Source organism: Balneola sp., from assembly GCA_002694685.1.
Classification (GTDB): Bacteria; Bacteroidota; Rhodothermia; order Balneolales; family Balneolaceae; genus Gracilimonas.
In genome coordinates this window covers 1-115343 of the sequence record NZMW01000016.1, presented here as the reverse complement: position 1 = coordinate 115343, position 115343 = coordinate 1, and the positions used below count along the sequence as shown (strand labels likewise).

The 115343-nt window shown below is 41.7% G+C and carries 100 protein-coding genes and 1 pseudogene (1 of these 101 running past the window's edge); 40 read left to right on the top strand and 61 right to left on the bottom strand.

What is annotated here, in order from left to right:
• From CL667_15840 to crcB, 3 genes are all read left to right on the top strand, one after another.
• Positions 1-2236, top strand: the 3' portion of a protein-coding gene (locus tag CL667_15840; protein ID MAL19170.1) for a phosphoenolpyruvate carboxylase. Its footprint begins 566 nt before the window's first position; the window shows 2236 of its 2802 coding nt (coding positions 567-2802); its start codon lies beyond the left edge, outside the window; its stop codon occupies positions 2234-2236.
• A 68-nt stretch (positions 2237-2304) separates the two neighbouring features.
• Entirely contained in the window at positions 2305-3396 is a 1092-nt protein-coding gene (locus CL667_15835) for a branched chain amino acid aminotransferase (GenBank protein MAL19169.1), read from the top strand.
• Positions 3397-3398: 2 nt separating this feature from the next.
• Positions 3399-3791: a fluoride efflux transporter CrcB gene (gene crcB, locus CL667_15830; protein ID MAL19168.1), complete on the top strand. Its 393-nt coding sequence runs from the start codon at positions 3399-3401 to the stop codon at positions 3789-3791.
• Positions 3792-3914: 123 nt separating this feature from the next.
• Here crcB and CL667_15825 read toward each other — a convergent pair whose 3' ends face one another.
• Both CL667_15825 and CL667_15820 read right to left on the bottom strand, forming a co-directional pair.
• Positions 3915-4844 carry a glyoxylate/hydroxypyruvate reductase A gene (locus CL667_15825; protein MAL19167.1) on the bottom strand — a complete coding sequence of 310 codons (930 nt, stop codon included), beginning with the start codon at positions 4842-4844 and terminating at the stop codon, positions 3915-3917.
• Between the two features lie 116 nt (positions 4845-4960).
• Positions 4961-5536, bottom strand: coding sequence for a coenzyme A pyrophosphatase (locus CL667_15820; protein MAL19166.1), 576 nt, complete (start codon positions 5534-5536; stop codon positions 4961-4963).
• Between the two features lie 205 nt (positions 5537-5741).
• Here CL667_15820 and CL667_15815 point away from each other — a divergent pair, with 205 nt between their 5' ends.
• The 11 genes from CL667_15815 (at position 5742) to CL667_15765 (ending at position 17010) form a co-directional block, all read left to right on the top strand.
• Positions 5742-6737, top strand: coding sequence for an adenosine kinase (locus CL667_15815; protein MAL19165.1), 996 nt, complete (start codon positions 5742-5744; stop codon positions 6735-6737).
• A 4-nt stretch (positions 6738-6741) separates the two neighbouring features.
• Positions 6742-7002, top strand: a complete 261-nt coding sequence (locus CL667_15810; protein MAL19164.1) for a hypothetical protein — start codon at positions 6742-6744, stop codon at positions 7000-7002.
• A complete protein-coding gene (gene rdgB / locus CL667_15805) occupies positions 6999-7583 on the top strand; it encodes a non-canonical purine NTP pyrophosphatase, RdgB/HAM1 family (protein MAL19163.1) in 585 nt (194 codons plus the stop codon). The genes CL667_15810 and rdgB overlap by 4 nt, the downstream gene beginning before the upstream one ends.
• The gene (locus CL667_15800; GenBank protein MAL19162.1) at positions 7580-9847 is read left to right on the top strand and encodes an alpha-mannosidase; all 2268 of its coding nucleotides are present in this window, start codon (positions 7580-7582) and stop codon (positions 9845-9847) included. Before rdgB ends, CL667_15800 begins: the two co-directional genes overlap by 4 nt.
• A 37-nt stretch (positions 9848-9884) precedes the next feature.
• On the top strand, positions 9885-10847 hold the full coding sequence (locus CL667_15795) for a glycosylasparaginase (GenBank protein ID MAL19161.1): 963 nt from the start codon (positions 9885-9887) through the stop codon (positions 10845-10847).
• A gap of 12 nt (positions 10848-10859) precedes the next feature.
• Positions 10860-12386 (top strand): sodium:solute symporter, encoded by a 1527-nt coding sequence (locus CL667_15790; GenBank protein MAL19160.1) that lies wholly within the window; start codon positions 10860-10862, stop codon positions 12384-12386.
• Entirely contained in the window at positions 12379-12840 is a 462-nt protein-coding gene (locus tag CL667_15785) for a ketosteroid isomerase (GenBank protein MAL19159.1), read from the top strand. Before CL667_15790 ends, CL667_15785 begins: the two co-directional genes overlap by 8 nt.
• 87 nt (positions 12841-12927) lie before the next feature.
• Positions 12928-13602, top strand: coding sequence for a flavodoxin reductase (locus CL667_15780; protein ID MAL19158.1), 675 nt, complete (start codon positions 12928-12930; stop codon positions 13600-13602).
• A gap of 295 nt (positions 13603-13897) precedes the next feature.
• Positions 13898-15196 carry an aminotransferase gene (locus CL667_15775; GenBank protein MAL19157.1) on the top strand — a complete coding sequence of 433 codons (1299 nt, stop codon included), beginning with the start codon at positions 13898-13900 and terminating at the stop codon, positions 15194-15196.
• A gap of 93 nt (positions 15197-15289) precedes the next feature.
• Positions 15290-16213 carry an aminotransferase class IV gene (locus tag CL667_15770; protein MAL19156.1) on the top strand — a complete coding sequence of 308 codons (924 nt, stop codon included), beginning with the start codon at positions 15290-15292 and terminating at the stop codon, positions 16211-16213.
• 74 nt (positions 16214-16287) lie between these two features.
• Complete coding sequence (locus CL667_15765; protein ID MAL19155.1) at positions 16288-17010, top strand: sulfotransferase family protein; 723 nt, start codon at positions 16288-16290, stop codon at positions 17008-17010.
• A 177-nt stretch (positions 17011-17187) separates the two neighbouring features.
• Here CL667_15765 and CL667_15760 read toward each other — a convergent pair whose 3' ends face one another.
• The 7 genes from CL667_15760 to CL667_15730 form a co-directional block, all read right to left on the bottom strand.
• Complete coding sequence (locus CL667_15760) at positions 17188-18462, bottom strand: adenylosuccinate synthase (protein ID MAL19154.1); 1275 nt, start codon at positions 18460-18462, stop codon at positions 17188-17190.
• Between the two features lie 58 nt (positions 18463-18520).
• Positions 18521-18862 (bottom strand): anti-anti-sigma factor, encoded by a 342-nt coding sequence (locus CL667_15755; GenBank protein ID MAL19153.1) that lies wholly within the window; start codon positions 18860-18862, stop codon positions 18521-18523.
• Between the two features lie 21 nt (positions 18863-18883).
• Positions 18884-19795 (bottom strand): protein translocase subunit SecF, encoded by a 912-nt coding sequence (gene secF, locus CL667_15750; GenBank protein MAL19152.1) that lies wholly within the window; start codon positions 19793-19795, stop codon positions 18884-18886.
• Between the two features lie 37 nt (positions 19796-19832).
• On the bottom strand, positions 19833-21647 hold the full coding sequence (gene secD / locus CL667_15745; GenBank protein MAL19151.1) for a protein translocase subunit SecD: 1815 nt from the start codon (positions 21645-21647) through the stop codon (positions 19833-19835).
• Between the two features lie 111 nt (positions 21648-21758).
• Positions 21759-22262, bottom strand: coding sequence for a hypothetical protein (locus CL667_15740; GenBank protein MAL19150.1), 504 nt, complete (start codon positions 22260-22262; stop codon positions 21759-21761).
• 137 nt (positions 22263-22399) lie between these two features.
• Positions 22400-23071: a DNA-binding response regulator gene (locus CL667_15735; protein ID MAL19149.1), complete on the bottom strand. Its 672-nt coding sequence runs from the start codon at positions 23069-23071 to the stop codon at positions 22400-22402.
• A gap of 43 nt (positions 23072-23114) precedes the next feature.
• The gene (locus CL667_15730) at positions 23115-24929 is read right to left on the bottom strand and encodes a hypothetical protein (GenBank protein MAL19148.1); all 1815 of its coding nucleotides are present in this window, start codon (positions 24927-24929) and stop codon (positions 23115-23117) included.
• A 192-nt stretch (positions 24930-25121) separates the two neighbouring features.
• Between CL667_15730 and CL667_15725 the strand changes: the two genes are divergently transcribed.
• Entirely contained in the window at positions 25122-27002 is a 1881-nt protein-coding gene (locus tag CL667_15725; protein ID MAL19147.1) for a hypothetical protein, read from the top strand.
• A gap of 35 nt (positions 27003-27037) precedes the next feature.
• Entirely contained in the window at positions 27038-27961 is a 924-nt protein-coding gene (locus tag CL667_15720; GenBank protein MAL19146.1) for an L-lactate dehydrogenase, read from the top strand.
• 4 nt (positions 27962-27965) lie between these two features.
• Here the strand turns inward: CL667_15720 and CL667_15715 are convergent, their stop codons facing one another.
• Together CL667_15715 and CL667_15710 are read right to left on the bottom strand one after the other, a co-directional pair.
• Entirely contained in the window at positions 27966-30803 is a 2838-nt protein-coding gene (locus CL667_15715) for an excinuclease ABC subunit A (protein ID MAL19145.1), read from the bottom strand.
• A gap of 182 nt (positions 30804-30985) precedes the next feature.
• Positions 30986-32281, bottom strand: a complete 1296-nt coding sequence (locus tag CL667_15710; GenBank protein ID MAL19144.1) for an adenylate/guanylate cyclase domain-containing response regulator — start codon at positions 32279-32281, stop codon at positions 30986-30988.
• A gap of 117 nt (positions 32282-32398) precedes the next feature.
• On the opposite strand from CL667_15710, the gene CL667_15705 reads away from it, so the two are divergent.
• The 5 genes from CL667_15705 (at position 32399) to CL667_15685 (ending at position 39737) form a co-directional block, all read left to right on the top strand.
• Entirely contained in the window at positions 32399-33757 is a 1359-nt protein-coding gene (locus tag CL667_15705) for a 3-deoxy-7-phosphoheptulonate synthase class II (GenBank protein MAL19143.1), read from the top strand.
• A gap of 292 nt (positions 33758-34049) precedes the next feature.
• Positions 34050-34478: a heat-shock protein Hsp20 gene (locus tag CL667_15700; GenBank protein ID MAL19142.1), complete on the top strand. Its 429-nt coding sequence runs from the start codon at positions 34050-34052 to the stop codon at positions 34476-34478.
• Between the two features lie 162 nt (positions 34479-34640).
• A complete protein-coding gene (locus tag CL667_15695; GenBank protein ID MAL19141.1) occupies positions 34641-36101 on the top strand; it encodes a hypothetical protein in 1461 nt (486 codons plus the stop codon).
• A 472-nt stretch (positions 36102-36573) separates the two neighbouring features.
• The gene (clpB, locus tag CL667_15690; protein ID MAL19140.1) at positions 36574-39213 is read left to right on the top strand and encodes an ATP-dependent chaperone ClpB; all 2640 of its coding nucleotides are present in this window, start codon (positions 36574-36576) and stop codon (positions 39211-39213) included.
• 119 nt (positions 39214-39332) lie between these two features.
• Positions 39333-39737 (top strand): hypothetical protein, encoded by a 405-nt coding sequence (locus CL667_15685; GenBank protein MAL19139.1) that lies wholly within the window; start codon positions 39333-39335, stop codon positions 39735-39737.
• 178 nt (positions 39738-39915) lie between these two features.
• On the opposite strand, the gene CL667_15680 is transcribed toward CL667_15685, so the two are convergent.
• From CL667_15680 to CL667_15665, 4 genes are all read right to left on the bottom strand, one after another.
• On the bottom strand, positions 39916-40338 hold the full coding sequence (locus CL667_15680) for a glyoxalase (GenBank protein ID MAL19138.1): 423 nt from the start codon (positions 40336-40338) through the stop codon (positions 39916-39918).
• 161 nt (positions 40339-40499) lie between these two features.
• Complete coding sequence (locus CL667_15675) at positions 40500-40850, bottom strand: glyoxalase (GenBank protein MAL19137.1); 351 nt, start codon at positions 40848-40850, stop codon at positions 40500-40502.
• A 231-nt stretch (positions 40851-41081) separates the two neighbouring features.
• Complete coding sequence (locus tag CL667_15670; protein MAL19136.1) at positions 41082-41537, bottom strand: hypothetical protein; 456 nt, start codon at positions 41535-41537, stop codon at positions 41082-41084.
• 15 nt (positions 41538-41552) lie between these two features.
• Positions 41553-42113, bottom strand: a complete 561-nt coding sequence (locus CL667_15665) for a DUF4199 domain-containing protein (protein MAL19135.1) — start codon at positions 42111-42113, stop codon at positions 41553-41555.
• A 230-nt stretch (positions 42114-42343) separates the two neighbouring features.
• Between CL667_15665 and pckA the strand changes: the two genes are divergently transcribed.
• On the top strand, positions 42344-43948 hold the full coding sequence (gene pckA / locus CL667_15660) for a phosphoenolpyruvate carboxykinase (ATP) (protein MAL19134.1): 1605 nt from the start codon (positions 42344-42346) through the stop codon (positions 43946-43948).
• A gap of 68 nt (positions 43949-44016) precedes the next feature.
• Here pckA and CL667_15655 read toward each other — a convergent pair whose 3' ends face one another.
• The 3 genes from CL667_15655 to CL667_15645 form a co-directional block, all read right to left on the bottom strand.
• Positions 44017-44442 (bottom strand): helix-turn-helix transcriptional regulator, encoded by a 426-nt coding sequence (locus CL667_15655; protein MAL19133.1) that lies wholly within the window; start codon positions 44440-44442, stop codon positions 44017-44019.
• Between the two features lie 12 nt (positions 44443-44454).
• The gene (locus CL667_15650; GenBank protein MAL19132.1) at positions 44455-45555 is read right to left on the bottom strand and encodes an aminopeptidase; all 1101 of its coding nucleotides are present in this window, start codon (positions 45553-45555) and stop codon (positions 44455-44457) included.
• A gap of 138 nt (positions 45556-45693) precedes the next feature.
• Positions 45694-46254 (bottom strand): hypothetical protein, encoded by a 561-nt coding sequence (locus tag CL667_15645; protein ID MAL19131.1) that lies wholly within the window; start codon positions 46252-46254, stop codon positions 45694-45696.
• A gap of 189 nt (positions 46255-46443) precedes the next feature.
• On the opposite strand from CL667_15645, the gene CL667_15640 reads away from it, so the two are divergent.
• The 4 genes from CL667_15640 (at position 46444) to CL667_15625 (ending at position 51575) form a co-directional block, all read left to right on the top strand.
• A complete protein-coding gene (locus tag CL667_15640; protein MAL19130.1) occupies positions 46444-48075 on the top strand; it encodes a hypothetical protein in 1632 nt (543 codons plus the stop codon).
• 15 nt (positions 48076-48090) lie between these two features.
• Complete coding sequence (locus tag CL667_15635) at positions 48091-49641, top strand: methylmalonyl-CoA carboxyltransferase (GenBank protein ID MAL19129.1); 1551 nt, start codon at positions 48091-48093, stop codon at positions 49639-49641.
• Between the two features lie 113 nt (positions 49642-49754).
• Positions 49755-50279, top strand: coding sequence for a hypothetical protein (locus tag CL667_15630; protein ID MAL19128.1), 525 nt, complete (start codon positions 49755-49757; stop codon positions 50277-50279).
• 420 nt (positions 50280-50699) lie between these two features.
• Positions 50700-51575, top strand: coding sequence for a hypothetical protein (locus CL667_15625; protein ID MAL19127.1), 876 nt, complete (start codon positions 50700-50702; stop codon positions 51573-51575).
• 131 nt (positions 51576-51706) lie between these two features.
• Here CL667_15625 and CL667_15620 read toward each other — a convergent pair whose 3' ends face one another.
• The 15 genes from CL667_15620 to CL667_15550 all read right to left on the bottom strand — a co-directional run bounded on the left by CL667_15620 (position 51707) and on the right by CL667_15550 (position 74267).
• Positions 51707-52498, bottom strand: a complete 792-nt coding sequence (locus CL667_15620) for a purine-nucleoside phosphorylase (protein MAL19126.1) — start codon at positions 52496-52498, stop codon at positions 51707-51709.
• A complete protein-coding gene (locus CL667_15615) occupies positions 52485-53297 on the bottom strand; it encodes a hypothetical protein (GenBank protein ID MAL19125.1) in 813 nt (270 codons plus the stop codon). Before CL667_15615 ends, CL667_15620 begins: the two co-directional genes overlap by 14 nt.
• A 51-nt stretch (positions 53298-53348) precedes the next feature.
• Positions 53349-53705 carry a four helix bundle protein gene (locus CL667_15610; protein ID MAL19124.1) on the bottom strand — a complete coding sequence of 119 codons (357 nt, stop codon included), beginning with the start codon at positions 53703-53705 and terminating at the stop codon, positions 53349-53351.
• Between the two features lie 43 nt (positions 53706-53748).
• A complete protein-coding gene (locus tag CL667_15605; protein ID MAL19123.1) occupies positions 53749-54702 on the bottom strand; it encodes a phosphate starvation-inducible protein PhoH in 954 nt (317 codons plus the stop codon).
• A gap of 156 nt (positions 54703-54858) precedes the next feature.
• Positions 54859-55527: a ribulose-phosphate 3-epimerase gene (locus CL667_15600; GenBank protein ID MAL19122.1), complete on the bottom strand. Its 669-nt coding sequence runs from the start codon at positions 55525-55527 to the stop codon at positions 54859-54861.
• Positions 55528-56376 carry a PASTA domain-containing protein gene (locus tag CL667_15595; GenBank protein MAL19121.1) on the bottom strand — a complete coding sequence of 283 codons (849 nt, stop codon included), beginning with the start codon at positions 56374-56376 and terminating at the stop codon, positions 55528-55530.
• A 23-nt stretch (positions 56377-56399) separates the two neighbouring features.
• Positions 56400-57347 (bottom strand): hypothetical protein, encoded by a 948-nt coding sequence (locus CL667_15590; protein MAL19120.1) that lies wholly within the window; start codon positions 57345-57347, stop codon positions 56400-56402.
• 26 nt (positions 57348-57373) lie between these two features.
• Positions 57374-60697, bottom strand: coding sequence for a hypothetical protein (locus tag CL667_15585; protein MAL19119.1), 3324 nt, complete (start codon positions 60695-60697; stop codon positions 57374-57376).
• A gap of 35 nt (positions 60698-60732) precedes the next feature.
• Positions 60733-63939, bottom strand: a complete 3207-nt coding sequence (locus CL667_15580) for a hypothetical protein (GenBank protein ID MAL19118.1) — start codon at positions 63937-63939, stop codon at positions 60733-60735.
• 3 nt (positions 63940-63942) lie between these two features.
• A complete protein-coding gene (locus CL667_15575) occupies positions 63943-65094 on the bottom strand; it encodes a hypothetical protein (GenBank protein MAL19117.1) in 1152 nt (383 codons plus the stop codon).
• A gap of 59 nt (positions 65095-65153) precedes the next feature.
• Positions 65154-69068, bottom strand: a complete 3915-nt coding sequence (locus CL667_15570; protein MAL19116.1) for a hypothetical protein — start codon at positions 69066-69068, stop codon at positions 65154-65156.
• Positions 69069-69337: 269 nt separating this feature from the next.
• Positions 69338-70516 carry an acetyl-CoA C-acyltransferase gene (locus tag CL667_15565; GenBank protein ID MAL19115.1) on the bottom strand — a complete coding sequence of 393 codons (1179 nt, stop codon included), beginning with the start codon at positions 70514-70516 and terminating at the stop codon, positions 69338-69340.
• An 84-nt stretch (positions 70517-70600) separates the two neighbouring features.
• Complete coding sequence (locus CL667_15560; GenBank protein ID MAL19114.1) at positions 70601-71737, bottom strand: cystathionine gamma-synthase; 1137 nt, start codon at positions 71735-71737, stop codon at positions 70601-70603.
• A 2-nt stretch (positions 71738-71739) separates the two neighbouring features.
• On the bottom strand, positions 71740-72930 hold the full coding sequence (locus CL667_15555) for a hypothetical protein (GenBank protein ID MAL19113.1): 1191 nt from the start codon (positions 72928-72930) through the stop codon (positions 71740-71742).
• A 23-nt stretch (positions 72931-72953) separates the two neighbouring features.
• Complete coding sequence (locus CL667_15550; protein ID MAL19112.1) at positions 72954-74267, bottom strand: hypothetical protein; 1314 nt, start codon at positions 74265-74267, stop codon at positions 72954-72956.
• Between the two features lie 138 nt (positions 74268-74405).
• Between CL667_15550 and CL667_15545 the strand changes: the two genes are divergently transcribed.
• Positions 74406-74783, top strand: coding sequence for a reactive intermediate/imine deaminase (locus CL667_15545; protein MAL19111.1), 378 nt, complete (start codon positions 74406-74408; stop codon positions 74781-74783).
• Between the two features lie 18 nt (positions 74784-74801).
• Here CL667_15545 and CL667_15540 read toward each other — a convergent pair whose 3' ends face one another.
• From CL667_15540 to rplU, 4 genes are all read right to left on the bottom strand, one after another.
• Positions 74802-76616: a hypothetical protein gene (locus CL667_15540; protein ID MAL19110.1), complete on the bottom strand. Its 1815-nt coding sequence runs from the start codon at positions 76614-76616 to the stop codon at positions 74802-74804.
• 3 nt (positions 76617-76619) lie between these two features.
• Positions 76620-77273 (bottom strand): isomerase/hydrolase, encoded by a 654-nt coding sequence (locus CL667_15535; GenBank protein MAL19109.1) that lies wholly within the window; start codon positions 77271-77273, stop codon positions 76620-76622.
• A gap of 69 nt (positions 77274-77342) precedes the next feature.
• A complete protein-coding gene (locus tag CL667_15530; protein ID MAL19108.1) occupies positions 77343-77600 on the bottom strand; it encodes a 50S ribosomal protein L27 in 258 nt (85 codons plus the stop codon).
• A gap of 27 nt (positions 77601-77627) precedes the next feature.
• Positions 77628-78158: a 50S ribosomal protein L21 gene (rplU, locus tag CL667_15525; GenBank protein MAL19107.1), complete on the bottom strand. Its 531-nt coding sequence runs from the start codon at positions 78156-78158 to the stop codon at positions 77628-77630.
• 138 nt (positions 78159-78296) lie between these two features.
• On the opposite strand from rplU, the gene CL667_15520 reads away from it, so the two are divergent.
• Positions 78297-78533: a hypothetical protein gene (locus CL667_15520; protein MAL19106.1), complete on the top strand. Its 237-nt coding sequence runs from the start codon at positions 78297-78299 to the stop codon at positions 78531-78533.
• 4 nt (positions 78534-78537) lie between these two features.
• On the opposite strand, the gene lexA is transcribed toward CL667_15520, so the two are convergent.
• Positions 78538-79194, bottom strand: a complete 657-nt coding sequence (gene lexA, locus CL667_15515) for a repressor LexA (GenBank protein MAL19105.1) — start codon at positions 79192-79194, stop codon at positions 78538-78540.
• Positions 79195-79199: 5 nt separating this feature from the next.
• Here lexA and CL667_15510 point away from each other — a divergent pair, with 5 nt between their 5' ends.
• Positions 79200-81284: a hypothetical protein gene (locus CL667_15510; GenBank protein MAL19104.1), complete on the top strand. Its 2085-nt coding sequence runs from the start codon at positions 79200-79202 to the stop codon at positions 81282-81284.
• Positions 81285-81476: 192 nt separating this feature from the next.
• Here CL667_15510 and CL667_15505 read toward each other — a convergent pair whose 3' ends face one another.
• The 10 genes and pseudogenes from CL667_15505 to CL667_15460 form a co-directional block, all read right to left on the bottom strand.
• The gene (locus CL667_15505) at positions 81477-82448 is read right to left on the bottom strand and encodes a hypothetical protein (protein MAL19103.1); all 972 of its coding nucleotides are present in this window, start codon (positions 82446-82448) and stop codon (positions 81477-81479) included.
• Positions 82449-82493: 45 nt separating this feature from the next.
• Positions 82494-82991, bottom strand: coding sequence for a hypothetical protein (locus tag CL667_15500; GenBank protein ID MAL19102.1), 498 nt, complete (start codon positions 82989-82991; stop codon positions 82494-82496).
• A gap of 52 nt (positions 82992-83043) precedes the next feature.
• Positions 83044-83532 carry a cytochrome C gene (locus CL667_15495; protein MAL19101.1) on the bottom strand — a complete coding sequence of 163 codons (489 nt, stop codon included), beginning with the start codon at positions 83530-83532 and terminating at the stop codon, positions 83044-83046.
• Positions 83533-83618: 86 nt separating this feature from the next.
• A pseudogene (locus CL667_15490) lies at positions 83619-83992 on the bottom strand (hypothetical protein).
• A gap of 4 nt (positions 83993-83996) precedes the next feature.
• Entirely contained in the window at positions 83997-84209 is a 213-nt protein-coding gene (locus CL667_15485; GenBank protein MAL19100.1) for an antitoxin, read from the bottom strand.
• A 22-nt stretch (positions 84210-84231) separates the two neighbouring features.
• On the bottom strand, positions 84232-85440 hold the full coding sequence (locus CL667_15480; GenBank protein MAL19099.1) for an acyl-CoA dehydrogenase: 1209 nt from the start codon (positions 85438-85440) through the stop codon (positions 84232-84234).
• A gap of 71 nt (positions 85441-85511) precedes the next feature.
• The gene (locus CL667_15475) at positions 85512-86654 is read right to left on the bottom strand and encodes a hypothetical protein (GenBank protein ID MAL19098.1); all 1143 of its coding nucleotides are present in this window, start codon (positions 86652-86654) and stop codon (positions 85512-85514) included.
• Between the two features lie 67 nt (positions 86655-86721).
• Complete coding sequence (locus CL667_15470; GenBank protein ID MAL19097.1) at positions 86722-87870, bottom strand: hypothetical protein; 1149 nt, start codon at positions 87868-87870, stop codon at positions 86722-86724.
• 36 nt (positions 87871-87906) lie between these two features.
• A complete protein-coding gene (locus CL667_15465) occupies positions 87907-89025 on the bottom strand; it encodes a hypothetical protein (protein ID MAL19096.1) in 1119 nt (372 codons plus the stop codon).
• A 117-nt stretch (positions 89026-89142) separates the two neighbouring features.
• Positions 89143-90315: an acyl-CoA dehydrogenase gene (locus tag CL667_15460; protein ID MAL19095.1), complete on the bottom strand. Its 1173-nt coding sequence runs from the start codon at positions 90313-90315 to the stop codon at positions 89143-89145.
• A 206-nt stretch (positions 90316-90521) separates the two neighbouring features.
• Here CL667_15460 and CL667_15455 point away from each other — a divergent pair, with 206 nt between their 5' ends.
• From CL667_15455 to CL667_15435, 5 genes are all read left to right on the top strand, one after another.
• Positions 90522-91046 (top strand): exosortase/archaeosortase family protein, encoded by a 525-nt coding sequence (locus tag CL667_15455; protein ID MAL19094.1) that lies wholly within the window; start codon positions 90522-90524, stop codon positions 91044-91046.
• Entirely contained in the window at positions 91039-91524 is a 486-nt protein-coding gene (locus tag CL667_15450; GenBank protein MAL19093.1) for a hypothetical protein, read from the top strand. The genes CL667_15455 and CL667_15450 overlap by 8 nt, the downstream gene beginning before the upstream one ends.
• Positions 91514-92815, top strand: a complete 1302-nt coding sequence (locus CL667_15445; protein ID MAL19092.1) for a hypothetical protein — start codon at positions 91514-91516, stop codon at positions 92813-92815. The genes CL667_15450 and CL667_15445 overlap by 11 nt, the downstream gene beginning before the upstream one ends.
• 196 nt (positions 92816-93011) lie before the next feature.
• Positions 93012-93497: a hypothetical protein gene (locus CL667_15440; protein ID MAL19091.1), complete on the top strand. Its 486-nt coding sequence runs from the start codon at positions 93012-93014 to the stop codon at positions 93495-93497.
• Positions 93481-94707: a methionine gamma-lyase gene (locus CL667_15435; GenBank protein MAL19090.1), complete on the top strand. Its 1227-nt coding sequence runs from the start codon at positions 93481-93483 to the stop codon at positions 94705-94707. Before CL667_15440 ends, CL667_15435 begins: the two co-directional genes overlap by 17 nt.
• 332 nt (positions 94708-95039) lie before the next feature.
• Here CL667_15435 and CL667_15430 read toward each other — a convergent pair whose 3' ends face one another.
• The 3 genes from CL667_15430 to CL667_15420 form a co-directional block, all read right to left on the bottom strand.
• On the bottom strand, positions 95040-95792 hold the full coding sequence (locus CL667_15430; protein MAL19089.1) for a hypothetical protein: 753 nt from the start codon (positions 95790-95792) through the stop codon (positions 95040-95042).
• A 145-nt stretch (positions 95793-95937) separates the two neighbouring features.
• A complete protein-coding gene (locus tag CL667_15425) occupies positions 95938-96399 on the bottom strand; it encodes a hypothetical protein (protein ID MAL19088.1) in 462 nt (153 codons plus the stop codon).
• 94 nt (positions 96400-96493) lie between these two features.
• On the bottom strand, positions 96494-97084 hold the full coding sequence (locus CL667_15420) for a LemA family protein (GenBank protein ID MAL19087.1): 591 nt from the start codon (positions 97082-97084) through the stop codon (positions 96494-96496).
• Between the two features lie 91 nt (positions 97085-97175).
• On the opposite strand from CL667_15420, the gene CL667_15415 reads away from it, so the two are divergent.
• A complete protein-coding gene (locus tag CL667_15415) occupies positions 97176-97877 on the top strand; it encodes an HAD family hydrolase (protein ID MAL19086.1) in 702 nt (233 codons plus the stop codon).
• Here the strand turns inward: CL667_15415 and CL667_15410 are convergent, their stop codons facing one another.
• The 9 genes from CL667_15410 to CL667_15370 all read right to left on the bottom strand — a co-directional run bounded on the left by CL667_15410 (position 97878) and on the right by CL667_15370 (position 106727).
• Positions 97878-98543, bottom strand: a complete 666-nt coding sequence (locus CL667_15410; GenBank protein MAL19085.1) for a hypothetical protein — start codon at positions 98541-98543, stop codon at positions 97878-97880.
• A gap of 6 nt (positions 98544-98549) precedes the next feature.
• Complete coding sequence (locus CL667_15405; GenBank protein MAL19084.1) at positions 98550-99002, bottom strand: hypothetical protein; 453 nt, start codon at positions 99000-99002, stop codon at positions 98550-98552.
• Positions 99003-99005: 3 nt separating this feature from the next.
• Positions 99006-100475, bottom strand: a complete 1470-nt coding sequence (gene ccoG / locus CL667_15400) for a cytochrome c oxidase accessory protein CcoG (GenBank protein ID MAL19083.1) — start codon at positions 100473-100475, stop codon at positions 99006-99008.
• A 143-nt stretch (positions 100476-100618) separates the two neighbouring features.
• Positions 100619-101224 carry a hypothetical protein gene (locus tag CL667_15395; GenBank protein ID MAL19082.1) on the bottom strand — a complete coding sequence of 202 codons (606 nt, stop codon included), beginning with the start codon at positions 101222-101224 and terminating at the stop codon, positions 100619-100621.
• On the bottom strand, positions 101221-101412 hold the full coding sequence (locus CL667_15390; protein ID MAL19081.1) for a CcoQ/FixQ family Cbb3-type cytochrome c oxidase assembly chaperone: 192 nt from the start codon (positions 101410-101412) through the stop codon (positions 101221-101223). Before CL667_15390 ends, CL667_15395 begins: the two co-directional genes overlap by 4 nt.
• Positions 101413-101414: 2 nt before the next feature.
• Complete coding sequence (locus tag CL667_15385) at positions 101415-103616, bottom strand: cytochrome C oxidase Cbb3 (protein ID MAL19080.1); 2202 nt, start codon at positions 103614-103616, stop codon at positions 101415-101417.
• On the bottom strand, positions 103616-103798 hold the full coding sequence (gene ccoS / locus CL667_15380; GenBank protein MAL19079.1) for a cbb3-type cytochrome oxidase assembly protein CcoS: 183 nt from the start codon (positions 103796-103798) through the stop codon (positions 103616-103618). The genes CL667_15385 and ccoS overlap by 1 nt, the downstream gene beginning before the upstream one ends.
• Complete coding sequence (locus CL667_15375) at positions 103789-106260, bottom strand: heavy metal translocating P-type ATPase (protein MAL19078.1); 2472 nt, start codon at positions 106258-106260, stop codon at positions 103789-103791. Before CL667_15375 ends, ccoS begins: the two co-directional genes overlap by 10 nt.
• A complete protein-coding gene (locus tag CL667_15370) occupies positions 106260-106727 on the bottom strand; it encodes a hypothetical protein (protein ID MAL19077.1) in 468 nt (155 codons plus the stop codon). The genes CL667_15375 and CL667_15370 overlap by 1 nt, the downstream gene beginning before the upstream one ends.
• A 195-nt stretch (positions 106728-106922) precedes the next feature.
• Here CL667_15370 and CL667_15365 point away from each other — a divergent pair, with 195 nt between their 5' ends.
• The 4 genes from CL667_15365 (at position 106923) to CL667_15350 (ending at position 113773) form a co-directional block, all read left to right on the top strand.
• On the top strand, positions 106923-108305 hold the full coding sequence (locus CL667_15365; GenBank protein MAL19076.1) for a hypothetical protein: 1383 nt from the start codon (positions 106923-106925) through the stop codon (positions 108303-108305).
• 11 nt (positions 108306-108316) lie between these two features.
• On the top strand, positions 108317-109648 hold the full coding sequence (locus tag CL667_15360) for an oxidoreductase (protein MAL19075.1): 1332 nt from the start codon (positions 108317-108319) through the stop codon (positions 109646-109648).
• 111 nt (positions 109649-109759) lie between these two features.
• Positions 109760-111031: a 4-hydroxybutyrate CoA-transferase gene (locus tag CL667_15355; protein MAL19074.1), complete on the top strand. Its 1272-nt coding sequence runs from the start codon at positions 109760-109762 to the stop codon at positions 111029-111031.
• A 504-nt stretch (positions 111032-111535) separates the two neighbouring features.
• Entirely contained in the window at positions 111536-113773 is a 2238-nt protein-coding gene (locus CL667_15350; protein ID MAL19073.1) for a phosphoribosylformylglycinamidine synthase II, read from the top strand.
• Between the two features lie 6 nt (positions 113774-113779).
• On the opposite strand, the gene CL667_15345 is transcribed toward CL667_15350, so the two are convergent.
• Positions 113780-114625 (bottom strand): hypothetical protein, encoded by an 846-nt coding sequence (locus CL667_15345; protein ID MAL19072.1) that lies wholly within the window; start codon positions 114623-114625, stop codon positions 113780-113782.
• Between the two features lie 134 nt (positions 114626-114759).
• Here CL667_15345 and CL667_15340 point away from each other — a divergent pair, with 134 nt between their 5' ends.
• Entirely contained in the window at positions 114760-115287 is a 528-nt protein-coding gene (locus tag CL667_15340) for a hypothetical protein (protein MAL19071.1), read from the top strand.
• Positions 115288-115343 lie beyond the last annotated feature (56 nt).

Genomic DNA, 115343 nt, shown 5'->3' with positions numbered 1-115343 from the left:
AAAAATTGACTTACGCCGAGAAATCCTGAATCAACTGAACCTGCTTTTACTTACTGATGAAGTTCGTGCAGAGCGGTTGTCGGTAGAAGATGAAGTGGAAAACGGCTTGTTCTATTTTACCCATTCCATCTGGGATTCTATTCCTGTCCTATATCGCGACATCCGCCAGGCTTTTGATACCTATTACAACAAGCGGCCGGAAATTCCGATTGTACTGAAATACCGTTCGTGGATTGGTAGTGATCGCGATGGAAATCCAAACGTGACGTCAAGCGTAACCTGGGAGACTGTGATTCAACAGCGGAAAACGGTGTTGAGTATGTATCGAAAAGATTTGAATGAGTTAAGAAGATATCTGAGTGTATCCGACAATCAGTCTTCCGTTTCAGAAGCGCTGGTGAATTCCATTAAAGAGGATGAAAAAGATTTTCCGATCTCGGAACGTATCGACCGAAGATATCGCAGAGAACCTTATCGCCGGAAAGTGGTTCATGTGATGAAAAAGATCGAATATCTGCTGGATGCTCTATCTGGTGATAAAAAAGATATTCTGGAGAAATCTAAGAAGTACACTGCTGAAGAGTTTATTGCTGATCTTGAGTTGATCAAAGAAAGCTTAGCGGAAAACGGCCTTCCGGGGCTTTCAGAGCAAGGAAAGCTGCAGGATATGATTATCCGAGCCAGAACTTTTGGGTTTCACCTCAGTGGACTGGATATCAGGCAGCATAGTGGGTTGCATGAGGAAACGGTATCGGAATTGTTATCTCAGGCAAAAGTAATAGATAATTATGGTGAACTAAGTGAAGATGATAAGATTGAGGTCCTGGTTCAGGAGCTTTCAAATCCTCGTCCGCTGAGTCCGGCGAAAAGCGCTCGTTCTGAAGTAGCAAGTCGAGTTATGACGGTTTTCGAAGAAATCAGCGATATGCTGACTTTGAATCCTGAAATCTTTGGGAGCTATATCATCAGTATGACACACGGCATTAGCGATATGATGGAAGTGATGCTGATTGCTAAAGAAGTCGGGCTCTGGAGCTATTCCGGTGATAAAGTAGAAAGCGCGCTTGATGTAGTGCCACTTTTTGAAACCATTGAAGATTTAGAGAACAGTGCTGACTTGATGGGGCAGATGTACGAGCACGATCTGTTTTCCAAGCATCTAAAATCACGGGATAACTTTCAGGAAATTATGCTGGGCTATTCCGACAGTAATAAAGATGGCGGATACTGGATGGCCAATTGGGCACTGGACAAAGCACAGTATGAACTCGGTACCGTTTGTAGAAAATATGAAGTTGATTTCCGGTTATTCCATGGGCGTGGTGGAACGGTTGGCCGTGGAGGAGGGCAGTCTAATCAAGCGATTATAGCAATGCCTGCGGTTGCCAATAACGGAAGAATTAGATTTACCGAGCAGGGAGAAGTTATTTCATTCCGATACATGTTGCCATCCATTACTCACCGTCACCTTGAGCAGATTGTGAACGCAATGGCGAAAGTGACGATGGCGCAGTACTCGGAGTCAGCTGGATATCTACACGGCAAAGAAGAAGAGCGTGAAGTCATTAATACGCTTGCCGACGTTTCTATGAAAGCATACCGTGATCTTATTGATGATCCGGAATTCTGGGACTGGTATTCAGGAATCACTCCTATCGAGCATATTGGTAAGCTTCCAATTGCTTCACGGCCGGTTTCGCGGGGGTCGTCAGATTCAATGACTTTCGACTCTTTGCGAGCTATTCCATGGGTATTTGCATGGACACAAGTTCGATATAATACACCGGGCTGGTATGGAATTGGGGAAGGTTTGAAGGAAGCCTCAAAGCAGAATGACAAGACATTGGAAATTCTGAAAAAATGGAACAAAGAATGGACGTTTTTCCGAACAGTGTTGAATAACTCTCAGCGTGAAATGGCTAGGACACATCTGCCAACTTCGGATCTCTACAATAACGAACCATCAAAATTCCATACACAGTTAATTGAAAATTTCGAAGAAGCGGAAAATTGGATTACATCGATTACAGGGTATGATCATATTCTGGACCACAACAAAGTGATTCAGAATTCAATCTTATTCCGAAACCCGTTCACATATCCAATGAATATTATTCAGGCGGAATTGCTAAAGCGATGGAAAAAAGCAGACGAGAAGGAGCAAAAAGAGGATTTAACCGAAGTTTTATTCCTCAATATTAATGGAATTGCGGCTGCTATGCAGAGCACCGGGTAAGCGTTTTTGAATTATTAATTAACGTTACCTCGCCTGTTATTTAACCCGAAACGTGTTATTTTAGGAGTATGATGAACGACATAATTTCAAGCACCAATATTACTGTAAAACCAGTTAATGAGAGCCGAATAAACGAGGTTGATTTCGATAACCTGATTTTTGGCCGAAAGTTCTCTGACCACATGTTCGAAATGGATTATGTGGATGGAGAATGGAAAAAACCTGTTGTCAAACCCTATGGGGCCTTCGAGGTTACGCCAGCCATGAATGTGTTTCATTATGGTCAGGCTGTATTTGAAGGGATGAAAGCATTTTATGTGGATGAAAATACGGTCCACATTTTTCGCCCTGAAACCCATTTTGAGCGGTTCAATAATTCTTGTCGCCGAATGTGTATTCCAGAAACGGATTACGAAACATTTATTGAGGCACTTGAAACCCTGATTAAGATGGATAGCCAATGGATTCCAAAAAAATCAGGTACAGCGTTATATATCCGTCCATTTATTTTTGCTTCGGACGATCTATTAGCTGCCCGGTCATCTGATAAATTCACGTATCAGATTATTACTTCTCCGGTTGGTGCCTATTATGCAGAAGGTTTTAACCCTGTTTCCCTGACAACTACGGAAAACTACGTCCGAGCTGTTAAAGGCGGCACAGGTGAAGCGAAAGCGGCTGGTAATTATGCAGGAAGCTTTCTGCCGGCCCAAAAAGCCAAAGAAAAAGGATACACTCAGGTGCTTTGGTTAGACGCCAAAGAGCACAAATATATTGAAGAAGTGGGTACCATGAATATTCACTTTCTTATTGGCGATACCCTGATTACGCCAGCTTTGACGGGTTCGATTCTCCCGGGTGTAACTCGCCGTTCAGTTGTAGCTCTTGCCAAAGAGTGGGGATTGAATGTTGAAGAACGCCGCATAACGATTGATGAAGTGTTTAAGGCTTATGAAGATGGATCACTCAAAGAAATCTTCGGTTCAGGAACTGCTGCTGTAGTTTCTCCGGTGGGTTTGATTGACCATAAAGGTAAAACCATAGAGCTTGACCGTGAAAAGCCCGGCGAATTTGCTCAGAAATGCTTCGACAAAATTACCGACATACAGTATGGTCGGGCAGAGGATAAGTTTGGCTGGATCCATCCGGTAACCATTTAAGCATGAATGTTGACTGGCTGAAAATTATAGCGGTCGGTTCCGGTGGTTTCATTGGAGCTTCAGGCCGCTATTTACTTTCCCTTTTTGCACAGTCTAAATTTCCCGATAGTGAATTTCCTTATGGCACCGTTATTGTAAATATGCTGGGGTGTCTGTTAATAGGATTTTTAGCAGGATTATTTGAGTTGAAATCCTGGGCACATCCCGAATTCCGGCTTTTCATTTTTGTAGGAGTTCTGGGCGGTTTTACCACCTTTTCAACCTTCTCTCATGAAACTTTTCTGCTTTGGGAAAACGGAAAATTGTTGATGAGCTTTCTGAACATGGGACTTCAGATTACACTGGGGTTGGTTTTCGTTTGGATAGGGTATCAGCTACTTCGGTTGCTTAACTAATTGAATAGTCATCTCGCGGCGAATTCCCGAGATCTGGGTTTGTTTTTAAGTCTTGATCTATTTTTAATAATTAGATTCCTGCCTTCGCAGGAATGACAGAGTGAACAGAGCTGACAGCTTCAATCAATACCCTCTCTCTCGCTCTACCTCAAACATAAGATCCATACCCGAAAGTGCCCGCTTGTAGTTTTCTACAATAACATCAGCTGCTTCTTTTGCGGGAGTTATAGCAGCAATATGAGGAGTAATCATAATATTCTGACGATTCCAGAAGGGATGATTCTCAGGAAGTGGTTCTGTGTTGAAGACATCCAAGTATGCTCCATCAAGCTGCCCGGTATCTAACGCATAAATCAGATCTTCTTCCACCAGATGACTCCCACGCCCAACGTTGATTAGGAAACCAGGTTTTTGCAGTTTTTTAAAAAGCTCAAGATCAAGAATGCCATCGGTTTCATTAGTCAGTGGTAGTAAATTGACTAATATCTTTGAATGCTCCAGAAAAGAACTCAGTCCATCTTGTCCCGAGAAGGAATTAATACCATCCAGATCTTTTTGCGAACGAGACCAGCTATTGACAAGATAACCTTGACGCACTAGCTCTTGGGCAACAGCTTGCCCCATCTCGCCCATCCCCATAATCCCAACAGAGGAGCTGCTTTTTGGTATAGCGCTGTGTTGGGCCCATTTACCTGTCTGTTTTTGGCTGATATATTTTGGAATATGCAGCCGATAATTAGTAATGGCATTGAGTATATATTCAGCCATCTGATCTTTGAGAGAAGTAGTTACTAAACGGCAAATTCTCGTCGATTCGGGAAGATCTTCATCATCAAGTAAATGATTCAACCCAGCACCTAATGAGGAAACGGCTTTTAAGTTTGGGTAGCTGTCCAAAACGTGCTTTGGATGCTGCCAGCAAACGGCAAATTGTACTCGTTCCTTATTTTGGACACGAGGCCAAATTTCCACATCCAGGTTTGGATCTTTTTCTAATAATGCTTCTTTGAGAGAAGTGAAGTCCCGGTTTTTTGCTATAAGTAACAGCGACATGTTATAAAATATTTTTGTTGGGCTAAAAGATAGTGATTAGCTAATTACTACAAAGTGGGAATCTTAATGACCAATGACCAATGACCAATGACCAATGACCAATGACCAATGACCAATTAGGAATTGTTGTGTTTAGAAACATATTCTTTATACAATTCAACCAGCTCACTCATCATCATGGCAGTGGCACCCCAAAGTGGAACCCGATGGATATTCCAGAAGGGAACGTTGTATGGAGTGCCTCTTAAATCCCACTCATCTTCGATAAGCTTTTGTTCGGTGACTAAATCAGAAATGGGAACTGATATAATTTCGTCCACCTCGTTCGGATTAGGAGTGAATTCTTGCTCTTTTCGAATGAAGGCAATCACCGGGGTTACCATGTTATCAGAATGACCAACATAAAGAGGAGTGAGTTTCCCTACAATCTCAGCACTTTCTCTATCTAAGCCAATTTCTTCCTGGGCTTCACGTAAGGCTGTTTCTTCAATTGTTTCGTCACCTTCTTTTCCACCACCCGGGAAACTTAATTGTCCGCCATGATTTATTGACTGGGTTCTGAGGGTGAGAATAATCTCCAATTCACCATTCCACTCAATAAAAGGAACGAGTACGCTGCTGTTTCGAAAATCATCATGAGCGGGTTCGTAGTGAGTTCGGTTAGGCTTCCCATTTAAAGGATAGGGAGCCATGATTTTTTGGGCTACCCTTCCGGGAAGATCTTTCGATAACCGATGGTTAAGAAAATTATAAAATGAAGTCATGTGTTTTATTTTGAGGAAACAACATAAAAGAGTAGGATTGCATTTCAAAGCGTTTTCAAAGCTGAACACATGTCCGTACTTTTAAGGTTCTGAAAATTTACTATTAATCTGTTTTGAGTCACAAATATCATTCATGAGTAAAAAGCACAACGTATATGGCATTGGTAATGCCCTTGTAGATTTAGAATTTAAAGTCAGTCCGGAATTTCTTAAAGAACATGAAGTTAAAAAAGGACTGATGACACTGGTCGATGAAGACACCCAGCATCGCCTTATCGGTGCAATTGAGCATCATAAAACAGAGAAAAAGTCAGGCGGTTCGGCAGCCAATACAGTGATCGCAGTAAGTCAGTTTGGTGGAAAAGCCTTCTATTCTTGTAAAGTAGCAGCCGACGAGTTCGGTGATTTCTATTTAAAGGATATGGAAGATGCCGGTATCCCAACAAATTTTGACAGGCAAGAACGTGAGGCAGGCGTGACTGGAAAATGTCTGGTAATGATTACTGATGATGCCGATCGCACGATGAATACTTATTTGGGGATTTCATCCGGTTTGTCAACTAGCGAAGTGGATGAGCGGGCAATTAAAGATTCCGAATATGTCTATCTGGAAGGATATCTGGTGGCTTCAGAACCTGGGCTTGAGGCGATGAAAGAAGCCAAGAATATCGCAGAAGAAAATGATGTGAAAACGGCTCTGACACTTTCAGATCCATCTATTGTAGGTGCATTTAAGTCTCAGTTTAAAGATGTAATTGGTGCATCTGTAGATCTGCTTTTCTGTAATGAAGAAGAAGCCAAAGCTTTTACAGGGAAAGATGATTTGATAGAAGCACGCGAGATGTTGAAGCAGGAAGCTAAGCGCTTTGTCATTACCCAAGGCAAAAATGGTGCAATGATTTATGATGGAGACACCTTCATTGACATCGAGCCTTACGACGTGAAAGCAGTAGATACCAATGGAGCAGGCGATATGTTTGCCGGAGCTTTTCTTTATGGAATTACGAATGGTTTAGGATTTGCAAACTCAGGCAAATTAGCCAGCCTAGCTGGATCAAAGATCGTAGCACAATATGGTCCAAGACTAAAGTGGCACGAAGCACAAGAAATCCTTCACCAACTAAAATAAAACTATGACAGGAATTGAATTATTGGGATGGGCCGGTTTTGGAATTTTAGTGGCGGCCTGGATCCCTCAAACATGGGACACTATTAAACAAGGAAGTACCTCAATGAACATCGCGTTCATCATTATGTATTTTAGCTCAAGTTTGATGCTTACCATTTACTCTGTGATTACAGGTGATCCTATTTTTACCGCACTGAATGCACTTTTAACCATTGGAAGCGGCATTAATATGTACTATAAACTCTTCCCGCGAAAAGAATTATGAGACTCACAAAACTCGTATTAGCTTCTCAGAATCCTCATAAAATAGAGGAATTAGAACAAATACTAGGTCCACTGGGGATTGAAGTCCTTTCAACGAAGGACTTTCCCGAGCTGGAAGAAGTAGTTGAAGATCGCCCAACTTTGCAGGGGAATGCTCTTAAAAAAGCAGAGTATGTTGCAAGTTTTACAGGACTGCCTGCTCTTTCTGATGATACTGGTTTAGAAGTTGATGCCCTTGATGGTGCTCCGGGTGTTTATTCTGCCAGGTACGCCGGTAAAAATGCCAGCTATCAGGATAATGTAGATAGGCTGTTAAAAGAATTGGCCGGTAAAGAAAATCGTAAGGCCCGATTCAGAACGGTTGTAGCACTTGTGAATGGGTTGGAAGAATTTACTTTTGAAGGAGTCTGTCACGGAAAAATCACAACTGCTGAAAAGGGAGATAAGGGATTTGGATATGACCCTGTTTTTCAGCCGGATGGTTTTGAGAAAACTTTTGCTGAACTCCATTCAGCTATCAAAAATGACATTTCTCATCGCGGCAAAGCCGTTCAAAAATTTGTGGAGTTCCTGAAAAAATGAAAAGAAATGGAAGCCGGGTTTCGATAATCAGTATTCTTTTTCTGGCAGCCATGTCTCTGTTTTCATGTTCAAACTATCAGAATCCAAATAACTTCACAGATGTATTTATCGGAACGGGCGGGCATGGGCACACTTACCCCGGTGCTACCGTGCCTTTTGGGATGATTCAGCCCGGACCTGTTAACGGAACAGAAGGCTGGGATTGGACTTCTGGATATCACTACTCGGATAGCCTGATTGCCGGATTTACCCAAACTCATTTAAGTGGAACCGGAATCGGGGACTTAAATGATATCCTCATCCAACCGGTAAATGGTTATGAAGATTTTGAGATAGATTCAAAATATCCGGATAAGCCTTTTTATACTTCAAAATTCTCACACCAGTATGAGAAAGCTGTTCCGGGTTACTACAGCGTTTTGCTTCAGGATTTTGACATCAATGCAGAGATGACCGCTACAGATCGGGTCGCAATGTACCGGTTTACCTACCCTGATTATGAGAACCGTTCTTTAATTATAGATCTCGGCTTTCGAATAAACTGGGATACTGTTGATTCCTCCAGAGTTGATAGTGTTGATGAAAACACGATTACCGGCTACAGGATGTCCTCGGGCTGGGCGAAAGATCAGCGGGTATATTTTGCGATGGAGTTCTCAGAACCTTTTAAGATTGGTCATTCAGAATCTCTGTTGGATACGGAGCAAGATGACTCAGTAGTTACAAGATGGGAAAGAGTTCAAATTGATTTCAAAAACCGAAGCGAGAAAATACTGGCCAAAGTAGCCATCTCTTCAGTAAGCGAAGCAGGTGCATTGAAAAATCTTTCCACCCTTAAAGAATGGGACTTCGATGAAACCCGGATTTTTGCTGAAATGGCCTGGCAAAAAGAGCTGGAGCAAATCAAGGTGACAGGAGGTAGAGACCGTAAAACAAAATTCTATACAGCTCTGTATCACACCAAAGTTGCACCGGTTTTATATTCTGATGTTGATGGAAAGTTCAGGGGCGGAGACGGCAAGGTCTATCAGGATTCTACATACCAACGCCATACGGTTTTTTCTTTATGGGATACTTTTCGGGCACAACATCCACTACTTACCATAACCAACCCGGATCGGGTAAATGATCTGATAAATACTATGCTCGATTTCTATCAGGAGACAGGATATTTACCGGTTTGGGAGCTCCACGGAAATGAAACGAATACGATGACGGGCTATCATGCCGTACCCGTAATCCTTGATGCTTACCAAAAAGGATATCGTGGCTTTGATGCTGAACTCGCTTTCGAGGCTATGAAAGCCAGCGCAATGCAAGACCATCGCGATACCGATTTATACAGGAAGTACCAATATGTACCCTCAGATTTAGGTCATGAATCGGTGACCAAAACTCTGGAATATGCTTACGATGACTGGTGTATTGCACAAATGGCATTCCTTTTAGAAAAAGAAGCAGAGTACGAACATTTTATAGTGAGATCGGGATTTTGGCAAAATTTGTATGATGAGGAAACAAAATTCATGCGGGGTAAAACAGCCGATGGAAATTGGATAACCCCTTTCGACCCCCTGCAATCTATTCACAACCAAAGCCCGAATTATACTGAGGGAAATGCGTGGCAACATAGCTGGTTTGTTCCTCATGATGTGGAAAGACTTATCAACAAAATAGGTGGGGATAAAGCGTTCATTTCCCGTTTAGATTCTATGTTCAATATGCCTTCTGTGTTAACCGGAGAAGATATCTCACCAGATATTTCTGGTATGATTGGACAGTATGCGCATGGAAATGAACCGAGTCACCACATAGCGTATTTATATAATTTTGCAGGAGCTCCATGGAAAACCCAGAAGCTGGTTAGTCAAATTATGGACAGCCTATATACTATCGAACCAGATGGACTGACGGGCAACGAAGACGCAGGGCAAATGTCTGCATGGTATGTACTCAGCTCAATGGGTTTTTATCCTGTTAATCCGGCAAACAGTGTTTACGTATTGGGAAGTCCGCGTTTTGAAGAAGTTGAGATCACTTTGCCGGGGGAGAAAAGCTTTAACATTCGGGCTGAGAAATTGAATGATCAAAATGTGTACATTCAGTCAGTAAAATTAAATGGTGAGTCTCTTCAGAGAAGTTATATAACTCATGCTGAGGTCGTGAGTGGAGGCGAGTTGATTTTTGAGATGGGAAGTAGTCCAAATAAAGAATGGGCGAAAAAGAAAGATCAGCGACCACCTAATATGGTATATAATAACTGAGAGTGAAAACGGATACCCATCCATAAAAGATAGAAAGATGATAAATCGAAAGAGTTTTTTAAAAACATCGCTATTGGCAATAGCGCCTTTAAACTTTTCGGGACTGCTAAAGGAAAAACCAAAAAAAGGGAAGAAGCCCGTTGTAATTTCAACCTGGCACACAGGAACCGACGCCAATAAAGCAGCTTGGGAAGTGCTATCGAAAGGAGGTTATGCTTTAGATGCCGTAGAAAAAGGAGTTATGGTTGAAGAGGCAAACCCCAAGAATATAACGGTAGGTTACGGTGGACGCCCGGATCGGGATGGAAATGTGACCTTAGATGCTTGTGTGATGAATGAAGATGGAAACTGTGGAGCTGTAGCATTCTTGCAGGATATCATGCATCCAGTTTCTGTAGCCCGTAAAGTGATGACCGAAACCCCGCATAGCTTACTGGTAGGTGTAGGTGCTAAGAAATTTGCTTTAGAGCAGGGGTTCAAAGAGACGAATCTATTAACCAAGAAGTCTGAAGAAGAGTGGGAAGAATGGCTCAAGAATTCTGAATATGAGCTGGAAATAAATGTTGAAAACCACGACACCATCGGAATGTTGGCTTTAGATGAAGATGGAAGAGTTTGTGGAGCTTGTACCACAAGTGGAGCAGCTTATAAGATGAATGGAAGGGTTGGTGATTCTCCAATTATTGGTTCGGGCTTATTTATTGATCCAAAAGTTGGTGGTGCTGTAGCCACTGGAGCCGGAGAGGAAGTAGTAAAGACCGCTGGGAGCCATTTAGTAGTGGAGATGATGCGAGCCGGACATTCTCCCGAAGAGGCTTGCAAAATTGCCATTGAGCGAATTTTAGAACGTTATCCCGGGGACCCCAAAAAAATACAGGTAGGCTATATAGCTTTGAATAATGAAGGTGTTTACGCCGGTTACAGTATTCAGGAAGGCTTTGATGTATCAGTTTATAATGCTGATGGTAACCGAGCTGAACCAACTGAATATCTAATATAAGCCGGATACTCAATGCAATTCTCTCCCATCGATTATATCGTTATTGTAGTATATCTGGTGGGAGTGGCAATTCTTGGACTGAAATCATCCGGTAAGCAAACTTCAAATAAAGACTACTTTTTAGGTGGTGATGGGATCCCATGGTGGGCTGTTTTGTTTTCCATTGTGGCCACTGAAACAAGTACGCTCACCTTTATCAGTATTCCTGCTGTGGCTTATGGCGGCAACCTTACTTTTTTGCAAATTACGGTGGGTTATATCATTGGGCGGGTGTTTGTAGCACTTTTCTTTTTGCCTAAATATTATGAAGGTGATCTGCTCACTGCCTATACCTTCCTTGAGAAGCGGTTTGGTGATGGCATGCGGAATGCTGCCAGTACTACTTTCATGATTACCCGACTGCTGGCCGACGGTGTTCGGCTATTTGCAACGGCTATTCCTTTAGCCATTATTTTGAGATTGGGCGGAGCTTTTTCTGGCTGGGGTGACTTAGAATTATACATCGTTTCTATTTGTGTGATTACAGCCATTACCCTCATCTATACCTTTTTTGGAGGGATTAAAGCTGTTGTATGGATGGACTTCGTTCAAATGATTGTGTACATCGGGGGGGCATTTATTGCAGTTGGTGTTCTGTTGGGGAATTTACCTGCCGGATTTGAACTGCCATCCGAAAAGCTCCAACTCATCAACCTTGGGTTTGATATGAGCTTTAAAGAATTTATAGCTCAGCCTTACACTCTTATTACAGCCATTGTTGGAGGCGCTGTTTTCTCGCTTGCTTCTCATGGAACGGATCAGCTATTGGTGCAGCGAGTGCTTGCAACACGTGATTTAAAGTCCGGCCAGAAAGCAATGATCTGGAGTGGGGTTTTAGCAGCTTTGCAATTTGCTCTTTTTATGGGGATTGGCTTACTGCTCTTTATGTTTTATGAGGGAATGTCAGCTACCGATATGGGATTGGCAACTACGGATGAAGTCTTTGCAAAATTCATCGTAGAGCAGCTTCCGGTGGGCATCTCGGGTCTTATTGTAGCTGCATTGTTTGCGGCTGCTATGAGTAGCCTGAGTTCGTCTCTGAACTCCCTGGCATCTTCAACCACCTTTGATTTGTATAAGCCCTATTTCGGTAAAGACAATAACGAAGCCGAAGACTTATCTATTTCCCGCAAAATTACGATGGGGTGGGGTGTGATTCTAACTGCCTCAGCAATTTTCTTTGCGGTGCTTCAGCTGCAGGGTGGCGAGCGCCCAGCTATTGTAGAGCTTGGGTTGGGGATAGCATCATACACTTACGGCGGATTATTGGGAGCGTTCTTACTTGGGATGTTTTTCCCCAAGCCCGATAAAACCGATGCCATGATTGGGTTTTTCTTTGGGCTGATCTCATTGCTATTCATGGTTCAGGGGCCTATTCAAAATATCTTACCGGGGGATGGCTTAGCCATTGCCTGGCCACTTTACACCTTGGTCGGCTCAACAATTGTGGTTATTGTAGGCTCACTTTCAGCAAGAATTAGAGGATCGAAAAATGGATAGTAACAAACAGTTGATTCATAAACTTTACTTAGCACTCAAAGAGCAGGATGCCAAAACCATGCTGAGTTGCTATCACGAAAAAGCCACTTTTAAAGATCCTGTATTTGAACTTCATTCAAAAAGTGAAATTGATGATATGTGGACGATGCTTTGCAGTCGTGCCAAAGAGTTTGAGCTTACTTTTGATGAAGTAGAAGCTGATGATTCAACCGGTTCAGCACATGTAGAAGCCAAATATCTATTTTCAGCTACCGGCCGTAAAGTTCACAATAAAATTGATGCTAACTTCCAGTTTCAGGATGGACTGATTATCGAGCATAGAGATTATTTTGATTTTTGGCGATGGAGCAGGTACGCTTTGGGCCTGCCCGGGTATTTGCTTGGCTGGACTCCATTTCTGCAAAAGAAAGTGCAAAAAGAAGTCCGCAATAGCATGGAGAAGTTTAGGGGATAATTTCTTAGAAAGACTGATATCCTGACTGGCAGCGAATGTTTTATTTGTCATAATTGTAATACTATCAAACCACAAAAAGATAGAAATATGGCACATACACTCAAGATAAAAGACATTCAGAACGTAACGCACGACGTAAAAAGCTTCACTATTGAAAAACCGGATGGCTACGATTTTGAGCCGGGGCAGGCCACGGAAGTAGCTATTGATAAAGATGGATGGAGAGAAGAGAAACGTCCATTTACCTTCACTTCTCTGCCTGAAGATGATGAGCTTGAATTCACCATAAAGATTTATCCAGAGCATGACGGAGTAACCGAGCAGATCGGGAAGCTGGAAGTTGGAGATGCTTTCTTGGTTGATGATGCTTGGGGAACCATTCAGTACGACGGCGAAGGAGTCTTTATAGCAGGTGGGGCTGGAGTAACACCATTTATAGCTATTCTGCGAGATCTTAACAAAAATGGTGAGATCGGAAATAACACCCTCATCTTTTCCAACAAAACAGAAAAGGATATTATCCTGCAAAAAGAATTTGAGGATATTCTGGGGAATCAGTTCATCAATGTGATTACAGATGAAGAACCATCGGGAGACCATGTTTTCTTAGATGGATTTATCGATAAGGAATTTCTGGCTTCACTAATTAATGACTTTGATCAGCCGTTTTACGTATGTGGTCCAGGTCCTTTTAATGATGCGATTATGGGATATTTGAAAGAGCTAGGGGCCGACCCGGAAGCATTAGTTTTTGAGGAGTGATATAATCCTTTATCAAGATTTGAGTAGTCTTTCTGACCATCTTTGTTCCTTCCCTACTTCGCTGGCTCTTGCAAGGAAGGAGAAGCCTAAAAGAGAGCTGGAGTAGATTCTTCTTTAAGTATCAAAAAATAGAATCTGCTATTGATTGATGAGAGGCGTCCTCTTTCCCTTTTCAAAGGGAAAGAGACAGAGATAGGGTTTTGAGAAGTAGGCTTAAGCTGTATTCAATGGCAACCCTGCATTTAAATGCTTTTATTAGTGAGACAATCAAACTCACTCATTTACTTATAAATTTATGCGACAGAAGCTGCTCAGTGAAGGCGCCAAGGAACTTTCTTATGAAATCCGTGAGATTGTTAAGAAGGCAAATATCCTTCAGAAGGAAGGCGTTGAAATCACCTGGGAGAACATCGGCGATCCCATCCAGAAAAATGCCAAAGTACCCGAATGGATAAAAGAAATTATCCAAGATTTAGCAGCAGATAACATCACCTATGGATACAGTGATTCAAAGGGAGAACTTGAAACCCGAGAATTTCTTGCAGCCAGAAATAATGAGATGGGTGGAGCTCAAATTACCGCCGATGACATCCTCTTTTTTAATGGGTTGGGTGATGCCATCTCAACGCTCTATCAATATTTAAATTCTACATCCCGTGTTATAGGACCCTCTCCGGCTTACTCAACACATTCTTCCGCGGAAGCTGCGCACGCCAACCACAAGCCGCTAACGTATAAATTAGATCCGGAGAACAGCTGGTATCCGGACATGGAAGACTTGCGGAATAAAGTGGAGTTCAACCCGAATGTAGTAGCTATTCTGCTCATCAATCCGGACAACCCGACCGGGATGGTATATCCAAAAGAGATTCTGGATGGCATAGTGGCTCTGGCTAAGGAGTTTGACTTGATGCTGATTTCAGATGAAATCTATCATCACATCACCTATAACGGTGCCCGTTCATATGCTCTTTCGGAAGTTATTGATGATGTGCCAGGTATTGCGATGAAGGGAATTTCAAAAGAAATGCCATGGCCGGGTGCAAGATGTGGATGGATTGAATGCTATAATCGTGATAAAAGCTCTGAGTTCGATCAATTATGCAATGCGCTTGACGATGCAAAGATGATTGAAGTTTGCTCAACGACGCTTCCCCAAATGGCGATCCCAAAAATTTTGGGTGATCAGCGTTTTACTGAATACCGTGATGCTTTGAATAAAAAAATAGGATGGCGCAGCACCTTTATTGCCGATACCCTTTCGGAAGTGCCCGAATTAATTATTAATAAAACCTATGGGGCTTTCTACAATACCATTGTTTTCAAGGAAGGGGTTTTGAAAGATAATCAGTCACTCGAAATAGAGAATCCGGTGGTTAAAAAGAAAGTAGAGGATTGGGTAGAAGGTGTACCGCTCGATTTTCGATTTGTCTATTATTTATTAGGGGCTACAGGTATCTGCGTGGTTCCTATCTCTTCTTTTTGCTCAAATTTGCTCGGATTTAGGGTTACACTGTTGGAGGAAGACGAAGAGCTTCTCAAAAAGACCTTTACGCAAGTCCGTGATTCTATTCGGGAATACCTCGATTCTTAGGCGATAATACGGGCTAAAATAGCCCTAAAACCGAAATTCGCAACCGAGTAGTTATTTTCTTTTCTTTGAGAGCAATCATCAATGAATGAAAACATGACGCACGGCACGCACAACGCGGTTTATGATCCGCGAAATGAAGATGTACTGATTTACGTGAACGGGGAGCTTTTCCCTCGTAACGAAGCCAAGATCTCTGTTTTTGACAGCGGCTATTTGGTAGGTGATGGAGTGTGGGAAGGATTCCGCCTTCACAAAGGCGTATTGGTTTTTCTAAAAGAACATTATGACCGTCTTTTTCAGGGAGCCAAAACAGTCGGCATGGATTTGAAGATGTCGCGTGAAGAAATCACCGAAGCCATATGGAAAACACTGGATGCCAATGAGATGAAAGATGGGGTCCACGTTCGGTTGATGTTTACAAGAGGAATTAAAAAGACGCCGTCACAAGATCCCCGACTGACCGTTTCTGGCCCAAATTTGGTTATAATAGCCGAATACAAAAAAGCCGATCCTGAAAGCCGTGATCGGGGCGTTACTTTATTTACCAGTACCATACGTCGCGGTTCACCCGACTATCTTGATCCAAGACTGAACTGCCACAGTAAGATTCACGAAGTGCAGGCATTGGTTCAAGCATTAGAAGCCGGCGCAGATGAAGCGTTGATGCTGGATATAAATGGATTTGTATCAACATGTAATGCCACCAACTTTTTTATGATAAAAGATGGCGAGGTCTGGACCTCGACCGGTCAGTATTGCATGAATGGTATTACTCGCGGTAAAGTTATTGAAGTTTGTGAAGAAGAAGGGATTCCCTGTTATCAAAAGAATTTTTCGTTGTTTGATGTATATGGAGCAGATGAAGCTTTTGTAACTGGAAGTTTTGGCGGGCTCACTCCCGTTACAGAAATTGATGGACGTACTATTTCAGAATCTGGTCCCGGAGAATTAACTCAACGCTTACAGAAGTTGTATGAAGAAGCGATTGAGCAAGGAGTGAACAAAGTAAAAGTGTAACCATTTAATATAATGTAGTTGCCCCAAAGTAGAATGAAGTTGAGTGGGCAATTCAAATAAGGAAAACAGAACATATGTTAAAGACAAAACGAATTTGCTTGTGGAGCGGTCCACGAAACATCTCAACGGCGCTGATGTATTCATTTGCACAGCGCAGCGACTCCACCGTATTTGATGAGCCGCTTTACGCTCATTATCTATCTTCAACGAATGCGGCTGAGTACCACCCCGGTGCTAAAGAAGTGCTTGAAAGCCAGGAAAATGATGGCCAAAAAGTGGTCGATGAAATATTCTTGGGAGATTACGACACGCCAATCGCATTCTTTAAAAACATGTCTCACCATTTGGTGAACCTTGACTGGGATTTTCTCGGTGAGATGGTTAATGTGATATTAACACGTCCGCCCAAAGACATGCTCCTTTCTTACGCTAAGCATGTTAAAAACCCAACAATGCAGGATGTGGGTTATGAGAAGCACTTAGAGATAGTTAAATATCTGCATGCTATCGATAAGAAGCCTTTGATTGTTGACTCTAAAGATATCCTGCAGTATCCACAATCACGCTTACGGGAACTGTGTGGAACATTGGGTATTCCTTTTGATGAAGGTATGCTGAAATGGCCTGCGGGACCACGAAAAGAAGATGGAGTGTGGGCGAAGCATTGGTATCACAATGTGCACCGTTCAACAGGCTTCCGGTCTTATAAGTCAAAAAATGAAGAACTCCCTGAAAACCTGAAAGAACTGCATGATCAGTGCCAGGAAGCGTACGAAGAACTGCTCGAGTTAGCTTAAGTCAGAGGTTTTGATCTTTTTGGATACGGCGCAGGGCGACAAATCCAGTGGTCAAAGTACAAATTATAGCCCTCGTTCCGACGCTCTGCGTCGGAACGAAAAAGCAACGTTATTCAATAAAACAGAAAACCCCAGCTTCAAGCCGGGGTTTTTTAGTTTCAAATATTTTGAAAAGGGTTAGAGTACAATCGTCTCTGTACGCTTAGGTCCGGTTGAAATAATAGTAAACTTCACGCCTAAATATTCTTCAACAAAAGAAATATAAGACTGTGCAGTTGCCGGTAATTTGTCCCAGTCGGTAACGCCTTCGATAGAGTTCTTCCATCCCGGAAGGGAAGTATAGACCGGCTCAACATTTCTTATATCTTCTAGCGAAAGAGGATAGACATCCGTCTCTTCGCCATTTAATTTATAGGCCGTGCAGACTTTGATTTCCTCAAAGCCGTCCATTACATCCATTTTTGTTAGCGTAAGCTCGTTGATGCCATTCAGTTGAACAACATATTTCAAAGCTACTAAATCAAGCCAGCCACAACGGCGAGGTCGCCCGGTGGTTGCTCCAAACTCAGCTCCTTTTTTGCGAAGCTCTTCGCCGGTTTCATCCAACAGCTCGGTAGGGAAAGGGCCGTTTCCGACACGGGTACAATACGCTTTGGTGATTCCCATCACTTTATCGAGTGCTGTAGGAGGAATTCCTGATCCGGTACATGCACCGCCTGAAGTAGGTGATGAAGATGTAACATATGGATAGGTTCCGTGATCTACATCCAGCATGGTGCCTTGAGCACCTTCAAGCAGAATAGACTTGCCATTCTTGATGCCTTCATGCATCAGGTTTGTTGTATTGCAGATGTAAGGCTCCAGCGTTTTGATGGAGTCTTCCAGTTCAGCCAGCAAGTCATCAGTGCTAAGAGTAGGCTCTTTGTAGAGATTTTCAAGCGCAAAGTTGATGTCTTTCAGATTCTGATCAATTTTCTCACGAAGTACATCGCGATCAAGCAGATCTACCATACGAATACCAACGCGGGAAACTTTACTGACATAAGCCGGGCCGATTCCTCGTCCCGTGGTGCCGATAGCGTCACCGCCCCTGCGTTTTTCTTTGAGTTGATCAAGCAATTTATGGTAGGGGAGAATAACATGTGCAGTTTGGCTGATGAAGAATCGCCCTTCAAGGCTGAAGCCCATCTCCTTAACACCGTTGATTTCTTCGACCAGTGCAATAGGGTCTATAACAACACCATTGCCAATTACGCAGTTGGCATCACCATTAAAAATTCCAGAAGGAATAAGGTGCAGAACTACTTTTTTGTCGTCGAATTTAAGGGTGTGCCCGGCATTAGCTCCACCTTGAAAGCGAACTACATAATCAGCCTTATTGCTGAGGAGGTCAACAATTTTGCCTTTCCCCTCATCACCCCATTGTGCTCCTATAACAACTCTTGTACTCATAATGTGTCAATAAAAAAGGGGTGCAAAACACCCCTTAGATTCAATTTTTGTTTAAATATCACTCTTCAAAAGATTCAGCGGCTTCTTCTACAGATTTGTAGTGTTTGAAGACGGTGATCAATTTAGTGACAATCAACAGGCTTTCGATCTTATCGGTAGCATTTGCAATGCGAAGATCACCACCAGCTTTGCGCATGGTAGTAAGGGCTCCAATGAGCATACCAAGACCTGAGGAGTTCATAAATTTCACTTTACCAAGATCCACAACAATATTGGTTTTATCGCTGTCGATTAGTTCGTGAAGTTTCTCGTTCAAGCTAACGGCATCAGGGCCACCCATTACGTTTCCCTTGAATTCGATAACTACACTGCTGTAGCGTTCTGATGTATTAAAGCTCATAGATTTCCTGTTGTTTTAGTTTTAAGATTTTTGTGTACGTGCTTCAAGTTCAACAACCAACGAGCTGGCTACAAATAGCGAACTGTAAGTACCAAGTACAATACCGATTAAGAGTGCAAAAGAAAAGCCTTTCAACACTTCACCGCCGAAAATAAACAGCACAGTTACCACAAACAAGGTAGTTATAGAAGTTATGACTGTACGGCTAAGCGTGTCGTTAAGACTTTTGTTTACCATGGGCATAAAATCCATTCCTTTGTGCACATTGGAGTTCTCACGAATACGGTCAAATACTACTACCGTATCGTTCAATGAGTAACCCACAATAGTCAGGAAGGCGGCAATAATAGCCTGATCTACCTGAAGGCTGAATGGAACCAAATCTCCCAAAATGGTAAATATACCAAGTACAATTACAACATCATGGATAAGGGCTGCAACAGCACCTGCTGAAAAGGTCCAGTTACGGAATCGAATCAGGATGTAGAGGAAGATAATCACCATGGCGTAGATAACAGCCTGGAGAGCACCGGACTTGAGATCTTCCGCAAATCGGGGCCCTACCACATCAGTTTTAATAACAAGGAAGGGGTTATCCGGGTACAACTCGCTTACTGTTGAGGTAATTATTTGCTGTACTTCATTAATAGGTTGTTCATTGTCGGTACGGATGAGGATCTCACTTTCAGAACCGAACAGTTTAAGTTCTGGAGTAGCTCCAAGTGGCTCGGAGAGATTCGATCTCATGTCAACAACACTTACGGGGTTTTCGAAATCAAGAACGAATTCTTTTCCGCCTTTGAAGTCGATGCCGTACTGTAGTCCTTTGGTTAAAATAGCACCAACAGAAGCTAAGAACAGGACTGCTGAAACGATATAGGCAATCTTTCTTGCTCCGTTAAAGTCAAAATTAGGGGTTTCAAACCATCTCATAATATTTATTCCTTTAGTCGTTTAAATTTCTTTTGTATTAACCGAAGCTTACTGCGCTTTGCTTGGCTTGAGTTAGGTAATCAACAACAACACGTGTGATTACAATAGCGCTAAATAAGGAGGCTACAATACCGGCCATCAGTGTAACCGCAAAACCTTTGATAGGACCTACTCCAAAACTGAATAGGATGATACCCACAAAGAAGGTGGTTACGTTGGCATCAACAATAGCACTCATAGCATTGGCATAACCTGCTTCAATTGAGGCCTTAAGCGTTTTACCGGTGCGCTGTTCTTCACGAATTCGGTCAAAGATTAGCACGTTGGCATCTACCGCCATACCAATGGTTAATACAATACCAGCTATACCAGGAAGGGTTAGCGTGGCTTTGAAGGCAGCTAAAATTCCAAGAATGAAAACGATATTAAGCAGGAGTGCGATATCAGCAATTCCACCACCGGTTCGGTAATAGATAATCATGAATATGGCAACAACACCTAATCCAAATAGGATAGAGTTTAAACCGGCCTGGATAGATTCAGCTCCTAAAGTTGCACCTACCGTACGTTCTTCAAGAATTTCGAGTGGGGCAGGAAGCGCACCTGAAAGCAGGATGTTAACCAAATCCTCAGCTTCATCAACACCGTCTAATCCAGTAATGGAAGAACGACCGTTTGAGATTTTGGTTTGTACGTTAGGATATGAGAATACGTATCCATCCAATACAATAGCTACCGGCTTACCAATGTTAGCACCTGTAATTCTGCCCCATTTTCGGGCACCTTCACTATTCATGCTCATTGATACTTCAGGCACGTTAGTGGCAGGATCGAATTGCACGGTGGCTGCTTCAATAACATCACCGGTTAGCTCGATTTGAGTTCTTACACCAATAAGCTGGTAAAGATCTTCTCCGCCTTGCCCGGGAAGTGGGCTTGCGCTCCACATCATAGTTGTACTTCTCGGCATGAAGCGGCTTACAGCATCAGCAGTCAGCAGGTCCATCACGCGTGAAGTATCGTCAGCTGTAGCGTATCCAACTAAATAAGGGCTTTGAGCCGGCACCAACACTTCTTCTAAAGGATTGAATTGATTGGTTGCGGCCGTGTCAGCTGTGTCAGAATCTGATTGGAAATTGTCGTAATACTCGTAAACTGAATTTACAAAAGAACGAAATTCCTGAGCATCAGCAGCCAGGCGGAATTCAAGACGTGCTGTTCCTTTTAGGAGACTACGTACACGTTCTTTGTCTTCCACACCAGGAAGCTCAACCACGATTCGGTTGTTGCCTTGCTTTACAATAGAAGGCTCAGTTACACCGTAGCGGTCAACACGGGTACGGATAATTTCTATAGCACGATCAAGTGCAGATGTGCGCTGTGCTTTGAGGAAAGTCGCAATTTCTTCATTTGAAGAACGGCGAGTGATATCCATCGCGTCATTTCTGTAATAACGGCTAAGTCTGGCATCAGGATCTCGTGATTCAAATTCAGCAACCATCTCATCAATGAAATCTGAATCGTTTTCTAGTGATCGTTCTGCTGCTACGTCAATGACGTCATTAATTAACTCGTCGGCATCTTCACCCGCTAATTCGCGAATGAGCTGAGGTACGCCAACTTCAAGCGTTACGTGCATACCACCCTGAAGGTCAAGACCAAGAGATAGAATGTTTGAGCGAAGTTCTTCCAGCTTTTGCTGGTTGTCTTCCTTGTACTGAGCTTCTTCGGAAGGACTAAGTTCTTCCATATAATTTTGCTCTAAAGACCATAAGATCGTTGGGTACAGGTAGAACAGTGTTAGGGCTAAAAACGCCACTATACAACCGATTTTAAATCCGTTTCCTTGCATAATTTTGTGTATTTGTAGTTGGTTAGATAAAAGTTTGAATAAAAGGGAATTGTAAGCCGGGAGGTTATTTCACTCAGAGCTCACAAATAAAAAAAAGTAAGAGGGGATAGCCTATGGCGCACCGATAGCCGTGCCGCCTGAAAGGGGAGAAATATTGAAATTCAATGCTTCAGAAGCAGGAGTTGCTACTGAACCTGATAAAACCAGGGTGTTAAAAGTCTTTTGTTTTTGAAGGTCGTGTCCAGCAAAAGCTAATCCATCAATAGGAAGTATAGAGTGTGGTTTGGCCTGCTTAACGATAACGGCTTTACCCATTCCTGAAGAGGACTGATAAGCATTCCATTCTTTAAGAAGTAACTGGAAGACCTCATTTTCGTCTTTGGACTGAGCGTCGACCGGAAGTTCGAAATCATCCGAATGTGCTTTTACGAGTGCAGAAGCCTTACGAATAATGGACTCTAACTCATCATTGCTGCTCTGTAGATCCTTTATCTGGTCATAAACAGAAGCATTATTGCCCGTCTTCAAATTAGATTGAAGCCAGCTGGTAAATGCATCATGGTCAGCTTGCTCACTAACAGGCTTCATAAAATAAAGCACCATTCCTGCAAGCAACAGGCATACATTAACCGTTCGGGCGATATGTGTGCGGAAAAATTCCATTGGGCGCAAAATATAACGAACTAAACACCAATAATGAACTGAAAATTATGTTCGATATCAGAGATTCGAAAACTAAGATTACATGGCTTTTATGAGAATAAGCCTTTGGTAATAGCAAAGCGAACTGCGGATGCCCGGGAGTGAACATGAAGCTTTTTGTAGATACTCTTTATATGCACCCTAACGGTGTGTGGACTTATAAAAAGTCGATCAGCCAGAAGTTCGGCAGTTAGGTCATCTACAATACCTTCCAGGATATCCATTTCCCGATCGGTGAGGGAGAACTCTGCTTGTACTTCTTCTTTTTTCTTTGATTTACTCTCTTGAACATTCTGTACGTACATCATCAGCTTGGAAGCAATTTTTGGAGATAGAGCTGCTCCGCCGTCCATAAGCTCTTCCATGGCATCAACATACTTTTGGATCGGATCGTCTTTGAGTAGATATCCGGAAGCACCTGCATGGATAGATTGAAATATCTTGTCCTCTTCCTCAAAAACCGTTTGAATAAGTATATCGATCTCCGGATAAGCAGCTTTGATTTCACGAGTTGCTTCGATGCCAGATTTACCGGGCATTTCAATGTCCATCAAAATGATCTGAGGCCGCATGCTGTCGGGTAACCTGTTGAGCATGTCCATGCTTTCCCGGGCATTGGTGGCATGCATCACAATTTGCAGGTGATCATAAAAAGATAAGCGGGTTTTTAACCGCTCGGCTACTTTTAACTGATCTTCAACTATTCCTATTCGTATATCCATTGCACAAAAGAACGTATTTAATAGGCTAAGGTAAATACCTTAATCAGGGTATATCAGGGATGGAAAGAGTGATCTGGGTTTCCTGTCCAGGACTACTTTCAACCTGTAAATCAGCCCTCATACTATCAGCCCTTTTTTGCATATTGATGAGTCCGTAGCCGTTGTTTTTCGACTTCTCAACGTCAAAACCGGAGCCATTATCCTTGATGATAACATTTAAGCCACTGTCATTTTGCTCGAAAAGAATCTGAAGGCAATCCGCGTTGGAGTATTTTTTTGCATTATTCAGTGCTTCCTGAATAATCCGCATGAGGTTTAAAGAAAGGGTTGGATTCAGACTGATTGATTTTTCTACGTTAGACACGACCTCTCCCTTCATGTCTCCAAGATATCGCTGCTGTTTGCCAACGTATTCCTTGATGTGATCGAGAAACTGGGAGAAGTCAATTTTGTCTTTATCCATAAGCCAGATAGTTTCTCGTAAATCGGCCATAGCACTTCGGGCATCCGTATCTAGAGCCGATAGGATTTTTACCGCTTCATCTTGCTGGTCTTTCTGAATATGCAAATTCCCAATTTCGATTCCGGTTATCAGGTTTGAAATTTGAGACCCTACGTTATCGTGCAGATCTCTGGAAATCCGTTCCCGCTCTTTGTGGATCTTATTCTCCATTTCTGCTTTTGCTAACTGAATCTGGAGTTCATTCTCCCGCTCAACATTTTTCCTTTTAATTTTCTGTTGGCGCAGAATCATGCCGGATATAAAAAACCCTACAAATAAAGCACTTGCCAGTGCGCTAAGAATCCAGTTCTGTTGCCTTACTTTCAATTGCTCAGAGCTTAATTCTGCCTGCTTGATTGCTAATTCCTTTTCCTTCTGTTCTGTTTCGAATTGAACTTCAAGTTCAGCTAGCCGAGCATCGGTACTTTCGTTTACTCTTTCTTCCCGAAAAGAATTAAACAATTTTTGATAATGCAGAGCTGAGTCATACATCGCCTTTGATTCAAAAAGTCCGGCTAGCTGGTTAAAATTATGTTCTGCCAAATGATGGTAGTCGATGTTTAATGCCATTTGTAGCGAGGACCGGAAATTGTCAAAAGAAGATTCTACATCGCCTTGTTCCTGGTATAGAGAAGCAATGTTTGTAAGATCAATGGCCATGCCGGAAGAATCTTTCATTTGACCTTTTAAACGAAACGATTCCTGAAGATAGCCGATAGCCTGTTCGTAGTCTTCTAATTCTTGGTAGGCATTGCCTAAATATCCATATGAATAAGCAATCCCCAGGGTGTCTTTATTTTGGACTTTTATATCGAGTGATTGGTTCACAAAATAAATGGCGCTATCTACTTGAGACTGATTGAGCTTAACAATGCCATAATTGTTATAAGCATCTGAAAGCTCACGAGATTGTGGAAATGCTCTCAATAACTGAATACCACGCTGCATAAAATACTCAGCTCGGTCCATATCTCTTCTCCTAACGCCCCAGCCAAGTTCAGCAAATCCATCTCCGGCTTCCAAAAGCATATCAAGTTCTTCATATAAGCTGATGGATCTTATTCGATATTCAATGCTTTCGTCCCAGTCTCCCAAGTAGCTTTTGGCGATCGACATGTTTGCCAGAATCTCAGCTACTGCTTCCTTCTCATCTTCTGATTCAGCCAAAAGCTGGGCTTCATATAAAAAGGTGAAAGCTTCCTCAGGTTTACTCGTGATGTACTGAAAAGTAAGAGCACGTGCAGAATCAATAGTAACTTCTGCTGTACTATCTGAATCTTGACCGAAGGTCAAACCCGTGCCGGACAGAAAAAATAAAAACAGAAAGAATAGAAAGCCTTTGTTATAAATCCCCATAAAGTAATTACCCCAAATTTTAAAGCAGCGGAAATATATTTATATGGAATTAATAAACAAAGAGTATGTAGTACTGTGCTTTTTTATCTTGTTGAAAAGGTCTTTACCACAACAAAACAGAGTGTTTTTCTCTTAGATTTTGGTTATCTGTAGAGAATAATTTTAGAGATCACATTTATTCATTCGAGAACGTTGGGCAAATTTATCGAAAAATATAGGGGACTTGTTTCCATCGTTGTCGGCGTTGTACTTAGCGTATTGGTACTACTTCTCTGGCTGGGTAATCACCGTAATATTCAGGAAACAAAACTTAACAAAATAGAAGAAACCGCCCAGCTCATAACTCTTCAGTTCGAAAGAAAGGTTCAAGAAAACATAAACAGCTTGTTGAATCTGAAAAAAAGATTGGAAGTGACCGAGGGAGCTTATTTCGACTATTGGGAATATGATGCAAGTAACATCATCAGCCAAGACTCATCTATTAGGTTTGTTGAATGGATTGACAGCACTATGGTAATTCGAAAGGTTGAACCCTTTGAGAGTAACAAAGAAGCTATTGGGTTGGATATTTCAAAACTGGATTATAGAAATACAACCTGGATACAGGCAACCCGGGATTCTGTGATCAATTTCACTAACTGGTTGACTCTTGTCCAAGGGCCTAATGCTTTTTTGGTGGATGCCCCCGTTTATTATGACGGCAACTTACAAGGTACGATCACAGCGGGTATGAATTTCACTTCAGACTTTAATAGTGTGATGAAAAGCTTAAACCAGTATCACATCGAGATTGTTGATGGTCAGGGGACACTTTTTTATCGCTACGACGAAGCAAACAATTATACAAGCCCAAAAAATTTTGCCATATCAAACAGTTTAGAACTTCCAGGCACCAATTCGAATCCTTGGACTGTTACCGTGTATCCAAACTACATTTTTGAGGAGGAAAACTCATTCTTGAATTCCATTTTTAACCTGACAATAGGGTTATTAATGTGTTTGATAATATCCATCTTGCTGTATTTCATGCAAACTGCTTTTGTAGCTCAAAAATCTGCATATCGGGCTAACCAAAGGATTCGTGCACTTATTGAATCATCCCCAATGGCTATTTATACCCTTGATAAATACGGTATTGTAAGTGATTTTTGGAATAAAGCAGCCGAAGAGATGCTTGGGTGGACTCAGGAAGAGGCATTAGGGAAGTTTTTGCCACATGTCCCTGATAATCAAAAAGAACACTTTGAAGAGCTTATGAAAATAGGCATGGATGAGGGGAAGATTAAGAACAAAGATATTGTTCGTTTCAAAAAAGATGGCAGCCCTATTTATCTGCGCTTAAACGTAAGTCAGATTATTGGCGACAGTTCAGAAAATAAGCAAATGTTAGCTATCGTTGAGGATGTAACTAAAGAGAAGGAGTACAAGGAGCAGCTAGAGAATTCAGTACATGAAAAAGAGGTGCTGCTTTCAGAAGTTCATCATCGGGTAAAAAATAATCTGGCAATTATCGTTGGGTTGATCGAACTACAGAAAGAAGGGCTTAGTGATGAAGATTTGAAAATAATTCTCAATCAAACCCAAAACCGGATCTTCTCTATATCCGGGGTGCACGAGCTGCTTTACAATACCGATAGTTTTACTGAGATTTCGTTTGAAGAGTACGCTATAAAACTGATTGATCGTATCCGAGGAATGTTTGAAAGCAGAGGAAAGCATATTTCTTTCAAACACGAATTCAATTCTACAAACCTAAATATTAATCAGGCGATTCCACTTGGGTTATTATTGAATGAACTTATTACAAACTCTTTTAAACACGCATTTGATAAAGGTGAGGGAACCATCAGCATAAGCCTTCGGGAGGATAAAGGGGAAATAAAGGTGATCTATAAAGATGATGGAAAAGGATTTAGTGATGACATCTTTGAAAGCTCAACTACAATGGGTGTGACCCTCATTAAAACATTACTCGACCAACTCGGAGCTGATCACAAATTGGAAACAGAAAGTGGCTTCAGCTTAACATTTACATTTAAAGTGAAGGAAAAAGGATCTCATTCAAATATTTAGAATCTAATTTAACAAGACTTAAGTATCGTTAATTAATTATGAAAAACTCTATTGGTATCATTGGAATGGGCTGGGTTGGAGCCAGCGTAGCAATTAGTATTTTGAATCGGGGAATCTGTAAAAATTTGCTGGTTAACGACTTGAATATGGATATTGCCGAGGGAGAAGCTATGGACCTTAATCATGGTTCATCTTTTTATCCTAGTGCAAAAGTAAAACCGGCCTCGATTGAAGAGATGGTTGATTGTGACGCCATTGTTGTGACAGCAGGAAGAGGGGGAGGTGAGAATGAATCCCGGCTTGATCTGCTAAAGGACAATGTCCGAATCGCTAAAGACATCTCGGAAAAGTTAGAAGGGTTCAAAGGAATTTTAGTAATTGTGTCAAACCCTGTGGATGTACTTACTTATTATTACCAGAAGTTTACGGGTCTTCCAAAGGAAAAGGTGATTGGCACGGGCACTTTCCTAGATACCTCCCGACTACGTGATATGGTTGCAGCACGGATGAATATAGATCCAAAAAGTATTCATGCATATGTTGTGGGGGAACACGGAGACAGCGAGGTAGTACTATGGTCAGGAGCTGATATTGGAGGAAAACCGATTCGCGACTGGCCGAATTGGGAGTCAGAATTTGAGAACGAAATAGCCGAAAAAGTCCGTAAAGCTGCATACGAAATCATCAAGAGAAAAGGGGCAACTAACCATGCTATCGGTCTGGTAACGGCCACCTTACTTAAATGGATTTTGAGAAATGAGCGCAGAATCGTAACGGTTTCAACCGTTCAGGATGAGGCTTTTGGCCTGAAAGATGTTGCTATCTCTCTACCATCTCTTGTTTCCTCTGAAGGGGTTGAAGACATCATCGAAATAACAATGAATGATAGAGAAAAAGAAAAATTTCAACAATCCGCTGAAGTCTTGAAGAAAGCTATCAACGAAGTGAAAGACTCATAAAATCTTAAGCCAATTGTTTTTCTAATCGATCAAACTCTTGCTTTAAAAACTTACCGGTCTCTGATTTTTGAACCTCAGCTACTTCTTCCGGTGTACCGGTAGCAATAATTTCACCGCCGCCGCGTCCGCCTTCGGGGCCCATATCAATAACCCAGTCGGCTGCTTTGATGAGGTCCAGATTATGCTCAATAACCATCACGGTATTTCCTTTGTCAACGAGTTGCTGAATCACATTAACCAGCATTCGAACATCCTGAAAATGAAGTCCGGTAGTAGGTTCATCCATCACATAAAGCGTATCTCCGGTTCCAACTTTGGAAAGTTCACGGGCAAGTTTAATGCGCTGTGCTTCTCCTCCGGAAAGAGTAGTAGAAGATTGCCCTAAGGTGAGGTATCCTAATCCTACATCATTCAAAGTGCCCAGAATTCGGCTTATCGCAGGCTGTGCATCAAAGAATTCTGCTGACTCACTAATCGGCATTTTCAATACATCAGAAATGTTTTTGCCTTTGTAATAGATTTCGAGGGTTTCGCGGTTGTATCGCTTTCCGTTACACGTTTCACAAGTCACATATACATCAGGGAGAAAATTCATCTCGATTTTTCGGACGCCATCTCCATTACATTCTTCACAACGGCCACCCTTCACATTGAAAGAAAAGCGACCCTGATCATACCCCCGGATTTTAGATTCCGGCAACTCGGCAAACAGTCGGCGAATATGGTCAAAAACCTTGGTATAAGTACCGGGATTTGATCGCGGAGTTCGGCCAATTGGACTTTGATCAATGGAAATAATCTTATCTACATTATCAATGCCCTCAATTCCATCGTAGGGAAGAGGAACAGTTTTTGATTTATAGAAATAATTGGAGAGAATAGGTACTAATGTTTGGTTGATAAGCGAGCTCTTACCGCTTCCACTCACACCGGTCACACAAATAAATTTACCGAGGGGCACTTCTAAATCCTGATGCTGGAGATTATGACCTCGGGCATTCGTGACTTTGACTGATTTGTCATTGCCCTTCCTTCGCTCTTCAGGTACCTCAATAACTTCCTCATCTCTTAAGAATCGGGCGGTGCTTGATTCGGGATCGAGTTCATCAGGTTTGCCGGCAGTTACAATATAGCCGCCATTAACGCCTGCACCTGGTCCCATGTCAGCCACAAAGTCTGCGTGTTCAATGGTCTCACGATCATGTTCTACAACAATTACGCTATTACCGAGGTCGCGGAGCGTTTCCAGAGATTTAATCAGTTTGATGTTATCTCGTTGGTGAAGTCCAATACTGGGTTCATCCAAAATATAGAGCACTCCAACAAGCTGTGTTCCGATCTGGGTAGCCAAACGAATCCGCTGAGCTTCTCCGCCACTGAGGGTTTGCGCTTCACGATCCAGACTTAGATAGGTTAATCCAACATTGAGTAAGAAATCGAGCCGATCCCGAATTTCCTTTAAAACCTGATTCCCAATAATCTGCTGGCGCTCATTTAAGTTGATGCCATAGAGGGTATCCCGCAATTCCTGAATATCTTTCTGAACAAGATCGTGGATATTATGACCGTCAATCCGATAGGATAAAGCTTCCTTATTCAGTCGGCCGCCTTCACACTTGGGACAAGTAATCTTATCCATGAATGCTTTGGCTTTATCGCGCTGTTTGTTGGATTTACTGTTTTGATACTGATCTTTTATAGTATTTCGGAGCCCTTCAAACTTATGCTTATAGTTCACCGAATTGTCTTTGAAATCGTAGCTGACGGAATATTTTTTATCGCCGCTCCCGTTCATCAGAATATCAATTAGCTCTTGAGGATAATCTTTTATGGGTGTTTCAAAATCGGCATCAAAAGTGTCAAAAATAGCTTTGAGCTGTTTGAATACGAAAATATCCCGAGGCGCCCCAAGAAAGCGAATACCTCCATCTTCAACGCTTTGGTCTTTATTAGGAACGAGCAAATCCCAACTTACATCATAGGTATATCCAAGGCCTTCACATTTTTTGCAGTTTCCATAGGGTGAGTTAAAGGAAAATAAGTTTGGAGCGGGATCTTCGTAAGCCAGTCCACTTTCGGGATCAAAAAGCTTTTGGGAAAAGAGGCGGTCTTTGGTTTCATCTTCACCCTTTATGGCAAGGATCACATTTCCATCAGCCATTTCAAGAGCAAGGCGGATGCTTTCGGCTATACGTTTTTCACTTTTCTCAGAAATCACAAACCGGTCGACCACAATTTCAATATTGTGCGTTTTGTATCGATCCAGTTTCATATCGTCTTCAAGGTCCCGAAACTCGCCGTCGATTCGAGCCTGTACAAATCCTTGTTTGATAGTCTGTTCAAAGAGTTCACGATAATGCCCTTTTCTACCGCGTACTACAGGAGCTAAACAATAAGCTTTGGTTCCTTCCGGCATATCCATCACGGCCTGTACTACCTGATCAGCCGACTGTTTCTTCATCTCATTCCCTGTTTTATAAGAATAGGGCACTCCAATACGTGCATAGAGCAGGCGAAGGAAGTCATAGATTTCAGTAACCGTACCTACCGTAGACCGGGGATTTCGGTTGGTTGTTTTTTGATCGATGGAGATAACAGGAGAGAGACCATCAATGAAATCGACAGCAGGGCGTTCCATCATTCCAAGAAACTGCCGTGCATAAGCAGAAAGGGATTCCAGAAACCGGCGCTGACCTTCAGCATAAATGGTATCGAAAGCGAGCGATGATTTCCCGGAACCGGAAAGACCGGTAATTACAACCAGCTGATTGCGGGGAATGTCAATGTCAATATTTTTGAGGTTGTGTTCGCGGGCGCCACGTACTACAATATTGTGTTGCAAAGTCTCTCGGATTTTGGAATTTCAGAACTTCAAAAAATACAAAACAGAGCTTGGAATTCCTTCATTCCTTTTTGATAAAGATTTCGGAAGGATGAAATACTGAAGTGTCGGAACTTAAATCTTCAAATTATGGGGTGAATTCTACTCACTGGGTTCAGAACAAATCAAAACAAAAACCTGAACTAGTTCTCTGCTTGCTTTCTTATCAGGCTATTATATTCACGGATGAATAAGCGATTTGGGAATAGTCCTTCGTCATCCTCAGAAAGATCTTCTTTAATGCGTGTAACATAATACATAGGGATTTTTCCCGTGTATTTGGTTTCAACATTACCCCTCGACTCACACACAAAGAAATCTTTAACACGCTCATAAGTTATCTGCGAGATGTTAATGGCGTTTTCCCCTGAATGTTCTTCCAGTCGCGCTGCGAGGTTTACGGTCTCGCCCCACAAATCATAAGCAAAACGTGATTTCCCAATTACTCCAACTACAGTTTTTCCGGTATGGATACCAATGCGAATAGGCAGGTAAGGAGTATCGGACTGATTTTTCTCACCAAATGTTTTGACGAAATCAACAATCTTCAGCGCTGCTAAAATAGCATCGATTGGATGGGAGTGATTGCGATCAGGAATTCCTCCGGCAGCCATGTAGCTATCGCCAATGGTTTTAATTTTGATCAAATTATGCTGGCCGGTGTAGTCGTCAAACCGGTCAAAATAAAAGGAGAGGCTTTCAATAAGTTTTTCGGGAGATAAAGTTGGTACCACCTTGGTAAATCCTTCAAAATCGGTAAACATAATGGTGGCATCTTCATATCGCTCAGGAGTGACTGTCCCATAGGCCAATAAGTTCTCGGCTACTTTTTGTGGGAAGATGTTATGAATGAGTTCTTCATGCTCTTTCTTGGTAAGCTCAAGCTCTTTGTTGGCCGCGTTTAACCCACTTTGCATCTTGCTAAGCTGATTATTCTGTCCAAGTGTATTTTTGTAGGTAGAAATCAGAAGATTGACCAGATGTGAATAATTAGCATGTATTTGATAGGTTTTGCCTTCTATTTCAACACCGACCGTATCTTCGTCAGTAATTGGAATGGGGGGATTTAAAAGAAGCTCTTCAATTTTGCTGTGCAGAGTTTCATCATCATAAGGTTTAGTTAGATAATTGTCGGCGCCGGCCTCGATACCTTTCATGATATACTCAGTAGTTACCATCGAGGTAACTAAGATGATTGGAATCTTATTAAGCCTGGAATCATGCTTAACCCTTTCACAGAGTTCAAAGCCATCCATGACAAGCATATCAACATCACTTAAAATGAGATCCGGATATTCCGTGCGCGTCAGTTCTAGCGCGTCTTCCCCATTTTGTGCTGTTAAAACTTCGTACCCTTTTTGAATTAGCTTGTGTCTTGTCAACGTTACAAGAGCCGGATGGTCATCTACCACCAATATGCGTGGTTTTGTTTCTAACATGGTATGTTTTTTAGAATTCGACCTTAATATATTCGATTGAGCAAAACAATGTGCAAGAATTTTAAGCATTAACGCCAAAAAACCGATAGTTTATCCGCTCACTCAATAAATTTACCTATGCAAGAAGTAGCACATAAGAATTGGACCCCCACTTCCTGGAAAGAGAAACCCGTTAAGCAGCTTCCTGATTATCCCAATCAGGATGAGCTGGAACATAGTTTTGAAACGCTTAAGTCGCTTCCCCCGCTGGTTACGTCCTGGGAAATTGAGGCGTTAAAAAAGAAACTAGCAAATGTTGCTGCCGGCAAATCTTTTCTGCTGCAGGGTGGTGATTGTGCAGAAAGTTTTAACGCAACTAAGGCACCTAAAATAGTAAATATGGTGAAGGTGCTTCTTCAAACAAGTTTCATATTAATTCATGAAATGGGCGTTCCTGTTTTAAGAGTAGGGCGAATTGCAGGCCAGTATGCCAAACCCCGATCTAATGACTTTGAAACCGTAAATGGGGAAGAGATCCATAACTACCGTGGTGACCTTATCAATGGCTATGAATCTGAATCAGGAATTCGTACTCCAGACCCACAACGATTATTGGAAGGATATCACAAAGCTGGTTTAACACTCAATTTTTTGAGAGCACTGGCTGACGAGGGTTTTGCTGATTTACATCATCCCGAACAATGGGAACTCGACTTCATGCAAAACAACGAGTATTACGCTGAGTATGAAGACATGGTGAAATCGATTACCAAAGCCGTTCGGTTTGTTGAATCCATTGCGCCCGATACTTTTTCAACGCTGCAGAAAGTAGACTTTTATACTTCTCACGAAGCACTGAACCTTTATTATGATTCAGCTCAAACAAGAGCAGTGCCTCGTAAAGCCGGACATTTTAATTTAAGTGCACACATGGTTTGGTTAGGGAACCGAACCCGTGATTTGGATGGTGCTCATGTAGAATATTTTAAAGGGATCAATAATCCGGTGGGGATTAAGATTGGCCCGCCTTTTGAAATTGATGAAACGCTCAAGTTGATTGAGACACTGAATCCGAATCACGAAGCAGGCAAGATTGTATTGATTACCCGTTTTGGAAAAGACATTATTGAGAAAGAACTGCCAGATTTGATAAAAGCTGTTCGCCGGGAAGGCTTCCCTGTTGTTTGGAGTTCTGATCCTATGCATGGAAATACGTTCAGTACTGATGGCGGAATCAAAACCCGAAACTTCGATGATATTATAAGCGAAGTTCGTTCCGCATTTGATATTCACCGTGCAGAGGGAAGTTACCTTGGCGGTGTTCACCTCGAGCTTACCGGTGATAATGTGACTGAATGTGTGGGCGGAGCTAAAGGTTTAGCCGAAAAAGAGCTTCAGCGAAATTATGAGACCTTCTGTGATCCTCGCCTTAACTACGAACAAAGTCTCGAAATGGCCTTTCTTGTAGCCCGAGAATGGAAGAAGAGTTATTTGTAATTATGTTCTAGGTGCAAGGTTTTAGTTGTTAGTGTTTTGCAATTCAGGTAAAGCAAAGCACTAACACCTTGTTACTAAAACCTAACATCTCATTTCTGCCATTTTTGGTTTTAGTCTGTCAGACTTTTCCTTTTCACTCTGTCAACTTTTCTAACGTGATTTAGCAAACTGAAAAATCAACAGGTTTAGTTTGTCCGTCTGTCAGCATACCAGATCTTCTCTTTTGTTGGCATGTGCCTTGCAATATTATGAGTGAATAAATGAACCAAAAAACTCAATTACGAGGTTAATTATGGCACTTTTGAAATATAACCGACCCAACGTTGATCTTCATTCAAAACGATTCAGTGATGTATTAGACGAGTTCTTTAATGATTCTCTGAATTACAGAAAAGATTCATTTACACCGAGCGTAGACATTTCTGAGACTGGAGATAATTTCGAGATTTCAGTAACGATACCAGGTGTAAACAAAGATGATATCACAGTTGATCTAGAGCACGGTCGCCTTACAATTAGCGGCGAGCGAAAATTCGAAAATGAAGAAAATGGTAAAAACTACCATCGCTTAGAATCAGGATATGGTTCTTTTAGTCGCTCTTTCCAACTGCCGGATTCTATTGATGAAGAGAGTATAGAAGCCGCTTACGAAAATGGAATACTGAATATTACCATTGCAAAGAGCGAGCAAAAAGTTAAGAAGCAGATCAAGATATCATAATCTGTCCATTATTAGGTTAAGGCAACCGAAGTCCCATGATCGGGGCTTCGGTTTCTTTTTTATATCGGTTGAAATGTAAAGGTTTGTGGATGTGCACAATTTTAAAATGTTAATGCGTTGTACATACCGCAATCGATTAATAAGAATCAAATCATCATACATATGAATACCACAGTAAGAAATATATTTGGGGTGGCCGCAGCAGTACTTGTGTTGTTAGGTTTCAATATGGCCACAAATGATAATGCAGTTTCGTTATCGAATAATGATACCAAAGTTGAATCTGCTGAGAACAGACCAGCAGCTTCGCTTAAAGATTTTAATGACGCTATTGTTGACATAGCTGAGAAAACAAATCCATCTGTAGTAACAATAACAACCAAAAGAACGCAGGAAGTTAGGGTTGTGAATCCTTTTTCTCAGTTCTTTGGAAATCCGCAGGATGAAGGACAAACTAGAGAGCGAGTGCAGCGTGGGCTTGGTTCCGGAGTGGTTGTTTCTGATGAAGGATACATTCTTACCAACAATCACGTAATTGCAGATACCGATGAAATTAGAGTTCGTCTGTTTAATGGAAATGAAGTAGATGCAGAGCTGATAGGAACGGATCCTGAAACGGATATTGCAGTTCTTCAAATTGATATGGATAACCCACCCGCACTGGAACTGGGTAATAGCGATAATGCCAAAGTCGGTTCTTTTGTATTGGCTATTGGAAGTCCGCTATCAGAAGATTTGGCTCACACGGTTTCATTTGGAATTGTGAGTGCACGCGGGCGTTCACTGACAAACCTGACTCAGTATGGTGATTACATTCAAACTGATGCTGCCATCAACCCAGGAAATTCAGGTGGAGCGTTGATTGATATCAATGGCCAATTAGTAGGAATCAATTCTGCTATTGCTTCTCGTTCAGGCGGTAATGATGGTATCGGCTTTGCTATCCCGATCAATCTTGCCAAACGAATTATGAACGACCTGATTGAAGATGGGGAAGTATCCCGCGGATATCTTGGTATGTATATGGCCGGTGAGGTAGATCAGACCATGGCAAAAGCTCTTGGTTTAGATAATGAGCGTGGTATTATTGTAGGGCGTGTCGAAGATGACAGTCCTGCTGATGAGGCCGGCCTTGAAGCCAAAGATGTAATTGTTTCTCTCAATGAAAATAAAATCAGAGATTGGAATAGTTTCAGAACAAGTATTGCTGTTTTCAAACCCGGAGATGAAATTACTTTGGGTATTATCAGAGGCGGAGATACTATGGAACTGGTTGTCACGTTAGGAGAGAGACCGGGCGAGTCAATGGCAGCGGGTAATTCACAAGCTCAGGAAAGTATAGATGAGCGACTTGGCTTCACGGTAAGAGATCTGAATTCTGATATCCGACGACAACTGGATATAGCAAACGAAACGGAAGGAGTTGTTGTTCTAAATGTCAGCGATGGAAGTAACGCCTACGAGAGGGGGCTTAGAAGTGAAGATGTAATCACTGAAGTCGGTAGAGAAGCCATTGATTCAGCATCTGATTTTTATGACGAAATAGAAGAAGCAGAAGGCAACATTATTTTGTTAACTGTTCTTAGAAATGATTTGGAACAATACATAGCATTTGAGCTATAACCTATAATAAGACTTTGAATTTGTACCCCGAAAACCCAAACCTTGGTCCCTGATACGGACCGGGGTTTTTATGACAGGTGGATTAGTGCTAATATTTTTAGGCTTAACGATTTACTAAAAATTACAAGCATATTATTTTAAACATTTTGTATCTTTAGCGTGTAAGTTTTTTTTAAGATTTTGTACCCCGAAAAACCCAAACCCTGAACTCTGATACAGTTCGGGGTTTTTTTATGCCTTATAAATTCGTGGTCTTGGTAAGCTTATCTATAAAAAAGACCTCAGTACACAAGATTCATTACTGAATTGATCTCTAAATATCTTATTCATATGGTAGTTAAATAAGCAAGATCTCAAGCACAAGATCAGGCGTTTGTTCAAAATTTTTAAATACTGTAATTCTGTCAATATTCTTGAGTGGGCACGATTTTGGTCATTATCTCAGTAGAAAAGAGAAAAAAGGAGATCTATTATGAATCTGAATAAATTTACACTAAAGGCTCAAGAGGCCGTTCAAAAAGCTATAGAAATAGCACAAAGCAGCAACAATCAAGCTGTAGAACCTGCCCATATTTTAAAAGCATTTCTTTCCGATCAGGACAGTATCGTAAATACCATACTAGGGAAACTTGGTGCAAACCCTGCGGCTATCCAAAAAGTTGTGGATTCAGCCTTAGAGCGTTTGCCTAATGTACAAGGTGCCTCTGTCTCAGGACAATATCTATCTAACACAAGCAAACAGCTGTTTGATGTCGCTCAAAAAGAAGGGGGCAAACTTGGAGATGAATATATCAGTTCCGAGCATGTTCTTATTGGGATGACGAGTGTGAAAGGAGAGGTCGCTAATTTGCTGAAAGACCAAGGCGTTACCAAAGAAAATATTCTAAAAGTACTCAAAGACGTTCGTGGCAATCAGACAGTGGATGACCCAAACGCGGAAAGTCGCTATGGTGCACTCAAAAAATATGCCCGTGACTTAAACGAACTGGCTGAAAAGAATAAACTTGATCCTGTTATCGGACGAGATCAGGAGATCCGCAGAGTGATGCAAATCCTGAGTCGCCGGACTAAAAACAATCCGGTATTAATTGGTGAACCGGGTGTTGGTAAAACCGCTATTGCCGAAGGTATGGCACTTCGTATTATTCGGGGCGATGTACCGGAAGGCTTGAAAACCAAAAGAATCGTAGCCTTGGATATGGGTTCATTAGTTGCTGGAACTAAATTCCGGGGTGAATTTGAGGAACGCCTGAAGGCCGTTGTTAAAGACGTTACCGATTCCGATGGAGAGGTCATTCTCTTTATTGATGAAATTCACACACTAGTTGGTGCGGGTGCCACTGAAGGAGCTATGGACGCGGCTAATATCCTAAAGCCGGCGCTTGCTCGGGGAGAGCTTCATGCTATCGGCGCAACTACACTGGACGAGTATCGCAAGTACATCGAAAAAGACAAAGCGCTTGAGAGAAGATTGCAGACTGTGTTGGTAGGCGAGCCTTCTGTGGAAGATACCGTTTCCATTTTGCGTGGATTACAAGAACGATATGAAGTTCACCACGGAGTTCGAATTACCGATGCCGCCGTGGTTGCAGCTGCTGAACTCTCACACAGATATATTGCCGATCGGTTCTTGCCGGATAAAGCCATTGACCTTATTGATGAAGCCGCGTCCCGGTTACGGTTACAAATAGATTCACTGCCTGAAGAGCTGGACGCACTGGAACGGCAAATCCGTCAGTTGGAAATTGAACGTGAGGCTTTGAAGCGTGAAAAAGATCAGTCCAAAATGAAAGGGATTGAAAAAGAGCTGGCCGATTTAGAAGAAGAGCGTAAGACTATGCGCGTGCAGTGGGAGCAGGAACGTGAACTGATTCAAAGAGTACGTGAACTCAAGCAAGTGATTGACACTTCCCGAAATGAAGCGGATAAAGCTGAACGTCAAGGAAACTATGAGAAAGTTGCTGAGCTGAGATATGGTACTATCGCTCAGCTGGAAAATGACCTTCAAGAGTCACAGCAGAAGCTGGACGATATGCAGGAAAATCAAGCACTGCTTAAAGAGGAAGTTGATGCCGAAGATATCGCTGATATTGTAGCGCGATGGACCGGAATTCCCGTACGTAAAATGCTGGAGAGCGAACGCAAGAAATTACTTCTGCTGGAGGATGAGTTACACAAACGAGTGATTGGACAGGATAAAGCAATTGAGGCTGTTTCTGACGCTGTGCGTCGTTCTCGTGCCGGACTCCAAGACGAACAGAAGCCAATCGGTTCCTTCTTCTTCTTAGGTTCCACCGGTGTGGGTAAAACTGAACTGGCTCGTTCACTGGCTGACTTTTTGTTCAACGACGAACAAGCAATGATTCGCATCGATATGAGTGAGTACATGGAAAAGCACAGTGTAAGTCGCCTGGTTGGTGCGCCTCCGGGATATGTGGGTTATGATGAAGGTGGACAGCTAACCGAAGCTGCCCGGCGCCATCCTTACTCTGTAATTTTGCTGGATGAAATTGAGAAAGCCCACCCGGATGTATTCAACATTCTGTTGCAGGTGCTGGATGAAGGCCGCCTGACCGACAATAAAGGCGTGACGGTGGATTTCAAAAACACCATCATTATCATGACTTCGAATATCGGTTCTCATCTCATTTCAAATGAAATTGAGAAATCAGGAGGAGAGCTTTCTGATCAGAAATATGAAGAGCTTCAAAACAAGCTCATTGATCAGCTTAAGCAAACAATTCGTCCAGAGTTTCTAAACCGCGTGGATGACACCATTGTATTCCATCCGCTTGGAAAAGAACACATTCGTTCTATTGTGGATATTCAACTTAGAAGGGTTCATGAAATGCTCAAGAAAAACAATGTAGTGCTGGATGTCTCGGACAACGTGAAAGACTGGCTGGCTATCCGCGGTTACGATCCGGTTTATGGTGCACGCCCGTTAAAACGAGTGATACAGCAAAACATCACCAATAAGCTGGCTAAACAGTTGATTAGCCGGGATGAAGAAGGTGCAGTGCATTACGAAGCTACCATCAATAAAGCCAAAGACGGCATTGATTTTGCCGAGGTACTGGATGATGTGGAAGCGTGGGCGGAAGAGGATTGAACTGACGAATATTGAATATCGAACAAGGAACATTGAATGATGTATTTATTGAGGTTAAGGAATTCAATGTTTCCTATTTTGAATGATAACTATTCGATTTAATTAACAAATGATTTCCTATGCGTTCACTTTTTTTGCTAACAGGATTATTCTTCCTGGCTTCTTGTTCTACTACTCAAAAATCTCAGAAACCAGTATCTGACCCATTCAACCTTAAGCCGGTTGAAGCTTGTAGTGAAGAGATAGTGAAGCCCGAATTATTAAATGCAAAAGAAGCGAGAGAACTAAGTGAATACCCTGCCGACTTGAGAATAGATGGGGTGGAGGGTACGGTAATCATGAGTTTTCAGGTTGATCCTTCCGGTGAGGTAAATTCAGTAATAACCTTATCAAGTCCTCATAATCGCTTAACTACAATTTCAGAACGTGTTTTGAAGGCCCATGAATTTAAACCGGGCACCTGTGATTCTGTAGCTGTCTCTTTTTCAGGTTCTGCGAGAAACTCATATAGATTAAGTCGTTAATTGAATTGACAACTAAAAGATTATTAATTAACTACTTTAAAAAATTAAATTATAGAATAAGGTGAACAGATGGGATCATTAGGGAGTGTAGAAACAGTAATTTTTTTAGCTTTTATTGCTGTTAGTGTACTTATTGGTTTTGTATTTGTGAAGCTGATCAGGAAAAAAGATTAAAAAGCTAACGACTCATATTCGTTTCACCCTTAATCTTGTCATACTCGCTATCATTCGGTTCCCATAGCTCAATTTTGTAGCCATTGGGATCCATAATCCAGCCGAATTTGCCATATTCAAATACTTCCATTTCCCCAACAATTTCCACCCCTTCTTCTTCCAGAACTTTGAGTAGCCCTTCGAGGTTTTCGACCCGATAGTTGATCATCGCGTCTTTATTACTGGGGTTGGTATATTCGGTTTTTTCGTCAAAAATGCTCCACGCTGTATATCCTTTTTTAGAGGCATCTTCAGCATATCTCCATTCAAAAGTGCCACCATACTTCCCGCTTTCAATTCCCAGGTGTTCTCTATACCAAGCTTGGGTTTCTTTTGGGTCTTTTGCTTTTAAGAATACACCGCCTATTCCTGTAACTCGCTTTTTCATGAATTTTGTTTTTTTAGCTGATGGCTCCCAGACTTCAGCTATCAGTTTTTTAGTCTTTGTATAAACTGAAAGCTAATTGCTGACGGCTGAAAGCTTATTTAATCTATATCGTTTGTTTTTTGAGGACCTATTTACTTGAAGATTCTATATCCACTAACTAACTAGTCGTTATGCTGATCAAATAAAATCTGGTTGCCATCAGGATCTGCAATACAAAAATGGCAGGGTCCTTTTTCGTCTTTGATGGATTCTGATTCCATCAAGAACTCCACCCCTTGTTCTTTCAGGTCTTTGTAAATACTTCGGGCATCGGTTGGATTAAAGGTGATGATATTTTCTTCAAACATTCCCTGAAACAACCCAATGTGGGAATAATCTTTTTTCATGATAATCCAGTTCTGCTCAATAGGGCCGGTTCCCTCTACGGGTTCAAACCCAAGCTTTTCATAAAATGCTTTAGAGGCTTTGATATCTTCTACTGCAAGCGATATAGAGTGGTTTTTAGGATTCATAATGGTGTAATTAAATGTGATAATGTTGAAATTAAGCTGGTTTTCAGAAATAAGGCTAAAAACTTCATCTGACGAACTAGGTTCGTCCGATGAATGTTTAGGGACGAACTGTTTGACCTATATTCTGGATAGTCGTTTTTGAATCGTCAGGCCGCTAATCGTTTCTACCCAGTTCTAACGCATTCTCTTAGCGGTCGGACGAATACGGGATTATATTCATGTACATTGAGTTCAACTTTTCCTGTTCTTTTCGTAGAGTTTGATCCATTCTTCTACCGTCATTTTACCGGCTAACTCACCAATAAGCTCAAATGGAATGTGATCCGGATTACGAAATCGAATACAGCTTTTGCCCATGTTGAGTTTCGTTTTTACATACTTAGGATATTCGTTGGTGAACCATTCCATAAGCTTATCGTCTGCATAAATACCGGAATGATAAACGGCTATATGACTTTTTTGAGAAGCGATATTTATGAAGGGAAGGGGTAGGTCCGGAGTCACATGATATCCATCAGGATAAATAGAATGCGGAACTACATAGCCAATCATTCCATAACTCATAGTCTCCTGAAATCCTTCAGGAAGGTTATCCTTAATGACTTTCCGAAGCTTTTTCATTGCCTCCGTTCGTTCTTCTGGAACTTTGTTGATGTAATCGTCGGGATTTTTTGCTTCAATTTTCATAGGTAATCATTTGGGTTAAATAGCCTGTGCTTCGGGATCTATGTTTTCGTTGGAAGGAAAGAAGGTACTTTTCCTAAGTAAGGCGGCACTAATCAAGCTGATGATTAAACCAACAGGCAGTATCTCTGATAATGTAATTAATATTCTGAGAAACGGATTCTCATACATCTCCGCATAAAATTCCATCTGATCTTTCATGGCTGAAATTTCGGCCTGACTAGCTCCGTCAGCTTGCATGTTTTCGATCATAGAAGCTTGGTAGTTTGCTATAAAATCTACTCCTGAGACCTGTAAATAGAGTTCCCAGACTCCCACATAAATTGCGCTTGCAATCAGTGCTATATAAAGTCCGGTTAAAAAAGCTTTGCCAAATTTAATGACCCCACCTAGATGCTCGTCTCTATATTGTTTTATCCCTACAAATATCATTGACAAAGCAATGATCATTACTAAATAGCCAATCCATTGTGAATTGGCGTGAACCATTTCTTCTCCAGCCAAATTGACAAGAAGTATGCCTGTTCCAACATTGATGATTCCGGCAAAAATGCCGAAAGTGAGAACGATTTTTTTCATAAGGTCAGAGTTTAGATAGCATTTCTGGCATAGAATTAAGGAAAAATTCGAAAGAATGCATCACCCGAAAGTATGATTTCCAGAAAATAATGTGGCCAATGTGTTGGAAAAGCGATTCCATGAATTAATTCAGCTAAAAGCAAAACTTTATTGAGTTTATTAACAGAAAATTCATGTTTGGTTTGTATCTATAAGTACTTACTCAATAGTAATCTCTAAAGCCTAATGTCATGAGAACCAAAGTTGACTTATCCAATCAAAATATCTCAGTGCAAAATATAATCAGGAATCCTTCCCCGGCTAAATTTTATGAAGATGCTTTAAAATATGATCCCGGTTCAGCCATAACCAATAAAGGATCGTTGGTAGTTAGGTCAGGAAAGAGAACGGGTAGAAGTCCTGCTGATAAACGTGTGGTAGAAAGCGAAGGAATCAAGGATGAAATCTGGTGGGGAAACATCAACATTCCTTTAGACGAGCACACCTTTGATATCAATCATCAGCGTGCAACTGACTATCTGAATACTTGTGAAAGGCTGTATGTAATTGATGGATTTGCAGGATGGGATCCAAATTACAGATTGAAAGTACGCATTATAGCTGAGCGTCCGTATCATGGACTTTTTATGCACAACATGCTTATCCGCCCAACAGAGGAAGAGCTCGAGAATTTTGGCGAGCCTGACTTCGTGGTGTATAACGCAGGTAAGTTCCCGGCCAACCGGTTTACCGAAGGAATGACTTCAGACGCGAGTGTGGACGTCAACTTCAAAACCAAACAAATGGTGATTTTAGGAACCGAATATGCCGGTGAAATGAAGAAAGGCATCTTCACTGTAATGCATTATTTGATGCCGAAACAAGATGTGCTTTCCATGCACTGCTCGGCTAATGAGGGCGAAGAACCTGAGGATGTTGCACTCTTCTTTGGTCTTTCAGGAACAGGTAAAACCACCCTTTCAGCAGATAAAAGCCGCAAATTAATCGGCGATGATGAACACTGCTGGAGTGATGATGGTGTGTTTAATATTGAAGGCGGTTGCTACGCAAAAACCATAAATCTTTCCGAAGAAAAAGAACCTGAAATATATAATGCCATTAAGTTTGGAACCGTACTTGAAAACGTCGGTTACGACCCTGAAAGCCGTGAAGTAGATTATGAGGATGTCAGCATTACTCAAAATACCCGGGCTTCGTATCCAATCGAGTACATTTCGAATGCGAATATACCTTGCACAGCAGGGCATCCAAAAAATATCATATTCCTAACTTATGATGCTTTTGGCGTGCTGCCTCCGGTCAGTAAACTTTCTCCGGAACAAGCTATGTATCACTTCATTAGCGGATATACAGCCAAAGTAGCCGGTACAGAGATGGGAGTGACTGAGCCTGAAGCTACATTCTCTGCTTGCTTTGGTGCAGCTTTCTTAGCCTGGCCACCTGCCAAATATGCTGAAATGCTTGCCGAGAAAATGCGTAAGCACAATGCTAAAGCATGGCTGGTAAATACCGGAATTACAGGCGGAGCCTATGGTAAGGGTGGAGAAAGAATGAATCTGAAAGATACCAGAGCCATCATCAACGCCATACATGCCGGAGAGCTGGATGATGTTGAAACGGTAACAGATGAGGTGTTTAGATTCGAAATTCCAACTTCATGCCCGGATGTTTCATCCGAGATTTTGCAACCTCGGTATTCTTGGGAATTCAGAGAGGAGTATGACATTCAAGCTGAAAAACTAGCCAGACTTTTCATTAAGAATTTTGAAAAGTATGAGGCAGATAGCAGTGATGAAATCACCGAAGCCGGACCAAATATTGGGGTTGTAGTGTAATAAGCATCACGCTTAAAAATCAAAACTTCTAACATGGATCCGCTGGCTATAAAAAGTCAGCGGATTTTTTATGGAATCAGCTTTAATGTACGCGCCTTTTTAACAGCCATACTTCGGCGGCTAACTTCCAGCTTTTGATATAAGCTGGTGAGATGGGTTTTTACGGTATTGATGGATATGAATAATTTATTGGCAATCTCTTGATTGGAATTACCTTTGGACAAATGCTCCAACACCTCAAGCTCACGTTCACTGATACCCAAAGATTTTAGCGCCTTTTGATTACGGCGAAAAACAGGTTCAGGAGATTCAGGTTCACTTTTTTCGGTAAGCTTCTTGCCTAACCAAATTCCCAAAGCCGTAAACAAAAGGGCAATAACCCCAATATAAACAGGGGTGGGAAAAATTGAGATAGCCAGATAATATTCAAATAGCTGAAGCAGTATAACTACCGCTGCTAACACTCCTCCATAAAGCCAGGCTGTACTGTTCATTATATACTAGGATTAAAGCAGTTCTTCAGGGTTGAGTCCTTTCAGGTCATCCACAACAAACTTCCGTCCTTCACGAACGAGCTCACCATCTAAGTACACATTGGCGCCAATACAAACGAGATCCCAGTGGATGTTACTGGAGTTGCCGTTTGGTGCTACTTCATAATCTTTTCCAAGAGTGAGGTGATTAGAACCATATATCTTTTCATCAAAAAGAATGTCGTACATCGGACTTTCGATAACCGGATTCAGGCCAAAGCTGAATTCACCAAAACGCCGAGCTCCTTCATCGGTGTCTAAAATATCTTTAAGTGCTTCGTTGTTGGAGGAATCGAAATCAACCACAACGCCATCCTTTACTTCCAGCTTCACAAACTCAAAAGGCTTGCCCTGATATACGGAAGGCGCATAAGAAATCACCCCGTTTATAGAATCAATGACTGGTGATGTGAATAATTCCCCATCGGGAATATTTCGTTTTCCAAAACAAGGAACCCAATTTTGTCCTTTCACTGAGAATTTGATGTCGGTTCCTTCGCCTTTAAGGTGAATTTCATCGGTAGCACGGAGCCTTTTTTCAAGAGGCTTCATGGCTTGTTCAAGCTGTCCGTAATCAACCAGACAAGCGTTGTAATAGAATTCAGCAAAAGAACTGGTTGGTTTCTTGGCATTCATCGCAAAAGCCGGAGAAGGGTAGCGCATAATACACCAGTTGGTATTGTTGACGCGTTCATCAAAGTGAACCGGCTTTAGAAAGTGCTCAGAATAGGCTTTGTTTGCTTCTTTACTAGCCAGTGAGTTTTCATAAATATTTTGTGAAGCGCGAATTCCAATAAAAGCATCCATCTGCTTCATAAGTGGGAGCTGATCTACAGAAGCCTGATTTTTCCAGAATTCTTCATTTCCATTTTCGATCAGGATTCGCTGTGTTTCGGCATCTTCAATCTTGATAAAGGGATGAGCATCTTTCTCGCGGATCTGTTCCACCAAAGCCCGAAGTAAGTCAATACCATTTAAACCAATAAGCTGAACCATCACATTGTCACCTTTCTCGACTTCTGTACTGTGGTTGAGAATCAGGCTTGCGAGTTCTTGATCGTTTTGTGAAATCATATAGGAATGTATAGTTGGAAATTAGGCGTTGAATTTCTTCAACAAAGTTAAAGGAATTGCGACAAAGTTGAGAGTAAAGTTAGTAATGTGTTAAAGATTTAATGTGTAGCCGTCTTAACTGTTTAAAACTTCAATACACTATAACTCTATAACCGAATCGCATAAACTAATTTCGTTGGGATCATTTGAAGCCAGGAAAACAAGGGCACCTGAGGCTGAAGCTTCCTTCACAATTGTCGAGACAAGAGCGTGTCCTTTCTCATCAAGGTTAGAACCGGGTTCGTCAAGCATCAGGATTTTTGGGTTTCGAACCAGAGAAGCTGCGAGTTTAGCCCTTTGTTGTTGTCCTGTAGAAAGGCTCCCAAAAAGCTGGTCTTTAAGGTGAGGGACCTGAACTCTCTCAAGCAGATTTATAAGTTCACCCGTTTTTGCTGGTATGCCTCCAGCTTCAACCAAAAATTTCAAATTCTCAAAAACCGATAACTCAGCATAAAGATTTATGTAAGGAGCAGCATAACCAATATGAGCTTTTACCTCTTTTTGGTTCATGATTTGTTCATCTTTTTTCCAGATTATATCTCCGGAGTTTGGGCGAAGTAAATAGGAAAGGCATTTTAATAAGGTAGATTTTCCGCTTCCATTTGCTCCGGATACACCCAAGATTCCCTCAGAATGAGAAAAACTCAGGTCTGAGAAAATAGAATGAGCGTTAAATTTTTTAGCAAGTTGGTCGGCTTGTAGTGAAATCATGCCTTAAAGGTAGCAAGTTTATGGTAAATAAGAATCTGGTTTAAAATTCTAAAATTTCAAACGATAAACATTTATATAAATCCTTAATTGTATTGCGAGTCGGTAGGCTTTATTTTTAGCAAAATTGTAAATTGAGTTATGCATCAAGAAGTAGAAGAAATTATCGATAGGCTGATTGGCGCGGTTAAGTCCGACAAGCCATATTATACCCTGAAAGACTGTCTTTCAGCGGGATTTCCTTCTTTTATTGTTGAGCGAATTCGTATCGAGATCAATGAGAAGCTGAAAAAAGAGTTCACACTCGATGAGACAGAGTGGGCTAATATTGACCAGGAGATGGTCAAAGATACCTGGAAAGATTTTCAGCAGGCTCTTTTTGCAAACTCCAGACTTCCCAAAGATAAATTTTATGTTGTTACCAGCCGGGTAATGACTGAGATCGTGAAAGTATATTTGGAACCGCGTCAGCACATGGCAGAGTACATCTACAAGGGGGAAGAAGAACTGAATTATGAAGAGCTCGTTCAACGAACCAATAGGCTGACGATCTATAAGCATTTTGCCCGTGCAATCCCGCTCTACATGAAAAAAAGGAAGCTGGAAACGCTTGAGAAAAAACGCTGTAAGCTGCTTATTCATAATCTGGATGCTAATCTAGTTTCATCTTACACAGCCAAAGACTGGGCTCAGGTTTTGGAACTACTTTTCACGCTGTTTGGAGGTAAAATTGATGCAAAGCTCATACAGTTATTCTTTGAGGACAAAGGATTATACCTGACCGCTAAAGCATTTAATGAGCTGGATGAAGCAATCACAAAAGAACGCTTCGTAGAAATTTTATCCTATCCTGATTTATTGGATGTGAAACTGCAAGAGAAATTCCGGGATCAGTTTCGAGCAGAGTTGGTTGCACAGAAAAATCGTTTTGATGATCCTGATGAAGAGGAAGTGGAAGAAATTGACGAAAAAGAACAGCGGTTATTAGACAGCTTTTTTGGGGATTATAATGAAGATGATCCTCAAATGACCGATGAAGAATCTTTCAATGCTTTATTTAAAACAGAGCAAGATGATAAGTCGATTTTCCAGGAATTTGAAGAAGTGCCTGATGCCGATAAAATTTCAGAATCACTGAAGCATGGAGACCAAACGGATGAGATTAAAAAATTCCGTAAGAACCTGGTAACCGTTTTGGATCAAGCCGCTCATTCGTTTAAAAACCTTTCCAAAGAAGAACAGGAAATAAAAGCTAAAAAGACCAAGAAGAAGGCAAAGTCTAAATCTGCCCCTAAAAAAGACTCAAAGAAAGAGAAAGACATACTAGGGGAAATGATGGGAGAGGAACCCGAAAAATCTTTAGCTGAAGAGAGTGAAGAAGAGGAGAAATCACAAATGTGGCAACAGTTTCTCCGTCCCGACCAAATGGATATATTGATGGGATCTAAGGATGCCGATGAAGATGAGTTGATAGACGAAGAAACATTGGTAGAAGATATTGTAGATGAAGAAGACACAGATGAAGACACAGTTCCTGAATTGAAAGACTTTATGATCAATAATGAAGGCTTTTTTGTTGAAGAAATTTTTAAAGGTTCTGACAAAAAATACACCAAAGCCTTGGGCGCTATTCAAGAGTTGGAAAACTGGGATAAAGCCACAGATTTTATAGAAAAGAATGTATTTTCTACCAATGATGTAGATATGACATCTGAAGTAGCTGTAGATTTTACCGACCGGCTACAATCTTATTTTGACGAATATAAAACCTAACCAATAGAGATATTTATGGCATCGAATCCGAAAGTAGAACGGCTGCAAAAACTACGGGAAGAAGCATTAAAAGGTGGAGGCGAAGCTCGTATCGAGAAACAGCACGATAAAGGCAAGCTGACTGCCCGTGAACGAATTGATCTGCTGGTCGATAAAGGTTCTTTTGACGAAATTGATAAATTCGTAACACATCGCAGCACAGCTTTTGGGTTAGATGAACAACAGTATTTAGGTGACGGGGTTGTTACCGGTCATGCTAAAATTCACGGCCGACCCGTCTATGTTTTCAGTCAGGATTTTACAGTTTTTGGAGGTTCCTTGTCAGAAACCCACGCCGAGAAAATTTGTAAGATTATGGATCTAGCCATGAAAAATGGTGTTCCTATCATTGGCTTGAATGATTCCGGAGGGGCTCGAATTCAGGAAGGAGTTTCTTCTTTGGGTGGATATGCTGAAGTGTTTTGGAGAAATAGTATGGCATCCGGAGTTGTTCCGCAGATCTCAGCAGTAATGGGGCCATGTGCCGGCGGAGCTGTTTATAGTCCTGCCCTTACCGATTTTATTTTTATGGTAGAAGATTCCAGCTACATGTTTGTGACGGGACCTAACGTCGTAAAAACAGTTACCCATGAAGAGGTGACATCCGAAGAGTTGGGGGGAGCTTCAACACACAGTACTAAATCTGGAGTAGCTCACTTTTCGAGTGCAAACGATGCGGTTTGCCTGAATGATATCCGGCAGTTGATGAAGTATGTTCCTCAGAATTGTGAGGAAAAAGTACCAATGATAGAATCCAAAGAACCAGATTCTGCCAAAGCAAAAGCACTGGAAGATTTAGTGCCGCTCAACCCTAACAAGCCGTACGATATTCATGATGTGATTGCTGGTATTATGGACAAAGATTCGTTTTATGAAGTCCATGAAAATTATGCTGACAATATTGTAGTAGGGTTTGCTCGCCTGGGTGGACGCAGCGTTGGCGTGGTTGCAAATCAGCCGCTTTCGCTTGCAGGAGTGTTAGATATTGATGCTTCCCTGAAGGGAGCTCGATTTGTTCGGTTCTGTGATGCTTTCAACATCCCACTGGTGGTATTCGAAGATGTACCTGGTTTCTTACCTGGAACTGATCAGGAGTGGAATGGAATCATTAAACACGGTGCTAAGCTGCTCTATGCTTTTTGTGAGGCAACCGTACCAAAAATGACCGTCATCACCCGTAAGGCCTACGGTGGAGCTTATGACGTAATGAACTCTAAGCACATCCGCGCAGATTATAACGTGGCTTGGCCAACAGCCGAGATTGCGGTAATGGGAACCAAAGGTGCAGTTGAAATCATCTTCCGAAAAGAAATTGCAAAAGCCGATGAACCCGAAGCCAAACAAAAAGAGCTGGAAGATGAGTATAGTGAAAACTTTGCCCATCCATATCTTGCAGCCGGTCGTGGTTTTATTGATGATGTGATTCTGCCTTCAGAAACCCGGGCGAAGCTGATTAAACAACTTGAAGTCTCGCACAACAAAGTAGATTCCGTGCCTAAGAAAAAGCACGATAATTTGCCGTTGTAATTGAGAGTTGATGATGTGATAAATGGTTGAGTTCAATATTTACTAGTTCTCCTTGTTCCCATTGACCTCGTTGGGAATGAGGAAGCTAGATCAAATGACTAAGAAACGATACCATGAAATTGCAAATAACACTCTTCATCTTTCTAATATTCCTTAAAGGATTTGAAACCTCACACGCACAATCTTCTGAAAATATATGTCCTGAGATTGATGACTTAAGTATTTTCATAATACATGGATTATTACTTGCCAATCCTGAATTAGATTCTGAAAGGATTGAATTTGGCTTAAACATATATTCATCTGATAAAAACAAAATTAGTATTGAAAGCTTACGACAAAAACCTGATTTACCCAGCTATCTTCGTTCATATTGGAAGGATAAGGGTGTTATACAAATAGCAGATTCAAATATATGTAATAAAATTTCAAACACTTTAGATGCCAAGAAGAAAAACAGAGCCCTTATGGAGAAGTTTAATCGAATCTATTACAAAGCTGATGACAAATATCTTGTTATTTATACTCCAAAGAAATCTGGAACAGGGCCTAGTAAGAGTCCATCTAGTCTGATTTTGGATAGAGAATTTAACAGAATTGGTGAAATTGGTCTTCGGCTAAAAAAGAGTATGAATTGATTTAAAATGTACGAGCTAAATAGAATGGTCTCTGTTAGATAAAACAGATTAAAATAAGGATAGTGTTCTTCGTGGAGTTTATATCGGCTACGACTCACCGTCTTTTTCTCTTTAAGAGCGATGGGATGAGTATTGCTTACAATTTTTTTATACGGACCCGGTGGTTCGCTTTTTTGTACCCAACGGGGCGTTCGGTACAATTAGAAAGAGTATAAAAGTGCAACAGTCTGGCCATGCTTTTCACAAAGGCTTTCTGAAGGATTAGAACGGTTATTTTGATAGAAATATGGGAAGAACTGTTTTGTTCAAACGGTATTCTAAAGTATATTTTCGACTACATTCTGGCGGGTAGCTTATCGATTTGTACAAACAAATATCCACCTTTTCTCCTGTAAACTAATCATTAAGGGAGGTATTGATATGAAAAATCAATCTATACTTATTTATGCTTTAACTGCCATTCTGCTTGGGTCTTGTGCAAATTGGAAAAAGAAAGAGAGAATTTCTTCACCAGTTTGGAGTGAGGATAACACTGAAATAGCTTATATCCTGAATCGGTATGAGTACAAAAGAAATTATCCTGACGGAGGCGATGTCAAGAATGAACAGTATTCGATATTTTTAACTGATGAAGAGTTTAGTGGAGACTTCGAGATTTACAATAGTTTTGAAGGTTTCGGGGAAGAGTTATTCTACATGAAAGAGGCCGGTTATATTGTATCCGGCAGAATATCAGACAAATACCATTTAATAGACGCAGTTACCGGTGTGTTACAAGAAACCTTTTCGCCAAAGGACTCTAAAATCTGCAAAGATAAAATAGGAAATTTTCAAACCATAAATGTAATTCCATCCATTAATGGGAGTGCTTTGGCCGTACTCGAGACTCGCACTGATTGTACGGTTGATATCGCTTTTTGGGAAGCAGATGAAAACAAGCGATGGGTAGAGCAAAACATCTACAGTGTCCCCGGGAACGATTTTGATGCTGTGGCTTGGGTAGATTCAAGCAATCTTTTACTAAGCTCTTGCGAAGACTTTTGTTCGGAGAAATTTTACCTGATTAATACTTCGGAGGGGGTGAATGAAATTAACATTGTCGATGATTTTTACGCCCCGTGTATGTTTGTCTCAACCTCAAGCAGCTGGATCAACAAGTTAGGTGAAATCCTTTATATAGATGATGAAAGTCGAGACTTAAAAATAGCCTCTATTTGGGATGATGAAGAGTTTCTCACTAGTAATCAAGACTTCAGCGAAGAGTATTACCAACCAGGGTGTGATGAATTTGACTAGTCTTAATTCCACTTGCCCAAATGTTCTGAGTTCTTGAGTCGTACTCATCGTTCCGCACTGAGCGTACAGAACAAGAACATGATATTCTAAAGTGTTGTCTGAGTGAATCCGGTAAGCTAAAATTCAATTATTCAAAATTCCTGAATCAAACCCTTTACCAGTTTAGCAAATACATCTTTCTTCTGATCGGCGGCTTCTTTCACTTCAGCATGATCAAGTTTTTGGTTGATGACCCCTGCTGCCGCATTTGTTATGAGTGATACAGCGGCCGTTTTCACACCCAGTTTAGCGGCTTCGATAAGTTCTGGGGCGGTACTCATTCCAACCGCATCACCACCCATCTTCCGGAAGGCTCGGATTTCAGCTTTGCTCTCATAATTTGGGCCTTTCACATAAAGGTAGGTTCCCATCTGAGTTTCAATATTTAGATCTCTGGCTATGGCTTTTACTTCCTGAGCATATGCTTCAAAGTTAGAACTCCAGGTATTTATCGCTGGTTCCGAAACCATCATGTATTGTTTAATAATGCTGTCTATAATCATCAAATCCCCAACATGATACCGGAGATTAATGCCTCCAGCGGCGTTTGAGATAATTAGTCTCTCAACTTCAAAAGCGTGTGCAAGCTGTACGGGAAGTACAGTTTTTGCAAAATCATGTCCTTCATAATGATGGAATCGGCCAGAAAAAGCCAAGACTGATTTTCCTCCAACTTCACCAAAAATAAGAGCACCGGAGTGTCCAATAACTGTTGAGTGAGGAAAGTCAGGAATATTTTCATAGGCTATGGAAGTAGCATTTTGAATATGATCTCCAAAGGTGCCTAATCCGGATCCCAGTATCACAGCAGAATCAATCTGCTCGGGAAATCCATTTTCGGTAAGGAAATTTTTGATGCTTGAAATGTAATCAGGCAGGGACATAAGAATCTATATTTTCGGTGCTATAGCCGGTTTTCTCGTTATAATCAGTGAGTTTGAATAAAGGATGCCGATCTTCATGATAGGCCAAAATAGTATATCCTTCATCAAAAGCCAGTTTCGATAATTCTTCACGTTTTTGTTGGCTGACTTTAGGTTCGAAATCGTATTTAGCGGCATAGGTACGGTTGATGGCGCCTTTTGTGCCAATGACATCACCGGCCTGCATGTATTTTTTATCACCATCATCAAAAAGAAGCACCTGATGAAATTCAGTATGTCCACCAATTTTTTTAACCGACATTTCGGGGTATGGTTGGTCTTCTTCTTCCAAAAAATGGAGATCAGCCTTAGCATCAATAAATGAAATAAATGCCGTTTTTTCTTCATCGTACCATTCATCTTTGCCCATTACTTTTTCCCAGCCTTTTTGGGAAACCCAGAGTTTGGCTTCAGGGAAAGTCAGTTCCCAATATCCATTTTCACGATGGGCTAATCCGCCAATGTGATCGTAATGAAGATGACTTAAAAAGATGTCGGTGATGTCGAACTCGGTGAGTCCATGGTCCTCAAGGTTTTCTCTGATGGTATCTGGCCCGGTGTCCTCGCCAAATTCACCAATTCCACAATCGAAAAGGATGTTTTTGTCTGTAGTATGAATCAAAACCGGATTCAGGGAAAGCTTGAGCGCTCCTTTATTAGGGGGATCATCCCGGTCAATACGAATAAATTTCTTGTCAAGACCAACGGAAAAAGTACCTTCGTAAAGTGTGGCCGCGTAGGTTGTTTTAGTTTGGGACAATGAATTGTCTTTTTTGTATGATTAATAGTGACAAAGTAGTAAGTGACATGGTTACAAAGTGCGCTTAAAGCTGCTCATCATTCTTTCGATCTCTCTTGTGCTAGAATAAAGTTCTTTAAACAAATCTTCATCTAAGAAGCCAAGGTTAAAAGATACTTCTAATTCAGTTTGAAGTTCAAAAAGTGACCCCATACTTATATTCAAAAATCGATTGAATTCTTTCTGAGATTTTCTTCCAAAACCCTCAGCTATGTTAGCAGGAATGGAAACCGCACTTCGTCGTATTTGTGATATAAGGCCAAATTTTTCAAAATTCGGAAAATCTTCTACAGCTTTATAAACATGTGTAACCAACTCCATAGACTTTTGCCAAATCTGTAAATCCCGATGTGTTCTAACCATAACAATTTATCTCTTTGTAACTCTATCACTCGATAACTTAGTAACTCTTTTATTTCTTCTTCCCCTCAAATTTATCGTAGGCTTTAATGATATCCCGAACTAGTTTGTGGCGGACAACATCGCCTTCATCCAGATATACAAAGTCGATTCCGTCGATATCCTGCAGAATTTTTTGAATGGAAATGAGCCCGGATTCTTGTCGTCTCGGTAAGTCGGTCTGAGTGACATCACCGGTAATAATTGCCCGGCTGTTGAAACCAATTCTGGTTAAAAACATCTTCATCTGGATGTTGGTAGCGTTTTGGGCTTCATCCAAAATGACAAAAGCGTTGTTGAGTGTTCTTCCACGCATGTAGGCAAGAGGAGCAATCTCGATAATATTCTTGGTCATATGAAGTTCAAGACGATCCCGGTCAATCATATCTTCCAGAGCATCATAAAGAGGGCGGAGATAGGGATCGATTTTTTCTTTGAGGTCACCGGGTAGAAAACCGAGATTTTCTCCGGCTTCAACAGCTGGCCGGGCTAAAATGATTTTACGAACCTTCCGATCCTTCAATGCCTGAACGGCTAGTGCTACCGACGTATATGTTTTACCCGTTCCGGCGGGGCCAATGGCAAAGACGATATCATTGTTGGAAGAGGATTCTACAATTCGTCTTTGTCCGGGTGTTTTAGCCGTAATGGCTTCCCCGTTGTGGGTGTGAATGATGGTATCGCCACTTTCACCAAGGCTTCTAATTCGAGGCCGGGTGGCGGTGCTTTCACCGCTTTTCAGGGTGATGAGAGTCTTCACATCATCTTCTCCAACCTTATCTTTTCGGTCGAGAAGTTCGATCATGCCTTCGATGACTTTTGTCGCTGTTTCAACTTCTTCCTGAGGTCCGGTTAGTTTAAGGCGATCACCCCGGGCATTAAACTTAGTTTCCGGAAATGCCTTATCTAAAGCGATGATATTATGATCGTGTAAACCAAAAAGGGCTACAGGATCAGCATTCTTAATTTCTATGACTTGTTCGGAAAGTGTTTTCTCGTCTTCTATAACAGTACTGGTTTAGTGTTAATGAACAGCCTAAAGGTAAGAATTTAGTGCAAGAAATGATGGTCTCACTGAAGTAGATTCTATTTTTAGAAGAAAGGAAAGTGAGAGAGACTGTAGCTAGTCTAATTTTTCCGAGAGTTCTTCGAAACGAGCCGAAATATTGGTGGCACTGAAAACGCTGCTTCCTGCAACTAAGATATCAGCACCGGCATTGGCTATTTTTTTGGCGTTTTTAAGATTAACGCCTCCATCAACCTGAATAAGGAAACCAAGTTCTTTTTCATCTCGGATCGCAGCCAGTTTTTCAAGCTTTTTATAGCTGCTTTCAATAAAGCTTTGCCCACCAAAACCGGGGTTGACGCTCATAATCAAGACGAGGTCAACATCTTCAAGAACTGGCTCAATGGCTTGTAGAGGAGTGGCCGGGTTAACAACTACGCCCGTCATAATCCCATATTTTTTGATATTCTGAATAGTCCGGTGTAGGTGAGGACAGGTTTCCTGATGGACAGAAATCAAGTCTGCACCTGCTTGGACAAACGCTTCTACAAAATTATCCGGGTTTTCAATCATTAAGTGAACGTCGAAAAAAGCTTCCGGAGCGGCTGACTTAGCTGCTTTCACGATATTAGGGCCATAGCTGATATTCGGTACAAAATGCCCATCCATTATATCACAATGAATCCATGAAGCTCCACCTTCAACAACTTCTCCAATATCTTTACCCAGCTTTGTAAAATCAGCGGCTAAAATTGATGGTGCAATAAAGGGAAGTTCGAAATTCATCTAATCCTGATTGTTGTTGGGTTGATTGTTAGTGGAATCCGGCGGTGTAGAAGAGTTATTTCCAGTGGAATCAATGATAACAGCGCCACCTTCACTTTGTTCAATAACTTCAAACCGTTCTGAAATTACAAGTGTCAAAGTTTCTCCTTCACGAAGTTGCTCTTCTTTAGGAGAGAAATCTAATACGGTATTTGGGACAATATCTTTAGTTGGACGGAATTGGACTTCTTCAACCCTAAAACCGGCTTCTCGTAGCTTTAACTGAGCTTCAGGTAGTCGAAGCCCTATGATTTCAGGGACCGTGACAATTTTATTGCCAAACCCATCTCCAAGCACTAAATCAATGACGGTGCCTTTTTCGACGGTTGTTCCTGCAGGGATTGACTGTCTCAAAATGTTCTTAAATCTGGAAGACTCGTAACTCTTAGATCCCACAACCAAGCCATAGTTCTGAAGCTGAATCTCAGCATTTCGTGGAGATAGATTAACAACATCAGGTACCTGTACCTGAGGCCGGACTTCGGTATTCACGGTTAGGTAAACCTTTCGGTCCGGCTTTACAATGTTATCCGCTCCGGGACTTTGGTCAATAACGTAGTCGGCCGGGTATGCAGAATTTGCTCGCCGGTCAGTCACTTCGAATCGTAATCCGTAGCTGGTGAGCATGGTTTCTGCTTCTTCAAGAGAAATTCGGGTGACGTCGGGTACGGTTACCCCTTCATTAAAATTGGTATAAGAAGGCATAATGAAATTGTCGGCCACATAGAGTAGAGCCGCGCCGAATATCATCAGCGAAAAAGTACCGATGTAGAAATATTTGTTGGTGAGAATCTGCTTAAGCATGTGCATAAAATACAGGAACTATAGACGTGTTAAAAGTGCCAGGTTAACGAAAATTGTTCCATCTTCATGAGATTGGTGTTACTCTCGATTCGGCTGTTTTTTAGCTGAACGGTGAATAATGCATCGAAGGCGGAAACTACATGATTTACCAACAAAAGCTTCAGGATGTTCCCGGCTGCGCGATAATTGTCATTAAATGTCTGTGCACGATCCCGTCCTTGATAGAATAAAGTGTTCGGTTCATCCCTTCCCTGCCAGCCGTAGAAAAAAGTGTGATTAGGATCATAGTTGGGTGAACTCATGTTGATAGAGACATTGTAAAAATCTTGCCAGCCGGCCTGAAACTGATAATACTTACTGATTAGCTCATAGTATTGCTGGGAGCCATATTCAGGAAGTGTATGAGAAAATTCAATGCCCAATTTATTTTCAAAAACAAATGGGGTTTGATTTTCAACTTGGTGCAGAAGATTGATGTTTACTTTACCCCAATCGTTAGTAGTATTACTGAAGTCCGGATCTTGCCCCTCAATATTTGCCTGAAGGGTCTGCCAGTCGTTATCCAAACCATTTGCCTGCGAATACTCAACCAGCCATTCAGCATAAGCTAAAACACTCCAGTTTTTGTGAGTGAATGCTTCGTATGCTTTTTCCTGACGACGGGCTTTCGCATTTCTATCCAGATGATAGATGATACCAGCTGCTTCAATGGCAAAATAAACACCAGCTCGTGCCCATTTTCCGTTTAATGCCTGTCCAGCTCCGGGAACAAGTGCTGAAGCAGTAAAGGCTACAAAAGGCTTAGTTCGCGAAGCTTCTAAAACACCCGAGCGACTACTTGAAAATTCACTTTGATAAGAGAAGTCAGAAATATGCAGATCTGCTTCTGTTGATTTTTGAATTTCAGCCTTTTTAAAAATTCCGTTGCTGAAATCACTTACCACCTGAGCTGACATCGCCATAGGAAGCAATGTCATGGTCAGCCATATGAAAGTAAGTTTTTTCATAGCAGTTCAAAGTCGAAGGTTATGCCAAAGTGGATAAGAATATCTCTACCATAAGTCACTTTATTGCTCTGTGAGTTGGTAATGAAATCATCCGGTAGCGTGAGTGTAAATTTATTAAATCCATAGGATCCACTAACAAAGAATTTCAGCGGGAAAAGATAATACCCATTTAAGGCTAATCGTAATTCAGCTCCAATTCCAGACTTTAAATTATTGCCGGTGTCATAAGGACTTCTCCACCCGTTGCCGGTTTCAAAGAAGAAACGTGCAAAAACTTTATCCAGTGTATAAGGTCCGGCTTGTTTATTGATATTTCGAAAAATGGGTGCGAACCAGGATAAACTGGCGAAACCGGTGGTACTTCCTCCCAAAGCAAAATATGGATAGCTTCGCATGCCCAAAAATCCACCTACATAATCAGAATAGAACGAATCATTGGGATTGTTGAAATAATGGAAACCACGGATACGAGCCTGAAAAGCCTGATCCCCAAAGGTCTTGAAACCATAACGCATATGAATCTCGGAAGAGTGGTTGTTGGATTTCTTGAAGACTGGAACAAGAGATCCATCTTTAATCTCATACTCTTCAAGCAATTTAGAGGGCTGAAATTGATATCTCGCGTAGCCTTTTAAACCCAATGGAGCAATGTCGGCATCATTTGAGTAAGTATAGTAATCGAAGGTGTAAGATCCGGAATAGGTAGTTCCGCGAAAGTACTGAGATGAAGACCCGCTTATCTGAGCTTGAAGTTCACGGGAATAAAAATCATCGGTTGAAACTCTATAAGGGCTGTAAGCGATACCCAGCTCAAGCATGCTTCTGCGGCTTAGTTTACTTCTGAAGTAGAGCCCTGCTTCCCAAATGTCATAAGCAATGTTCGTGTTGACGGTATCCGGCAAACAAGATGTACATGGAAATTCTTCTATTGATAATCCATCAGATACATTCCTTCGGAGGTTATAAATTTCGAGAGCAATGGTGGGTGACCAGCTTCTCTCGATGAAAGGAAGACCCCGATGTTCGGCAATTAAAAAAGCGTCACGATCGAGCCCAAGAAGTCGGTCAGGTAAAAAGAATCCACCTATACTTTCAGCGGGCTGAGATGCTACACCAACCATAATTCCACCAAAAATACTGAGTTTATCAATGACGTCTCTGGAGGAGAAGTACACACCGGGTTTGGCATCGCGAAGCAAGTTCTCCCCAAACTTTCCAACCTTTCCATTTTTAATAAGCGACCCGTTATTTCCATTAATTTGCGAATAGTTATCAAAACGTAAGACCGGGAAAAAACTAAATCCGGAGTAGGTATCTTCGTACTCCCGATATTCCAGATCTTTATTTCCATCGATGGTGGTCATTTGATAACGGTACGTTCCGGTATCAGCTATGGCTTCTGCGGTAGCACCAAAAGGCCGGATATCTGTATCATCGAAATCGTTGAGCTTGTTAATGTATTCAAAATCAGCACCCGGAGATGTAATGTCATCAGGGAAAGCAGGTTCATAAAAACCCATCTGAGGCTGAGTTAATAAATTGAGCTCTTTAGCAGATTTAATTTTGTACCCATCTTTGTGAAATTCAGAGAAATAAAGCGTTCCATCTTCTCCAATATAAGGCATGAATGCACCGCCCATAACGCTGGTTAGCTTCTCCTCTTCACCGGTCTGAAGAGAAATTCGATAAATATTAAAAATGCCTTCTGGATTAGCTGAGTAGTACAAATACTCTCCATTAGGGCCTAAATGCGGATCGCGGTAATCAATGTATTTGTCGTTCAGGTAAGGGATCACTATTCCGGATGCCATATCATAAATATAAATATCCCGGTTATCGAGCTTAGCTTTGGCAAAATAGATTTTCGACTCAGCCTGATTCCACTCTGGAGTGTAAACGGTCTCACCGGATTTATAATTTGTAAGTTGCTTTACAGAATCCGTTTGACCCGGATATAGAAGTGCTAAGTTTTGAGTTCCCTGTGAATATTGAACGGCTACAATTTTTTCACCTGAAGGACTCCATTCCGGAGATTCAATTCGTGCACTGTTGGTGAGTCTTTTATTCTCTTCAGATTTGACGTCATAAAGAAAAATATCGCGGTAACTCTCACCATATTTATTCTTTTTGTTGATGGCGTAGGCGATTTTTTCACCATTTGGTGAGAAAGAGAAAGAGGTTTCCAGGAACGTTACCAATGGCTCCATAGAGCTGACATGGTTCTGTTTCTCATGATACTTAATGTCGTCGATGACAGCGATTTCTTTGTCTTTACCATTTAAATCTTTGAGGTAGAGCGACATCAACCCGTAATCAATTCCCTTATTGGATAAGTAGGCGAGCTTTGTGCCATCCGGCGATAGCTGAGGAAAAAAGTTATAGAAACCTGAGGGTTCAACAGTATCTGAAATAGTTGGGTTGATTCCGCTAGTAGCGTCAGTATAAAACTCTTTTCGTTCATCAATCCAACTTTGAAATACTTCTTCACCGGGAATACCTCTAGCCATTTCAATAGCTTCTTCAACAGAATAAACTCCTTTTTCTCCCAGTGCTGAGGTAATTTCGCGTAACACTTCATCCCCAAAACGATTGGCAAGATAGATTACAAAGGCATAGCCCTGATTATAAACAGTCTCGCGTTCAAGGCTGGTTTTGGAGGAGAATGTCCCCATTTGGGCTAAAGAGAAATAAGTATCGGAAAGAATCCGGGTTCGTAAAATCATATCCCTGTGGCTGTCCCATGTTTCATATAATAGACCTGCCGTTTGATATTGGGCAGTCCCTTCGGCTAGCCATGCGGGAATATTAACCGTTGCGAAGGGCATGGTTATAATTCCATTTGGAAAGCCATAGAGAACATCAGGCCGGCGAACATCTTCATAAGAAAGCCATTGGAGGTAGAAAGCCGGAATTTTACGGCTTCGCTTCATTCCTTTTTGAATCTGTATAATATGCGTGTACTCGTGGGATATTACATTCCGAAGCCAGTTATGAGTCCCCCGTAGAGGAGTGTTTAAAGCAGGTAACCAGATGTCAATTTTATTGTCGAAGAAGTAGGCTGCACCGTTTGAGTAATCTTCGCGGTCTTTGAGAACAATACTGACTTTTTCGTCTGTCTCGTACTGATAAAGTTGTGTAATTGGTGGTTGTACTTCTTCAGCAATTCGTGAAACTACTTGTGCAGAACGACTATTGCCTTCCTGGAAATGCACCAAAAAATGCTCGCTTTCTATAGTGTACCAGTCGAGGTGGTTTTGGGGATAGTCATAGAACCGGACATCAGTTTGTGCCTGTGTAAGTGAAGGCACAAAACATATCATCAACAATAAAACAGAAAGTAACTTGGTAATTCTCATTAGTGTACAACTCCAATTTTAATGAGTTTGGTTTCTGTTTTGCCACCAACCGTAGCTTTTATACGAGCTATATAGCCGCCGCTTCCCCAGTCCGCGGTTTCCACTCTGATTTCTTGTGGAAATCCGCCCGTAGAACTAACCGTTTCGTCAAAGATAATTCGGCCGCTTACAGTGATAATTGATACCTGAACGGTACCACCGGGTTCTGAGATCTGAAAGCGGATATTGGTATGATCTACTGCCGGATTTGGCCAATTATAAGTTTCTTCCTCGTTTAAAACACCAAAAGCAGAGGGTGTGCCTTCAAAAATGCTTTCCACTCTGGCCGATACTTTATTGAATGGAGCGGTGCCATAGCGTGAACCCCACTTGGTATCTGTGACCTGAGTCAGGTTCCATGATTTCAAGGTTCCGGAATGCCCAATTGTATAAAGACTTCCATCATAAATAATAGGATGAATAGGCTGGGCTTGAGCCGAAATTGCTTTGCCAACGTAAAGAGGAAAGCCTTCAATCAGTTCTCCATTGTTTGAATAAGCATAGATGTTGATAGACAAACTATCTTGCCCGACTACTAACGAGGCATATTCGGTTCCGGACTCAATTAAATCTGTATAAAGGGGAGTCCCAATAAACTGAACACCTTCCGGAGCGTTAACAGGATAGTAGTTTTGAATACTCCCGTTTTTATTCTGAGCAAGCAACTGATTGTTGAATTTGTCAACACGAAGAACTGAAGCATCATCTAAAATGGCAGGCCACTCAGCTCCTTCTTCCTCAAAAACAGGCAATTCAGCAGGATCTGATTCGGAGTCGAAAAGGGTGAATTTATTATCTTCAAATACATAGAAAATGCTTCGGCTGCCTTGCTGTATGGTACCGGTATAAATCCTATTTGTAGCTGATTCAGGGATGTATATGAAATCAGCTAAGTTGGTAAAGGTGACTTCTGCATTGCCACTATTACGTTCAACGGTGGCATATTCACCACCGATAATTTCGGACTGTTGAAATGGAATAGTCTGTAAAGATACTTCTGAGCCGTCGTTAGCTGAAAGTCCCGTGGTAGTAAGATCGGCATGAATAACTTGCCCACTTTGTGAACTTAGAAATCCTGTATTTGCAGGTATCGTTGAAGTCCATGTAGTGTCGAATTGTTGAGTAGTAACATTCCAGGTAAGGGAAGAGACCTCAATATTAGCTGAATTTTGCTGAGGTTTTTCTCCAAGAACAAGTTCATTCCCAATAAAAGGCTGCTGAATAGCTTGGTTTGATATTTGAAACTGAAGGTTTTCCGGATCTGAAATAGATACAGCCATAGCAGATTCCTGAGAAGGAATAATCAGGAAAGTATCTGAAGCTGTTTCATAAACGGATAGAGATAATGGGTAGTAGCTATAATATGGATCGTCTTCTGTAAAATAGCTTTGAGAGGAATCTAATTGAACCGAGAATTTTGAGGAATACAGATCAGAGTTTGGTTCATTGGCGCGAATCTTAAATGTAGCGGTAGTCAGGTTATCAGAAAAATCATACAGCTCGAAGAAGGAGGGGGCGCCGGAATTACTTTTGTTATTTGGACGAGTATCAGGGCCAAATCGGTTCTCATAAAAACTACGTTCTTGTCCAGACTGTAAAATAACCCTGTAGTTATTTCCACTCCACCAAAAATCAAAAGGTGCACCAAAGGCTGCGCTATTGTCCAATGCTCCGGGTACTCCGGGACCAATATCCTGGGCTCCATCAGCTTCTTCTAAATCAACTCCGCGACGATTTGGGTAAGCATTCACACGATCGTTCTGGAGCTGAAGATCAATCATGGCTTCATCGATGTGCCAAATCAAAATTCCACCATTTAGATTACGATCATCAGCAGGGTCATCTTCGTCTTCACCAACATCGAGTCCGCCAGGCAAGCTAAAATCAAAATTAGATGCATCAACAAAAGTCCCGGCTTCTAAAAGGGTATCAAAATCTGCTTCCTGAAATACAAAAGCTTCATCCTGATTGGTAAAAGTCTGCTGCACTTCCGTACCGTCGGGTTGGCGGATGGTGAGTGTAATACCTGTTCCATCCGGGTCTCGGTGTCGGTTTTCAATCAGAAAGTACTCAGACTCTGAGAGATTATACTTCGCGATAGCATTTCCCTGGTTTAACGAACTTGCCGGGAGCTGAATATCACCTTGGGTATTAACATCAATTTCAAAAGGTGTCTCCCAGCCTAAATACATTTTTTCCCAGGCTGAAGGTTCGGGCGGAAGTAATCCATTGTAGGAAAAGAAGCCAGCGCCATCCATCAGGCCAAAACGTCCGATGGCCGGATCTCCGGTTTCAGTGTTGAATAAATCCGGCAGGCCTAAATGACTACCTATGGAAGCACATAAAAGCCCATTTATAGAGAGTGGGAAAGCGAATTCGTTTTCCTGAATATCTAATCCGCGACGGGATTCGGTGCGAGGGATGATTAAAGTGTTCGTGACTCTGAAGTTCCCATCATTGACAGGAAAACCGTTAAACGAAGGGTCATTTAATAACTTTCCAAGATTATCTTTGCGGAGATAAATTGAGGGAATATCAAAAGGAGTGATATCCAGGCTGGTTCCGACAAGTTCAATATCCCGGCCAACGCCGGCATGAAAAATCACAAAAGCGGTTGTTTCAGGGTCTAATCCCGTTGCATCAAAATCAGGTCCATTTTCTACTTGCTGCCAGGCATCACGGGAGAGTTCTGCGATTTTTTCGTTTGTGAAAGTCTCGCCGGTCGGAGAATACTCTTCCATCTTTTTAGGCAATCGATAGATATCAGGTAACACCTGATAGTCGATCATTAATTGTCCGTCCGATGACTTCTCGAAATAGTTCTTAGCAAATTCAAGGTGAGCCTCAAAGTAGTTCCGATTGTGCGGAAGTGGTTCAACCCGAAAATCTTCAGCGTTAGCTAAATAGGGAAGACCTTCCATGCCATTTGGCCCGAAGATGCCGGTACCTGTGGTCAGGCGATTGCTGTCAGGTTGAAATTCAACCATAATAGCAACCACGTTAAGAGTGCCGGTCGCATTTAAGTTATCTGCTAATTGTGGCTGAGCTTCAGCGATAGCATGAGAACGTTTAATGGGGATCTCTTGAGCGGAAATATCAATCGTAACAAATAGAAAGAGCATGCTAACGGTTAACATGCTCTTTAAAATAGACTTCAAATGTTGCATGTATTAAAAATCAATAAGCAAACTGAATCGTAATGTGTTAGCAAGAGGGTGATCCTGTTCCAGTGTTTTTATGTAACTGAAATCAACCCCAAGGAAATTATATCGGATACCGGCTCCAAATGTAATGTATTCACGATCTCCGTTTTGGGGATCTTCGTAATAGTATCCTCCGCGAAGCGCGAACTGATTATTATACCAGTATTCTAAACCGGCACCAATCATGAACTGCTGCAGGACGCCGACTTCGATGGTATTTTGGCCATCAAATCTCTCGAAACTATCCCAAGATTTGAAAATAGACTCAATTGGTCCGGCAGCTACACGAGCTGTGTCAATAGACCCATCAGGATTAGTTGTGAATTTAGGTTCGGTACGTGCCATGATTTTCGAAATGTCATTGGCAATAGTGATTCGGTTGATACCGTCATCATCAAGATCAAGGTCAAAAGACCATCCAAAACGCAATACGGTTGGGAGGGGATCTTTCTGAGCGTTATCGGTGTACTGAATTCCAGGACCTATGTTGGAGAGGTTGGTACCAAAGCTGAACCGAGCATCCCGGCCGCCAAGAGCGAAAACATCCGTTTTGTACAGAAAGGATAGATCAAGGGCAACACTGTTCCCCGGATTTACTTTCTGAGCTGCAATAGAAGTTCCGCTTGCTAAACTTGAGTATATAAGTCGCAAGCTAGCTCCAAGGCCTAAGTTTTTACTCACCTGATATCCATAAGAACCTCCTAATGCCAATTCATAACTGTTGAATCGGGAAATGGGTTCTGGACTGGTTTCATCGGTAACTACTTGTTCACCAAGATTAAGGTAAGTCAAGTGAGCTCCGATTGTACCCACTCCTTCGATGTAGTATTTACCTACAACATAGTCGTAGAATAAATCACTTACGTTGAAGTTGGCTAACCAATTGGAGTGGGTGATACTGGCTTGATTTGAGCCCTTTTGAAAGGCTAACCCAGCCGGGTTCCAAAATAGCGCGGAGGCGTTGTCGGCAAGGGCTACACCTGTGTTTCCCATACCGGCACCACGCGAATCCGGTTCTATTTGTAGAAAGGGTACTGCTGTAATGGCAACCTGTGCTTGTGTAATGGTTGGGGCTAAAAATAAAAGCCCAACCGCTATTATGGATACTATCCTTTTCATAAAAACTATAGTTAAATAATTGAACTCAAATATAAGAGATTCAAGTTTAAGTTACGATGTTAGCGTATAATTACGAGCTTTTCGATTTGCTCTGCTGTTTGTCTTCCTTTCGGGGTATCTGTTGTAACCCGAAGCACATAAATATAAGTACCGTTACCCAGGCGATCATAATCCCGGTCACGGCCATCCCATGAAATACTGGCATAAGAACTTGTAGTTATGAGTGACTGTTCAATTTGCTGCACCGGCTTGCCACTCAATGTGTAAATACGTACTGACACATCTAACGGATTACCGGGCTGGTTATGTTCGAAGCTGAATCGGGTGGCATTATTCATCGGATTGGGGAAGTTAAAGACGTTTCTAACGCTTAACTCCTCACTCGATGCAACCTCGAAGAAAATTTCTTCTTCGGTTGGGTTATTATGCACATCCCACGCTCGAACTTTAAGGGTATAGCTACCCTCAGGAAGTTGATCCAGAGGGTACTCGATACGCCCCCGTGTGAAATCATTTAAACTGCCCTCATAAAAGTCGTTGAGGACAAACGATTGTTGTGGTTTGGTATCGATTGTAGCAATTATTTCATGTCCTACTCCTGTTCCTGTAGTATTTATACCTGATTGATCTTCAAGCTCTATAATTAAATTCGGTGAACCGTTTACAAGGTTACCGTTTACAAAACGCTGGTCATTGAGGAATATATCCAACTTTGGACCATTTCCGTCATCTACTGCGTTTTCATTGACTCCGTTGAAATTTACTTTGGTGAACGACCCGCCCGCTGTAGTACCATTATTGTTGGCGAAAAATATGATGCGGCCGTTGTCATCTGAAAAACTTATATCCTTTGGTACGATGAAAGAAGAGGTAAACTGCCCGTTACTTACTGCTGCTTTACCACGGAATAACACGTCATTTTCAACATCATAACTGCAGTCAGTGAGGTTACAGCGTTCTTCAGCAACCCATTCCCGGTCAGACGGGAGTGGTACATTTCTTCGGGCATCCATAACAGTTACAGTCGCTTCTCCGCTATAATTAGGGAGCGCATTGCCTGCTAAATCTCTTATTTGTCCTGTAAGGCTAACCTGATCTAAAGCGCGAATAGTAAGTGTAGTGTCTTGGTCTGTATCACTAAAACCGTTGATGGATGTAAGCTCAGCTTGTTGTTCCGGAAGTCGGAATCTAGTTGCAGGGTCACCGACTAGAATAAATTTCTTGCTGTTTCGGGATGATACAACCGGAATTCCATTAATCAGGGAATTCTTGGTTCGGGTATAGATATCACCAAGGCGGAGCGGAGTGCCATCGCTATTACGCTCTACCATGCGCTGTGATAGGGCTACGTTCAACCCAAAATTATTATTAGACTGAATGCCTGAACCTGTATATACAACACGGGTGGTGGTAAAAGCTCCGATAACACCACCATTTTCTGCAAAAAATAACTGCTCGGCACCAGATTGTGCATCGATGTCATCATAACGCCCAAACTGACAAGTAGCGGTAACCAATACTGCTAAGTAATTTTTGTTGGTTAGATTTGGAATGTAGTCCGTCAAGAAAAGCTCTTCATCCGAAAGCGTCTGCTCATTACCATGACCGGAATAGTTCATGACCAGCGTACCATTGTTCAGTGTGCTGATGAATTCTTCAGTAGCTCCTGGAATTTGGCGTCCTGAACCAGTTATTTCTTCCGGATAAGCAAATTCATAAATCTTTTTAATACGAAGTCCCGGTTCAATGATATTCATCCTTTCGGCAGATTCATCGGCATTAAGCACATGAAGATCTCTGTTTCTATCTACATCCGGGAAGTCATCGTCAGCGGCAAAAGAAATAAGATTTTGCCATGAACCTGTATTGGAAGGGTCTTCATAAATTTTGATTTTCTGAATGGCTGTAGCTGCTTCAGACCTATTTTGTGCAGGAATACGCCCAAGACCAATATCTAGCAAGTGAGAGTTGTTTGTATTTCCAGCTCCCAAAGCCCCCTCATCATCATCAAGGAAGCCAAAGAAATCATCTGTAGCATAAGATCGTGTTCTTTCTAAAGACTCGCTGCTTTGATAAGTAACAATATAGTTTGTGAAGCTATTATTAATGATATCTTTATAGTCATAAGTAGCATCGCCGAAAAGGAGTAGATACTTAGGCGGAATCTGACCATCATTGAGCGCACGGTCATAAAGGAACTTGGTATAATCTCGAATTGCAGAGGGATCAAGAACGCCACTCGAAAACTCATTCAGGATTTGCTCTTGAGTAACAACTACAGGAGTTAATCCGTCTTTATCAGCACGGTAAGCAGCAAGCTCTTCAGCATACTCAAGAAACTCCTCAGCAACTACAATTATATAGTCAGGATACTCGGTAATACCTCTCAAATTCTGAGCTTCAACAGGCTGACCGGCTGCAGGTTGATTGAAGGTAGACTGGGCAATAAATCGTAAATCATTTCCTGTGCGGTAATTGACGCTGAAGGTGCCATTTGATCCGGTTGATCCTAGAAGCTTAGGACTTGTTGGATCTGTTACATCCAAAACGGTTGGCTGGCTATCGAAACCGGTAAGCCGGTATTGACCTAACTCCGAAGAAGAACCATCAGCAGGAGAATAAAAGAATAAGCGGTTATTTTTAGCCTGTAACTCCCTTTGTACAACAATGCGAAACCAGTCTAAAAAGCCTGTAGAATTAGATTCAGTATGATTATAGGTAGCACTAGCTTCAATGACTCCATTTTGGATGCTTGGGGTAATTGAAGTTGAGAAGCTGTTAGCCACTCCCGATTCGCCTTCACTGCAATTATAGCAGCTGGAGCAATTGTTACATCTCAAAGACCGTATGTTTATATCAGCTATTTCAACTTCATTCAGTGAAATGTCAAAACTCGAAGAGCGTGTAGAACGGCTTACAAACTGTCCTTCAACTGTAAGTGGCTCATCTTCTAATATTCCGGGTAGCGTATCTGAAAACACGGTGATGGGTGTCCCGTTACTTGTGGCTTCAAAACGACGGCCAAACCAGTATCGACCCGACTTAATACGATCTTCGGATTTATAAAGCTCTTCATCTTTCCAGATGAAATCAGAGAATGTTGTTATGGTTCTGGAAGGAGAGATATTGTTATTAGATACAGAAAGTCGGCTACCAGCTTCATCACCAATAGTAAGGAATACGAAATTCTGATTACTGTATGGGTGTATTTGGTGTGAAAAATCAAGACTGTCTCTTAATATCTGGTGTGGGCTATTTCCATAAAACAGCACACGGTCATTGGTGTTAAATACGCCATCATTCTGACCTTCAACAATGATTGGTAATTGGCTTAGTTCAGGGCGGGAAGCGCTGTTTAACTCTGGCAGCTGATATCCGTTAGTGCCCCATAACTGTATATTTCGAGGATCGATGGAAGAAATGTCAATGCCAAGACTTTCCATATAGTCAGCATCAAGTTGGTAGATTGCACTTTGAGTGACCGGTATTTTGTACCAGGTTCCGGTTTCAAATAAAGAAGTGCTTAAAGCTTTAGAGCGATTTTGTTTTGGCAGAACCTGATCTCCTTCCTTATAAACACGCAAGCGAAGTTTTCTAAGTACCAGTGTTTCTCTTTCTCCATGTCGGGCAATGTTTATGCTTAACGAACTCACCTTATTTCCTCTATATACACCAGGTTCAGAGGTTTCGATTAATGGCTGGTTTGTTGAGGAGAGAGCGAGGACGGCAGCTTTTTCCTGACTTACTGTAGAATTTAGAGTAGATACAGCCTGTTCCAGGATTTGATATCGAGGCGAATTTCCAGACACAGGAACTGTAAGGCCGTATGAAGACATGATTTTCAGGTCATCATTGACGAACTCATAGTCCGTAAAGGAACTCGTTTCTGCTACTACTTTCAGTTGCTGGGCATTAACCCCTTGAGCAATCAATAAGCAAAGCAAACTACTAATAAAAAGCAGCCTGTTAAGCATATAGAACTAATTGTTTACTGTTTGCGCGTATTAACGCTTAAAAGTTTGTAGCAGTATTTCTATAACGTATATAGTGCTTCGAGTTTAGGTTGACCTGTTAAGATGAGAGTGTTCTCTGTGATGATGTTTAATTAACGATAAATTGAATAGTAGCTTTATTCTATAAAGAGATGTCGTTTTGTTTTCAGGTCGACTGTATAATATGTGTGTGAAATAATAATGTCAATAAAAAAATAAACCCGCTCTAAAATAAAGCGGGTTTTAGGGCTTTAAAGCATTTCAAGTACTAAAGAAGAAGCTCCGCCACCGCCATTACAAATGCCGGCACAGCCATATTTACCTTTTGTACGCTTAAGAGCATGGATTAGGGTCACTATGATGCGAGCCCCAGAACAACCCAGTGGATGCCCAATACTGACAGCCCCACCGTGGATATTCACTTTTTCAGGGTCGAGTTCAAGAATTTGGTTGTTTGCAAGAGCTACGACTGAGAAGGCTTCATTAATTTCAAAAAGGTCAATGTCATCTTTGCTAAGTCCTGCTCGGTCCAAAGCAATAGGTATTGCATCAGCAGGAGCGGTTGTAAACCATTCGGGAGCTTTAGCAGCACTTGCGTGGCTCAGAATTTTAGCGAGTGGTTTTAAGCCTAATTCTTCTGCTTTTTCTGCACTCATCACCAGAACAGCTGCTGCACCGTCATTGATACTAGAGGCGTTAGCCGCTGTAACGGTTCCGTCTTTAGCGAATACAGGTCTTAAATTGGGAATTTTTTCAAAACGGACTTTATCTAATTCTTCATCCTTCTCAACTTCAGTTACGTTGCCTTTTCGGTCTTTGACCTTCATTTTGATTACTTCATCACTAAAGTAACCTTTTTCAGTAGCATCGATAGCACGCTTGTAAGAAGTGATCGCATACTCGTCCTGTTCCTCGCGGCTAATATTGCATTCCCGGGCACATAAATCTCCGGCATTTCCCATCATGTACTTATTATACACATCGAAAAGTCCATCTTTAACGATACCATCCTCAGCTTCTACATTTCCGTATTTGGAACCAAAGCGTTGTTTGGGAAGGTAGTAGGGGACATTACTCATGCTTTCCATACCGCCCGCTATAATGATGTCTGCCTGACCCAATCGAATTTGGTCTGCCGCTATCATAATGGACTTCATTCCGGATGCACATACTTTATTAACGGTAGTTGCGGGCGTGCGTTCGTGAAGACCGGCTTTCATTGCTGCCTGGCGTGCAGGTGCTTGACCTATTCCGGCTGAAAGGACATTCCCCATAACTACTTCTTGTACATCATCAGCTTTGATACCACCGGCTTTAACGGCTTCGAGAATTGCAGAAGCTCCAAGTTCAGGTGCAGAAAAAGATGATAAACTACTGCCGAATGCTCCCATTGGAGTTCGTTTAGCGGATACAATTACTACGTCTCGCATGATAGAAATAATTTAATGATTAGATATTCTGTAAGCGCTTTTTTAACGCTCTAAAGATACTAAAGCCTTGGCAATGATGATATCTTAAAATGCCTGCTTTAAGTCTTCGATGAGATCTTCAGCATCTTCAATTCCTACAGAAATTCTGATCAAAGAATCTTTAAGTCCCGCTTTTTCGCGAACGTCTTTTGGAATGGAACCGTGAGTCATAGATGCGGGGTGACTGATTAAGGACTCAACACCGCCTAAACTTTCTGCCAAGGTGAAGACCTTGGTATTCTGCATAAATTTAGTTGCGGCTTCTATAGAATCATCTTTCAGGGTAAAGGAAAGCATAGCCCCAAAATCATCCATCTGCTTTTTAGCCAAATCATGTTGTGGGTGAGACTTTAATCCTGGATATAGAACAGACTCAACTTTGCCATGACCTTCAAGAAAGGCCGCTATTTCCTTAGCATTATCTACCGAACGCTGTACGCGAACACTCAGGGTTTTGATACCTCTTAAAGTCAGGTAGCAATCCATAGGTCCCGGAACAGCTCCCGAAGTCTTGGTTTGAAAACGCAGATTCTCCATGATTTCATCATTAGAACTTGCAACCGCTCCATGAATTACATCAGAATGTCCGGCTAAATATTTAGTGGCCGAATGAAGAACAGCATCAGCACCAAATTCTAAAGGGCGCTGGAGGTAAGGGGAAGCAAATGTATTATCAACTACGGTAAGGATATTGCTGGGCTTAGCTATATCCACTAATCCCTTGATATCCACAATACGCAAAAGAGGATTTGTGGGTGTTTCAATCCACATCAATTTAGTTTCAGGTCTAATTTCATCTTTCACTTTAGAGATATCAGTCATGTCCACAAAAGTGAAGTCAATGCCATAAGGCTCAAAAACTTTAGTAAAAAGACGATAAGAGCCGCCATACAAGTCGTTAGTGGTGATAACATGGTCACCAGGACGAAGCATCTTCATGAGCGCATCCATCGCGGCTACTCCGCTGGAAAAGCAGGCAGCTTCATCGGCTCCTTCAAGGCCTGCAAGCATTTTCTCGAGTGCAGTACGGGTTGGATTTCCTACTCGGGCATAATCGTAACCCTTATGCTTGTTTGGGGCTTCTTGCTCGTAGGTTGAAGTTTGAAAGATGGGGGGCATTACCGCGCCTGAGGTTTCTTCTGACTTCTGGCCGGCGTGAATCGTCTTCGTGTTAAATTTCATAATTAGTTGTCTGCAGATGCAGTTTTGCGATTTTTTAAAGTTTTGAGAACACTGAGTTTTTGGATGTACTCATCGTTATTGGCATCTATTGCAACCAATTTTTCATAGTAATCAATCGCAAAATTGATGAGGTTATAGGCTTTATTTTCTAACTCGTTTTTGTCGTTCTCAAAAGCACTGGGTAACAGCGAAAGATATTGTGCTGAAAGGTTATTGTAGAACACAGCGAGGCTTTCAAGGTATTCGGTATTGGATGTATCTCTGCGGAAGGCTTCAATTAGTTGGGTTTCTGCTTCATCACCCATTCCTTCAGCTTCAAATAAAATCTGATCTACCAGAACAGTATCGTTGTTGCTGTAGGCTGATTTGAGGTCTTCCATGATACCTGATGTGATCAGATATAACTGAGTGCCATAAACATTCCTTAGGTTGGCATTATCAGGATTGTTTGCTACAAGTGACTCGAGGATGTCGACAGCTTGCTCGTTGCTTCCGTTCGAGATGTACGCGTTTACAAGTCCAAAGGCAAGGTTGAGGTCTTCCTCCAGATTGGTGTTCGCAAGTTCGTAATAATAGGCAGACTGTTCCGGATCTCCTTTTTCAAGATAAAGATATCCAAGGTTTTCATAGATTTCTGTCGGTTCATCTCCTGCATATTCTAATGCAGTTTCCAGAGTGCCTATTGCATCATCTACATCGCCTTGGTTGAACTGAGCTACTGATAGGTTTTTGTAGCTGCTGACAGCATCTTCCCGCAGGATAAGGGCATTCTTAAAATGTATAGAAGCCAGATGATATCTATCTGACAGTGCGTCGTTATCAGTGATACGCAAACCGGCATTATGTTCGCTTTTCCAGTACTGCTGGCGAAGGCTGTCAATAGTAGCTACTTGTGCATTTAAAGCACCGTATTCTATTGCCATTTCAAAATTCTGATCTGTATTTGAATAGAATTCCGGCCGTAATTCAGGGTCAGTATCCTGAGCGAAAGAAGCATTGATTTTCCCCTTCTGAATATATAATTCGGGCTGAGCAGGATTTTCTGCAAGCCGTGCATCTATCTCAGTTATGGCTTCCTGATATTTATTATTCTGAATGAGTTCATCAATATTAACCTTTGAAGAACTGCATGATAAAAAAAACCCGGTCACAAGAAGTAAACCTGTAAACCGGGTAAAATTTGAAATAGTCATATTAAATTTTTTGATATGGGAAATTACATGCCCGCTTTATTCATGGCTTCTTCTGCTTTTTCCTGCATATCTAGTTGTAAATATACACGAGAAAGTGATTGCCATACTCGTTGGTTATCAGGGTTTAATTCCGCTGATTTTTCATAGGCTGTCATAGCTTGGCGGATAATCTCTTTGGCCTGTTCGTCAAGCTGTGTAGCAAGTTCATTATCCTGAGTGAAGTTTCTCTTTTGATAAAGAACAGAAGCTTTATTCTGGTAAGAGATTCCAAGATACTCATACGCTTGTGCGTTATTAGCATCAAGTTCAGTTACCTGTGTAAGTTCTTCTTCAGCTTGGTCGCTAAATGAATTCATACTAGCTAAGAGCTCTTCATTTTGAGAAATGAGGGAATCAATAGATGCATTAATGGCGTCAGAATCACCTTCATTATTTCTGAGCTGAGTAGTGTACTCATAAATGGTATCGTAATTCGCATCGATCTCTTCAGTCACCTCAGTGGCTGCCTGTAGTAGTTGTGTTCCTAAAGCAAAGTGATAGCGTGCATTCTCAGGATTACGCTCAATAAGGTTTCTAAGAGTTTGCATGGACTTGTCTCTTTGTCCTGCTTGCATGTAAGCATCTGCTAATACAGTAACCAATTGAATGCTATCCGGATATGCATCAACACCAGTGTTTAAAACGTCGATTGCTTTTTCAGGCTGGTCGTCAGCGTTGTAGTAACTTCCTAATCTTTGGTAGTCCTCTGCTGGAGTAGGTGATTTTAGATCCATCGCTGTTTCGAGCGCTGAAATTGCACCTGCATAGTCTCCGTCAATTCCTCTAACCTGAGCTAAAATATCCCAGGAAAGGGTACTGTCCGGGTTAATGATAACGGCATTTTCAAGGTGAGCAATAGATGTTTTGATAGGCTCATCAACGGTAGCACGCAGAGAGTCACTATTTACGTACTCAATAGCTGTGTTGTGCTCAAATCCCCAGGTATTCAAAACCAGGTTTGTTACATCTCCTTTTTCAGAAGGAGCTTCTTCCATGCTCTCAAATTTCTCTCTTGCGGTAAGAATGTTCTCACGGAAATTTGTGTAAGTTTCTTTTCTTTCACCGGCCTGTGGAATTGTTTTTGCTTTTTCAGCATATGCCAAAGCCTTGTAATAGTACGGAAGTCCTGTTTCAGGATTCTTTTCAATGGAACGATCTAATACGGAAAGGGCACTATCAAACCTCTGAGTAAAGATATTTTTTTGTGCTTCATCAATAAGAGGGTCCGAAGTTTCACAACTGGCAAGTATCCCAACAAGTAAGAATGCTGAGAATAGATTTCTAAGTAGCTTTTTCATTTTTATCTAAAATTGTATTTGGTTGAAATCGGGTCAAATTTATATGTTAGTGAAAATAATCATATGTGCTGCTTTCTGCAATTTATTAGCACACATGCTTTTGGTTCCATTTCAATTTAATCCTTAAAGAATATTTACATGAAAAAAATACATTCTACTGACACAGCACCTGCTGCAATCGGCCCTTACAGCCAAGCTACCTCACATAACGGTACATTATATTGTTCCGGTCAAATTCCTTTAGATCCAAAAACCATGGAGTTAGTGGGAGAGACTGCTGCTGAACAAGCTGAGCAGGTCATGAAAAATCTTGAAGCTGTTCTTACTGAAGCAGGTGTAGATTTCTCCAATGTGCTGAAATGCACAATATTTTTAGCGGATATGGGAGACTTTGGAGCTGTTAATGAAGTATATGGAGCTCGATTTAAATCTGATCCCCCTGCAAGAGAAACGGTAGCTGTAAAAACACTTCCCAAGAACGTACTGGTAGAGATTAGCTGTATTGCTTATCTATAATCTTTTTAAAGTCGGAAATCAGTTTTCAAATATAGCTTGAGCTGTATTTCCGGCTTTATCTTTTATCTCTATATATGCTGTATTTGATGAATTAGGATCAAAGCCCGGAAGAGAATAGATCAAAAGATCTTTTTCATAATCATATTCAGCAATACCGCGTACTCCATTTACTTTGAAAACAGCAGAAGAAGATTCAATTCCAGTTTCCTCATCTGTCACCTGAACGGAAGCTTTCCAAACCCCATAGTCGGTTTGATAGACTTGGAAATAAGAAATTTCAGGAGCTGTACTATCGGGCATGATCACAAACTCTCCAAGCTCAGAGGGGTAGGCATGAATAGTTCTGCCGATTAACTCAGAATCGATATAATCCAAAGACTCATCGGAGTTATCTTTTTGAAATAACCGGTATTTGTTGCCCGGTTCAAATGCATCTCCCATATAAAGCTGAACTTGATAGTCAGATTTGATCGCTAACATTTGAGGCTGAATTGAGATCTGAATTTCATTATTCGTTATATCGTATCCCGTAGCAACAGTTAAAGTATCGAAAAAAGCATGAGTGCCGAAGCGAACTTTCAATCGCTGATCGGGAGTACTGATTATTTCAGGTTCAGTAGGTTTGATTCTTGTGAAATTCACCGAGGTAGAAGAATCTAATTGAACAATCTGCTGATTCTCCGACCATGGATATCCCAAATCATCTCTTCTCAAGTCAATCGTACTTTTCAAATCGGGAGAAAACCAGTTTTCAGACCAGAACCACTTTTCGGGATTTGTATTTAGCTCACCCAGGGAGGAAGACGAGGTGCGGGAACTCTTAACGAGTGTAATTTTAGCTGTTGAAGTATTTCCGAAATAATCAGAGGCAACAATGGTGTAGTTCCGAGCTGAATCTTCTGGTATCAGCATCGCTTGCTCTTTGGTGATGATATAGAACGGATTGTTACTGCCGTCCTTTTTATATAATCGCTGGTGACCTCTTTGAGAAGAACCGAAGGGAGCTATCCGATCCAAAGTCATTTCACTGGGTTCATTATAGCTAAAGGTATTCAGCTCTTCATAAAAAAGAGTGTCTGAATCCTGAATCAGAGCAAGAGAATAAACGGCGTAGGCATTATAAACATCATTGGCTCGGTCATACACATTTACCGCAAACCCTGTTTTGCCTGAAACGTTAACTTCTCCAAAATCATAAACGCCGGATCGAGTTTCTTTGACACGGGAATAATAGGAAGTCGGGCGTCCTTCAATTCGGCTATCCTTGCTCAGAGGCTCCAAAATAATAGAGGAAAATACCGGGGGCAGTTCATCTTTCACCGTTAAGTTTGATGTTAATGCGTTGATGGGCTGCTCAATAGAATCCCGAATTTCAAAGTGAAGGTGTGGCGGGCCTATGCCGGTTGAACCTGTATACCCTATAACATCTCCTTGCTCTACCTTAATCTGGAGCGAATCCATAATGACATCCATTTCAAAAGAATAATCAATCATCCGAATAGAGTCGGCCATGGCCTGAAAAGCATCATTAAACCGCTGCATATGAGCATAGACGGTAAAGGTACCGTCAGGATGTTTTAGATAAACAGCATTTCCATACCCACGTTCGGTAACCAAAAGCCGATATAGAATACCTTCTTTAGATGCATACACTTTATACCCTTCACGACCCCACGTCTTGATATCAAGTCCGGCATGGAAATGCGCCGAACGAGTCTCACCAAATGTTGAACTCAGGTAATTTCCTGAGTTTGTTGGCCATAAGTAGTCCAAAGACTGAGCACTCAGCGGTAGATAGAATAGACTGCAAATTAAAAGGAAGAAAAGCCTCAAATCTTACTCGATATTCACCGTTAGTGTTGTTATTCCATTGTCGAGAAGTACCTCCAGTTTATCTCCTGAAGCAACCGGGCCAACTCCTTCCGGCGTACCGGTGAAAATCAGATCTCCCGGATATAGAGTGAAAATGCCGGACAGAAAGTTAATAAGGTTAGGAACAGGGAAGATCATTTCAGAAGAATTTCCATGTTGCTTCACAAACCCATTCTGGAATAGTTTGATATCTAGATCGTCTGGATTATTAATTTCTGAAAATGGCACGAAGGAGCTGATTGGCGCAAAATTATCAAATCCTTTCGCTATGGTCCAGGGTTGACCCTGTTTTTTAGAAATGGATTGAATATCACGCGCAGTAAAGTCGATTCCAACTCCATACCCGCCCACATGATCCATAGCTGAACCGTGCGAAATATTCTTTCCTTCTTTTGAAATTGCGATCACAATTTCAGCTTCGTAATGAACATCATTACTATGAGGTGGAATCGAAATTGTAGCGTCGTTATGGCAAATGGTTCCAAGAGGTTTTAAAAAAACCAGAGGGACTTTGGGTATAGCGCTGCCCATTTCTTTAGCATGCTGAGCATAATTCCGCCCTATGCAGTAGATGTTGTTAACATCAAGATCAAGACCAGGTATTGATGGATTTTTCATAATTAGAAGATATAAAAAAAGCCTCGCACAAAAAGTATGTACGAGGCTTTAAATTCTTATAAATGTAGATCAGTTGAGAGGCTCTACATTAACGTGCTTGCGTCCGCCAGAACGAACTGCAAAATTTACTGTTCCGTCTGATGTTGCGAATAAAGTATCATCGCCACCACGTTGTACGTTATCACCGGGGTGAAATTTTGTACCGCGTTGACGTACAATGATTCCTCCGGCGCGAACAAATTCACCACCGAATTTTTTAACACCAAGCATTTTTGGATTGGAATCGCGACCGTTTCTTGTCGAACCTTGACCTTTCTTATGTGCCATAATAGTAAGGGTTTATTATTGAAAAATTTATTTTAGAGCGTCGATCAGTTCAGCTTTTCTCATACTCGAGTACCCGGTAAGGCCTCTTTCTTTCGCTAAATCAGTAAGTTCAGCAACTGTCATTGAACTTAGATCTTTGCCTTCTTCTTTTTTGGAAGCTGCTTCTTTTTCGGAGGATTTAGCTTCAGCCTTTTTAGCAGGAGCGTCATCTTTCTTTGCTGCCTTCTTTTTCTTAGGAGCAGAACCGGAAGTAGAGATACTCTCAATTTGAATCTGAGACATCACTTGTCGGTGTCCATTCAGCTTCTGATATCCTTTACGGCGTTTTTTCTTAAATACTAATACTTTGTCAGCTTTCACCGTATCTAAGATCGTAGCGGAAATCTCAGCTCCTTCAACATTAGGAGTTCCAATATTCACATTTCCGTTGTCATCTTTAATTAGCAACACTTTATCAAAGGTAAGCTTGTCATCGTCAGCGTTTTGCTTGTCCACAAAAAGCACGTCGTTTTCAGCTACTTTGTATTGGTGTCCGCCTATTTCAACAATAGCGTACATAATCTGTTAATTTCTTTCTTTGCGTTTAGTTCAGAGCTTGAAAAGATAAGGTTTAGTCTTCAGAAAACAAAGCAAATCTGTACTGATAAATTCATAAACTTCACTTAAATTCAGAGAAAAGTAATTCAGGAAAGCATTATGAAGAAATTACCTTCTTTACACGAACAAGCATTTAAATACAAAAATACTAAAAGACTTCAGCGTGATGGGGGAAGAGCTTGGATAAAAGACTCTCAGCTGCATGAAGCACGAAAGGATTCGAACGGGAGATTCGTAACAGTGCCCGCTAAGTTAAAAGTACCTTTTAAAGCCACGACTATTGAAGACAACAAAGATCTGTCCACTCATTTGCCGGATAATTCCCCTTTGCCTTAATAAATTAAGCGACAAGAGGTACAGCTCGCTGGAATCCTTGACGGTTTACATGACCGATATACTTACCAATAATCCGGACTTCTTCGAACACGTCGGGCTCGATGAAGATGTCGTCATAATCTTCATTCGCAGGTTCTAAGCGTAAACCATTGTCATCCCAGTAGATTTTTTTAAGACTGGTTTCGCCGTCATAGAGCACCGCACCGATATCTCCATTCTTGACATCGGTATCCATAAGGAGCACAAAGTCGCCGTCGTAGATACCCACATCTTTCATACTGAATCCAGAAACGCGAAGCGCAAACAGGTCATCTAAATTTGGGAATAGGGTATCCATGGTGATACTTCCCAAGTTAGCTTCAACAGCTTCCTGCAGGTATCCGGCAGCGATTAAGCCGCGAACAGGTATTCCTTCTTGTTCATCCGTTTCTCCAAGTAAGCTCTTCTTCTCGGCAGGCAAATCATATTCTTCATCATTTCGCTTAACCAGATAGCCTTTCTTGAGTAGCGCCTGTATATTTTGGGTAACGCTGTTGGGTGAGGCATATCCAAAATGATCAGCAATCTCACGGTAAGTGGGCCAGACTTCATTGTCTTTTTTATAATCTACAATGAAGGTGAAGAATTCATGCTGTTTACGAGTCAAATGTGCATTGTCCATAGCGAATGATATTTAATGTAAGAAACATGTGTAATAAACGGAGTTTGTCTATGAAGGTCAATAAGAAATGTGTAAAAAGTATGTGTGCTTTTTTGGGAGCTGTGATTTTATTGGTTTCAGCAACTTCATGTAAGCAGGAAAGCGCGTATTCAAAGTTGGTTACTGATGATTATCCGGAACTATACACATTTATCTTCGATCGTAATGCAGACTCTATCCTCACTTTTGTAGATCACCCTAAAGAACACATCCGAGAGCAAGCATGGAGAGCGTTGATCAGTACACCAGTTCAGGATATGGATGCCTTTATTACCAAGGTACAATATTCGAATACAATAGAAGCCTGGACGTCGGTGAGCGCTCATGAAATTAGTGAGTCTCAGTTATTAAGACTTCATGACCTTTGGAGAAACAGAAGCACGTTGAGGAAAGGCATCAGTTTAGTGTTAGGGAAGCAGGGTAATCAGGCTTCTTTGGATTTACTGGTGCAATATTTTAATGAAATTATTGGGGAGGACTCTGACTACGAGTATGAAGCAGCCTTAGCTATTGGGCGACTGATGATTGATTACGAGATGGGTGAAACAACACAACGGAGCATTCTCAGGTATGCAGCTGTGTTGGAGGATGAAGATCTATACCGGGCCTACATGTATGGGTTGTACCGAAGCGGAGAAGCACTCCAAAACCCAGATATGATTAAAGCAGTTTGGGAGGCCTATGAATGGGTAGAAAGTCCTGAGATTCGCCAATATGCTCTCAGTATCTCTTTTAACAGCGATGCGGAATGGGCATTTAACAGATTGCCGGTCGTTGATATTTCTACAATGGATGTACAATTGGCAATTGAATTGGCTCAACAAACGAGTAAAGTAAGCTGGAGTGAAAAGCTTGAAGATGTTTACTCAAAGCTACTGGAACATAAAAATCCGGTCGTTAATGAGGTGGCGCTGAATCAAATTCAAAGTCATGCAGATAAACCGGCTTCCTTCGATGAAGCATTGGTTTCACTGATCATAGAAAATCAGCAAAAAGAATCTTCTATTCGCCTCTCAGGAATACAGGCGCTTTCTGATAAGTCTCCATATTTGGCGCTTAGCAATTTTCATTCTAAATCAAATGAATATTTACTCATCAAAAAGCTCAATATTTATAAGTCTGTATCGTCACCTGATGAATATATGGATATGTTGGAAGGACACATCGGAAGCCAAAACAGGATGGAAGTGTTATTTGCAGCTCAAGCGCTTTCCGGTTGGTGGGGAGAATTAGAAGCTTCTGATAAAACCTCATCACGAAAAGAAAAAGTCCGCTCTATGGTGTTTGATCTACTTGAGAAAGGCGATCGCTCTATCACCTATGTGACCGTCTCGTTTCTACAATCTGCAGATTTATTGGAGCAGGGAGATTTTAACAGAATAGAAAATGTGTTAAGTCAGTATAGCCTGCCAGCAGATATCGAAGTATACCAAGTTTTTGGAGGGTTGTTATTTAATAATTTTGAAGAGCAAGCCCGGCCTTTGATCGATTCTTTAACACAAGAAAGTAACACCGCGCTCAATAATACTTTGCGCAGTCAGGGTTGGGACGTAGATGAGATTGAAGCCGAGCCTCAAAAATTCAGAACACCAAACTGGGATCGTCTTGCAGAGCTTGAGTATGAACCAATTTGGGTATTAGAAACGAACAAAGGAACTATAAAAATAGCGATGGATGTACTATCGGCTCCCGCTTCTATTTCCGGAATTGATAGCTTAACCAGAGCCGGAGCTTATGATTCGGTAGCTTTTCACCGGGTAGTGCCAAACTTCGTAATTCAGGGTGGAGATGTTGAGACTGGTGATGGATTCGGCGGACCTGACTATGTAGTTCCAACTGAAGCCTCAGCAAAAGAATACCGGAGGGGAATGGTAGGTATTGCCAGTGCCGGCACTGATACAGAAGGCAGTCAATATTTTGTAATGCATCAGTGGAAGCCACATCTGAACGCCGGCTATACCATTATAGGAGAGGTGGTAGAAGGAGTGGATGTTGTGGATCGAATAATGGTTGGGGATTTAGTCACCAAAGCTTACTGGCAAGTCAACTAACAGAACTAAGTTCGGTGTGTAGGATCCATTTGCGAGCGGTTTTCAGACTATGATATAGATTAAGGAATCATAAAAGCGAAGCAATCTAGTTGATCATGGTAATGTATTCGAGATTGCTTCGTCAGCGTACTTTTCAACCTTCTTTTGGTATCGGAAATCCTCGCAAATAGAGATTCAAGTATCGAAATTGTGTTAAAGGTTACTGAAGATAAAATCTTGAAAGACCTCTTTAAATCTAAAAGAAAAGTTACGCTGAATACTTTGGCTTTCTGTTAAGTAATCGTAGCAGGGTGGGGTTACATGGAAGAAATGATTTGCTCCTGCAATGCTATGAACGGAGAAGTTGTCAGGGAGAGAATTTGAGAATATTTCATTAAGTGCTTCTGTTCCCCATTCGGAGTAAACCTGTCCATCGTTTTTCGCAAACAGAAATAAAGCAGGAACCTGTATTTGTCTGATATACTCTTCAGGCTCAAAACCAACCTTCATATTCATATGTCTCCAGGTTTTGGTGAGCGGCAAGGCAGCAACCCAGTTTTGATGGGACTGAGCCTTTTGAACAGCTTTTTCATAAGCGGCGGCACTGTCTTGACCAGCACACACATATTCGCTGTGATATTCATTAACTAACTGGCGGGTTGGATCGAAAGTAGGGCCGGCTAATGAAGCCATGAGTTTTACTTTTTGGGGAGCCGTTGCGGCTACAATTTGTGCTACCCATCCATCTTCTCCCTGGCCAACAATCCCGATTCTACTTGGATCAATTTCTTTTCGCTGTTCTAAATAAGTGATGGCTGCTTTAGCATCATCGGCGAAGGTTGTGAGAGAAGCACGTCCCCAGCGACCTTCAGATTCACCGGTCCCACGCGGATCATAATAGAAAACAGCAACGCCGGCATCCGGAAAAACCGCTTCCAGGTTTTCCCGAATAAATATATCTCTTTGCGGGTGAAAATCTCCCCACTCATACATCCCCCCCATAAAAATAATTACAGGAACGTTAACCGCTGAGTCGGGCAGCACAAGCCGTCCATTGAGAACCGCATTTTTACTTTTAAAAACCACTTCTTCACCGGCTGGTTCAATTTGATCCTGAGCTTCAACAGAAATAGAAGAAAGAGTACATAAAAGGAATACACAAAGTGTGATCAAAAAACTCCTCATAGTGATGAATGGTCCCTAATGTGAAAATTTATTTAAGTACGGTTGTTAAAGTTGAGTCTGAATGCGATCCAATTGACGCATATGTCGCTGGGTGTGAATGATACTAAAATGTACCCACTCCATGCGGGTAAGATTTCCAAAAATAGGATGTGCAAATTTCAAGCAGAGTTCTTCTTCCGGTAACTCATCAATGAGGTCAGCGATTTTAGCGCGGTTTTCCGTAAAAGTTTGAATGAGCTCCGCTTTGGATTTTGCGTCACCGGTCGGGAGAATTACACCAGAAGCATTCATGGGCTTATCTGATTCTAAAAACCTTTTCTTCATAGGTTCAACCAAAGAGTCTGGAGCTCTGTCGGTGAGTGCTTCAGTCTCAGAGGTAAATAACCGAGGTAAGCCAAATTCTGACCGGTATAAATGCTCAATAACATTGGCAGCTGACCATGAGTCTGGTGCCGGTTTTTTATTGAATTGAGCATCTGTAAACTTTTCAATTCTCTGTATAAGAGCGTCGGTGTTTCCTAAAAGCTGTTCTTTAAGCTGCATACCTTCCTTTTAATTTTGAGCTTAAAGTAAATCAATGAATTGAAAAAAACCTTTAATCTTCTTCGGTTTGGTCTTCTGGTTCAGAAGGGAGTTGTTCTCTTACAGAAGTAAACCATTTATTTAATTCCTCGCGTTGCTGATCAGTAAGATTAGCTTCCCAGTGAACCCGGGTATAAGATGGTAAAGGCATTTCTTCTTCTTCAACGAGTTCAATGGCTTCTTCCAGTTTATGATCGGCTCTGCGCGTTGTATAGTCTGTCCACTCAGAGAAATTCAATTCATCACGGCCATGCTCAATATGGTCCTGCAGCCACCACGATAAAGGCTCAATCCCTGCATACCAAGGATATTTGGTTTGATAAGAATGGCAATCGTAACAAGCAGTTTTAATGATGGTTGTTACCTCTTGAGGCGGGTTTGTATTTGCAAGAAAATCCTTTGCGGGATCAGCATCCGGTAAAGTTTGATCTGGTCCGAAGAATTGTACTACAACAAAGATTAATGCAATGCCTGCCAGTATTTTAGATAGAATTGAATTCATAAAACCTCCTTTTTCTGAAGGTATCATAAATATCACAGAGGCATCTGTAAATAATTATAAACAGGGGGATTTAGAACTAGACTAAATTACTCATCCACAATATCCCGCCCAAAAGGAAGCAGTGCCACGGAAGCCAATTTAAAATGCTGCTTTGCAAAAGGAATACCAATAATGGTGATAAAGAGAATAGCTCCAAATATAATATGAGTAATGCTAATCCAGATTCCTCCCACCAAAATCCATAAAATATTCATCGCTAAAGAAAGGCAGCCATCTGATTTTTCATTAACCACCGTTTTCTTCCCAAAGGGAAACAGAGAAAGTCGGGCAGCTTAAACGTCTGCACACCAAAAGGAATCCCAATGATTGTGATGCAAAGTATCAGACTGGATATTGCATATTCAATGGCTACGAAAATTCCGCCGAAAATAAACCAGAGGATGTTGCCGAGTGCATTCATAGTATTAGTTTTCTGATTTCAGCGTATCCGCAGCATAAGAAATACATGCCTGAATCTTTTCTTCGGTGAGATGAGGATATGATTCTAGTAATTCATCCTTAGAAATGCCGTTACCAAGCTTCTCTAAAATAAGTTCCACAGATATTCTGGTGCCTTTAATGGCGGGCTTTCCAAATAAAACTTTGGGTTCAGAAATTATGTGTTCTTTCCAGTCCATGATTAAAAGTAATGAATTTTAACTAATCATTCCCTTTTGGAGTGAAGGCTTGAATTCCGGTAATCTCACGGCCGAGTATTAAACCGTGAATATCATAAGTGCCTTCGTAAGTGTTTACGGATTCCAAATTCATTACATGATGGATAACCCGATAATCACCAACAATACCATTTCCGCCATGCATATCCCTGGAGATGCGGGAAATTTCGAGGGCTTTGCCACAATTGTTACGTTTGGCAAGGGAAGTCATGGAAGGATGATCACGGCCTTCGTCTTTGAGTTTTCCTAAACGATATGCAAGCATCTGCATAGAAGTGATGTCGGTCATCATATTGGCCAGCTTGGTTTGGATAAGCTGATTGGCTGCCAACGGCTTACCAAACTGCTTTCTGTCTAGCACATAATCACGTGCGCGTTGATAGCAAAATTCAGCTGCTCCCACGGTGCCCCAGGCAATACCGTAGCGAGCTGAGTTCAGGCACATAAACGGCCCTTTCAATCCTTTGATATCCGGAAACATATTTTCGTCTGGAATGAAGACATCATCAAAAACCAATTCACCAGTTTCTGATGCACGTAAACTCATTTTGTATTTGGTATGAGGAGCTGTGAATCCGTCCATTCCTTTTTCAACTAAAAACCCGCGGATTACGCCTTCGTCCTCTTTACTCTCTTTGGCCTTAGCCCAAACAACAGCTACATCAGCAATAGGGGAGTTGGTGATCCACATTTTTGCGCCATTCATCTTCCAGCCGCCGTCTACTTTTAAAGCAGTGGTAACCATAGAACCCGGGTCAGAACCATGGTCAGGTTCGGTGAGCCCAAAGCACCCAATCATTTCACCGGATGCCAGTTTGGGAAGGAATTTCTGCTTTTGCTCTTCAGTCCCAAAAGTAGAAATAGGGTACATGACCAGCGAGGACTGCACACTCATAAAAGAGCGGTAGCCAGAGTCCACCCGCTCAACCTCACGCGCAATCAATCCATAGGCGGTGTAGCTGGCTTCAGAGCCTCCATATTCTTCAGGAATAGTAACGCCAAGCAGACCCATTTCACCCATTTCTTTGGCGATATCCTGATCAAAGTACTCTTCCGTATTTCCCTTTAAAGCCCGGGGCTCAAGCTTACTTTGCGCATAGTCCCGAGCGGTCTCCATAATAAGGCGGTCTTCCTCATTGAGTTCCGATTCAAATAGAAAAGCGTCGTCGATGTTGAATAGGTTCTTTGACATTATATCTGGGCTGTAGTCTTAAAATTTCGTTAGTGAATAGTACGGAAAATGCACAACGGGTTAAACTGTTTTTACCTCTCTTTTATAGTGACCCTATATTTCTTTAGCGAAAGGGTTGGGCTGGTTGTCATGAAGTAGACTAAACCGTTTTGATCTGTATGAACCGGATATCCTAGTTTAAAACTACTGCCATCTCCTTCTATGGAATAAAGTAATTTTCCATCTTGAGTAAACAGATCTAAGGTGTTTTTATTTGTTGGATATACATAATTCTCGTTAGCTCTCTTTTTGACTTCCTGATCAGCATCTGTAACCCCGGCAGCCCAGCGTGCAAACACAAAAAAGTGACCACTTTTTAGCTCAAACTCATATTGGATACTGCTGTAGGACAGGGTCATTCCATTGGCGGAGCCAATTCCAGATAACTTATCAAAATCACGATTGATGGTTTTTGCGATTTTTCCATCGAGGTTATAAAAGTCCAGTTCATAGTCTTTGCCGGCACTTCCGGATATAATTTGGCCATCCTGATATTCGATACCGACCGACATTCCAACATTTTTGGGGATTTCTTTTCCACCGGATTGATCTACATCAAATGAGTTGGTTGGAGTAAAAGAGGAACCGTCAAATTCAACGACGTGGATTTTTGTGCCTACAATTCCCACTGCGCTTTGGGATAGAATGAGCTTACCATCATCGGAAAATCCCAAAATTGAGGAACCATCAATTTCTAATGGGTAGTCAGAGCTACCAAGATATTCTCCATTCAAATTGAATCGGTCGAGTCTACTGCCGGACTGGTTAGATATATAAAGTAGATCATTATGAAGAACCATGCCTCTTACCCGCATGAAGTCTCCCGGACCTTTTCCTTCCTGACCGGTTACCCAGCGTACATCTCCGTTTTCATCCAGAGATACAATTCTCGAAAACCTGAAATCGTAGAAATAGATATTACCATCACTATCCGTATTTAAATCTCCAATGCTGCCTACTAATAGATCATCGGTTTCTTTGAATGTGAACTCACTAACCAGCTCAAACTGAACAGGGTTTTCGTTCTCTTGAAGGGCACCATACTCGGGGTTTGAAATGACTTCGGTGCCACTTTCATCAATACTAGAGTTTTTTGTGTCTGATTTATTTTGGGTACACCCGCCAATTAGCAGGAGTGTAAATAAAAATATTAAGTAATTAATTTTACTAAGCATTTGTGGGGTTTTATATGATCAGGTTAATGAATATTTAATGGAACAGTTACCGAACAAAGTCAAAAAATTATTCATTCTCTACATTCATTTTATACCTATTAATTGTTAATCTTTTCACAGTGTAAAGGATGTTATTCTCATTGATGAATTGAAGGTTTCCTATCTCGGGATAAAACCCGTCATGCTCAATAGAATAAAGAAGCTCACCATCTTTACTGAAGTAGTCTAGTGAGTTTGCTCTGATGACATCAGGGGCTGTATTGTTCTGAACTTTATTCATGTAGTCATCCGGATCTTCAATATTCTTCGGCCAAAGAGCTACAGTAATAAAGCTGCCATTATTTAGGAAGTAGGGGTTTGACAGTTCTCCAAATGTTCTGATTCCACTATAATTTTCCATTTTCATAATACCGGGGCGGACCATTTTATTGAAATCACGAGTAATCTTTTGAAGAAGTTCTCCGGTCATAGAATAGACCCCAATTTCATAGGTGGAAGTATTTCCGGAATAAATTTTTCCGTCTCTTATTGATAAGCCTGCATCAAGACCAACTCCTACCTTTATATCCAGTTCGGGGCCCTGAGAAATGGGAAACGAAGTATTTGTAGCAGTAGATTCAGGGTCGATGTTTACCATGTGGACAGTCACTCCAAGTTTCCCTCTAAGCATAGAGCTTATGACCAATTCACCGTCAGGTGTTTTACCAATAATTTTTGCAAAGATGATGTCATCTTGTAATTGGATAGAACGGTCGAAATTTCCATCCAGATCAAATAAGTCAATGCGCGTGCCCTGTACGTTAGAAACAAGGATTTTGTCATCGATTACTTTCATGCCGGAGACATTCTCAAAATCCCCGGGTCCTCTCCCAGTCTGACCAACTGACCATCTCAGCTCACCTTTTTGGTTAATAGAGCTAAGCTCATTCTGTTGTCTATCAAAAAAGTAGATGTGCTCATCCGGACCCTGAGATAAAAAGGTAATACCGGAAATGATTTTTTCTTCAGAATCTTGAAATGAGAACTGATCAATTAGCTCGAACTGTATCTTTCTGGTATCAGAGCTCTGCCACGTTCCACTTTCTGGATTTGAAGTAATCTCGACACCATTCTCATCAATGGTGGTGATTTTATTACTGTCTAAATCTGCCTTTGAACAAGCAGTACTTAGGATTATTAAGCACAATATTTGTGATAAAATGAATTTTAAATTCATTTAAAAAGTGTTTTAAGTAAAATTTTACTTTATGGTTCAATCAAGAATCAGCTGATATTTTTGGATAGCAGGAGCGGGATCGTTTGTAAGGAAATAGACAAAGCCGTTATTATCGGTATGAAGCAATTCTCCAAACTCGGATTGTTTTCCATCACTCTCGAAAGAATAGAGTAGTTCATCATCTGAGTTGAAAAGGTCGAGGCTATTTCTGTAGGTGACTTCTTTTTGATTTCCTCTTAATCCATCTTCTACCACCTGATCAGGATTTTCAACATTGGCCGGCCATTCAGCTCGTGCCAGATAATATCCATCATTTAGAAAGCTGGGAGGATCAACAAGACTAAAAGTTGAAACTTGTTCCCGTCCGTTGACTGAGGCAATTCCGGGTCGGACTATACTATCAAAATTTCGGCTTACCGTCTTAATGGTATCCTGATCTAAATCATAAAAGGTAGAGGCATATTCAAACAAATTACCTTCTATTATGGAATTATTGTGAACGGTCATGTTGGCTCCTTCATTAGCTCGCTCGAACATTTCCAATCCATTGGTCTGATCGTATTCCTGAACGGTTACCGTTATTAAGGAGTCTGCAGCAAGTTCAACCAGGTTGATGCTGCTGCCAATTTTTCCATCCAAACGAGTTCTGATTACCACTTGGTTATTATTAGTGATGCCTATTGGGATTCCCATATATAGCTCCGGCCCAAATTCATAGCTTTGGATGAAGTTTCCCTGTATAGCGTATTTGTCTAATCGCGTGGCCATGATATTGCTTAGGTACAGAAACTCCCCGTCGGTAACCAGTCCCAGTGGAAATTGGAAATCTCCCGGCCCACGTCCCGGTTGCCCGGTTTCCCAGCGGAGGTTGCCATCTGAATCAATAGAAATAAGTTTGCTTTGTGATGAATCCAGAAAGTAGAGGTTGTTTTCAGTATCACTGATGAGGAATGAAATATCACCTATAACGAGCTCGTCAAAGGATTCGAAATCAAAAGTATCAATCAATTTAAATTCGAAAGGCGGGTTATCAAAATCTTGCCACGAACCATATTCGGGGTTTGAAATAACGACATCGGATTGGGTGTTTTGATCGGGAGTGCATCCCCAGAAAATAAATACTAAGCAGGCTAGAAAAGTAAACTGACAATTCATAGGTAGCTATACAATTAATTAGTTACAGGAATATGACTAATTATCAATAGAATAAAAAAGCCCCGCACATAGATTTATACACAGGGCTTGGGGATTCCAACAACAATAGGCTATAGTTTATACGATATCCTTCTTGAGTTCCCGGGCGATAATTAGTCGCTGCACTTCTGAGGTGCCTTCACCGATCGTCATAAGTTTAGCATCGCGAAGGAATCGCTCCACATGATACTCTTTGGTGTAACCGTAGCCACCGTGAATTTGGATAGCTTCCAGGGCTGCCCGAACCGAGAGTTCAGAAGCAAAAAGCTTGGCCATGGACGCCTCTTTGGTATAAGGCTTGTCGTTATCCTTAAGCCATGCAGCTCTGTGAACAAGTAGGCGAGCTGCATCAATTTCAGTAGCCATATCCACCATTTTCCCTTCCATATACTGGAAGTTGCCAATGGCTGTACCAAACTGTTTTCTTTCCATCGAATAGTTAAGTGACTCTTCGAGCGCCCCACGGGCAATACCAACAGAAAGAGCTGCAATACCAACACGGCCTCCATCCAAAACCTTCATGGTATCTACGAATCCTTGACCTTCATCGCCCAATAAATTTTCAGCGGGAACTTCCACATTTTCGAAAACAACTTCGGTAGTATCCGAAGAATTCATTCCTAATTTATGCATTCCGGTTCCAGGTTTTACGCCGTCCCATTCACGCTCAACAATAAATGCCGAAATTCCTTTTACACCTTTGTCTGGATCTGTTTTGGCCAAAACCACATAAACATCTCCGACAGAACCCTGAGTAATGAAAATCTTGGAGCCATTTAAAATGTACTTGTCGCCTTTCTTAATAGCGGTCGACTTCATTCCGGAAGCATCACTTCCTGAGCCCGGCTCAGTCAAACACCACGCGGCCAACTTTTCACCGGACGTGAGAGTGGGCATGTATTTCAATTTCTGCTCATGATTTCCGGCAACGGCGATATGTCCGGTTCCCAGGGAAGTGTGTGAAGCTACCGTCAAAGCAAGAGAAGCGTCCCATCGGGCAATTTCTTCCAAGGCAAGGCAAAAGCTGACGACATCAAACCCGCCACCGCCATATTGTTCTTCATGGTAAATGCCAAGCATTCCCAACTCTCCCAGCTGCTTAACAATTTCATGAGGAAATTCTTTAGTATTGTCACGGTCCATAACGGTTGGCGCAACGCTACGCTCTACAAATTCTTTAACGCTGTCACGGATCATTTTCTGATCCTCGGTAAGCTCAAACGATAATTCTCTATCTAAAACGGCATCCATAAATTCTATACTGCTATCTAATTAAATTTCTTTGTTGGAAACGCTTCCAAGATAACGGTTTGTGTGATAAATTTCGTTCAGAAATGTGTAAAAATTGTTTTTGTGGAGGGGTACTCGATTCCGCTACTTATAAATATCTTGAATATCTAGAGATCAGTATTTTTATATTGAAGACCAATTGTTAAAACTCCAATTATATTAGTTCAATGAACTCACCTCTTACCAAGTTTATTGCGAAAGCGCTTTTGATTTTTACCGGCTGGTATCTGCTTTACGAAATGTGGTTATTGCCTGATGGTAGTCTTGACGAGTGGCTTTCCCTGAATATAATAGGAGCTAGTGCTGGTTTTATTGAGTTACTTGGCTATGATGTTTACACGGTAAACAGAATTATTGGGATAGGGGAATATCCTGGCATTGAGATTGTAGATGGATGTAATGGTATTGCGGCTATGGGATTATTTTTTGGATTCATATTGGCTTATCCGGGTGACTGGAAGAATCGCCTCAGTTTTAGTGTTGTTGGTGTTGGTATTATTTATTTGGTGAATATTGTTCGGGTGATAACCCTTACCATAACTCAGGTTGAATGGCCTGAATTCTTTGATTTCACTCACGATTATTCAACGGCCGCTATCTTTTATATCGTAATTTTTGTGCTTTGGATGGTTTGGGTGAATTTTGCGGATGCTAATTTTGACTCCAAATCGCAAAAGGTTGTTCATGCGTAGTTATGGCATTCGAATCGGAGTGATTTTTGGTTTCGTACTCATCTACTTTTTAGTTTTGAGGCCTCTTCGGGTTGAAATAAATAAATTCATTTATAGTCCTGTTGTAGAGGTCTCTATTGAAAGTAGCGAACAAATTTTTAGTGGTGTTGAATCAAGTTCGGTAAGTAACTCTGTTAGATGGGAGACGAACAATACGGAAAAGTATTTGTACATAAATGTAGCACTGGGATTACAGTTTTTTATATCGATAATAGGCTTTGTAATTATAGGAGCTGATAAATCATTTTATTTTTACTTATTTAATGTTCAACTTTTGGGAAGTTTACTAGCCTTGTTATGCCTTTATCTTGGGAGCGTTACTGTAGTTCAATTATTAATAGTGACCGATTTGTTAGTTAGATACTTAATACCATTATGTTCTTTAGGATTAGTTTTACTTGCATTAATTCACAAAAAACAAGCTTTAGATGAAAGATAAGCTCGGGAAGCAAAAATTGGTCTTAGAGGAAATCGTAGAACAAATAATCCAGGAACAGTTTTTTAATATCAATCTGGAGGATCATTTTTCAACAATAAAGCACAAGGGTAACATCTGGGTTCTTGGAGCAGGTAAAGCCTCTGTTGAGATGGCAAGGAAGGCTGAAGAGTATTTTGGCAGTTCCATTAAAGATGGGATGATCATAGCTCCGGACAAGTCAAAGAAATTGAGTCGAGTACAGGTCTTCAAAGGGTCTCATCCTTATCCTGATAATAATTCTATTTCCTCCTCTTATGAATTGTGGGAACTGGCTAAATCGATTCCAGAAGGCGATCCCGTTATTTTTCTGCTTTCAGGTGGAGCTTCATCATTATTTTGTATTCCTGCTCATGGCATCGAACTCGATGAGTATCAGCATGTGTATGAACTTTTACTGAATTCGGGTGCTTCTATACATCAAATAAATATAGTTAGAAAACACCTCTCAGAAACAGCGGGCGGGAGAGTAGGACAGCTGCTTTCCAATCATCATCTACTTTCTATTGTTTTATCAGATGTGCCGGGAAATGATCCTGAAATCATTGGCAGCGGCCCAACGGTGCCAGACTCCTCTACATTTAAGCAGGCTTTTCAAATCCTGAAGCAATTTAAACTCTGGGACGAAATTTCGCATAGTATCCGCATTCACATTTCAAAAGGTATGCATGGTGACAGCGCTGAAAACCCAAAACCCGGAGATGCAAACTGGGGCCATCATTCGGTAAGGGTGATTCCTGGCGCGAAGATTTTATCAGATAATATCGGTGCTTACCTGCAGGAAAAAGGCTACAACATCAAGGTGAGGGATGAGGCTTATGACTTAGGTGTGCGAGAAATCTCTAAGGAAATATGTAGTGAAGCAATTTCCATCCTAAGCAAAAAATTAGATCTCAAAGAGCCTGCAGCGTTGGTTTATTTTGGAGAGAGTACTGTTAACGTGACCGGGGATGGAAAAGGGGGGAGAAACCAAGAATTAGCTTTGAATGCAGCAATATCAATAGAGGGGCAACATGCCGTATCGCTACTTAGTTTTGCAACCGATGGAATAGATGGACCTACTGACGCTGCCGGAGCAATAGTAAATTCTGCCACGACCTTGGAAGCCAGAAAGAAAAAACTGGAGCCCGAAGAATATCTTCTGAATAATGACTCTTATCATTTCCATGAAAAGATGAACACTTCGCTCAAAACCGGACTCACCGGGTATAATTTGATGGACCTTCAGGTAGTTTTAGTTGGGGAAACTCAATAAGCCAACTTCTTTTCTTAGAATTATTTCTTCTTTTGCACCTGCTAAAGCTAATAGCGTAGAATAATATTCTAATAGAAATGTTTATAAAGAATATTATTCTTTTATATGGATAAAGTAAGATTTAAAGTCTTCATTAATAGATTTACACAGCATAATTATCTATAATTAATAAGCAATGCTCTCATAAAATCTTCTTATGTCATCGATAAAATTTGATAAAATCGACAAACAAATTATTTCCATTCTACAGCAAGAGGGTAGGATTGCAAATAATGAACTTGCTAAAAGGATAGGCCTTACAACCACTCCTACTTTGGAGAGAGTTAGAAGATTAGAAAAAGAGAAAGTGATAGAAGGCTACAGCGCCAAAGTTAATAACGAATCTGTTGGCCGTGGTTTTACTGCTTTTGTAAAGGTCACACTGAGTGTACATCAACTTAATTTGCTGGAAGAGTTTACTTCAGCTGTAAAAGAAATTCCTGAAATACTGGCTTGTTATCACACTACCGGGGATGGAGATTTCCTGTTGCAGGTTGTTGCCAAAGATACCAAAGACTTTGAGCAATTAATGCGCAACAAGCTAACCACCCTGCCAGATGTTGAACGACTTTATACCAGCATCGTACTGAATACAATTAAAGATCAATCACCCATACCCGTTTATAATGAAGACAAAAATTAAACCATCCCTGGAATCCTTGGCTGTACATGCAGGTAAGGATAAGGATGATCCTTATGGAGCACATACAACTCCGATTTATCAAACCTCGACTTTTGTTTTTAAGGATGTTGAATCCGGAGCGAAAGCGTTTCGTCATGAAGAGGGTGGGGCAAGCCATGTTTATTCCCGGCTTGGAAATCCAACTGTCGAAGAACTCGAACGTACGGTTTGCGCTTTAGAAACATATGCGCTGAATAACACGGAGGAGTACTCCGGAATGGCTTTTGGAAGTGGGATGGCGGCCATCACGACAGGAATTATTAGTCTGGCAAAAGGCGGGCATGTTGTGGCTCAGGATGCTTTGTATGGTTGTACCAGTCAGTTTTTGAAAGAAGAATTACCGCTTATGGGAATGACATCCTCTTTTGTAGATATGTCTGACCTTAATATGCTTGAAGCTCAGCTTAAACTGCATTCTAATACAAAGCTCATCTATCTGGAAAGTATTGCGAACCCTACCATGACGGTTTCCGATATCAAAGCAATTTCACAATTAGCCGATAGCTATGATGCCCAATTAATGGTGGATAACACTTTTGCAACTCCATATCACATTCAACCGCTTGAACTGGGCGCTGATGTAGTAGTCCATTCAACAACCAAGTACATGGGTGGTCACGGTACAGTAATTGGTGGTGTATTAGTTGCTAAAAAAGATTTACTTGAAGAAACGAATATGGCTGTCTTTCGAAAAAACTTAGGCGGCATTGCAGGACCTATGGACGCTTGGTTAACGTCAAATGGGTTGAAAACATTACCGCTTCGCATGAAGAAGCATGCAGAAAATGGAATGAAAATAGCTCGGTTTCTGGAGAGCCATCCTAAAGTGGATCATGTATTCTATCCCGGATTAGCCTCACATCCCCAGCACCAATTAGCTTCTTCAATAATGAAGAATGGTTATGGAGGAATGATTTCTTTTGAACTAAAGGGTGGGTATCAGGCAGGCGTCTCGCTTATGAATAATGTTGTACTATGTACACTAGCTGTAAGCTTAGGAGCTGTGGACACCTTAATTCAGCACCCCGCTTCAATGACTCATTCTATTGTGGATGATGAGATAAAAGCCGCTGCAGGTATTACCGAAGGTCTGGTTCGTCTTTCTGTTGGAATAGAAGGTGCTGAGGATATCATTTCAGATCTTGAGCAGGCACTGGAAATTGGGAATTAGAGATGTTGAATTATAACTGGAGACGCACGCTCTGCGTCGTCACCAAGTCCGCACCGACGCAGAGCGTACGGAGCGAGGGGAATCTGCTGAGAGGTAGCTTAATGTGATAGCACTGATGCAGTTATTCGATTATAATATCGAATTCAGTTTAAAACGTAGATCGGACAGCCTGTCCGATCTACGTTCTAATTCTACTCTAATTCTACCTAATAAGGATCACTGCGTTATCACCAAATTCGCTCCGATGCAGAGCGTGTGGAGCGATGGAAGATGTTGAATTTTGAATAGTGCTTTAATTCAAAATTCAACATCTCTAATTCCCAATTTCAAGATTACCAGCCACCGCCAGCGCCGCCACCACCGGATCCAAATCCTCCGCCACCGGAGAAACCTCCGAAGCCGCCACCTCCTCCGCCACCGAAGGAACTACCGCCACCGCCGCCAAATCCACCTCCAAAAAAGATAACACCATTGGAACCGAGCGACCGTCTTCGGCCACCTTTTCCGCCTTTCCCTCGTGAAACCAAGAAGAAAATAATGATGATAAAAAGAATAATGAGATCAACTGGGATCCCGTCATCGGAAGATGAGCGACGCTCCGGAAAACCAGAAAATTCACCGGCTGCAAGTTGAATAAGAGCGTCCGTTGCGCGATCTAATCCGTTATAAAAATTACCGTTCCTGAAATTTGGAACGAGAATATCTGCGTAAACACGGTTAGCCATTGCATCAGGAATGGCGCCTTCGAGGCCGTAACCAACCTCTATTTGCATTCGGCGGTCTTGTTTAGACACCAATATTAAAACACCATTATACCGCTCACCTTCCCACATCCTCCAATTGTTGAAAAGGGTAGTAGCTATTTCTTCTTCAGAGTATCCCTGTAAACTTTCAAGGGTTGCAATAGCGATTACGTTGGTCGTAGTATCCCGATAATTGGTAAGCTTTCGTTCTAAGCGTTGCTCCTCAGAGGAAGTAAGCATATCGGCGAAATCGCTCACCATGCCTGTTGGTCGATTCGGAAGGAAATCCTGCCCAAAACTGATAGTGGGGAAAGCTGTGAGCAAGACAAGAATCATCGTCATTACGAGGAGTCCATCTATCCATTTAGGGTTAAAATGCTTTTCGACGAAGTAATCTCCTTGATCATGACTATGTGCTACCATTGAGAGATTGCCGCGTGATTTATTCTCTTCGTTCATGTAATCACTCGCAATGACGTTTGAATTTTTATTTTGTTTCTGAGGCATCACTCTCTTCTTCGTTATAACTGATGGTGTTAGATAACTCATTTACGTCACCTTTTTGGTAAGGGAAGTTTTCTTTGAGCTTTTGTCCGATTTGAAGAATCACCTCACTCAGTCCGGTTTCATAATCTTGCTTTTTGAAATAGCTGAGAATCAGCTCTAGTTCTTCCTCCCAAAATGTTTGTCCAACTTTTTCGTGAATACCTTCATCACCCCAGATCGCAACTTTGTGATCTTTCCAGGCCACATAAACAATCACACCATTCCGAAGTTCGGTCTCATGCATTTTTAGTTCGGCAAACACTTCCTTCGCTCTATCGAGAGGGGAATCAGCTTTGCATTTTTTTTCGATATGAACCCGAATCTCACCAGAGGTTTCTTTCTCGGCCTCCTTAATGGATTCTACAATTGATTGTTCTTGGTCCTTAGATAGAAATTTGGCCATTTTTTGAGTAGTAAGATTTTAGACACAAGATGAAAGACAATTTCAAACAGCTATCATCTTGTGTCTTATGTCTATTATCTAATGTCTATTAAAATTAGTTTCCGAAATCTACGGTTGGGGCTTCTTGAGCACCTTCATCAGCCTGGAAGTATTGTTTTTGTTCAAAACCTAGCATGGATGCAAAGATGCTGGTAGGGAATTTTCGTATTTGTGTGTTGTACGACTGAGCGGCTTGGTTAAAACGCATTCGTTCGGTGGAAATACGATTTTCAGTGCCTTCTAATTGTGCCTGTAAATCCCTGAAGTTTTGGTTGGCTTGAAGTTCGGGGTATCGCTCAACAGTTACTAATAGGCGAGATAAAGCTCCACTTAGCTGCCCCTGTGCTTCCTGGAATTGCTGAAAAGCCTCAGGATTATTTAGATCACTGGCATTTACGTTAATTGATGTGGCACGGCTTCGAGCTTCAATAACTTCGGTAAGAGTTTCTGATTCGAAATCGGCGGCTCCGCGGACAGTATTCACAAGGTTCGGAATGAGATCAGCTCTGCGCTGATATTGGTTTTCAACCTGAGCCCAAGCTCCGTTCACTTGTTCTTCTGAAGAAACCAGACTGTTATTAATATTTATCCCAAAAAATACGAGGAGAGCAAATACTCCTAATAGAATCCAAATTTTAGCTTTCATGATTATTGAATTAGTTGTTTATTTATCGCCCTTTTACGGACTTAATTTTCTTTTGGTTCAAACAACTCAACAATAATCAAAAACTGTTCCATTGTCACAGCTGAATCCGAAATTCATTTATTTTGACTTAGACGATACCCTCTTAGATCACAAAAAGGCAGAACGTGCCGGTCTTCGGGATGTTCACCAGCACTTTGATATGTTTGAAGGCATTTCTGAGAATCAATTATTGGATACCTACCATCATATCAACAAAGGACTTTGGGAGGAGTATGGTCGGGGAGAAATTGACCGGCATGAACTTCACCGGCGGCGTTTCTCTGAGACGTTAGTGGAACTTGGGTTGGATAAAAGCATGCACGAAGAAGCAGGAAAGGTGTATATGAACTATTATCGCAATCATTGGGAGTGGATTGATGGCGCCAAAGATGCCTATGATAAGATTGCCAAAAAATATAAAGTGGGCATTATCACTAATGGATTTGCTGAAACACAGCGACTCAAAATTGATCAGTTTCAGCTCAGAGAGACAGCCAGACAGATTGTCATTTCGGAAGACGTGGGAGTCATGAAACCTGATCCCAAAATATTTGATCACTCCACGGAATTAGCGGGAGTAAACCGGGGTGAAATTCTCTACGTCGGCGATTCTTTTACCTCGGATGTGACAGGCGGTGCTAAGGCGGGATGGAAAGTAGCATGGTACACAAGAAGTCCTGTTGAGCAAGGCTACAAGTTAGCGGATCTTATCTTTGATGATTTCGACGAGTTGCTGAAATCACTGGATGCCTGATTAGCCATGATTCATGGACATCCCACCCATCATGGAATAACCGCGATAGATTAGTATCAGACCAATAATGATTGCGAAGTAGGTAGAAAACGGTCGTAGCTTAGACCTTAGTTTAGGAGAGATGAAGCCGGGCGCTAGATTCAGTATTAACATGACCGGTAAGGTACCTAATCCAAATAAGGCCATATAAATGGCGCTATGAAAAGTCGTTGATGTGATTAGTGCAGCCGCCAACGCTGTGACTACAAATCCACACGGGAGAAAGCCATTCAGTAACCCAATGAAAAATGGGGTATAGGAAGCATCGTTTTTATACAGGGTTGAAATATGGCGAGTTAGCCTGCTGGTAAAGTTGCTGTATAGAGCCTTTGCTTTACCCGGAAGTTTGACATGTGGAAAGAGAGCAAAGAAAATAATCAAAACTCCGAGTACTATAGAAAGTACATTTTGGTATCCGGCGATAGTGGCGCCCATACCAAGAATCCCAAATAAGAACCCTATAAAGGCATAGGTGAGAATGCGCCCAAGGTTATAAAGTATCCCTCTGGCAAACATGGAACTTGTGGACTGGTTCTCCCCGGGGATGGCTAAGGCAATGGGTCCACACATACCAATGCAGTGGAAACTGCCCAATAGGCCTAAGGTAAATCCAGTCCAGAGTTCCATTAACGCTTAGATAAAAATGTTTTTTTCTTCGATGTACACCAGCGAATCAGCTTCCCATTCTACAGTCAGCTTCCAGCGACCCTTTTCAAATTCACCAACGGGGATTGTTTGTAGTCCTTCTCCGTCCAGGCTAAGTTTGTATTTCTTGTCCAGTTCGGGATTATTGGGACGGTAAAAATTGATGTGCCCGGATAGTGAATCTGACAAAATGTTGGTAGGGAAGATGAGCTTTATGGATACGGAAGGCTCATCAAATAATACTACAACGGGGTTGTCCAAATTCTCGGCGCGCTGCTTTTTATCAATAGTTTGCTGGTATTCTACACCCTTTTCATAGTGGTCGTTAGAAACAAGGTAAAAATCGAGGCTTATAAAATAGCTTACCATGCTAAGCGTACCGATGATAAAAATAACTACCGCCAGTACAATTCCAGATCCCCAGTTAAACTTCTTCTTCATAGGTTAATTATTTTTGATATTTGCCGGTCCTAAAAACCCAGAGGTTACGGTTTCAAGTTTTTTACCATCAGAATAAACGCTGAATTTTACTTCAGTCTGCATTCCAGTGAGTTGGTCTTGAGGTAATTTAACTAAAAAACGACCTTCAGCTGAGTTTTGTGAAGGAACAGATTCGATACTGCCTAAAGAAATCATTTCACCTTCTGGGCTGTCCAAACGCAATTCGAAATCAAGTTCCTCAAAGGTTTTGTTTAAGACTTTCAGGTTATAAATATTGCTATACATATTATCAGGAAGTTCCTGATACAAGGTTCCGGGCTCGCGAAAAATAGATGTTTCTGTGTCGGGACGCAGCGTTAATAAGGTGATGAAGGTAGTGAGTAGAATCAAAAGAATGCCTGAATAGCCGGCTACTCGTGGAGTGAGAACCTTTTGCTTTTCTTCCCGAATGGCATTCTCTGAGGAATAGCGTATTAGCCCTCTTGGCTTGTCGATTTTTTCCATTACTGAATCGCAGGCATCAATACAGGCGGTACAGTGTACACACTCAAGCTGAGTTCCATTTCGGATATCGATTCCCATTGGGCAGACTTTCACACACTGGTAGCAGTCGATGCAGTCGCCAAAAGTTTCGTTAGCGCTAAAGCCTAAGTCTTCGAGAGATGCTTTTCGATTTTCCAGTTGGAAGCGATCCTTAACGCTTGCTCGACTTTCACCGCGCTTATAGTCGTACATAACGTTTATGGAGTTATTGTCGAGCATGACTGATTGCATACGGCCATATGGGCAAACAAAATGACAAACCTGTTCGCGCATGAAGGCGAATACTCCGTAAAAAACGCCACTGAACACAATCATAGAGCTTAACCCTGCTATATGTTCGGAAGGTGGATCTGTTATTATCTCAAAAAGCTGATCGGGCCCTATGATGTAGGCCAGAAACATGTTGGAGATTAGAAAAGCTATTCCAAAAAAGTCTCCGTGTTTGGTGGTCTTTCTCCAGATTTTATCAAAATTCCAGGGTTTATTGTTGAGCCGGATTTGTGCTGCAGAATCCCCTTCAATCCAATATTCAATCCTGCGGAAAACCATTTCCATGAAGATGGTCTGAGGACAGGCCCAGCCACAAAAAAGTCGCCCGAAGATGGTAGTAAAAAGTACCACGAAGAGGATAAATGATAACATTCCGAAAACAAGGAGATGTAAATCCTGAGGCCAAAAGGCCACGCCGAAGATCACAAACTTCCGCTCAAGAATATTAAGCAGTAGCAACGGATTTCCGTTTATGGTGATAAAAGGACCTGAAAAGAAAAACGCAAGCAAAAGCATAGCTACTACGTTACGTGCGTTATAGTGCCTTCCGCTGGGTTTTTTGGGATAAATCCAGTTTCTTCTACCTTCCTCACCAACAGTGGCAAGGTGGTCACGAAACTGCTTTTTATCTATTCGTCTTTGATCCTCTAATGATGCCATATTTGTGCATTCTCAATGCTCATAGTTTTAAAGAAATGTAGGCCACTTATATGATGATTCTGTGAAGGCTTTGTGTAAGTGATGGAGTAGGCTTCAAAATGGGTATAGCCTACTCATCACTTGTCACTTAATGACTGACTGGTTTACTCTATCGAACAAGGTTGAGCCCGATTCATGTCGGGTGCTTTGGCACCTGCCGGGTCGGTTCCCTGAATGGAGGCGATATAGCTAATTAAGCTTTGCACTTTCTCGTTAGACATAGGCGCTCCACTTCCGTAAGCAATCATACCTTTATCCGGAAAGCCCTCTGTGATACTGGCAGCCATTTCTTCAGCAGAACAACCGTGAATCCAAAGATCGTCAGTCAGGTTTGGCCCAACAAGGCCTTCGCCATTCGCGCCATGACAGGTGTAGCAGAGGTTGTTGTTACTCATGAAGATTTCTTTACCCTCAGCAATACGAGAGTCATCATCCAGGTAGGCCCAGGTGAAGTCTGCTTCGCCACCAGGTCCGGCATCACCACCGCTGTTGAGGTTGTATTGTTCTTCAGCTGCAGCCATTTCCATTTCGTAGAGTTCTTCCTGAGAAGGTCCACCCAGCATATAATAATACACCATGTATCCCACACCCCAGGCAATAGTGAAATAAAACAGCCATAGCCACCAAGTTGGCATGTGATTATCCAGCTCACGGATCCCATCATACTCGTGATCCATCAGCAGATCTTTTTCGTCGTCTAATATTTTCATTGCTCTGATTGGTTGTAGTTCATGTTGTCATTGTCTTCGAGGGGGAGGCGCGCAGCATCATCCCAATAATGCTTTCCTTTTTTGATGAGGTAAATCACCATGATCACGAAAAACGTGAAAAACAGTAAGAGGGAAATGCTGGGATATATCCCAATATCCTCAATGGCACGTAATACGTTCTTGTACATGATCAGTCCTCCTGTTGAGGTTTGAAGTTAGCCTGAATCCGGTCGCTGGAAGGAAGTGCTTCCCATGGATTTTCTTCACCTTTAATATCAATTCCCAGTCGCTGCATATAAGCGATGATGGCAATGATCTCTTTGTCAGAAGTAATTTGAATTCCGTCAATCTGGTCGAATCCATTTTCTTTCAGACCTTGGGTGATTGCTTCTGCCTGAGCCTCCATATCTCGAATAGCGATGTCTTCATAACCTTCTACATAAGGGACTCCCACACTCCGAAGCGCACTTATACGGTTTGGAATCGTTTCTTTGTCCATATCTTGGGTAAAGAGCCAGGTATATGCCGGCATAATGGAGCCGGGTGAAGTTGAAGTTGGGTCGTACATATGTCGTACGTGCCAGGAATCCGGATACTTGCCACCAATACGGTGTAAGTCAGGTCCTGTTCGTTTTGACCCCCACAAGAATGGGTGATCATACACAAACTCACCGGCTTTGGAGTATTCGCCATAGCGTTCGGTTTCAGAACGGAAAGGACGAATCATCTGGGAGTGACAGTTATTACAGCCTTCGGCGATGTAAATATCACGGCCTTCAATTTCCAGTGGGGTGTATGGTTTAACACTGGCTATAGTAGGTACATTTGATTTCACGAGGGCTGTTGGTACGTATTCCACAACACCTCCAATCAAGATCACCACTAATACTAATGCTGTCATCTGAAGAGGACGAGATTCAAGGCGACGATGCCAGCTTTCTTTATGTCCTTCAGCAGGATTGATGATAGCTTGTGCTTCGTCAACTTCAGCCGCTTCCAGCGAACCTTGGCGGGATGTCTTATAAATATTGTAGCTACCGATTGCGGCTCCAATTATAAATAAGGTGCCACCAACTGCACGCAAGGCATACATCGGAATAATCTGAGTTACGGTTTCCAGGAAGTTTGGATACTGAAGAAGACCTTCAGCTGTGAATTGTTTCCACATCAAACTTTGTGTGATACCGCCCCAGTACATTGGGATTACATAGAAGATGGCTCCCATGGTTGCAAACCAGAAGTGAACATTAGCCAGCTTCACAGAATACAACTTTGTTTTGTAGATCTTCGGGGTGATGTAATACAGCATGGCAAATGCTAAGCCACCGTTCCAAAGCAGAGCGCCGTTATGCACGTGACCGATAATATAATCGGAGTAGTGAGCAATGGCGTTTACGTTGGCGATAGAAAGCATCGGGCCTTCAAAAGTTACCATCCCATAGGCAGTCACTCCAACAACGAGGAACTTAAGAACAGGATCTTCGCGAACCCGATCCCAGGCGCCGCGGAGGGTAAGTAAACCGTTCAGCATACCACCCCAGCTTGGCGCTATCAGCATCAAACTGAAAACCGTACCAAGTGCTTGTGCCCAACCGGGAAGAGCGGTGTAAAGCAAATGGTGAGGTCCGGCCCAGATGTAAATGAAGATCAGCGACCAAAAGTGAACAATCGATAATCGGTAAGAGAAAATCGGGCGATTTGCTGCTTTGGGAATGAAGTAATACATAATTCCCAGGAAGGGCGTGGTGAGGAAAAATGCCACCGCATTGTGACCATACCACCATTGTACCAAGGCATCCTGAACGCCTGCATACACCGGATAACTTTTTAGGAAAGTGGCGGGCATTTCAAATGAGTTCACGATATGCAGTACAGCTACCGTCACAAAAGTGGCGATGTAGAACCAAATGGCTACATATAAATGTTTCTCCCGGCGTTTGATGATCGTCATGATCATATTAATTCCGAAGACTACCCATATCAAAGCAATGGCAATATCGATAGGCCATTCCAGCTCAGCATATTCCTTGCTGGTGTTGATACCAAATGGAAGGGTTAGAACTGCGGAGACAATAATAGCTTGCCATCCCCAAAAATGAAGACTACTTAGTTTTTCACTCCACATTGAGGCTTTACAAAGCCGTGGAAGAGAATAATAGACTCCATAAAAGATTGCATTCCCGGCAAAAGCAAAGATCACAGCGTTGGTATGCAGTGGTCTCAGTCGGCCGTAGGATAGTTCCGGTATAAAGCCGAGGAAGTCCGGAAAAATTAGTTTAAGGGCAATAGTCAGCCCAACGATAAATCCGATTAAGCCCCATAAAATGGTAGCGATCCCGAATTTTCGGACGATTTCGTTATCGTAATGAAAGGTTTCTAGTGTTGATGACATTACTCATCCCGATTTTTTTGGTTAGATGTTTGGTTCTTAGAATCTGTGTTGTCGAACAGGATTCGCATGGATGGCGTATACTGATCGTCAAACTGACCGCTTTTTACTGCCCAGAAAAACAATCCCAGGAAGATCAGAGCGACCAATAAACTGAAGGCAATAAGCAGGTAAATTACTTCCATATCGCAAGCCCCAGCTTTTGCGCTTTAAAGCGCGTTGTTAAAAAGGTAAATACCATCACGCTGATGGAACTTAATGGCATCAGGATGGCGGCTACTAATGGAGACAAATGCCCTGTAATTGCAAAGCCCAGGCCAACCGTGTTGTATAAAAGTGAAAGCACGAAACTTGCAATGATGATATTCATGCTTCCTTGTGAAAATTCGATGAAGCTGTTCAATTTTTTTAGAGCATCGCCTTCAAGAATTGCATCGCAGGCAGGGGAGAAAGAACTGATGTCATCCGAAAGGGCAATTCCAAAATCACTTTGTTTAAGGGCTCCGGCATCATTTAAGCCATCTCCAATCATCACTACTTTCTTATTTTCCTTCTGTAGGTTTTGAACAAAGCTTAGTTTTTCTTCCGGAGATTTATTGAAAAGGAGTGATTGTTCGGCCTCAAAATATTCTTCAAACTCGGTTCTCTGAGTTTCGTTATCCCCAGAAATAAGAAAGGTTTTAAATCGAGTTTTCAAAGAACGGAGTAATTCAGTAACACCCGTTCGCAATCCGGTTTTGATTCCGAAATAGCCTTTGTAATCTCCATCAATAGCAACATATGCTACTGTTCCGGTGAAACTGTTTTCTGGAATTTCTTTGTAGTTAAGGTCCGTTTGTTTAGCGATAAAAGCTCTTGACCCAATACAAACAATTGTGCCATCAAAAGAAGCAAACACGCCTTGGCCAGATACTTCATAAAAGCTGTCTGGAGTCATCGTAGAATTTTGAATTTCTGCGTCTCTGCCCAAATATTCAGCAATACGGCGGCTAACGGGGTGGATAGAATTTTTACAACTGAAATAAACCAGCCCTTTTTGATAGTTGTCCAATTGGCAATCCCGGCAACTAATTTCAGCATCATCTTTTTGGGTAAGAGTACCTGTCTTATCAAAAACAATGGTAGTGGCTTTAGATAGATTTTCCAGCAATAAGTGATTTTTGACAAATAGGCCATTCAAAGAAAGCACATTCAGCGCCGAGCCCAGCGTAAATGGAGTTGAAAGGGCTAAAGCACAAGGACAGGCAATAATCAAAACAGCGGTAAAAACAGATAGCGCCATTTCTATTCCAGCTGCTTGCAGCCAATACATTCCGGCAAAAGCCGAAATCCCCAAAACACCGACTGTGAAATACGGACTGATTCGGTCGGCAAAACTCGAAAGCTTTAATTCCTTATCAGTATTTTTAAATGCTTCGTGATTCCAAAGTTTGGTAAGGTAGCTATTCTCCACTTCTTGCTCGGTACGGAGTTGTGCAGAAGTTCCATTCAATTTAGCTCCGGCATACACAAGCTCACCCTGCAAAACCTCCACAGGTTCTGACTCTCCGGTTATAAAACTATAGTCCACAAAAGCTTTTTCGGAGAGAAGGATAGAATCACATGGTACCAGCTCCTGATTTCGAAGGTGGATTTCCATACCCGGTGCCAATCGGTCAAGGGAAACAGATTTTTCAATTCCATAAGCATCAAAAGTATTCACCGCGATGGGTAAGTAGGATTTATAATCCCGATCGAAGGAAAGACGGTTGAATGTTTTCTGCTGAACGAGTTTTCCAATCAACAAAAAGAAAATGAGTCCGGTAAAGGAATCCATGTATCCGGTTCCGGTACCTGTTACAATTTCATACACACTTCGGCTAAAGAGGGCGACAATACCAATAGAAATTGGAACATCTAAATTAACTCCATTCTGACTCAAGGCCGCAAAAGCCGATTTCAAATAATCGCTGCTGCTGTAAATCAAAACAGGGAGGGCGAGAATGATATTGAGTGCCCCAAAGAAAATGTGGAACTGCCCGCCAAGACCGCTGTTCCCAACATCCAGATAATCCGGGAAGCTGAAGAGCATTATGTTGCCGAATGCGAATCCTGCCACCGCCAGTTTCATCCAAAGCGCACGGTTTTGGTGTGACTTTGATGATTTTGTATCAAGCTTATCCAATCGTATTTCCGGCTCATAACCAATGGTCGTCAACTGCTCCACTACATCCCGTAGAGAAGTTTCTCCAGTGTCTATTAATAAAGAAAGCTCACGCTTCAGAAAATTTACGTTTGTTTGAAGGACTCCGGAATCAAGTTTCTGAAGGTTTTCCAGCAGCCATACACACGATGTGCAGTGAATATTGGGTATATATAAGGTAATGGAAAGCTGTTCCGCATTTTGAAAATCAACGATGCGGCGGATCACTTCTTCGTCTTCCAGATAATCAAACCGTGTTCTGGATTTTGTATTCTTGAGGTTGATTCCGGGGGTAGTCTCTAAGTCATAGTAGGAGCAAAGCCCGCTTTCATCTAAAATTTGAAACGCTGTTTTACAGCCAGTACAACAGAAAAGCTTGTTTTCAAAACGAGTAGTCTCATCTTGACATAGTTCACCGCAGTGGTAACAAATATTGGTTGATATTGTGGCTGCAGGTTTTGCCATTATTTGAATGAAGGCACTCCATTGGAGAATTGCAAACGAAGGTTAAACCATTTCTGCGACATACGCTTATCTACCTGGTCAAACGTGGTATCGATAAGCCATTGCTCAATTTTTCTACGTTCAACCGACCAGAATTCATGAAAGGGGCAAGGCTCGATATGTCCACATCCTTCAATCCCCATAAAACACTTATCAAAAAACTCAGTCCCGTCGATCGCGGCAATCACATCCATCATGGTGATTTTGTCGATAGGTTTAGAAAGGAAAACACCACCATTTAATCCCCGCCGTGATTGAAGAATCCCTGGGCTTTTGAGTTTGGCTAAAATCTGAGACAAATATGCAGTTGGGCAATTCAGTGATTTTGAGAGTTCGGAAGCAGATATGGCATCCCCATCACCGGTATATTTAGAAATAGCGATAATAGCCGAAATCGCGTACTGAGCCCCTTGTGAGATTAACTTCATAGGATAGTGATTCTTAAATCTTATAATCTAATATCAATATTAGATTTTAGTGAGTTTTCAAAGTAGAAGCAATAGCAGGGTACATTTTAGATTAATTCTATTTAGAGAATTAAAGAATATGTGAGGTGTTTACCATCAATTTGTGAGCTTTCAATCTTTAACTATATTGGGCCAACCAATTAAAAAATCTATGCTATGAAAAAACTCACCACTACTTTTTTAGGTTGCGCATTAATTGCTTTAACCTTCTGTTCAACAACTATTACTTATGCTCAGGATAATGCTCCATGGGTCTCCATATTTGATGGAAAGTCTTTAGAAGGATGGGAGAGGAAAGGAGGGGAAGCAATCTACAGGGTAAGGAATGGATCTATTGTAGGAATTACGGTTCCTGATACTCCTAATTCATTTTTGGTTACGGAAGAAATGTACGATGATTTCATTCTGGAATTTCAGGTTAAACTTTCTGCTAAAACAAATTCCGGGGTACAAATACGGAGTAACAGTTACCCTGAATTTAATGATGGAAGAGTACATGGCTATCAGGTAGAGATTGATCCTTCAGATCGTGCCTGGACGGGAGGCATCTATGATGAGGCGCGCCGGGGCTGGTTGTTTCCGCTTGAAGGAATGCCGGAAGCGCAAAAGGCTTACAAACATACAGAATGGAACAAGATTAGGGTAGAAGCAATCGGTGATACGATAAAGACTTGGGTCAACGATATTCCCGTTTCGCATTTAGTGGATGACAGGACTCAGTCCGGATTCATTGGGTTGCAGGTGCATAGCATCGGTTCATTAGAAGAAAAAGGGATCAGAATTCAGTGGAAGGATCTTCGCATCATTACGGACAGCCCAAGAAAATTTGCACGAAACACGCCGGTTCAACCCAAAGATAATTACAACAAGCTGACTCACAGCCAAAGAGACTGGGGCTGGGATTTGCTGTATGATGGAAAATCTATGGATAAATGGAGAGGAGCCCGGCAGGCAAACTTCCCGGAATCTCCAGAGGGGAGAGGTTGGGATTATAAAAATGGAGTAATCAAAATTCATGAGTCAGGGGGGCAAGAATCAGCCGATGCAGGTGATATTGTCACTAAAGCTTTATACAGTGATTTTGAGCTCTGGGTAGATTTTAAAATCACCCCCGGTGCCAATAGCGGGATCAAATACTTTGTGGATGCTGACTTAAATAAAGGTGAGGGTTCTGCTATCGGACTAGAATATCAGATCCTGGACGATGAGCGACATCCTGATGCTAAGTTAGGGAATCATGAAGGGAGTCGGACACTCGCCTCTTTATACGATTTGTTAAAAGCCCAGGGCAAAAAGCCCAGCCCGATGGGAGAGTGGAACCACGCTAGAATTGTCTCAAAAGGAAATCATGTGGAGCATTGGCTGAATGGAAAACGCGTTTTGCAATACAGACGAAACACGCCTCAATTTCAGCAACGCGTTGACAACAGTAAGTACAGTGTGTGGCCTGGTTTTGGGAAGTGGACAGAAGGAAATATCCTGCTTCAGGATCATGGGAATGAAGTGTCATTCCGGAATATTTTTATCAAAAAATTATAGGGGTAGTTAACATGAGTACGTTAGATCGAAGAACATTTTTAAAGAACACAGCCATTTCAGGAATTGGCGGGGCGATGGCATTATCCTTTCCTGGAATTTTGAAGGGCTCTCCCAATGAGACTATAAATTTTGCTGTGGCTGGTGTAAGGAGTCGTGGCAAGGCACTTTCGCAGGCTATAAATGAAATTCCAAATACACGGATAACCTGGTTCTGTGATGTGGATGATAATATCATTGCCGACCACAAAAAATTTCACCAAGAGCAGATCGGCTACATTCCCAAGGTGGAAAAGGATTTCAGAAAGCTGGTTGAAATGGAAGACATTGATGTGATAGCAATTGCCAGTCCTGAACACTGGCATGCCCCTATGGCTATTATGGCAATGGAAGCAGGAAAGCATGTGTATGTTGAAAAACCATGCAGTCATAATCCCCATGAAACAGAATTGTTGGAAAAAGCTCAGCAAAAATATGATAAGCTTTGCCAGATGGGGAATCAGCAGCGGTCTTCAAGAACGTCACAACTAGCAATTAAAGAAATTGGGGAAGGTATCATTGGCGATGTGTATTACGGAAAAGCGTGGTATTCAAATACTCGTGGCTCTATAGGAAATGGAAAAGTGATGCCTGCTCCAGATTATCTGGATTGGGAGCTTTGGCAAGGTCCGGCACCAAGAGAAGAATACCGGGACAACGTTCACCCATACAACTGGCACTGGTTCAAGAATTGGGGAACCGGTGAAATTCACAATAACGGAACCCACGAGATTGATATCTGCCGCTGGGCTCTGGGGGTGAAATTTCCGACCCGTGCAACTTCAACAGGCGGAAGGCTTCATTTTAAAAATGATGACTGGGAATATTATGATACCCAAAATGCCAGCTTTGAATTTGAAGGCGGGAAAATGATTAGCTGGGAAGGCAAAAGTTGTAACGGACAACCATTTTATGGAAGAGGAAGGGGTTCATTAATTCATGGAACTGAAGGCTCAATTTTGTTAGACCGGCAGGGGTATTTGCTTTATGATTTGGGTGGAAAGCTGATCAAAGAAGAAAAAGAGAGCGAGCCCGGCGCTACCAGTACGGCCGATACAATGGGATATGGTCAGCTTACGGTAAATCATATGGTGAATTTAGCGAATGCTATTCGAGAGAGCGAAAGCCTGACGGCTCCTATTGATGACGCCAGTATCTCAACGCAAATCTGTCATTATGGGAATATAGCTCAAGAAACCGGCTCAAGTATTGATCTGAATCCTGAAAATGGGAAAATCATCAACAACAAAGAAGCTCAAAAACTATGGAAAAGAGAGTATGAGGAAGGTTGGGAGCCTGTAGTCTAATTCATTTAGAAACAGTTCTCTCAAATTCATGAAATCATCATAATTCTATCCGATTTTTTGCCAGTAAATAAATTATCAATGAGATCAGGTATCTGAAAAAAAAGGAGTCGGATGGAAGATTATGTATCTGCAGCAGAGGCGGTAAAAGTTATTAAATCGGGAGACCGGGTTTTTGTTCATGGAGTTTCAGCCACTCCGGTACAGCTTATTCAGGCAATGACGGATCGGCATGAGGAACTAAAAGAGGTTGAAGTTATTCATCTCCACACGGAAGGTCCGGCGCCGTATGCTGACCCCGAGTATAAAGACAGCTTTTTTGTAAACGCGCTTTTTGTAGGTGCAAATGTCCGAAAGGCGATTAATGAAGGGCGAGGTGATTATGTGCCCGTGTTTTTGAGTGAAGTCCCATATTTATTCAGGAATAAGATCCTTCCTTTAGATGTAGCTTTAGTCCATGTTTCCCCACCTGACAATCATGGTTACTGCTCACTGGGTGTCTCAGTTGACGCTGCGGTAGCTGCTGTTCAAACAGCGAAATATGTAATTGCTCAGGTTAACCCGAATATGCCGAGGACGCATGGAGATGGGCTTATCCATGTAAAAAATATAGATGCTTTAGTTCAGGTGAATGATCCTCTGCCCGAACAGCTCGTTCCCGATCCAAATGATGCTGAATTAAAAATTGGTAAGTATTGTGCAGATTTGATTGATGATGGCGCAACGCTTCAGATGGGAATTGGGGCAATTCCGAATGCAGTGCTTAAAAGTCTTACAAACCATAAAGACCTTGGAGTTCACACAGAAATGTTCTCGGATGGGGTCATAGAGTTAGTAGAAAAAGGAATCATCAACGGTAGAAAAAAGAAAATTCACCCCGGGAAAATTGTATCCGGTTTTGTGATGGGTTCCCGGAAGACCTATGATTTTATAGATGACAACCCAGCCGTAGCTATGCTCGATATCGCCTATATAAACGACACGGCCGTGATCCGTCGCAACCCAAAAGTAACGGCTATTAACAGTGCGGTGGAAGTAGATTTAACGGGACAGGTTTGTGCCGATTCTATTGGGACCTATCATTACTCGGGAGTAGGCGGACAGATGGATTTCATTCGTGGAGCTTCACTTTCTCCAGGAGGTAAACCAATTATAGCACTGCCTTCAACCACCAATAAAGGCATTAGCCGGATTGTTCCATTTTTGAAACAAGGTGCTGGTGTAGTAACAACACGAGCTCACGTTCATTATGTGGTTACAGAATATGGAGTGGCGAACCTTTATGGCAAAAACTTGTGTCAGCGAGCCAAAGCACTTACAGGAATTGCACATCCGGATCATAGAGAAGAGTTGGAGAAAGCAGTGGCTGAGCGGTTCAAAATGTAGTGCGAAAATTTCAAAATCAATGATCATCCATATTACATTCTTATAGTCACCAGTTTCCTGCTCTTTGGTTTAGAATCTGAGTTCGATGAAAACAAAGGAATAGAACACAGATCACACAGATCTGACGGGTTTTCACAGAATGGTTTTGCTCGGACTTCGTCCGACCACTGAATATGGAGCTGATATAAAACCTATCCCGGAGTGGTCTGACGATTACAAGAGGTAAACAATTTTATCATGGACTGTTTTTACTAAATGATGGATGCAGATAAACACCGGCTTTAACATGTCATCATCCAATCACATTTTTCAAGACCATAATCAAAGGCATCTATAGCTTTCAGGAGAAACAACAAATAAGAATCAGTGATTATCTGCTCAATCCGTAAAATCCGTGTCCCATTCTTACCGTCGCCAAATTCCTCCTCTTTAGTTAGAGGCTTTTCTCAAATAATCGTACCTTTAGGCTTTCTGAAACCATAACGCTTCAATCACTCCATCGGAATGTCGCAAACATCGATTCAAGAACCCGAAGTAACGCTCGAACTGGCCGAAGAACATGGCTTAAATGCTGAAGAATATGAAATGATAAAGTCCAAGCTGGGTCGGGTACCGACTTTTACAGAATTGGGCGTTTATTCGGTGATGTGGAGTGAGCATTGTTCCTACAAAAACTCCATTATTGAACTCAAGAAATTACCAAGCGAAGGTGAAAACCTATTGGTAGGAGCCGGGGAAGAAAATGCCGGACTTGTTGACTTAGGAGATGGACTTGGTTGTGCGTTCAAGATTGAAAGTCATAATCACCCTTCAGCTATTGAGCCCTATCAAGGAGCAGCGACAGGGGTTGGTGGAATTCATCGCGATATTTTTACCATGGGAGCACGGCCAGTCGCTAGTCTGAATTCTCTGCGATTTGGATCGATGGATAATCCGCGAGTACGTTATTTACTGGATGGAGTAGTTCGCGGAATCGGAGACTATGGAAACTCATTTGGCGTTCCCGTAATAGCTGGTGAAGTTTGTTTTGATGAAAGTTATGAAGGAAATCCGCTTGTCAATGCAATGAGTATTGGCTTGGTGAAAGAAGGCGAAACGGCTTCTGCAATTTCAAAAGGACTTGGGAATCCGGTTATTATAGTAGGAGCGAGTACGGGTCGTGATGGAATTCACGGGGCAACTTTTGCTTCCGAAGAAATCAGTGAAGAAAGTGAAGCTAAACGACCAAGCGTTCAGGTAGGAGATCCATTTACAGAAAAATTATTGCTGGAAGCCAGCCTTGAAGTACTTCAAACCGGCGCCGTGATTGGTATGCAGGATATGGGGGCAGCCGGGATTGCTTGTTCAACTTCAGAGATGACGGCCAAAGGTGGTCAGGGAATGAAAATCGACCTCGACAAAGTGCCGGCCAGAGAAGATGGAATGACAGCTTATGAATTACTTCTCTCCGAAAGTCAGGAGCGGATGCTGATTGTGGCTGAAAAAGGCCGTGAGCAAGAAATTATTGATGTCTATGAAAAATGGGACCTCCATGGTGTTGTAATTGGTGAAGTAGTAGACACAGAAAATGTCACCTACTGGAAAGATGGGGAAGTGAAAGGCGATATTCCAGCCGATCATTTAGTACTTGGAGGCGGGGCACCACAGTATATCCGCGAAACCAAAAAGCCATCGTATTTAGATGAAGTTCAGAACTTTGATATTGATTCTTTAAACCATCACGATAATTATACCGAGACCTTAACTCGATTATTAGGCTCTCCGAATATTGCCTCCAAGCGATGGGTACACGAGCAGTACGATACCATGGTACGTACAAACACAGTGACTGGTCCCGGCGCTTCGGATTCCGGAGTTATTCGAATCAAAGGCACAAAGAAAGGATTAGTAGCTAAGACAGATTGCAACGGCCGCTATGTATATTTGAATCCACGTAAAGGTGGACAGATTGCGGTCGCAGAATCAGCAAGAAACGTAGTTTGCTCCGGTGCCAAGCCAATGGCGATTACAAACTGCCTGAACTTTGGGAATCCATATAAGCCGGAAGTATACTGGACGTTTAAGGAGGCTTTAGGTGGAATGTCTGACGCATGCCGAGCTCTAAACACACCGGTAACCGGCGGAAATGTGAGTTTCTATAACGAGAATCCAAACAGTGCTATTTTCCCATCTCCGATCATTGGGATGCTGGGAGTTATTGAGGATGTTGAGAAACACGTCACTACTCCGGGATTCAAAAAAGAAGGAGACATCGTTCTTTACATTGGTGCTGACCGAAAAGGGTTAGGTGGAAGTGAATACTTGAAAGTGATCCACGACCTCACCACTGGTGATGCTCCTGAAATCGATCTTGATTTCGAGACTTCTTTGCAGGATGCTTTACTGACAGCAATCAAAACAGGATTAGTAACTGCTGCTCACGATATTTCAGATGGCGGTCTTGCAACTACACTTGCTGAAATGGCTATTTTTGGGAAGAAAGGAGCAGAGGTTTCAGTAGAAACGCTCTCTGGCTCTAAGCATGAAGTGTTGTTCAGTGAAGCCCAATCAGGAGTAGTAATCACTATTCCAGCAGCTGAACTTCAGACTGCTAAATATCACTTTGAAAAAGCCAACGTTCCAATGTTTGAGCTTGGAGTGGTGAAAGGAGATTCACTGGAAATTAAAGACTTGGTTTCTCTAAACGTTTCTGCTGCAGAAACGACTTACGAGAGTGCAATTCCAAAAGCGATGGAAGCCTGATCTGAATTAATAGATCTCAAAATGTTGCCTCTTATTGGATATTGACAAGGCAGCTAACTTTGGAATAGAAAATTCCTTTTCAAGAAATTCTTTGGGTGTAATGCCAATGACTTTCTTGAAATCTTTAATCATGTGGCTTTGGTCAAAGTAGCCCAGTTCATGCCCCGTCTCAGTGAGGTTGCTGTCAGAGAACATGATTTTGTTGAGTAGATAATTGAACCTAATGAGGTTGGTGTATTGCTTCGGGGTAAGTCCTGTGGCGTGTTTGAAGTTCTTCTCCAGAGTAGATTTGTGCATCCCGAAAGAGTCACAAAAGGAAGAAATCAATATCGAACCTTTTTGCTTAATAACTCTTGCCATAAAAGCAGAAGTGAGATGATTTTGTAAAGGCTCTTTGGCCTGAGAAAAAAGCCAGCTACTAATTTTCTCTAAAATTTTCGGTATTGACGTCTTCTTAAACACTTCGGCCATAACCAAATCTGCTAATTCCGGTAAAATATGTTCCAGTGGATAGGCTGCATCTCGGAGTTCTGACAAGCTAACTCCCGACAACTGCTGCACAGCTCCAGGTTTGAACTTCACCCCTAATAACTGAGTGAATGGCTTTTGATACACTTTTACAGCCTTATTAAAAGAGGGAACAAGGCTGCAGTATTCCACTAAATGTTGTGAGTCATTTCTCTTATCACCTCTCAGGTAGTTGCCGTTCAGCATGAATATGGCATCCGTACTTCCCTCAGGTATGATGTAATCATAGTCTTGTTTAAAATCATCAGGGTGAAGGATATTGGTCCAATAGGATTCCACAAGATGCCTGACTTCTTTTGGGACGGGGTATTCTTTGTAATCCATGAAAAGTGAATGTTGTTCCGGTGGACGTGTACTTCAACGCCAAAATGTGACAAATGTTAGTGAAAAAATCGTCTTTTTTACAACCGATTGATGTCTGAAATTATGTATGATCTTAGTAACAGTTAATCAAACAAATGAAGATGCGTTATATCATACTTTTAATTACGGTGGTTTTTGGAATGAATATGAGCCTGTCAGCACAATCCGATATTTCTGAACTGGAAGCCAATCAATATTTTGATTTTTGGGTTGGGGAATGGGAATTATCCTGGACAGATAATCAAGGGAATCCAGGTGCCGGTACAAATACCATAGAGAAAGTGCTGGATGATGTTGTTATTCAGGAAAACTTCGAAGCTACTGAAGGAAGTCTGGACGGATACAAAGGTAGAAGTTTGTCAGTTTATAACCCTCAAAGGCAATCATGGCACCAGGCTTGGGTAGATAATCAGGGCGGATATATTGATTTGAAGGGATCAGTTGATGGCGAGAAAAGAATTTTTCAGACGGCCGAGAGAGCAGGACCGCAGGGAGGTACAATTATCAACAGAATGGTGTTTCATAATATCAAGAAAGATTCATTTACCTGGGATTGGGAATCCTCCCAAGATGGTGGTGAGACTTGGTCGGTTAACTGGAAAATTCAGTATATCCGAAAATAATACCAAGAATAGGAGCGATCCTTTAACGTGAGTTCGATATTAAATTACCCCCCCCC

What these genes read in the sequence shown, in the direction of transcription:
- CL667_15460 (MAL19095.1), bottom strand. Translation starts at nt 90,315, where the DNA reads ATGGATGCCGTTTTAGATAGAGAATTATCGTTTGAGCTTACCGAGGAT.
- CL667_15670 (MAL19136.1), bottom strand. Translation starts at nt 41,537, where the DNA reads ATGAAAATTGAAGCAAAAAATCCCGACGATTACATCAACAAAGTTCCA.
- CL667_15345 (MAL19072.1), bottom strand. Translation starts at nt 114,625, where the DNA reads ATGGATTACAAAGAATACCCCGTCCCAAAAGAAGTCAGGCATCTTGTG.
- CL667_15630 (MAL19128.1), top strand. Translation starts at nt 49,755, where the DNA reads ATGAAATTGCAAATAACACTCTTCATCTTTCTAATATTCCTTAAAGGA.
- CL667_15570 (MAL19116.1), bottom strand. Translation starts at nt 69,068, where the DNA reads ATGCTTAACAGGCTGCTTTTTATTAGTAGTTTGCTTTGCTTATTGATT.
- secD (MAL19151.1), bottom strand. Translation starts at nt 21,647, where the DNA reads ATGCAAGGAAACGGATTTAAAATCGGTTGTATAGTGGCGTTTTTAGCC.
- CL667_15655 (MAL19133.1), bottom strand. Translation starts at nt 44,442, where the DNA reads ATGAACAGTACAGCCTGGCTTTATGGAGGAGTGTTAGCAGCGGTAGTT.
- CL667_15700 (MAL19142.1), top strand. Translation starts at nt 34,050, where the DNA reads ATGGCACTTTTGAAATATAACCGACCCAACGTTGATCTTCATTCAAAA.
- CL667_15560 (MAL19114.1), bottom strand. Translation starts at nt 71,737, where the DNA reads ATGAAATTTAACACGAAGACGATTCACGCCGGCCAGAAGTCAGAAGAA.
- CL667_15600 (MAL19122.1), bottom strand. Translation starts at nt 55,527, where the DNA reads ATGAATTTCGAACTTCCCTTTATTGCACCATCAATTTTAGCCGCTGAT.
- CL667_15495 (MAL19101.1), bottom strand. Translation starts at nt 83,532, where the DNA reads ATGAATTCAATTCTATCTAAAATACTGGCAGGCATTGCATTAATCTTT.
- CL667_15640 (MAL19130.1), top strand. Translation starts at nt 46,444, where the DNA reads ATGCATCAAGAAGTAGAAGAAATTATCGATAGGCTGATTGGCGCGGTT.
- CL667_15420 (MAL19087.1), bottom strand. Translation starts at nt 97,084, where the DNA reads ATGAAAGCTAAAATTTGGATTCTATTAGGAGTATTTGCTCTCCTCGTA.
- pckA (MAL19134.1), top strand. Translation starts at nt 42,344, where the DNA reads ATGAGAACCAAAGTTGACTTATCCAATCAAAATATCTCAGTGCAAAAT.
- CL667_15390 (MAL19081.1), bottom strand. Translation starts at nt 101,412, where the DNA reads ATGTACAAGAACGTATTACGTGCCATTGAGGATATTGGGATATATCCC.
- CL667_15340 (MAL19071.1), top strand. Translation starts at nt 114,760, where the DNA reads ATGAAGATGCGTTATATCATACTTTTAATTACGGTGGTTTTTGGAATG.
- CL667_15365 (MAL19076.1), top strand. Translation starts at nt 106,923, where the DNA reads ATGAAAAAACTCACCACTACTTTTTTAGGTTGCGCATTAATTGCTTTA.
- CL667_15795 (MAL19161.1), top strand. Translation starts at nt 9,885, where the DNA reads ATGATAAATCGAAAGAGTTTTTTAAAAACATCGCTATTGGCAATAGCG.
- CL667_15555 (MAL19113.1), bottom strand. Translation starts at nt 72,930, where the DNA reads ATGACTATTTCAAATTTTACCCGGTTTACAGGTTTACTTCTTGTGACC.
- CL667_15385 (MAL19080.1), bottom strand. Translation starts at nt 103,616, where the DNA reads ATGTCATCAACACTAGAAACCTTTCATTACGATAACGAAATCGTCCGA.
- CL667_15585 (MAL19119.1), bottom strand. Translation starts at nt 60,697, where the DNA reads ATGATATGTTTTGTGCCTTCACTTACACAGGCACAAACTGATGTCCGG.
- secF (MAL19152.1), bottom strand. Translation starts at nt 19,795, where the DNA reads ATGAGATGGTTTGAAACCCCTAATTTTGACTTTAACGGAGCAAGAAAG.
- CL667_15695 (MAL19141.1), top strand. Translation starts at nt 34,641, where the DNA reads ATGAATACCACAGTAAGAAATATATTTGGGGTGGCCGCAGCAGTACTT.
- CL667_15520 (MAL19106.1), top strand. Translation starts at nt 78,297, where the DNA reads ATGAAGAAATTACCTTCTTTACACGAACAAGCATTTAAATACAAAAAT.
- clpB (MAL19140.1), top strand. Translation starts at nt 36,574, where the DNA reads ATGAATCTGAATAAATTTACACTAAAGGCTCAAGAGGCCGTTCAAAAA.
- CL667_15475 (MAL19098.1), bottom strand. Translation starts at nt 86,654, where the DNA reads ATGCTTAGTAAAATTAATTACTTAATATTTTTATTTACACTCCTGCTA.
- CL667_15590 (MAL19120.1), bottom strand. Translation starts at nt 57,347, where the DNA reads ATGACATTGCTTCCTATGGCGATGTCAGCTCAGGTGGTAAGTGATTTC.
- CL667_15820 (MAL19166.1), bottom strand. Translation starts at nt 5,536, where the DNA reads ATGGCTCCCTATCCTTTAAATGGGAAGCCTAACCGAACTCACTACGAA.
- CL667_15650 (MAL19132.1), bottom strand. Translation starts at nt 45,555, where the DNA reads ATGATTTCACAAAACGATCAAGAACTCGCAAGCCTGATTCTCAACCAC.
- ccoS (MAL19079.1), bottom strand. Translation starts at nt 103,798, where the DNA reads ATGGAAGTAATTTACCTGCTTATTGCCTTCAGTTTATTGGTCGCTCTG.
- lexA (MAL19105.1), bottom strand. Translation starts at nt 79,194, where the DNA reads ATGGACAATGCACATTTGACTCGTAAACAGCATGAATTCTTCACCTTC.
- CL667_15675 (MAL19137.1), bottom strand. Translation starts at nt 40,850, where the DNA reads ATGAATCCTAAAAACCACTCTATATCGCTTGCAGTAGAAGATATCAAA.
- CL667_15760 (MAL19154.1), bottom strand. Translation starts at nt 18,462, where the DNA reads ATGAGTACAAGAGTTGTTATAGGAGCACAATGGGGTGATGAGGGGAAA.
- CL667_15810 (MAL19164.1), top strand. Translation starts at nt 6,742, where the DNA reads ATGACAGGAATTGAATTATTGGGATGGGCCGGTTTTGGAATTTTAGTG.
- CL667_15530 (MAL19108.1), bottom strand. Translation starts at nt 77,600, where the DNA reads ATGGCACATAAGAAAGGTCAAGGTTCGACAAGAAACGGTCGCGATTCC.
- CL667_15425 (MAL19088.1), bottom strand. Translation starts at nt 96,399, where the DNA reads ATGGCCAAATTTCTATCTAAGGACCAAGAACAATCAATTGTAGAATCC.
- CL667_15455 (MAL19094.1), top strand. Translation starts at nt 90,522, where the DNA reads ATGAACTCACCTCTTACCAAGTTTATTGCGAAAGCGCTTTTGATTTTT.
- CL667_15440 (MAL19091.1), top strand. Translation starts at nt 93,012, where the DNA reads ATGTCATCGATAAAATTTGATAAAATCGACAAACAAATTATTTCCATT.
- CL667_15370 (MAL19077.1), bottom strand. Translation starts at nt 106,727, where the DNA reads ATGAAGTTAATCTCACAAGGGGCTCAGTACGCGATTTCGGCTATTATC.
- CL667_15765 (MAL19155.1), top strand. Translation starts at nt 16,288, where the DNA reads ATGTTAAAGACAAAACGAATTTGCTTGTGGAGCGGTCCACGAAACATC.
- CL667_15395 (MAL19082.1), bottom strand. Translation starts at nt 101,224, where the DNA reads ATGAAAATATTAGACGACGAAAAAGATCTGCTGATGGATCACGAGTAT.
- CL667_15465 (MAL19096.1), bottom strand. Translation starts at nt 89,025, where the DNA reads ATGAATTGTCAGTTTACTTTTCTAGCCTGCTTAGTATTTATTTTCTGG.
- CL667_15730 (MAL19148.1), bottom strand. Translation starts at nt 24,929, where the DNA reads ATGGGGATTTATAACAAAGGCTTTCTATTCTTTCTGTTTTTATTTTTT.
- CL667_15480 (MAL19099.1), bottom strand. Translation starts at nt 85,440, where the DNA reads ATGTCAAAGAACCTATTCAACATCGACGACGCTTTTCTATTTGAATCG.
- CL667_15785 (MAL19159.1), top strand. Translation starts at nt 12,379, where the DNA reads ATGGATAGTAACAAACAGTTGATTCATAAACTTTACTTAGCACTCAAA.
- CL667_15565 (MAL19115.1), bottom strand. Translation starts at nt 70,516, where the DNA reads ATGCGAGACGTAGTAATTGTATCCGCTAAACGAACTCCAATGGGAGCA.
- CL667_15755 (MAL19153.1), bottom strand. Translation starts at nt 18,862, where the DNA reads ATGAGCTTTAATACATCAGAACGCTACAGCAGTGTAGTTATCGAATTC.
- CL667_15405 (MAL19084.1), bottom strand. Translation starts at nt 99,002, where the DNA reads ATGAAGAAGAAGTTTAACTGGGGATCTGGAATTGTACTGGCGGTAGTT.
- crcB (MAL19168.1), top strand. Translation starts at nt 3,399, where the DNA reads ATGAATGTTGACTGGCTGAAAATTATAGCGGTCGGTTCCGGTGGTTTC.
- CL667_15350 (MAL19073.1), top strand. Translation starts at nt 111,536, where the DNA reads ATGTCGCAAACATCGATTCAAGAACCCGAAGTAACGCTCGAACTGGCC.
- CL667_15770 (MAL19156.1), top strand. Translation starts at nt 15,290, where the DNA reads ATGACGCACGGCACGCACAACGCGGTTTATGATCCGCGAAATGAAGAT.
- CL667_15375 (MAL19078.1), bottom strand. Translation starts at nt 106,260, where the DNA reads ATGGCAAAACCTGCAGCCACAATATCAACCAATATTTGTTACCACTGC.
- CL667_15800 (MAL19162.1), top strand. Translation starts at nt 7,580, where the DNA reads ATGAAAAGAAATGGAAGCCGGGTTTCGATAATCAGTATTCTTTTTCTG.
- CL667_15680 (MAL19138.1), bottom strand. Translation starts at nt 40,338, where the DNA reads ATGAAAAAGCGAGTTACAGGAATAGGCGGTGTATTCTTAAAAGCAAAA.
- CL667_15485 (MAL19100.1), bottom strand. Translation starts at nt 84,209, where the DNA reads ATGGACTGGAAAGAACACATAATTTCTGAACCCAAAGTTTTATTTGGA.
- CL667_15500 (MAL19102.1), bottom strand. Translation starts at nt 82,991, where the DNA reads ATGCAGCTTAAAGAACAGCTTTTAGGAAACACCGACGCTCTTATACAG.
- CL667_15825 (MAL19167.1), bottom strand. Translation starts at nt 4,844, where the DNA reads ATGTCGCTGTTACTTATAGCAAAAAACCGGGACTTCACTTCTCTCAAA.
- CL667_15635 (MAL19129.1), top strand. Translation starts at nt 48,091, where the DNA reads ATGGCATCGAATCCGAAAGTAGAACGGCTGCAAAAACTACGGGAAGAA.
- CL667_15710 (MAL19144.1), bottom strand. Translation starts at nt 32,281, where the DNA reads ATGTTAGAAACAAAACCACGCATATTGGTGGTAGATGACCATCCGGCT.
- CL667_15685 (MAL19139.1), top strand. Translation starts at nt 39,333, where the DNA reads ATGCGTTCACTTTTTTTGCTAACAGGATTATTCTTCCTGGCTTCTTGT.
- CL667_15355 (MAL19074.1), top strand. Translation starts at nt 109,760, where the DNA reads ATGGAAGATTATGTATCTGCAGCAGAGGCGGTAAAAGTTATTAAATCG.
- CL667_15705 (MAL19143.1), top strand. Translation starts at nt 32,399, where the DNA reads ATGCAAGAAGTAGCACATAAGAATTGGACCCCCACTTCCTGGAAAGAG.
- CL667_15775 (MAL19157.1), top strand. Translation starts at nt 13,898, where the DNA reads ATGCGACAGAAGCTGCTCAGTGAAGGCGCCAAGGAACTTTCTTATGAA.
- CL667_15450 (MAL19093.1), top strand. Translation starts at nt 91,039, where the DNA reads ATGCGTAGTTATGGCATTCGAATCGGAGTGATTTTTGGTTTCGTACTC.
- CL667_15780 (MAL19158.1), top strand. Translation starts at nt 12,928, where the DNA reads ATGGCACATACACTCAAGATAAAAGACATTCAGAACGTAACGCACGAC.
- CL667_15510 (MAL19104.1), top strand. Translation starts at nt 79,200, where the DNA reads ATGATATTTAATGTAAGAAACATGTGTAATAAACGGAGTTTGTCTATG.
- CL667_15665 (MAL19135.1), bottom strand. Translation starts at nt 42,113, where the DNA reads ATGAAAAAAATCGTTCTCACTTTCGGCATTTTTGCCGGAATCATCAAT.
- CL667_15545 (MAL19111.1), top strand. Translation starts at nt 74,406, where the DNA reads ATGAAAAAAATACATTCTACTGACACAGCACCTGCTGCAATCGGCCCT.
- ccoG (MAL19083.1), bottom strand. Translation starts at nt 100,475, where the DNA reads ATGGCATCATTAGAGGATCAAAGACGAATAGATAAAAAGCAGTTTCGT.
- CL667_15505 (MAL19103.1), bottom strand. Translation starts at nt 82,448, where the DNA reads ATGAGGAGTTTTTTGATCACACTTTGTGTATTCCTTTTATGTACTCTT.
- CL667_15815 (MAL19165.1), top strand. Translation starts at nt 5,742, where the DNA reads ATGAGTAAAAAGCACAACGTATATGGCATTGGTAATGCCCTTGTAGAT.
- CL667_15445 (MAL19092.1), top strand. Translation starts at nt 91,514, where the DNA reads ATGAAAGATAAGCTCGGGAAGCAAAAATTGGTCTTAGAGGAAATCGTA.
- CL667_15625 (MAL19127.1), top strand. Translation starts at nt 50,700, where the DNA reads ATGAAAAATCAATCTATACTTATTTATGCTTTAACTGCCATTCTGCTT.
- CL667_15435 (MAL19090.1), top strand. Translation starts at nt 93,481, where the DNA reads ATGAAGACAAAAATTAAACCATCCCTGGAATCCTTGGCTGTACATGCA.
- CL667_15535 (MAL19109.1), bottom strand. Translation starts at nt 77,273, where the DNA reads ATGAAAAATCCATCAATACCTGGTCTTGATCTTGATGTTAACAACATC.
- CL667_15410 (MAL19085.1), bottom strand. Translation starts at nt 98,543, where the DNA reads ATGGAACTCTGGACTGGATTTACCTTAGGCCTATTGGGCAGTTTCCAC.
- CL667_15735 (MAL19149.1), bottom strand. Translation starts at nt 23,071, where the DNA reads ATGGATATACGAATAGGAATAGTTGAAGATCAGTTAAAAGTAGCCGAG.
- CL667_15835 (MAL19169.1), top strand. Translation starts at nt 2,305, where the DNA reads ATGATGAACGACATAATTTCAAGCACCAATATTACTGTAAAACCAGTT.
- CL667_15430 (MAL19089.1), bottom strand. Translation starts at nt 95,792, where the DNA reads ATGACGATGATTCTTGTCTTGCTCACAGCTTTCCCCACTATCAGTTTT.
- CL667_15790 (MAL19160.1), top strand. Translation starts at nt 10,860, where the DNA reads ATGCAATTCTCTCCCATCGATTATATCGTTATTGTAGTATATCTGGTG.
- CL667_15620 (MAL19126.1), bottom strand. Translation starts at nt 52,498, where the DNA reads ATGTCCCTGCCTGATTACATTTCAAGCATCAAAAATTTCCTTACCGAA.
- CL667_15360 (MAL19075.1), top strand. Translation starts at nt 108,317, where the DNA reads ATGAGTACGTTAGATCGAAGAACATTTTTAAAGAACACAGCCATTTCA.
- rdgB (MAL19163.1), top strand. Translation starts at nt 6,999, where the DNA reads ATGAGACTCACAAAACTCGTATTAGCTTCTCAGAATCCTCATAAAATA.
- rplU (MAL19107.1), bottom strand. Translation starts at nt 78,158, where the DNA reads ATGTACGCTATTGTTGAAATAGGCGGACACCAATACAAAGTAGCTGAA.
- CL667_15580 (MAL19118.1), bottom strand. Translation starts at nt 63,939, where the DNA reads ATGCAACATTTGAAGTCTATTTTAAAGAGCATGTTAACCGTTAGCATG.
- CL667_15470 (MAL19097.1), bottom strand. Translation starts at nt 87,870, where the DNA reads ATGAATTTAAAATTCATTTTATCACAAATATTGTGCTTAATAATCCTA.
- CL667_15575 (MAL19117.1), bottom strand. Translation starts at nt 65,094, where the DNA reads ATGAAAAGGATAGTATCCATAATAGCGGTTGGGCTTTTATTTTTAGCC.
- CL667_15550 (MAL19112.1), bottom strand. Translation starts at nt 74,267, where the DNA reads ATGAAAAAGCTACTTAGAAATCTATTCTCAGCATTCTTACTTGTTGGG.
- CL667_15595 (MAL19121.1), bottom strand. Translation starts at nt 56,376, where the DNA reads ATGCACATGCTTAAGCAGATTCTCACCAACAAATATTTCTACATCGGT.